This window comes from Methylobacterium sp. 1A, from assembly GCF_058072805.1.
The window spans coordinates 2,978,791-3,090,909 of sequence record NZ_JBYQVE010000001.1; the positions used below are offsets into that span (position 1 = coordinate 2,978,791).

Genomic DNA, 112,119 nt, shown 5'->3' on the forward strand with positions numbered 1-112,119 from the left:
GCACCCGCTGCGACGGCTCCCAGCCGGCCCCGGCCGCCCGCGCGGCGCCGAGCAGGGCCGCTCCGGCGAGCAGGCCCCTGCGTGCGATCATCACCATGTTACCTCCCTGTGATGGGGCCCGCCGCCTGTTGCCGGCGGCTCGGGCCGGTCAGTGAATCTCGGGTTCCGGGATCCCCCCGGCGCCCTCCAGAAAGTCGAAGTCGCAGCCCTCGTTGGCCTGCCGCACGTGCTGGGCGAACAGCCGGTTGTAGCCCCGCGGATAGGCCCGGTCCGGCGGCCGGAACGCCTTCACCCGCGCCGCAATCTCGGCGTCGTCGAGGTGCAGGTGGATCTGCCGCCCGGGCACGTCCACGGTGATGAGGTCGCCGTCGCGCACGGCCGCGAGCGGACCGCCCGTGGCCGATTCCGGCGCCACGTGCAGGATGCAGGCGCCGTAGCTCGTGCCGCTCATCCGCGCGTCCGAGATGCGGACCATGTCGCGCACGCCCTGCCGGAGCAGCACCTTGGGGATCGGCAGCATGCCCCATTCCGGCATGCCGGGGCCGCCGATCGGGCCGGCATTGCGCAGGATCATCACGTGGTCGGGCGTGACGTCGAGGTCGAGGTCGTTCACCGCCGCGCTCATCGCGTCGTAGCTGTCGAAGACCAGCGCGGGACCGGTGTGCTGCAGCAGCCGCGGGTCGGCGGCCGGCGGCTTGATCACGCAGCCGTCGGGAGCGAGGTTGCCGTACAGGATCGCGGTCCCGCCCATGGCGACGATCGGCCGGTCGAGCGGCCGGATCACGTCGTCGTTGAACACCCGCATGCCGGCCAGCCCGTCGCCGATCGTGCCGCCGGTGACCGAGCGGGCGTCGAGGTGGAGGAGGGGGGACAGGCGCGCCATCAGGGCGCGGATGCCGCCCGCGATGTGGAAATCCTCCATGAGCCACTGCCCCGAGGGCCGGAGGTTGGCGATGACCGGCACCTTCTGGGCGAAGTCGTCGAACTCGGTGAGCTTGACCGGGATACCGGCCCGACCGGCCATGGCCACGAGGTGGATCATCGCGTTGGTGGAGCCGGCGAGCGCGTTGTGGACCACCAGCGCGTTGTCGACCGAGCGGCGGTCGAGGATGTCGGACGGCTTCAGGTCTTCCCAGATCATCTCGACGATGCGCCGGCCGCAGGCGCCGGCCATGCGCGGATGGTCGGCGTCGGCCGCCGGGATCGAGGCCGAACCGGGCAGCGATAAACCCAGGGCCTCGGTGATCGCCGTCATGGTGGAGGCCGTGCCCATGGTCATGCAGGTTCCGGCGGAGCGGGCGATGCCCGCCTCCATGTCGTTCCATTCCTGCGTGGTGATGTTCCCGGCCTCCTTCTCGGCCCAGTACTTCCAGACATCCGAGCCCGAGCCCAGGATCGTCCCGCCGAAATGGCCGCGCATCATCGGTCCCGCCGGCAGGAACACCATCGGCAGGTTCATGGAGATCCCGCCCATCACCGTGCCGGGTGTGGTCTTGTCGCAGCCGCCCATCAGCACCGCGCCGTCCACGGGGTGCTGGCGCAGCAGTTCTTCTACCTCCATGGCCAGGAGGTTGCGGTAGAGCATCGTGGTCGGCTTGACGAAGTTCTCCGACAGCGACAGCGCCGGCAGCTCGATCGGGAAGCCGCCCGCCTGCCAGACGCCGCGCTTCACGTGCTCGACGCGCTCGCGGAAATGCTGGTGGCAGGGGTTGATGTCGCTCCAGGTGTTGATGATGCCGACGATCGGCTTGCCGGTGAAATCCGCCCGCTCGTAGCCCATCTGCAGCATGCGCGAGCGGTGGCCGAAGCTGCGCAGGTCGGTGGCGCCGAACCAGCGCTGGCTACGCAGATCCTCCAGGGTCTTCTTGCGCGCGGTCATCGCTCTGTCTCCGGTCTCACGCGTTCGACCTGGCCGGGCGGCCCGCGACGAGCGTGATTGCCGCGGCGGCGAGCGCGCAAGCCGCCAGGAAATAGAGGCCGGCCTCGTAGGTCCCGGTATAATCCTTCAGCCAGCCCAGGACGTAGGGGCCGACGAAGCCGCCGAGATTGCCGATCGCGTTGATCAGCGCGATCCCCCCGGCGGCCGCGGGCCCGGCCAGCAACTCCCCCGGCATCGCCCAGAAGGCGGGCTTGCTCCCGTAGAGCCCGATCGTGGCCACCGACATCGCCGCGAGCGCCCAGAGGCTGCCGAGCATGGGGCCGGAGACGACGAGGCCGAGGGCGGCGACCAGCGCGGCGATCGCGAAGTGCCAGCGGCGCTCGTCGCGCCGGTCCGACGACCAGCTCCAGGCGATCATGCCCAGGGTCCCGACGCCGTAGGGCACCGCCGTCGCGACCCCCGTCTCCCAGTCGGTGAGGTGCAGGCTCTTCAGGATCGGCGGCAGGAAGAAGGTGATGCCGTAGGTGGCGGTACCGATGCTGAAGTACATCGCGCCCAGCGCGAGCACGCGCCGGTCGGTCAGGACCTGCCCCAGGGTGAAGGGCCCGTGGGCCCGGACCGTGCCGTCCCGCTCCGCCGCGATCGCGGTCCCGAGCCACAATCGCTCCTCGGACGTGAGCCACGCGGCCTGTTCGGGCCGGTCGGTCATCAGCGCCAGGACCGCGAAGGCTAGCAGGATCGAGGGCGCCGCCTCGAGGAGGAACAGCCACTGCCAGCCGTGCAGGCCGAGCGCCCCGTCGAGCTGGAGCAGCGCCCCAGAGATCACCGCCGTGAGGGCGTTCGAGCCCGGGACCGCGAGGAACAGCGCGGCGACCACGCGCGCCCGGTACCGCTTCGGGAACCAGTAAGTGAAGTAGAGGATCACGCCGGGGAAGAAGCCGGCCTCGGCCACGCCCAGCAGGAAGCGCAGGGCGAGGAAGCTCGCCGGGCCGGTGATGAGCACCATGCTGCCCGCCACCAGCCCCCAGGTGACCATGATCCGGGCGATCCAGAGCCGCGCCCCGGCGCGCTCCAGGAGGACGTTGCTCGGCACTTCGAAGATGACGTAGCCGAGGAAGAAGATGCCGGCCGCCCAGCCGTAGACCGTGGCGGAGAACCCGAACTCCCGGCTCAGCCCGAACGCCGCGAAGCCGACGTTGGTCCGGTCCATGTAGGCGACGAAGTAGATGAGGACGATCAGCGGCAGCAGACGCCGCGACACCTTGGCGACCGTCCGCCGCTCGATCTCCGGCGCCGCATCGCCCCCGCGCAACCCCGCCGCCATGGCGTCCCCCCGAGCCGAATCCGACGCGTCCCGGCCCTTTGCCGATCGCGGTCCGGGCCGGAGCGGGCCGGTGCGGCACGCTCAGCGGCCGGTCCGCGTCCGCCAGGCGGCGAAATCGGCGAGGCTCTGCTCGTCGGTGGCAGGGTAGAGGCCGAGGATTGTGCGGCCCTTGCGTACCTCCTCGGTGACGAAGTCCTCGTAGGCGGTCATCTCCACGGCCTCGTCGGCGACCGCGTCCGCGAGGTGGGCCGGGATCACCGCCACCCCGTCGCCGTCGCCGACGATCACGTCGCCGGGGAAGACGGGCGCGTCGCCGCAGCCGATCGGCACGTTGATGTCGATCGCCTGGTGGACCGTGAGGTTCGTCGGCGCCGACGGGCGCGCGTGGTAGCTCGGCATCTCGAGCCGGGCGATCTCGTCGGCATCGCGGAAGCCGCCGTCGGTGACGAGCCCGGCGCAGCCGCGCACCATCAGCCGGGTCGCCAGGATCGAGCCCGCGGAGGCGGCCCGGGCGTCCTTCCGGCTGTCGATCACCATCACGGCGCCGGGCGGGCACTCCTCCACGGCCTTGCGCTGCGGGTGCGCGCGGTCGCGGAACACCGTGATCGGGTTCAGATCCTCCCGGGCCGGGATGTAGCGCAGGGTGTAGGCCTCGCCGACCATCGTCGGGCCGCCGGCCTTCAGGGGCAGCACGCCCTGGATCATCTGGTTGCGGAAGCCGCGCTTGTAGAGGGCGGTCATCAGCGTGGCCGTGCTGACGGTCTTCAGCTTGGCGCGCGTCTCAGGGGACAACCCGGACATCCGCTTCTCCTCCCCGGGCCTCGGTCTCGGCACCCGCGGACGGTGACAATCACGCGTCGCTTGCGCCGGCCTTGGCTCCCGTCCGCGCTGGGCGCGGACTGATATCCCAGCTCTTGAGTAACACGGGGCGCCGCGCCATTGTCAACCGGCGCGGGTCGCGACAGACACGGGCGGAGATCGACGGGGAAGCCCTTGGCCGAATTGGACTTTGCGGGCGGCAGCGCCTCGGCGGCGGAGGCGCGCAGGCCGCGCTCGCTCGCCGAGACCGCCTACGACGCCATCGAGCAGATGATCATCAGCCGCCGCCTCGCGCCGGGCGCGATGGTCTCGGAGGGCGAACTCGGCGCGGAGCTGGGCCTCGGCCGGACCCCGGTCCGCGAGGCCCTGGCACGGCTGAAGACGATCGGGTTCGTGGAGGTCCACCCGCGCCGCGGCGTCCTCGTCACCCAGGTCGACATCATCAGGCACCTCGAGCTGCTGGAGGTGCGGCGGCCCCTCGACGAGACCGTGGCCCGCTGCGCCATCGCGCGGGGCACCGAGGACGACATGGCGCGGCTGCTGGACCGCGTCGGCGGGCTGCGCCGCACCGCGGAGGCCCGCGACCGGGAAGCGTATTTCCGGCACAAGCGCGCCCTGCACGAGGGGCTGGTCGGCGCCGCCTATAACCCGACGCTCGCCGGCACCATGGCGGCGCTGCACGCGCAGTCGCGACGGTTCTGGTACACCTACGAGCCGACCGCGAGCTTCCCGGACTGCGCGGCGATCCACGCGGCGATCGTGTCGGGCATCGCGGCGCGCGACGCGGAGGCGGCCCTTGCCGGGATCGGGACGCTATTCGACTTTCTCGACCGGATGACCCGCCGGGCCCTCGACCGGCGCCCCCTGGTCTGACAGGTTGACCGCCCAGAACCCGCCCCTATCCTGAGACTGGGATATCAGACGCATCTCAGCGGCGGGCGGATCCACGGCCGATCCCGGCGCCATGCCCCGGACGCGGCCCGAGCGCCAGGGAGGAACGGCTTGAGCGGATTGCCCCCACGCACCGGCGCGCAGGTGCTCGTCGACCAGCTCCGCGCGCAGGGCGTCGCGCGCGTGACCTGCGTCCCCGGCGAGAGCTATCTCGCGGTGCTCGATGCCCTGCGCGACAGCGGCATCGACGTGCTCGTCTGCCGGCAGGAGGGCGGCGCGGCGATCATGGCCGAGGCCGCCGGCAAGCTCACCGGACGCCCGGGCATCTGCTTCGTGACCCGGGGCCCCGGCGCCACCAACGCCTCCGCCGGCGTGCACATCGCCCGCCAGGATTCGACGCCGATGATCCTGTTCGTCGGCCAGATCGCCCGGCGGATGCGCGACCGCGAGGCCTTCCAGGAGGTGGATTACCGGCAGATGTTCGGCGGCGTCGCCAAGTGGGCGGTGGAGATCGACGACGCGGCGCGCATCCCGGAGATCCTCGCCCGGGCCTTCCGGGTCGCGCTGCAGGGCCGCCCGGGCCCCGTCGTGGTCGCCCTGCCGGAGGACATGCTCGACGACGTCGCGGCCGTGCCGGACGCGCCGCGCGTCGTCCCGGCCGCGCCGGCCCCGTCGGGGGACGACGTCGCGCGCCTGCGGGCCATGCTGGCGGAGGCGCGGCGGCCAGTGGTGCTGCTCGGCGGCTCCCGCTGGACGGAAGGCACCGTCGCCGCCCTGGCCGCCTGGGCCGAGCGCCACGACCTGCCGGTGGCGGTCTCGTTCCGGCGGGCGCAGCTCTTCCCGGCCGACCACCCGAACTTCGCCGGCGAGCTCGGCATCGGGCCGAACCCGGCGCTGCTCGCCCGGATCCGGGAGGCCGACCTGCTGCTGATGGTGGGCGGACGGCTCTCCGAGATGCCGGCGCAGTCCTACGGGCTGCTCGGCATCCCCGATCCCGGCCTGCCGCTGGTTCACGTCCACGCCGACGCGGCGGAGCTCGGCCGGGTCTACCAGCCGGCGCTGGCGATCGAGGCGGCGCCCGAGACCTTCTGCGCGGCCCTGCCGGACTTCGAGGCCACCGGGACCGGCCGCGCCGCCGAGGCCCACGCCGCCTACCGGGCGTGGTCCGAGACGCCGGAGCCGAAGCCCGGCGCGTTCCAGTACGGTGCGGCGATCGCGTGGCTGCGCGAGCGGCTGCCGCCGGACGCGGTGATCTGCAACGGCGCCGGCAACTTCGCCACCTGGGTCCACCGCTATTACCGGTTCCGCGCCTTCGGCACGCAGCTCGCACCGACCTCCGGCTCGATGGGCTACGGCCTGCCCGCCGCCGTGATGGCGAAGCGCAGCCGCCCGGAACGGATCGTCGTGGCGCTGGCCGGCGACGGCGACGTGATGATGACCGTGCAGGAATTCGCGACCGCGGTTCAGTACGGGATCGCCGTCGTGGTGGTGGTACTCGACAACGGCATGTACGGCACGATCCGGATGCACCAGGAGCGCGAGTATCCCGGCCGCGTCTCGGCGACCGAGCTGCGCAACCCCGACTTCGCGGCGCTGGCCCGCGCCTTCGGCGGCCACGGCGAACGGGTGGAGCGCACCGAGGAGTTCGCCCCCGCCTTCGAGCGCGGCCTCGCCTCCGGGCTGCCGGCCATGATCCACTGCCTCGTCGATCCCGAGGCGCTCACCCCGACCATGACCCTCGCGGCCATCCGCGAGAAAGCCCTGGCGGCGCAGCGGGGCTGACCGCCCGCACGCGCGCCGTCCCGGTGCGGCCCGCCCGCACCCCCACCGAGAGGAGCAGCTCATGACCCTGCGCGGCGAGAACCTGATCGGCGCCGAGGCGCGGCGCGGCACCGAGGCGGCCTTCCGGGCCGTCGAGGCGGCCACCGGACAGGCCCTGGAGCCGGACTTCCCGGGCGCGAGCCGGAGCGACCTCGACCGGGCCTGCGCGCTCGCCGAGGCCGCCTTCGACACCTTCCGCGAGACCGACCCGGAGGCGCGGGCCGGCTTCCTGGAAGCGATCGCCGCGAACATCCTGGAGATCGGGGATGACCTCGTCACCCGCTGCATGGCCGAGACGGGGCTGCCCCGGCCGCGCATCGAGGGCGAGCGCGCCCGGACGGTCGGCCAGCTGCGCCTGTTCGCCGGCGTCGTCCGCGAGGGCAGCTACGTCGAGGCGCGGATCGACCCGGCCCTTCCGGACCGCAAGCCGCTGCCCCGTCCGGACCTGCGCCTGCGCCGGATCGCCGTCGGCCCGGTGGCGGTGTTCGGCGCCTCGAACTTCCCGCTGGCCTTCTCGGTGGCGGGGGGCGACACCGCCTCGGCCCTGGCGGCGGGCTGCCCGGTGGTGGTCAAGGCGCATCCCGCCCATCCCGGCACCTCGGAACTGGTCGGCCGCGCCGTCCAGAAGGCGGTTGCGTCCTGCGGCCTGCCGGAGGGGACCTTCTCGCTGCTGTTCGATGCCGGCCAGTCGATCGGACAGGGGCTGGTGGCCGATCCCCGGATCGCGGCCGTCGGCTTCACGGGCTCGCGCCGGGGCGGCACCGCCCTGATGGCGATCGCGGCCGGGCGCCCGTCGCCGATCCCGGTCTACGCCGAGATGAGCAGCATCAACCCGGTGCTGCTGTTCCCCGGCGCGCTCGCCGCGCGGGGTGCCGCGATCGGCAAGGCCTTCGCGGCCTCGCTGACGCTCGGCGCCGGGCAGTTCTGCACCAATCCCGGCCTGATCCTGGCGCTGCCGGGTCTGGGTCTCGACGCCTTCCTCGAGGCAGCCGGCGCGGCCCTGCGCGAGAGCCCGGCCGCGACCATGCTGACGCTCGGCATCCAGCGCGCGTACCGCGAGGCCGTAGCGCGGGTGGCCGGCCACGCCGCCGTCACCCGCATCGCCGAGGGCACGGAGGGCGGGGCGACCCAGGGCCGGGCGACCCTGTTCGCCGCGGACTCGGACGTGTTCCTGGCGGATCCCGAGCTGCAGGAGGAGATGTTCGGCGCCTCGGGGCTCGTGGTGCGCTGCGCGGACTTCGCCGCGATGCGGGCGGTCCTGGAGCGTCTGGAGGGTCAGCTCACGGCCTCGCTGCACCTCGCGCCGGAGGATCACGCGGCCGCCCGGGACCTGCTGCCGCTTCTGGAGCGCCGCGTCGGCCGGATCCTGGTGGACGGGTTCGGGACCGGCGTCGAGGTGGCGCACGCCATGGTGCATGGTGGGCCTTACCCGGCGACCTCTGACGGGCGCACGACCTCGGTGGGCAGCCTCGCGATCGACCGGTTCCTGCGGCCGGTGAGCTACCAAGACGTCCCCGACGCCCTGCTGCCGGCGGCGCTCCAGGCCGCCAACCCGCAGGGCCTGCCCCGCCGGATCGACGGCACGCCCGAGCGCCGCTGAGCGGCGGCTTGCGGGGGCCGGGAGGCCGCGATCCGCCGCTTGCCAGGGGCGGGCGCGGCGTCTAGACAGCCTCCGCTCACCTTGGGGCGTCGCCAAGTGGTAAGGCAGCGGTTTTTGGTACCGCCATTCCCAGGTTCGAATCCTGGCGCCCCAGCCAAATTTCCCAAGGAAAACATCACCTTCGGGGCCGGGACTGAGCGGGTCCGCCGGAACGCGCGGTGTCGCCCCGCGGCACGAAAATCCGCACGGTCCCGAACGGCCCGCGGGCCGTCCGGCGCCGGTGCTCCGCACCGTGAGGCCGAGACGACCGCTGTGGAGAGCGAGACCGCGACGGCTGAGCCCTTCACGATCCCGACAGGCCACCACGTCGACGTGGCCGAGGCCATCGAAATGCGCTCTCAGGCGACGAGCCTCCGCGCCGGCGCTGCGCCGCATGTGGCCGAGAGCGCGATCAACATGAGTTTCCCGAGGACGACATGAGCGACGTGCCCGATCCGAAGCGGAAGACGATCGCCGACAGCGTGCTGGTTCGTCTCAGCACGTTCGCGCTGGGCATCGGCCTGTACGACGGCATCGCCCGGAGCATCGTCGAGAAGGCGGTTGCCGACATGCCGGAGGCCACCGTCGAGCAGATCGCGGCGGCGGCGCGGATGATGATGCTGTTCGTGTCGGGCTGAGAGCGGTACATGGCCGGGACAGCGACCCTGCTGGCGTATCCGGTGAAGGGATGACCGCGTGATCCTGCCTCCCCTCCGCCGGACCGCGGCCGATGCGCGGACGGTGGCCACCGTCGCCCACGACGGCCAGGTCGACAAGGCCGGCAGGCCGTATATCGAGCATCTTGCGCGCGTGGCTGCCGGCGTGCTCGGGCTGTCGGAAGGGTGCCCGTTCTGGTCCGACCTGGAGCGGGACGAGGCGCTGCAGGCCGCGTGGCTGCACGATGTGGTCGAGGACACCCGCTACGGGTTCGGCGACTTGGCCAAGGAGCGATTCAGCGACAACGTGCTGACCTCGGTCGCCATGCTCACGAAGCCCGGAGGTCGCGTCACCTACGCGGCCTGGATCAACAACATCGCGAAAGTGGGCACCCTCCGGGCGACCCTCGTCAAGCTCGCCGACCTCGAGGACAATTCGGATCCCGGGCGTCTGGCGCTCCTGCCCCCGGAGACCCGCGAGCGGCTTCATCTCAAGTACGAGCCGGCCAAGGCAATCCTGCGCGCGGCGGCGGCGGCGAAGGGCTGGCTCGGCTCACCGACGACGGTCGAAGGCAGCGGGCCGCGTTAGCCCCGCACCTTGCCCATGCGGCGAAGCTTCGCGCGACCGGCGCCGTCCCGCTGTCACGGCCGCGGCATGCGCGGCGACCCGCGCCGCGACACCCCTGATAGCTCGGCGCCGAACCTCCCGCGCGCGTGCACCGCGACAGCGAAGCCGCCGTCGACGGTCAGATGGAGAAGCCGCTCGTCCATCTCGGTCAGCATGGGGTCGGGCTTCACGCGATCGACCAGCCTGTCATCGATCGAGGTCGGCCAGACGACGTGCACCTCCCGGAATGTCTCAGCGAACAGGATCGTCAGCATGAACGGCACCCGGTGGCCGAAGCTGTCCCCGAAGAGCAGCGGCCGCCCGCGACCAAGGCCCGGACAATCGAGGGAAGGTCAAATCATCCTCTTCCTAGATCTTTGACGTGCGCCAGCGCACGCGATTTACAATGCTCGCGGTTCGCGCGCGGATGAAGAGCCGATCATGTGAACGTTAATACAAGGGGCCTCGATCTCTGGGGGCATCGCGTGAGCCGTACGTATCCGAACACTCGCAAGGGGCGAGCTTTGCTGTTCAGCCGTCAAGCTGAGCCGACCATTCGGACGTCGGATCTGGTGGGAGCCACAGCCGGGGTCGCACTCTTGGGCGGCCTGTGCTTGCTGCTCGTGGCCCTGCTCACGAGCGAGGCCCAGGGGTTCACGGATCTCACGTCGATCCTCACGGACAGCTAGAGTAATACCCGACCCTGTTGCGGCCGGACGCGCGCCCGCTTCCGGGCCGCGTGACGGTGTCGCGCATCCCGGTCAGGCTGCCGCACGTCGCGCGGGCGGCACCGCTCCCGCGGCGCGGGTCCCAACGAGGCGCCCGGTTCCGGCAGCGGCGAGGCCGCGGGTTCCAGGTCCCGGCCGTTCGTCCCGCCCCGACCCGCCTCGGCCCTCGACCGCGCGCCGGATTCCTGCACGATGGGCGATCGGGACGCGAGGACGCGGGCGGCGCCCGCCGCCCTGGCGCGGGATAGCACTCCGGAAGACCATCGCGGCTCGGCGGGAGGCGGTTTCGCGGCGCCCGAGGGGCACGCGGCGATCGCCGACGGCGGTTCGCACAGGCGTTCGGTCGGAAGAGCGTTGAAACGCGGCCGCCATTCGGAAAGGCTCGCTCCGCCCGATCCGCATCGACCCCCGGAGGTGAAGACCCTGTGCCGCACGCGACCGAACTGATCGCCATCATCGCCCTCGGGCTGACCCTCGCCTTCATCTGCGGGATGGTCGCGCAGCGCCTCAGGCTGCCGCCGCTGGTCGGGTACCTGGTCGCGGGCGTCCTCGTCGGCCCCTACACGCCGGGCTTCGTGGGCGACAGCAACCTCACGGGCCAGCTCGCCGAGATCGGCGTCATCCTGCTGATGTTCGGGGTCGGGCTGCACTTCTCGTTCAAGGACCTGATGGCCGTGCGCGCCATCGCCCTGCCCGGAGCGGTGGTGCAGATCGCGGCGGCGACCGCCATGGGGATCGGCCTCGCCTTCGCCTGGGGCTGGACCCTCGGGCAGGGCCTGGTCTTCGGCCTCGCCCTCTCCGTCGCGAGCACGGTGGTCCTGCTCCGCGCGCTGGAGGAGCGCGGCCTCCTCGACACGGACAACGGCCGCATCGCGGTGGGCTGGCTCATCGTTGAGGATCTGGCGATGGTGCTGACCCTCGTGGTCCTGCCCGCCCTCGCGCCCTCGCTCGGGGGCGAGGCCCGGGGCCTCGGGCACGGCACGGCCCACGCCCTCACGGACCTCGTCGCCCAGCTCGTCGGACCGGAGTACGCGCAGAGCCTCGCGCTCACCGTCGTTCTGACGCTCGCCAAGGTCGCGGTCTTCGCGGGGCTGATGCTGGTGGGCGGACGCCGCTTCGTGCCCTGGCTGCTCGACCAGGCGGCGCGCACCGGCTCGCGGGAGCTGTTCACCCTCGCGGTCCTGGCCCTGGCCCTGGGCATCGCCTTCGGCTCGGCGGAGCTGTTCGGGGTCTCCTTCGCCCTCGGGGCCTTCTTCGCCGGGATGGTGCTCGCCGAGTCCGATCTCAGCCATCAGGCGGCCGCCGATTCGCTGCCGCTGCAGGACGCCTTCGCGGTCCTGTTCTTCGTGTCGGTCGGGATGCTGTTCGATCCGGGGATCCTCCTGCGCGCGCCGCTCTCGGTCCTGGCGGTGCTCGGCGTCATCATGGTCGGCAAGTCCCTCGCGGCCGTCGCCATCGTGCTGGCCTTCCGCCACCCGCTCGGCACGGCCCTGACGATCGCCGCGAGCCTCGCCCAGATCGGCGAGTTCTCCTTCATCTTGGTATCGCTCGGCCTGTCGCTGAAGCTGCTGCCCGAGGAAGGCCGCAACCTGATCCTGGGCGGAGCCCTGCTGTCGATCACGCTGAACCCGCTCTTCTTCGCCCTGGCAGCGCGGATCGAGCAGGTCTTCGCCGACCGGCCGGACCTTGCCGCCCGCTTCGCGCGCAAGGGCGCGGCCGACGTCGCCATCTCGGGCGGGGAGCCGCCGCGACGGGACCACGTCGTGATCATCGGCTTCGGGCGCGTCGGCAGCAGCATCGGCGCGACGCTGGAGACCTGGGACCTGCCCTACGTGGTGGTGGAGCGCGACCGCCGCCGCGTGCTGGCCCTGCGCGCGGCCGGCACGCAGGCCGTGTTCGGCGACGCGACCGCGCCCGGCATCCTCGAGGCGGCCGGTATCGGCACCGCGCGCCTGCTCGTCGTCGCCACGCCCGACGCGCATCAGGCCCGTCGCCTCGTCGAGGCCGCGCGCGCCGCCAACCCGGGGATCGACACCGTGGTCCGCACGCACAGCGAGGCGGAACGTCGGCATCTCGAGGAGGACGGCGTCGGCCTCGTGCTGATGGGCGAGCGGGAGCTGGCCCTCGGCATGTCCTTCTACGCGCTGCGCAGTCTCGGCGTGCGCGAAGGCGAGGCGCGCGTCTTCATCGACACGGCGCGCGCGGAGAGCCGGAGCGACGCGGAGGTCACCGTCGGGCCGGTGAAGGGGACCCCCGAGCTGCGCCATCAGCACGACCGCGACGGGGCGGACCTGTCGTGACGCGGGACCGCGGGGGCGGCCCGGTCGTGGCCGCTCCCACACGGGGCAGCGGCGGATGTCGGCGGCCGGGGGGCCGCCGTCAGAGGTAGCTCAGGACCGGCGATGTCGAGGCCCGCTTCAGGCGCACCATGGCGCGGCACGCCAGCCAGAGGGGAACGCTCACGGCGGCCGCGACGAGCCAGAGCGCGAGGGGCGAGCCGGCCTCCACCCGTCCCGACGCCCCGGCGAGGCCCAGCGCCACCGCGCCGTCGTAGAGGACGCGCAGCAGCGCGAGGTGGAGCAGGTAGAAGAACAGCGGCGCGCCGCCGAAGACGCGCAGGCCGCCGAGGAGCCGCTGCGGCATCACCTCGAACAGCGCCAGCAGGCCGAGACCGAGGCCGAGGGTCAGCAGCAGGAAGTCGGCCGAGGGCGGGTACTTGGTCAGGTTGACGAAGGACAGCACCGTGGCGAGCGGCGTGGCCCCCGCCTGCCACGGCACCGGCTCGCCGTAGCCGTTGAGCCCGCGCAGGACGAGGAAGCCGACCAGGGCGGCCGCCCCCAGCCCGAGGAGCCCCGCGCGTCGGCGCGCGGCGTCGACACCGCCGGCGAAGAGCGGCCCCAGGGCGTAGCCGGCCGCGATCACGCCGATCCAGGGCAGGAGCGGGTACGAGGTCCGCGCCAGCCCGCCCCAGGGCAGCGCGATCATCCCGCGCTGGTGCAGGATCGACCAGAGCACGTAGCCGGGCTCGTCCGCCCGGATCGCGACCCCGTCCAGCAGGTTGTGGCCGAGCATGAGCGCCAGGGCCCCGGCCATGAGGGCGGCCCGCGGCAGCCAGAGCAGGCCGGCCAGCGCCACCATGCAGAGACCGATCACCCAGATCACCTGCAGGTACAGGATCGGCGGCCGGACGCTGCCGGCCCAGGCGAAGTTGACGAGCGTCACTTCCAGCAGGATCAGCAGCAGACCGCGCTTGAGCAGGAAGGCGGCGGTCGCCCGCGCGCCGTGCCTCTGCCCGTAGAGGCACGCCGAGAGGCCGGTGAGCAGGACGAAGACCGGCGCGCAGAGGTGCGAGGCAGCCCGTGTCAGGACCAGGTCGGGCGGCGTCGCGGCGAGGTCCATCGGGTCGCGGACCTGCGCGTGAAGGTAGAAGAACTCCCGCACGTGGTCGACGAGCATCAGCAGCATCACCAGCCCGCGCAGGGCGTCGATGGAGCCGACGCGCCGCGATGCCGCCGGACCGCCGGGCGCGGCGGCGGGCGCCCAGGACGATGCGACCATCAGGAGCGCGCCACCGTGCCGAGGGTGCCCCGCGGGGGAGCGCCGATGTCGGCTCGGACACCGCCGGCGATCGCGCGGAATGCCGGCGACCATCGAGCGGCGCGGTCCTGGCGGCGGCTCGCACGGGCACCGGCCTGCGCGCGGAGGGCCTGCGGATCGGTGATCAGGACGTTCTCCTGCGCGAGGGGCCGTGGCGCGTCGGTCGCGCCGCGGCGGGTGACGGGGTCGAGCGCGATTTCGGTCTCGTACCCGAACCCGGCCTCGGGGCGAAGGGCCGGCTGGCCGCGTCGATGCCAATGCCGGACCGGAAGGAAGCCGCCTCGCCGTGTCGGGGGCACGGCCTGGGCTCGTCCGGGGCACGGCCAGCCGGCCCGGATCACGGCACTGGCCGCTCGCGGGCGTACCGGATCGGCGGCCGGCCGACGTGCCGGGCGAAGGCGACGCTGAAGGTGCTCGCCGAGCTGTAGCCCACCCGAGCGGCTACCTCGGCCATCCCGACCGCCTCGCGGCGCAGCAGATCCTTCGCCAGCGCCATCCGCCACGCCAGCAGGTACTCCATCGGGGCGACCCCGACCGCGCGGCGGAACCGCTCGAAGAACGTGGACCGGGAGAGGCCCGCCTCGCGCGCGAGCGCGGCCACCGTCCAGCTCGCCGTCGGACGGTCGTGCATCCGCCGCAGGGCGGCGGCGAGCCGGTCGTCGGCGAGCCCGCGCAGCAGTCCCGAGGGCGCCGCCGGCCCGGCGGTGGCGCGCAGCGCCTCGATCAGCACGACCTCCAGCAGGCGCGCCAGGACCACGTCGCGGCCCGGCCGGTCGGCGCGGGTCTCCTCGTTCACGAGGCCGAGCAGAGTGGTCAGCCGGGCGGCGCCGCGCACATGGACATACCGGGGCAGCAGCGAGACGAGCAGATCCGCGTCGCTCGACGCGAAGACGCAGTGGCCCACGAGCATCCGGACATTCGGCGGCCCCTCGGCGTCGCCGAGCCGGAACACGCCGGGGCTCACCGCGACGGGATGCTGCGCTGCGCGCCGCGGGGGCGGCGGCTCGAGGCTGGTGGTGGTGAACGCGTGGGCCGCGGGGATGAGGACGAAGTCGCCCTCTCCGAGCACGATCCCGGCCTCGCCGTCGATCGCGAGGCGGCACCCGCCCTCGAGCACGGCGGCGTAGAACGGAAGCCCGGAATCCGTGCGCCGCACCGCCCAGTGACCGGAGCCGGTGACGAGCTTGGACAGCGGGGCGCTCGGCCGGAGGAGGCCGACCACCTGGGTGAGCGGATCGGGCATTCTCGGACGCTCGCCAATGCGAAACGGACTTGCGCACGTATCAGGTCCGGCCCGCGCTCCCTATCACCCCGTTGCCGCTTCTGCACGGGAGTTCCCATGAACACGATCCTGATCACCGGCTGCTCGTCCGGCTTCGGCCTGGAGACGGCCCGCACCTTCCTCGAACGGGGCTGGCGCGTGGTCGCCACGATGCGCGGGCCGCGGAGCGACCTGCTGGAGCCCTCCGATCGTCTGAGCATCCTGCCGCTCGACGTGACCGACCACGACAGCATCGACCGCGCGGTCGCGGCGGCCGGACCGGTCGACGCGCTGGTCAACAACGCCGGCGTCGGGCTCCTGAACGCGCTGGAGGGCGTCTCGATGGACGCCGCGCGGGAGGTGTTCGAGACCAACACCCTCGGCACCATCGCGATGACCCGGGCCGTGGTGCCGCAGTTCCGGGCGCGCCGCGCGGGCGTCGTCGTCGACGTGACGTCGAGCGTGACGCAGCGCCCGCTGCACCTGCTGTCCGTCTACACGGCGAGCAAGGCGGCGGTGAACGCCTTCACCGAGTCCCTGGCGCTGGAACTCGAACCGTTCGGCATCCGCGCCCGGCTGGTCATTCCCGGACGGGCCCCGGAGACCGCGTTCGGCGCCAACGCGCGCGCCCGCATGGGCATGAACATCCCCGAAGCCTACGCGGCGGTGGCCGCGAAGGTCTTCGCCGGCATCCAGCAGGCGGACGGGGACCTGACCCGGTCCTCGGACGTGGCGGAGGCGGTGTGGCGCGCGGTGACCGACCCGTCGTGCCCCATGCGTCTGCCGGCCGGCGCCGACGCGGTGGCGTGGGCCAAGGCGGGCTGAGGGCGAGCTGAGAGCTGGCTGAGGGCGGCGGCGAACCGCGCAGGCCCCGGCCCGGAGGTCCGGGATCCCGACGCGGGAGCCCGGGCTCAGGACGGATCGGCGCGCGCGCCGGCCTTCCGGCGCGGGCCCAGGGCCCGATGCAGGATGCGGCCGAGCTGCTCGGCCGAGTACGGCTTGTGCAGCAGCGTGAAGTCGTGGGCGTCCGACTGCGCGAGAACGTGGCTGTAGCCCGATGTCAGCACCACGGGTACCTGCGGCGCGCGCCGCCGGAGCTCCTGCGCAAGCGCGACGCCGCCCATGCCCGGCATCACCACGTCCGAGAAGACCAGGTCGTATCGATTCCCCGCCCGGCCGAGCTCCTCCAACGCCTCCTCGGCGTTGGCCGCCCAGGTCGGCCGGTAGCCCAGATCCTCCAAGATCTGCGTCGCGAACTGCCCGACGCCGACATTGTCCTCCACGACCAGGACACGCTGCCCGCTCCCGAGCGGCGCGAGGTCGGCATCTTGCAGGCGGTCACCGGCCGGCCGCTCCTCGGACGCCACCTCCGGCAGGTAGAGGGTGAACGCGGTGCCCGCAGCGAGGGTGCTGCGCACGTCGACGTCGCCGCCCGACTGCTTGGCGAAGCCGAACACCTGGGACAGGCCGAGGCCGGTCCCCTTGCCCACCTCCTTGGTGGTGAAGAACGGCTCGAAGATCCGGCCGATCTGCTCGGGCGGGATGCCGGTGCCGGTGTCGATCAGCGACACCGCCGCGAAGGGCTTCCGGGACCCGGCATGGCCGCGGATGGCCGGCAGGGCCGCGCCGCAGGTCACGCGCAGGGTCAGCGTGCCTTCTCCGTCCATGGCGTCGCGGGCGTTGACCGCCATGTTGACGAGCGCGGTCTCGAACTGGCTCACATCCGCCCGGACCAGGCAGGTCGCCTCCGGCACCTCGGTCACGACCTGCACCCGAGCGCCCGTCAGGGTGTCGAGCATGTCGGCGATCGCCCGCACCCTCTGGCCGACCTCGAACACCTCGGGCTTGAGGGCCTGCCGGCGGGCGAAGGCCAGCAGCTGGCCGGTGAGCTTCGCGGCCCGCTCCACGGTCTCGGAGACCGCGTCGAGGTAGCGGCGCTTGCGGACCTCCGGCAAATCGGGCCGGCGCAGGAAGTCGACGGACGAGCGGATGATGGTCAGCAGGTTGTTGAAGTCGTGCGCGACGCCGCCGGTGAGCTGGCCCACCGCCTCCAGCTTCTGCGACTGGCGCAGCGCCTCCTGCGCCTGGGCCAGCTCGGCCTGGCCGCGCAGCCGCTCGGTGACGTCCATGACGAACTGGTAGCAGCCCGTGCGCTCGCCCCGCGCGTCGCGCAGGGTGCGGAAGCTGATCTCGTAGTAGGGGCGCGCCCGCTCCGCGTCGCCGAACTCCTCGACCAGGGTGATCTCCTCGCCGGCGAGCCCGCGCCCCCACCCCGCCCGCACCTGCGCCTGATGCTCGGGCTGGTCGGCCAGCAGGTCGAGCATGTTGTCGCCCACCTTCGGCCTCACGCCGTAGATGCGCGCGAACTCGTCCGCATTCGCCTTGTTGATCGCCAGGATGTTGTAGTCGAGATCGGCCGCCATCACCATGATGTCGGTTCTCTCGACGATCGTGGCGAAGAGATTGCGCTCCGCGGTGCGCTCGGAGACCTGCAGCTCCAGCGTCTCGTTCAGGTCCTGGAGGCGGCGCTCGCTCTCGGCCAGCCGCGTCTCGGCCTCCTTGCGCCGGCTGAGATCGGCCGTGACGATCAGCAGGCTCTTGAGCCTGCCGTCCGCGTCGTCGAGGCGCCGGATGCTGCTGCTGGCCCAGATCGCGCTGCCGTCCGGGCGGAGATAGCGCTTGTCGAGGGTGACATCGCGGTCCGTCTCGAGGGCCCGCGCCAGCGCGGCCGCGCTCGGCGCCCGGTCCGCGGGATCGGTCACGTCGGCGACGCCGAGCCGCAGCAGCGCCTCGGCCGGGCGCCCGAGGATCCGGCACAGCTCGGTGTTGACCCGCAGGAAGCGCCCCGCGGCATCCACCTCGGACAGGCCGACCGAGGCGCCGGCGAAGATCGCCGCCAGGTGCTCCTCGCTCTTGCGCAGGGCCGCCTCCGCGCGGGCGCGCTCGATCGCCGCCTTCACGCGCTCGCCGACGTCGCGGATCAGGTTCCCCTCGGCGGTGGTCCAGGCGCGCGGCACCGCGCTCTGCACCGCCAGCAGGCTCACCCACTCCGCGCCGCGGAACAGCACGACGTCGACGAAGGCCGCGACCTCGCGGGATCCGAGGCCGGCGCGCGCCGCCTCGCTGAAGCGGGGATCGGCGGCCACGTCCTCGACCGCGACCACCGTCCCGTCGCGGTAGGCGGCCAGGAGGTCGGGGCCGAACGCCGCCAGGGAATGCTCCCCGACGATCGAGCCGACGCCCCGGACGTATTCCCGCTCGACCTTCATCAGGCTGCCGGCGATCTCGGCGTAGAAGACGCGGCTCGCGCCGACGCGCTCGCCGAGGCGCCGCGAGGCCACCGCGACGATCTCTGCCGACGCGGTCAGCGGACGGAGCGTGTCGCTGAGATCGAGCAGGAAGGATTGCCGCTCCTCGTTGTCCCGGCGCGACGCCTCCGTCTCGCGCGGACGGCTGGCGGCGGCCACCTGGCCGGCGATCGCCGTGCAGGTCCCGACGAGGCCGGTGACGCGCCCCGCCGTGTCTCGGACCGGCACCAGGGAGAGCGCGAAGCGCGCCGCGTCGGCATCGCCGTCGCCGTGGAGGAGGGGCTCACCCTCCGCCGTGTGGACCGGCCGGCCGGCATAGGCCCTGTCCACGAGGGACGCGAGACCGGCACCGACCCCGCCCCAGACCGCGAGACAGTCCCGGCCGAGGGCCGCGGGATGCCGGTCGCCGAGGATCTCCGCGTAGAGATCGTTGTACAGGAGCCGCCGCTCGGGGCCCCAGAGGATGAACGTCGGCCGGTTCGCGCCGAACATGACCCCGACGAGGGTCGTCAGCGATTCGGGCCAGGCGAACAGCGCGCCGAGGGGCGTGCTGTCCCAGTCGTGCGCGCGCAGGAGCACGGCCATCGCGCCGCCGTCGGCGAGGAAGGCTGGGTCGCAGATCGGGGCGTCAGATCTCCCGTGCATGGCGTCCTGACGCGGCTTCGACGGGCATCGGGGTTCCTCGCGCGATGGGGTCTCGGCGAGACTCGACCCGGCCCGTTCGATCGTCGGGGCGGCATCGCGCATCTGGCCGCCCGGCATGCCAGACCGGTCCCACGTGACGCCGAGCTTGTCAAAGCCGGGATAGCGCCCGCGTGGCCGGATCGCAGGATCCTGATGCCGCCCGTGCCCTCAGGAGACGGCGGCCGGGCGACGCGCCGGGTCGGCGGAGGCGAGATGGCGCCGCAGCGTCAGCGCCAGGGCGTTCGAGCGCCACGGCCGCCGGACGATGTCGGCGACGGGAACCGCCGCGAGGAGTTCCGGCTGCACCGCGTCGGTCGACGACAGCGAGAGCACGATCGGCCGCCCGGAAATCCGCGCGGCGCGGTGCGCGAAGGCGAGGCCCGAGAGATCGGCGAGACGGTTGTCGACGATCAGCAGATCGAACCGTCCCGGCTCCCGCCGCAGGACGGCCAGGGCCGCCTCGGGATCCGCGTAGCCGACCGGCTCGTAGCCGAGCGCCGCCAGCGTCTCCTCGTCGTCCTGGACCGACCGGCGCGTGCGCCCGACCAGCATCACGGTCCCGCCGGCCGCCGCGCCGGCCGCGGCCTGCGGGATCACGGGCAGCCACACCGCGAAGGTGCTGCCGCTGCTCGGCGCGCTGCGCACGTCGAAGGCGCCGTCGTGCTCCTGAACGAACTCGAAGGCGGTGGCGAGCCCGAGGCCGGTCCCGGCTGGTCGGGTGGTGAAGAACGGCTCGAAGATCCGCGCGAGCGTGGCCTCGTCCATGCCGCGGCCGGTGTCGGACACGCGGATCCGGACGTAGGCGCCGGGCCGCAGGGTGCCGTGGGTCAGGGCGCTCGACCGCGGCAGGGCGACGTGGTCGAGCCGCACGTCGACGGCCGCGCCCGGCGCGGAAGCCTGGACGGCGTTGCGGATCAGGTTGTGGACGACCTGCTGCAGCTGTGCCGGCTCGCCGCCGACGCGGGCGCCCTCCGCGGTGCCCGAGAGCGCGATCGTGGCCGGTCCGGCCGTGGAGGCCCGGATCTGCGCCACGGTCTCGTGGACCACCGCGTCCGCCGCGCTGGTGCACTGCGCGGAGCGCGCGGGGCGGCCGAAATCGAGGATCTGGCCGGCGATCTCGCGCGCGCGGCCGCCGGCCTGGACCAGCAGCCCGATATGCTCGGCCGCCCGCCCCGGATGAGCCGGCAGGGCGTCCCCGGCGATCTCGGCGTGGCCCAGCATGACGTTGAGGACGTTGTTGATGTTGTGGGCGACCCCGCTGGCGAAGGTCCCGATGGCCTCGAGCCGCTGGGCGCGGCGCAGCGCCGCCTCGATCTCCCGGCGCTCGGCCCAGACGTGCTGTCGCTCCAGGGCGGCCGCGAAGCTGTCGGCGACAACCTGCAGCAGGCCGCGCGAGTGCCGCAGCCAGGGCGGCAGGCCGGAGGTGGTGCGCTCGAAGCAGAGCAGGCCGACGATCCGATCGCCCCGGCGCAGCCGCGCGCAGGCCCACGAGACGACGCCGCGCTCGGCCAGGGAGCGGCGCAGGGCCGGCGGCCCGGTCTCGTCCGCCACCTCGACGAAGATGAGGTCGCTGGCGGCGGCCGCGACGTCGTGAACGAGGGTCTGCTGCGCCGCCGGCCAGCCGCTCGGCGGCGCGAGGCCGGGCCGGTTCCAGAGATGCACCGCGCCGGTGCCGTCGAGCATGAGAACGTAGCCGTGATCCGTGTCGAGCCCTTCGCCCACCATGGCGAGGACGTCCACGATGCGCGTGTCGGTCTCGTCGGGCTGGATCGCCAGGAAGCGGTTGGCCGCCTGCGCCACGACGGTCTGGAAATCCACGGTCCGGCGCAGGATCCGGGTCCCGGCACGCATCAGCACCCCCACGCGGACCACGAGGGCGAGCAGCGCGAGGGCGACGGCGTAGAGCGCGAGGCGGAATCCGTCCGCCCGGGCCTGGCGCCGGTCGCGGAGGCTTCGCCGGGATTCCAGGAGCGCCTCGCGGGCCGCCTCGCTCGACGAGGCCGGCAGCGAGCGCGTGACCGCGTCGACGTGCGGCAGCAGTTCCAGGAGCTGGCGCCCGTGCAGGACGATGGCGTCGACGTCGCCGGCCCGGGCGGCCGCCCCGTCGGCTTCGTGCAACGTCTCGAGACGGGTGCGGATGTCGGCGAGGCGCGCGGGCGTCGAGTCGCGCACGAGTTCCGAGATGCGGATCTGGAGCGCGGCCACCGCGCGCGCGAGGCCGGGGGCGATGTCCGACTCGGACAGCCGGTCGCTGAGCGAGTCGAAATAGGCGATCGAGTTCTGCACCAGGGCGTTGCCGGTCTTGAACCGTTCGACCATTGCGGCCTCCCGATCCACCGCTTCGGCCAGCGCCTGGACGTCGGGATCCCCGGCATTGCTCGCCTGCAGGTCGGCCCCGGCCTTCTGCATCTCGCGCAGGTGCGCGACGATCGGGTCGTAGTTGCGCAGCAGGCCGGTCCGGGCTCGCAGCACGTCGTGCTGCATGCGCGACTCGGCCAGAGCCAGGGCATCGACCGTCCGCTGGGTCGCCACGTAGGCGGCCTCCATCCCGCCGTTGCCGTTGATCAGCAGCCACGTGAGCAGCGCCGCGAGCAGCGCGCCGAGCGTGACGGCCTGCAGGGTCAGTCTCATAGCTGCGGCTTGCCGTCCTGAGAGGCTGCGCCGGGCGCTGGCGGCGCGGTCAGGGGCCGGCCCTCGTAGGTGCCGGTCAGGGTCCCGAGGAAGGCGACGATCCCGTCGATCTGCGCCGGGGTGAGTTCCCGGCCGAGCTGCGCCCGCGCCATGAGCCGCACCGCCTCGGGGAGCGTGGCGATCCCGCCGTCGTCGAAGTAGGGCGCCGTGACCGCGACGTTGCGCAGGCTGGGCACCCGCAGCACCTCGGCCACCTTGTTGGGGATCGTGACGAAGATGCCGACCTTCTCGAACAGGTTGCCGCCGACATTGACGCCCTGGTGGCAGGACGCGCAGCCGATCCGGCGGAACAGGTCGTAGCCCGCCTGCTCCGCGCCGGTGATGGCGTGGGCGTCGCCGCGCAACCAGCGGTCGAAGCGGCTGTCGGGTGTGAGGAGCGTGCGCTCGAAGCTGTTGATCGCGTCGATTACCGTCTCCCGGTCGGCCGCGCGCCCGTAGGCGGCCTGGAACATCGGGGCGAGCACCGGGTCGCCGCGCACCGTGTCGAGGATCCGGGGCCAGGAACCGCCCAGGAACTCGGGCCGCGTCAGGGCGAGCTCGGCCTGCTCGCGCAGGCTCGGGATGTCGCCGGCCCAGCCCAGCCGGAAGCTGAGCGCCGCGTTGAAGGCCGTCGGCGTGTTGCGCGGAACCGGCGTCCCGTCGGCGGTCAGGTTCCGGGGCACCGCGCTCGCGCCGCTGGTGCGGATGTCGTGGCAGGTGATGCAGGCCCGGTCGCCCCCGCGCGACAGCCGCGTGTCGGTGAAGAGCAGGCGGCCGATCGCGGCCCGGGCCGGGTCCGCCTCCAGGGTGTCCGGCACCGGGGTGATCACCCCCAGCGCGTCCGCCGCCTCGGCGGAGAGCGCGGTGTCGGCCGGCCTGTCGTGGCCGGCTGGCCTCTCGTGGGCGGCCGCGGCGAGGAGCGCCGCGGCGCTGCCGAGGAGCGCCGCGACCGCGACGCGCCATCGGCCTGCCCGGAACCGGGTCACGGCTACAGCTTCTCGACGGTCGCGGCGAGGACGTAGCCGACGCCGCGCTCGGTGACGATCAGGCGCGGCGCGCTCGGATCCACCTCCAGCTTGCGGCGCAGCCGCAGGATCTGGACGTCGATGCTGCGATCGAACACGTCCTCGTGGACGCGCGTGGCCTGCAGGAGCTGCTCGCGGCTGAGCGGGCGCTGGGGCGCGTCGAGGAAGGCCACCAGCAGGGCGTACTCGCCCTTGCTGAGCGCGACATCCGCGCCGTCGGGATTGGTGAGGCGCCGGCGACGCCGGTCGAGCACCCAGCCTTCGAAGCGGCTGCGGAGGGATTCCTGGACCCGCGCCGGGGCGGGCGCCACCTCGGCCCGGCGCAGGATGACCCTGACCCGCGCGAGCAGCTCACGCAGCCCGTATGGCTTCACGAGGTAATCGTCGGCGCCGAGCTCGAGGCCGATCACCCGGTCGATCTCGTCCCGGCGATGGCCGGTGGTGATGATCACCGGCAGGTCGCTCCGGGCCCGCAGGTCGCGCAGCAGGTCGAGCCCGTTCTCCGAGCCCAGCCGCAGGTCCAGCACGACGAGGTCGAATTCGGCCTCCGCGAGCCGCTTCTCCGCCTCCGCCCGGTCGGTCGCCGCCGTCACGGCGACGTCGTGGTCGGCGAAGTGGTCCGAGACGATGCGCTGCATACCCGCGTCATCCTCGACGAGGAGGATGCGGGTCGTGCCGGCGCGCGCGCTCCGACCCTGACTCCGGTCCAGACTGGATTCGATCATGGCCACCTCCGGTTCGCGGCGGCCCGCCGCGACGGCACGATCTCGACGCGCCGGTTCGGGGAGCGGGAGGAGCGTCCGGTCGGGCTGATAGCGCCACGCGGATGTCCTTCGCGTCCGTCGCCGGCCCGCCCCGGCGGCCAATCTGGGCGCGTCCGGTCATCGGGCCTTACACGGCTGAGTTGATACCACGCCCCCTAAAAGATTGCGCGCTTCATATTGTGCGTGACAGCACAGCGCGAGCATTCGCCCCGGCACGTACCGTATCGAACAAACGAAAACGCCACCGTTACGGCTGTAACCGAGATCATCTTGTTGAGACACCGGGATGTAACCCGCGGAAACCAGGATCGTGCTCTCACAATAGAGAGGTGATCATGACTGACGCCGCGATCCCGGATATCGGTCCGCACCTTCACCGAAATCTCTGCAAGTCCGAGCCAGACTGTCGGAAGCCCGCCGCTGGTCTTCCCGGTCCGTCGGGACGCCCGGCGCGGGAGCGCGGCGGCCCGGCTTCGTCCCCGATCGCCGCGCCGCAACCGGCGCTCGCCCGCCACGGACGATGGCTGCTCGACGCGCTGGTGGTCAGCTTCGCATTCGGCGGATGCATTCACAGTATCCATCCGGACTACGTCGATTTCCTGCGCGATATCAGCAGTAGAACTCGGCACCGAACCTGATGCTGCTGTCGTCGAGAGCTCCACGTCGTCTTTCAGCCCGCTCCAGGGAGTTCAGCCGATTCGCGGCCTCCGCGCGCCTCAGCGCGCGATCATCTCGGGACATCCAGATCATGTCGCTCAACGTCCTCTGCATCTCGTGGGGCACCACCGGCAATCTCAGCCCCGTGCTCACGGCGGCCCGGCAGCTGCGCCGGGCGGGGCACCGCCCGCGCGTCATGGCCGACCCGGCGATGTGCGGGGAGGTCGAGGCGGCGGGCTTCCCGTTCGTCGGCTGGCGCCGCGCCCCGACCGGCCTCGACGCCGACCCGGCCGATTTCTCGGATCTCGCGGACTGGCTGCGGCAGACGATGTTCTCCCCGGCCGGCGCCTACGCGGCCGACACGCTCGACGAGATCCGCCGCCTCCCGACCGATGCCGTCCTGAGTCTCGACCTCCTGCCCGGCTGCGCCCTGGCGGCCGAGGCGGCCGACCTGCCGCACGCGGTCCTGTCGCCGCATATCAGCATCCGCCCGCTCCCCGGCATTCCGCCCGCCGCGAGCGGCCTGACGCCGCCGCGGACCGAGGCGGAGCGGGACGCGGTGGACGCGGCGACGGCCGCCATCGTGTCGGCGATGGAGCGGGGCCGGCCGGCGCTCAACGCCGCGCGGCGCGCCTTCGGGCTGCCGCCGGTCGCCAGCGCCTTCGCCCATTTCGATCGCGCCGACCGCGTCCTGCTGGCCGTCAGCCGCGCCTTCGACTTCGACACGCAGGCGCTGCCCGCCAATTACCGCTACATCGGCCCGCTGCTCGACGAGCCGGGCTGGTCCCGCGGGACGGGGCACGCGTGGTCCGGTACGGGACGGCGGCGGATCCTCGTCGCCGGCAGCACCGGCGCCCAGAACCAGACCGACCTGCTGCGGCGCGTCGCGCGCGCCGTCGGCGCGGTCGAGGCCGAGACCATCGTGACGACCGGCCCGAATGTCGGGCCCGCGGACCTGGCCGCCCCCGCCGCCGTCCGGGTCGTGGCGGCCGCCTCCCACGACGCCCTCATGGCGCGGGCCGACCTGGTGGTGTGCCAGGGCGGTCACGGGACGGTCAGCCGCGCCCTGCTGCACGGTGCGCCGCTGCTGGTGATCCCCCTGGCCCGCGACCAGGCCGACAACGCCGCCCGCGTCGCCCTGCGCGGCGCCGGCCTGCGCCTGCCCGCCGACGCGGGCGAGGCCGAGATCGCCGCGGCGGCGCGCCGGCTCCTGGCGGAGCCGGGCTTCCGCAGGGCCGCCGCAGTTCTCGGGGCGGCCGTGCGGGCGGATCTCGACGCGGGCGGCCTCGTCCGCGAGATCGACGCGATGGTGGCGGCGCGCCGGGCCTCCGCGGACCGCGGCGGCGCCCCGGGCGGAGACCGGCTTTGGGCCTGATCCGCGCGCCCGCGCCGGCGCGGCCCCGCATCCGCCCCGGCTCGGCCGCCTTCTCGGCGCTCCTCGGGCTGCTGGCGGCGCTCCCGACCTTCGGGATCGACATGATCCTGCCGAGCCTGTCGGACACGGCGACCGCGCTGCACGTCCCGGCCACCGCGATGGGCGCGGCCATGGGCGTCTACCTGCTCGGCTTCGGCGGCGCGCTGCTGGTCTACGGCCCGGTCTCGGACCGGCTGGGCCGCAAGCCGGCCATCGTCTGCGGCTGCCTCCTCCTCGTCGTGGGCAGCCTCGGCTGCGGCGCGGCGCGGACGCTGCCGGACTTCCTGCTGTTCCGGGCCCTCCAGGGAATCGGCGCGGCGGGCCCCGGCATGGCGGTCCTCGCGATGGTGCGCGACCTGTTCGAGGGCGAGGCCGCGCGCGCCCGGATGTCCTTCGTCGTCCTCACCATCAACGTGGTGCCGATGGTGGCCCCGACCGTCGGTGCCGGGCTGATGGATCTCGGCGGCTGGCGCCTGATCCACGCCGCGCCGGTCGCCGCCGCCCTGGCGGCCCTGGTGGCGATCCGGCACATCGACGAGCCCCTGCAGCGGGCCGCGGGCCCCGGGCCGGCCTCGGGGATCCTGCGCGGCTACGGGCGGATCCTGGCGAGCCGGGTCTTCCTCGGCCACGCCCTGTGCAACGCCGCGGCCGCGGGGGCGGTCTTCGCCTACATCACCGGCTCGGCGCTGGTCTTCATCGACGCCCTCGGGCTCAGTCCGCTGGCCTACGGCCTGGTCTTCGGGGCGAGTTCCCTGTCGGTGATGGTCGGCGCCTTCCTGAACGGGCGGCTCGCGGCCCGGGGCGTCCCCCCGCCGCGGGTGATCGCCGCCGGCCTCGCCCTCGCGACCGGCGCGTCGGCCCTGCTCCTCGTCGCGGCGCTCGCCCGGCCGCCCGCGGCCCTGCCGGTGGTCGCCGCGATGGTCGGCGTGGCCCTGGCCTTCGGCCTCGTCTCGCCCAACGCCGTGCACGGTGCGACGGAGCGCGACCCGGCGGCCGCGGGCGCAGCCAGCGCCGTCGCGGTCTTCCTGCAGATGCTCGCGGCGGCCGTCGCCAGCGACCTCGTCGCCCGGTTCTTCGACGGCCGGTCCGCCCTGTCGATGGCCGCCGTGATGCTCGGCTGCAGCCTCGCGGCCGCCGCCGCCCACGCGGGTCTCGCCCGGCCGGCGCCCCGCGCCCCCTCCCGACCCTACGGAGAACCCGCATGCACTTCGATCCGCCCCCCTGGCAGCCCCTCCACCTGACGCGCGACGGCGGCCGGCTCGCCCATATCGAGGCCGGGCCGCTCACCCCCGAGGGGCAGCCGCTGCTGCTCATCAACGGCTGGACCGGGGACCACGGCATCTTCACGCCGCAGATCCGGCACTTCGCGCGGACGCGCCGCGTCGTGGCGGTCGACCTGCGCGGTCACGGCGCCAGCGACGCGCCGGAGCGCGACTACACGGTCGCGGGCTTCGCCGAGGACGTCGCGTGGCAGAGCCGGACGCTGGGCCTCGCGAAGCCGATCGTGATCGGCCACAGCTTCGGCGGCGCGGTGGCGCTGGAGCTGTGCGGCCGCCATCCCGACCTCGCCGCCGGCCTCGTCATGATCGACTCGATCGTCCTGCCGTCGGCGGACGCGGCGGGCGGCGCCGCGATCGAGGGGCTGCTGGCGGGCGTCGGCGGCCCGGATTACCGGTCCGTCGTGCGGGAGATGGCCTGGGCGATCGGCGGCGCCTACGACCACCCGGCCCGGCGGAAGGCGATCTTCGAGACCTTCATCCTCGGCCCCTGCCAGCGGACACCGCAGCACGTGGCCCACGCGGCGCTGCGCGACATGGTGCTGGCCCACGATCCCGTCCCGGCCGCGCGCGCCTGCCGGGTCCCGATGGCCTACATCTCGGCGGACGTGCCGCTCGTGGCGGAGGCCCGCGACCTCGACCGGCTGCGGGCGCTCTGCCCGCAGCTCGTCACCGCCCAGACGCTGCTGGCGGGCCACTTCAACACGATCGAGGTGGCCGAGCAGGTCAACGCGATGATCGAGCGCTTCCTGGCGGTCGGCCTGCGGCCGCGCGCGCGGTAGCGGGACGCCGCGGGACCAACGCCCGTCAGGCGGGGCGGGACCCTCCGCGGAGGCCGTCCCGCGACCCGTCGCGCGGGGCGCGTCAGGACGCCCGGCCGGCCTCCGTCCGGTCGCCCAGGAGGCGCCGCGCCGACGAGATGACCTGGAGCGTCTGGGAGCTCAGCTGCTCCTGGCGCGCCCGCTGCTCGTACTGTCTCAGGCGGACGATCAGGCCGTCCTCGTCCGGGATCCCGTGGTCCATACCGCCGATCACGAAGTCCGTGATCGTCCGTCGGAGCAACGTCTCGAAGACGTCGTCCGTATTCGCCAGCCCTGCAACCATGAGGACTTCTCCTTCTGCGAAGCGGCGCCTTTTTCGAAGGGTCAAGTTACGGCATGATTTCGGAACATCTCACACACCATCCGCGCGGCGACCGGCGTGCTCTTCCGCACAAGGCGGCCGCGGCGGCGACCGGGCCGCCGGCGCGCCGCATGTTATGGCTGTAATGTTCGACCCAGCTCCCGCAATCATCCTGTAGTCCGGGCTTCCGAGAGTTCTCGCGCAACACAGCAGCGAGAACGCACAGATGAATGCGACCGAAGATCTGACGCGACAGGCCGGCCCGCCCGAAGCCCCGACCGGCACCCCGACCCGCGTCCCGACCGGCGTCCCGACGCTCACGGTGGCGGAGCTGGAGGCCGACCCGCACGGCGTCTACCGCGCCTGGCGGCCGCGGCTGCCCTTCGTCGGCCACGAGGTCGCGGGCGTCCTCGTCCTCCGCGCCCGCGACGTCGATCTGCTGATGCGCGACCCCCGCGCCCAAGCCACGGAGACGCTCTATCCGGAGTCGCGCGCGATCCCCGAGGGGGTGCTGTTCGACATCTTCGCGCACGGCATGCTCACGGCCAACGGCGCGGTCCACCGCCGGCGCCGCTCGCCCTTCACCCGCACCTTCGCGGCGCGCCTGATCGAGGGCCTTCGGCCCCGGATCCGCGTCGCCGCGGAGGGCCTCGTCCGCGACTGGCTGGGGGACGGGGAGGTCGACCTCGTCGCGCGCTACACCGCGCAGATCCCGACCCAGGTCATCGCCGACATCCTCGGCCTGCCGCGCGACGACATCCCGCGGTTCACGCACCTCGCCTACGAGGTCTCCCGGGTGCTGAGCTTCACCTTCGGACCGGAGGACATCCCCGATCTGGAGGCGGCGGCGGTCGCGCTGCAGGACTACGTGGCCGGGATCCTCGCCGCGCGCCGGTCGGCGCCCCGCGCCGATTTCCTGTCGCGCTTCCTCGCGGAGACCGAGGCGGCCGGCGAGCTCACGCCGCAGGAGGTGGTGATCCAACTCGTGCAGATGATCATCGGCGGCACCGACACGACCCGGGTCGCCGGCGCCATGCAGGTAGCGCTGCTGCTGCAGCATCCCGAGCAGTGGGCGGCGGTCAGCCGCGATCCCGACCTGATCCCGGCCGCGGTAGCGGAGTCGCTCCGCTACGAGCCGAGCGCCGGCTCCGCCGGCCGGGTCGCCCGGGAGGACATTCCCCTCGACGGGCACGTCGTGCCGGCCGGGAGCCTGATGCTGCTCTCGACGCTGTCGGCGATGCGGGATGAGACGGTCTACGCGCGTCCCGACACGTTCGACATCCGGCGCACCGACCTCCCGCGCCTCCATCCGGTCTTCGGCGGCGGCGCGCACCGGTGCATCGGCGAGGCCCTGGCGCGGGTCGAGCTGGAGGAGGGACTGGGGGCCGTGCTGCGCCTCGCCCCGCGCCTGCGCCTGACCGGCGCGATGCCGGTCCTCCGCGGCCACAGCGGCATCCGCCGCATCGACGCGCTGCGGGTCGCCGCCTAGCGCCGTTCCCGACCGGATAGGGACGGCGGCGCTCGCCGAGCCCTTCGCCGCGCGTAGCGAGGTCCCTCTCCCGCACGGGAGGGGGACCAGGGCGCGGCTGCCTCGACAGGATCGCCGTCCCTCCGGACCGCTGCGACCCTGTCGCGCCGTCTCCCGCGCGTCCGACGCGCGCCCGTTGCAGCCGTAGCCGCTTCGGCCCCGCGCCGCAGCGACGCCGTAACGGACCGCCCCCAGCCTCGCTCCCGGACGCCCCGGCGATCGCGCCGCGATCGCGGCGCCCTCACGCCCCCCACGGAAAGGACAAGCGATGAAGGTCCTCCTCTGCTCGACGCCCGCCACGGGCCATCTCAATCCCCTCCTCGCCATCGCCCACATGCTGATCGCGGACGGCCACGAGGTCATGGTCCTCTCGGGCTCGGCCTTCCGCGACCGCATCGTGGCGGCCGGCGCCCGCTTCATGGCGCTGCCGGGCGCGGCGGATTTCGACGGCCGTGACCTCCGCGCGGTCGTGCCCGAACTGGCCGAGATCGCGCCGGGACCGGACTGGCTGCGCGTCGCCATGGAGCGCGTGTTCGTCGACCGCATCCCCGACCAGGCGCGCGGCCTGCGCGCGGCGCTCCGGGCCTTCCCGGCCTCGCTGGTGATCGGCGACGACATGTTCTTCGGCGCCCTGCCGCTGCTGCTGGGGCCGCGCGCGGAGCGCCCCGCCATCGTCCTGTGCGGCACGTCGATCCTGCACTGCGCGCGGCCCGACCGGGCTCCGGCCTTCCTGGGTCTCCCGCCGGCCGAGACGCCCGAGCAGGAGGCCGCCTACGGCCGCATCGCAGAGGCCTACGAGGCGGCGGTCGACCGGCCGGTCGGGCTGAGCCTCGCCGCCAAGCTGGCGGAACTCGGCCGGGCCGCCCCGCCCTGGCCGCTGTTCGACGCGGTGGTCCGGCTCGCCGACACCTACCTGCAGCTCACCGTCCCCAGTTTCGAGTACCCGTTCCCGCTGCCGCCGACGGTGCGCTTCATCGGGGCGCTGCCGATCGTCCCGGGGCAGGCGGCGCTCCCGCCCTGGGCGGGCGACCTCGACGGCGCGCGCAAGGTCGTGCTGGTCACGCAGGGCACGGTCGCGAACCACGATTTCGGCCTGCTCGTCGGCCCCGCCCTCCGGGCGCTGGCCGATGAGCCCGACATCCTGACCGTGGTGACGGGCGGCGGCCGGGGGCTCGACGCGATCCCCGGCTCGATCCCGGCCAACGCGCGGCTCTCGTCCTACCTGCCCTTCGAGTGGCTGCTGCCCCGGGTCGACGCCATGGTGACCAACGGCGGCTACGGGAGCGTGAACCAGGCCCTGAGCCACGGGATCCCCCTCGTCGCCGCCGGCCTCACCGAGGACAAGGCCGACGTGAATGCCCGCATCGCGTGGTCGGGGGCCGGGATCGACCTCGCCGCGAACGACCCGACGCCGGAGGCGATCCGGAAGGCGGTGCGGACCGTGCTCGACGCGCCAGGCCATCGCCGGGAGGCGCGGCGCCTCGCCGCCGAGTTCGCCGCCTACGACGCCAAGGCCGAGATCTTGCGGCTCCTGTCCAGCCACGGCGACCGCGCGCGCAGCGCCGCCTGAGCGTCCGCCACAACCGGCGTGAGACCGTCCCGGGACCGTCCCGGGACCGTCCCGGCGGGGACGGCCCCCGCATCCGCGCCCATCACGGCACCCGGTCCGGCGGACCGGGTGCCGTTCGCGTGTCGGGGCGACCATTGGGGCGACTGTCGGGGCGACGAGCCCGGACCCGGGTCACGACCGTCCCGGCAACGATCCCGCGCCCGTCCGTCGTTCGCGCCGCATGTCTGCTGTCATTGTTTTCCGATCCGCCGAAATCGCGGTGAAAGATCGGATTTTTACTTCGGACGCTCCACCACGAGGAGCACGAGATCATGATCTCACACCGCACACGGGCCGCCGCGGCCACCGCGCTCGGGACGATGCTGACAGTCCTGTCAGCCCCGACCGCCGCGCCGGCGCAGCCAATCCCGCGCTTCGCGCAGCCCGACGTCCCGAGCGTCGCGGCGATCGCCCGGGCACGCCCGTTCCGGACGGATCTAGACCTCCGCTCCCCCGCCGTGGAGCGGGAGCATTTCCGGGCGCAGCGCATCATCGCCCGCGTCTGCTCGCGCTGCTGATGCCCGCGATGGCGCTGCGGGAGCCCCGCGCGGACACGGCGGACGCCTGTTCCGGGCTCGCTGGCGGTGTCCGGCGACGGGCGCGGGCCGTTCCCCTCCGCCGACACCTCGCCGTCGCGGCGGCGGGGCGCGCCCGGCTCCTCGCCGCGGCGCCGCTGCCGCTGCTCCTGGCGCTCGCGGCCACGACGACGCCCGAGCCCGTCACGGTCGGGCTCGGCGGGCTCGCCCTGGCATGGCTCTCGCTGCGGGTGCAGCGCCTGCGCGGCGCCGCGTGCGCCGCGACGCGGCAGCGGAACAACCTCGCGCGCCTGACCGCGCCGACGGTCGCCCGATGGGTCGCCGAGACGGATCGCGCCGCCCGGCGCCCCGGCTGGGAGCAGGAGGCGACGGTGCTCTTCGCCGACATCCGCGGCTTCACCCGCCTCTGCGAGGGCATGGCGCCCGGCGAGGTCGCGGCGTTCCTCGCCGCGTTCCGGTCCCGCGCCGCGCGGGCGATCGAGGCGGCGGGCGGCTTCGTCGACAAGTTCGTCGGCGACGAGGTGATGGCGGTGTTCGGCGTGCCGGACGCGGCGCCCGGGGATGCCGGTCGCGCCGTCGCGGCGGCCCGCGCGCTCGCGGCCGCGATGGCGACCTGGAGCCGGGAGCGCGGGCAGGCCGGCCTACCATCGGTGCAGGTCGGCATCGGGCTGCATCGCGGCCCGGTCTTCATCGGCGTCATCGGGGCGGAGCGGGTCGAGTTCACGGCAGTTGGCGACACCGTCAACGTGGCCCGTCGGCTGGAACAGATGACCCGCGCGCTGCCCTGCGACTGCCTCGCCTCCGAGGCGGTCGTCCGGGCGGCGCCGTCCGGCGGGGCGCGGATCGTCGCCGTCGGGCCCGTGCGCGGCGGCCGCACCGTCCTGCGCCTGTTCACCCTCCGGCTCGATCCGGCCGGGACGCGTGCGGACCGAACCGACGCCTCCTGAAGACCCGGCGGGGCAGGGGGCGGCGAACGCGTCCCGCCGCCGTTCCGGATGCCGCCCTCAGGCGCGGGGCCGGTCGGCGAGGTCATCGAGGTCGACGCGCCGGGTGATCCCCAACGCGTCCAGGAAGGCCGCGTCGTGGCTGACGACGAGGAGCGCGCCGTCATAGGCCGCCAACCCGGCCTCGAGGGCCTCGACCGCGTCCAGGTCGAGGTGGTTGGTCGGCTCGTCGAGGATCAGGAGGGGCGGGGGCGCGCGGTTGCCGAGCACGCAGGCGAGGGCGGTCCGGACCCGCTCGCCGCCGCTCAGCGCCGCGACGGGGCGGTCCGCGGCCGCCGCCCGGAACTGGAACCGCGCCAGCGCCGCCCGGCACCCGTTCGCGTCCTCCTCCGGGTTGAGACGCGCGAAGTTCTCCGCCACGGTCCGGTCGCGGTCGAGGAGGTCGAGGCGCTGGTCGAGCAGCGCGGCGCGCACCCCGACCGAGACGCGGCCCGACCACGGGCTGAGGCGGCCGGCGACCAGCGCGAGCAGGGTCGACTTGCCCGAGCCGTTCCGCCCGCGGAGGGCGACGCGCTCCGGACCCGTGACCGCGAGGGACACGTCCCGCAGGACCGGCTTACCCGGCCGGTAGCCGACCGTCACGTCGGTGAGCGCGAGGACGCGCCGGTCGGCGTGGAGCCCGCTCGGCGGGAGCGCGATCGCGGCCGGCTTCACCGCCGCGATCCGGTCCCGGGCCTCCGCCAGATCGGCCTCGGCGCCGGCGCGCTGGCGCTCGGTGAGGCGCGCGCTCCCGCCCGCAGTCCGCTCCGCGTTGTCCCGGCGAGCCCCGGCCAGGATCCGGGGCAGGTCGCCCTTCGCGGAGCGGCGGTGCCCGGCCGCGTCGCGGCGCTGCTGGCGCTCGACGCGCTCCTGCGCCCGGCGGGCGAGGTCCGTCGCCCGCTTCTCGGCGACCGCGAGGTCGTGCTCGGCCGCGGCGAGACGCGTCGCCTTGGCCTGCCGGAAGGCGTCGAAATTGCCCCGGTAGCGGGTCGCCTCCCCCGGCGCGAGGTCCACGATCGCGTCCATCGAGTCGAGCAGGGCCCGGTCGTGGCTGACCACGATCGCGCCGGCGCGCCACGCCTGCAGAAGTTCCTGGACCGCCCGCCGCCCGTCGCGATCGAGGTCGTTGGTCGGCTCGTCGAGGAGCAGGAAATCCGGCGCGGCGAAGATCGCCGCCGCCAGCGCCGCGCGGGCGCGCTGCCCGCCGGAGAGGCGCCAGAGCGGCGTGTCGGGGTCCACCGCCACGCCCATCCGCGCCAGCGCGCCCGTCAGGCGCTCCGCGAGCGTCCAGTCGGCGACGGCGAGCTCGTCGGAATCCGCCGCACCGGCCTCCGCGCGGCGGAGCAGCGCCAAGCCCGCCGTCGCGCCGAACAGGTCGGCGATGGTCTCGTCGGCGGTCGGGCCCGCGAACTGGCGCAGCAGGGCGACCGTGCCGTCGCGGTGGATGCTGCCGCCCGTCGGCGCGAGGCGGCCGGCCAGGAGGTTCAGGAGCGTGCTCTTGCCGGCGCCGTTGCGGCCGACGATGCCGGTCCGCTCCTGCCCGAAGCTGGCGGTGATGCCGGAGAGGACGGCGCGCCCGTCAGGCGCGGTCCACGCGAGGTTCAGGAGGGAGAGCTGTGCTGGCATGCGGAGAGACGGTCCTGGCGGCAAGGCGTGGCGGCGTTGCAGTCAGGGTCAGTCTCATCGGCGTCTCGGCTCCGGCGGGGGGCCTCCGTAGCGCCGGTCGCGGCCTCTCGCAACGCCGCGGCCGTCGCTTTTTGCGGCGGGATGTCACAAACCGGGATGCTGCATCGTCCTGTCACCGACCGGGACGCCGGAGCGGCAGGGTGCCCCTCGGCCCGGTCCGCGCGGGAGACAGACGTCATGAAGATCGTGGTGATCGGCGGCAGCGGGTTGATCGGCCGGCATCTGACGGCCGAGCTGGAGCGCGCGGGCCATGAGGCCGTCCCCGCCTCCCCGAGCACGGGCGTCGACGCCGTGACCGGCGCCGGCTTGGCCCAGGTTCTCGTCGGCGCCGACACCGTGGTCGATGTGGCCAACGCGCCCTCCTTCGAGGAGGCGGCGGTGCGCGACTTCTTCGAGCGCTCGAGCCGCAACCTCCTCGCCGCCGGCCGGCAGGCGGGCGTCAAGCACCACGTCGCCCTCTCGATCGTCGGCGCGGACCGCGCGGACGGCAACGGCTACTTCCGGGCGAAGGTCGCGCAGGAGCGGCTGATCGCGGCGTCGGGCCTTCCCTACACCATCGTCCGCGCCACCCAGTTCTTCGAGTTCGTCGCGACGATCGCCGAAGCCTTCGCGGTCGGGGAGCGGATCCTCGTGCCGGACGCGGATTTCCAGCCCATCGCGGCGGCGGACGTGGCCGCGGCGCTCGCCGCGGTGGCGGTCGGCGCGCCGGTCGACGGGACGATCGACGTCGCGGGGCCGGAGCGGCTGCCGTTCCGGGCGTTCGTCGCCCGGCGCGCGGCGGCCGCCGGCGACGGCCGCGCGGTGACGGTCGACGCCGCGGCCCGCTACTTCGGTGCCGCGCTGGCGCGAGGCTCCCTGGTCCCCGACGACGCGGCCGCGGCCCGCCTCGGGGATACGCGCTTCGAGACCTGGCTCGCGACGGCATGACGGGACCCGACCTTCCCCGCGGGCGGGCTCCGCCCCGACGCGATCAGGCCTCCGGTCCGGTCATGCCGCCGGGGCGCGGGGACGGGACCGCCGCCTTCGAGGCCCACCGTCCCCGGCTCCTGCGCATCGCCTACCGCATGCTCGGCTCGCGCAGCGAGGCCGAGGACGTCGTGCAGGACGCGTGGCTGCGCTGGGTCGCGGCGGACCGGAGCGGGGTCGCGGCGCCCGACCGGTTCCTCGCGCGCGTCGTGACGCGCCTCTGCCTCGACCAGATCAAGTCGGCGCGCGCGCGCAGGGAGAGCTATGTCGGCCCCTGGCTGCCGGAACCGCTGATCGAGCCGCTGGTCGAGCCGGGGGCGGACGGCGTGGACGAGGACGACCTCACGCTGACGCTGATGCTCGCGCTCGAGCGGCTGTCTCCCTTGGAACGCGCGGCCTTCCTGCTCCACGACGTGTTCGGCCTGCCGCTCGGCGACGTCGCGGAGACGCTCGGGCGGGCGGCGCCGGCCGTGCGCCAGCTCGCGGCGCGCGCCCGCCGGAACGTCCGGGCCGCGCGCCCGCGCTTTCCCGTGACCCGCGACGAGGGCGAGCGCGTCGCCCGGGCGTTCTTCGAGGCCTCCGCGAGCGGCGATGTCGCGGGGCTGCGGACGCTGCTCGCCGATCGCGTGACGCTCGCCTCGGACGGCGGCGGCAAGGTGCTCGCCTTCGTCAACCCGATCCGGGGGCTCGAGCGCCTGCTCCGGCTCTACGCGGGCGCGCGGCGCAAGTGGGGCGACGGCCGGGCGGCGCTGGTCGGGTTCGTGTGGATCGACGGGCTTCCGGGCTATGTCACCCGTGAGCGCGGCGGCCTCCTGCAGACGACGGCCCTCGCGATCGAGAACGGCCAGGTCGACGCCATCTACATCACGCGCAATCCCGACAAGCTCCACCACGTCGCGCGCGCCGTCGCGGCCGGCCCGGGACCGGGCGACGCGGGCGGGCCTGCGGCGCGCCGGTCTTGACGATCCGCCCCGCGGCGCGGCTTGCATGGCGCGCGGCGGGCCCTCGCGGCGCCGCAGGTGACCGACCCACGCGGACTGATCAACCATGCCGGCGCGCCCGCTCGTCCTGTTTCCCGATCCCCGCTTGACGCGCCCGGCCGAACCGGTCGACGCGTTCGACGCGGCCCTGCGGGCCCTCGCCGACGACGTCCGGGACACGCTCATGGCCGAAAGCGCCATCGGCCTGACGGCCCCGCATATCGGCGTCGCCGCGCGCCTCGTGGTGGTGCGGATGTCGCCGGACGAGAGCGCCCGCGTCTACGTGAACCCCGTCGTGTCCTGGGCGTCCCCCGACACGGAGGCTTACGACGAGGGCAGCGTCAGCATGCCGGGGGTGCGCGAGCGGATCACCCGGGCCGCCCGCATCCGCCTGAGCTACCGCGACCTCGACGGATCCGCCCACGAGGAGGAGACCGAGGGCTTCCCGGCCGCGGTCCTCCAGCACGAGATCGACCAGCTCGACGGCGTGTTCTGGATCGCCCGCCTGTCGCGCCTGAAGCGCGAGCGACTGCTGAAGCGGTTCGGGAAGGGCCGGCCGGCCTGATCCGGTCGGGGCTCGCGGCGGGCGTCGGCACCCCGCCGCGGCGCGCTGGCAGAGCCGGCGCGGAGCGGGCTACCATGGGCGCGACCTCGCCGACCCTCCGGATTCGTCCCCTCTGAACGGACCCTGCGCATGCATCCTGCCGTGGCCGCCGCCAACGCCTTCAGGGCGGTTCATGACGCCGGTCAGGTCCCGGACTACGAGCGCATCCTGCGGCAGGGCTACAGCCGCTTCCTCGCTCCGGGGGATGTCGTCGTCGACGTCGGCGCCCATACCGGGCTCCACCTCGTCGCGTTCGTCGACATCGTCGGCCCGACCGGCAAGGTCCACGCCTTCGAGCCGATCCCGGTCCTGATGAAGGATCTGGCGGGGCGTTTCGGCCGACGACCCGAGGTCGAGCTGCACGACGTCGCCCTCTCCGACGCGGCGGGGCGCACCGATTTCACGGTCGCGAGCGTGCCCGGCGAGAGCGGGCTCCTCGCCCGCTACTTCAGCAGTCCCGCCATCACGTCCAAGACCATCAAGGTCAGGACGGAGAGGCTCGATACCGCCCTCAGTCACGTCCCCGCGGTGGCCTACATCAAGATGGACATCGAGGGCGGGGAGTTGAACGCTCTGAGCGGCGCGGCCCAGCTCCTCCGGCGATGCCGCCCGATCGTCAGCGTGGAGTACGGCTGGGCCGGCTACTCCGCCTACGGGCACGCGCAGGATTCCCTCTACCGGTTCGCCGAGAGCCACGGCTACATCTGCGCGGACATCACCGGAAACCTGATCGACGATGTGAGCACGTGGCTCGCGGTCAGCGACTACGTGACGTGGGATTTCTTCCTCGTCCCGCAGGAGCGTCGAGCCGACTGGGCCGCCCTGTTCGCGCGCCGCCCGGAGCCCGGACCCGCGTGATCCGGACCCGCGTGATATGGACCCGGGCGGAACGGCGCGGCCGGACCGTCCGCGCGGCGGAACAACGGCTCCGCATGGTGCGTTGCACGCTCCCACCTCTAGGCCGTCCGGCGCGGCCAGCCACCCACCGTGCCCAGTCCCGAAGGTCCACCAGGATCGCGCGCAGGGTATCTCAGATCAACCCGCGTGAAGGGTCGTGACCGTGCCGAACTCGCGGCAGCCGTTTCAATCCTCGTCCGCCGCCAGCGCGCCGCTGGCGAGCCTGCGGCGTGGGTCGGGCCAGCTCTTCGAGAGCGAGCGTCGCCTCAACGCGGTCCTCGACAACGCCTCGGTGTCCATCTTCCTGATGGATGACCGCCAGCACTGCATCTACATGAACCGCGCCGCCGAGCAGTTGACCGGCTGGACGCTGCGGGAAGTCCTCGCCCGCGATTGCCCGCTGCACGACATCGTCCACCACACCTACCCGGACGGAAGGCCCTTCCCGCTGGAGGAGTGCGCGATCGACCGCGCCTTCCCGGAGAACAATCAGGAGCGCGGCGAGGAGGTGTTCGTGCACAGGGACGGGCACTTCTTCCCCGTGGCGTTCACTGCCAGCCCGATCCGCGACGACGCGACCAACATCATCGGGACGATCATCGAGGTCCGCGACATCAGCGAGGAGAAGGCGGCCGCCGAGCGCCAACGCCTGCTGATCAACGAGCTCAATCACCGGGTGAAGAACACTCTCGCCACGGTGCAGTCGATCGCCGCGCAGACCTTCCGCGGGCAGACGGACCAGACGACGCGCGCCGTCTTCGACGCCCGGATGGCGGCCCTGTCCAACGCCCACAACGTGCTGGTCGAGGACAATTGGGAGAGCGCCAGCCTGCGCGGCGTGGTCGAGCGCGCGCTCGCCCCCCACCTTTTGGCAGAGGTCGATGCCGGCCGCTTCCGGTTACAAGGGCCGGACGCGCGACTGCACCCTAAGGTGGCAGTGACGCTGGCAATGGCCCTCCACGAGTTGATGACCAACGCGGCGAAGTACGGCGCCCTGTCGACGCCCGAGGGCGGGGTCGCGGTGACCTGGTCCCTTCACGATCGCGATGACGGCCGTCAGCAGCTCGACCTGCTCTGGGAGGAGCGGGGTGGCCCGCCAGTCACGCCCCCAACCCGGAAGGGGTTCGGCTCACGGCTCATCGAGCGGCAATTGCCGCTGGAGTTCGACGGCAGCGCGGCGATCACCTTCGCGCCGGCGGGCGCGACCTGCCAGATGCGGATCCCGCTGACCCGGCTCGGCTGGATCGGCCAGGAGGCGGTCGAAGGGCCGCGCGCGCCATGACGCCGCTCGCCGGACGCCGGGTCCTGCTGGTCGAGGACGAGAGCCTCGTCGCCATGCTCGCCGAGGACATGCTGCTCGACCTGGGCTGCGAGGTCGTGGTGGCGATGCGCCTCGAGCAGGCCCTGGCCCATGCCCGGACCGAGGCGTTCGATCTGGCGGTGCTCGACGTGAATCTCGGCGAGGCGCGCAGCTACCCGGTCGCCGACCTGCTGCTGGCGCGCGATACGCCGTTCCTGTTCGCCACCGGGTACGGGCAGCACGGCCTGGACGCCGCCTATCAGGCGGTTCCGGTGCTCCAGAAGCCCTACCAGGCGGCGCCGCTCGAGCATCTTCTGCTGCGCCTGTTGAGCCGTGAGGGGCCGAACCGCACGGGCCCGACCGGCCTGCCACCCGCCTGCCGCTGTCGGGCGTCCGAGCCCGCCCACGGGCAGTTCCGCGCCGATCCGATCCGCTGAGGCGCCCGGGCCGGCGCGGGACCGGAGCGACCGAGTACGGCGCCGACCGGCGCGGAAGGGCACCACCGTGATCGATCTCAACACGGCGACGGCCGAGGAGCTGGACAGCGTTCCGGCACTCAAGGGCCACGGCTTCGAGATCGTGCGCTGCCGGGAGGAGCGCGGCCGGTTCACCAGCCTGCGGCAGCTCGACGAGGTGCCGGGCCTCAGCGGCAAGACCGACGGTGTCGCCGATCAGGTCACGATCGCGGACAGTCCTTAGGGCCGGTCCCGACCGGTCCGGCGCGGATCTCGGTCAGGCCCGAGATCCGTCGGGAGAGGCCTGCTCTCGCGGAGCGCCCGGTCGGGGATCAGGTCCGTCCGGACGAGGCACATCCGGACCCAGCGGCTCCACAACGCGCTCCACCTCGAAGCGTCCTGCCGCTCCCCAACGCCCTCCCGCACGGGGGAGGGGGCACGGCGCGGCTGACATGCTTTCGCCGCCTGTCCGTGTGATGGGCTGCGCGAGCGGCGTGAAAGCCGCGCGGGTCGACGACGCCCGCGCAAGCCCGAGCTTCGAGAAGCAACGATGGACATGCAGGTCGAGAAAGCCCAGGGCCGGCCTCTGAACGGCATCGACCGGAACAAGGTGATCGCGCAGTCGCTGCGGCAGTTCGCGCGCCTCCCGGGCCTGCCCGACACCAAGAAGGGCGTGCGCTCGTACCAGAGCCACGTCAAAAGCGACCCCTGGCTGCCGCTCCTGTTCGTCGTCTGCTTCGTCCTGCCGACCCTGGCCGCCGGGATCTACTACGGGCTGATCGCCTCCGACCGCTACGTCACCGAGGCGCGGTTCGCGATCCGGCCGACCATCGGCACCGCCGACAAGGCGACGCCCGACACGGTCGGCACGAATGCCGGTGTGATCAAGGCGACCGTCGCCCAGGAAACGCTCATCGCGCAGGAATACATCCACAGCCGGCCCATGGTCGAAGCGGTCGCGGCGGAACTCCCGATCCGCGCGTGGTTCGGTCGGGACGACATCGACATGTTCTCCCGCTTCAACCCGGAGAAGCCGGTCGAGAAGTTCCTGCGGTACTGGCGCCGCCGGGTCGATGTCGACGTCGAATCGGCGTCCGGCATCATGTCGCTGACCGTCGAGGCCTTCGATCCCGACGAGTCGCTCGCCATCACCAAGGCGGTCATGACGGATACGGAGCGGATGCTGAACGACCTCAGCCTGCCGTCCCGGAAGGACGCCCTCGACGTGAGCACGCGCGTCCTGAAGCTCGCGGAGGAGCGCGAGGCCAAGGCCAACGCCGCCCTGAACGAGCTGCGCAACCGCGAGGGCGTGCTCGACGTCATCAAGTCGAACACCGCCACCATCAAGTCGGTCTCGGAACTGCGGGAGACGCGCACCAAGCTCGCCGTCCAGCTGGCGGTGCTCCAGCGGGACCTCGGCCCGCAATCCCGCAGCATCGTCGACCTGAAGCAGCAGATCGGCGATCTCGACGCGAACATCGCGCGGGTCCAGCAGCAGCTGGCCGGCACCGCGCCGACCGAGAAGCGGCGCCTCTCGGACGCGCTCACGCGGTTCGAGGATCTCGAGCACGAGCGCGAGAATGCCGAGAAGTATCACCGCGACGTGCAGCTGGCCTATGACCGGGCCCGCATCGTGGCCCAGCAGCAGGTCGTGGCCCTGGTGCCGATCGTCGAGCCCATCAAGGCCGGATCCTCGACCGAGCCGCGCCGCATCCTGATGACGAGCATCATCACCGCCGGCGCCGCCGTGCTGTTCGCGGCCGCGATGTTCACCCGCCGCATGCTCATCACCTGATCCCGAGCCAGGTCGGCACACGGACGCGGTCGGGACGGTCCGCGGCCCGCCGGCAGCGCCGACGAAAAAGCCCGCCGCGGCGAACCGGGCGGGCTGAGGGAGTGCTTGGGAGGAAGCGCAACCGTACGGCGGACCCTGCTGGCATGCCAGATGCCGCATCGCAGGGCAGGTCTGCGAAATCGGGCGGTCTCCCGATGGAATACTTTTCCTGAACGCTTCAATAGGCCGGGCCGACGGCCGCCGGGGTCGCCCGCGACGATCCTAGGCGGCCGCCGCCCGGGACCGCGTCCGCTCCTCGAGGCCGCGGATCGTCGCGGCGAGCAGGCTGTCCAGGGCGTCGCACGCGTCCGCCCGCTCGACGCAGGCCGCGCTCCGCGCGTCCTCCTCGATGACGCGCAGACGCGCCACGAGGACGCGCGCGCCGACATTCGCGCTCATCGACTTGAGGCTGTGCGCGGCCCGGGCGATCGCCGGCTGGTCGGAGGCGGCGAGGGCGGCTCTCAGACCGGCGAGCGCCACCGGACCCTGCGACCGATACAGGTCGAGGACGCGGTCGAGGAAGGCGCCATCTCCGAGGCCGAGCAGCCCGTCGATCACCTCGGCGTCGATGAGGTCGTCGGCGGCGTTCGCGACGGCCGGCGCGGCGAGCGGAGCGACCGGGGCCGGCGTCACGGTATGCGCCGCGGCGGCAGCCCGCGCGACGCGGAGCGCCGGGACCTGCGCCTGCAGCAGGTCGGCGAGCTGCCGCAGCGTGAAGGGCTTCAGGAGCGTCCCGTCCATGCCGGCCGCCGCCGCGGCGTCGGCGGCCTCGCCGAGGACGTGCGCCGTGAGGGCGACGATCGGGACACGCCCGCCGGTGGCCGCCTCGCGCTGCCGGATCAGCCGCGCGGCCGCGAAGCCGTCCAGGACCGGCATGCTGCCGTCCATCAGGATCAGGTCGAAGCGTTGCGTCTCGGCGGCCGCCACTGCCGCGGCCCCGTCCTCGACGGTCACCACATCGGTCACGCCGCAGCGGGCCAGCGCCTCGAGGGCAACCTCGCGGTTGACCGCGCTGTCGTCGGCGACGAGCACTCGCGCGGCCGGGAATCGCGGGAGCGCCTCGTCCGTGACGGCGGGCGAGGCCGGGGAGGCGGCCGCGGCGAGGGTGTCGCCCGCGGCCAGCGCCGCCAGGACGGGCTGCCACTCCGCCTGGGTCACCGGCCAGCGCAGCACCGCGTCGGCGAGACCGGCGCGGAGCGCCGCGTCGGCCGCGCCGTCGCCCGGTCCCGCGACCGCGAGCACCCGCACGGCCCGGTCCGGCCGGCGGCCCGCCGCCACGAGGGCGGCCGCGTCGCCGATCCAGTGGTCGGCGGCGCTCCCCGGCGCGACCGGCGCGAAGCCGGCCGCGCGCAGGCCGGCCGCGAGGGCGGCGCGGGTGGCGGGACCGGCCGTGTCGAGCGCGATCGCGGCCGGCACCGCGTCGCGGCGCCGGACCGGGCGGGCCGGCTCGGCGACCGTGACGGGGATGCGCGCCGAGAAGGTCGAGCCCGCGCCGACGCGGCTCGTCACCGCCACGGTGCCGCCCATCGCGGCGACGATCTGCTGGGCGATCGAGAGCCCGAGGCCGGTGCCGCCGAACCGGCGGGTCGTCGACTGGTCGGCCTGCGAGAAGGCCGAGAAGATCGTCGCCAGCTTGTCCTGCGGGATGCCGATCCCGGTGTCGGAGACGGCGATCACGAGGCACCCATCGGCGGCATCGACCGTCATCCGGACGGCGACGTGGCCAGCCTGGGTGAACTTCAGCGCGTTCGACACGAAGTTGCTCAGCACCTGCCCGAGGCGGACCGGGTCGCCGAGGATCGCCCGCGGCACCTCCGGTCCGACCTCGGCCGCGAGGTCGAGCCCGGCCGTCCGGGCCCGCTCGGCGAAGAGCGTCACCGCGGTGTCGGCGAGTTCGGCGGGGCTCACGGGCACGCGCTCGAGCTCGAGCTTGCCCGCCTCGACCTTCGCGAAGTCGAGGATGTCGTTGATGATCGCCAGGAGCGACCGGCCGGACCGGGCGATGACCTCGGCGTAGCGGCGCTGGCGCGCCGGCAGGTCGGACCCCGCCAGCAGCTCGGCCATGACCAGGACGCCGTTCATCGGGGTCCGGATCTCGTGGCTCATCGTGGCCAGGAAGGCCGACTTGGCGGCGTTGGCGGCGTCGGCGGCCTGCTTGGCCTCGCTCAGGTCGGACGTCCGGGCGCTGACCTCCGCCTCGAGGTGGGCGCTGTGGGCGGCGAGGCGGTGATCGCGCTCGTTCACCGCGGAGAGCAGGTCGTTGAAGGTCCGCGCCAGCGCGCCGACCTCGTCGTCGCCGCCCACGGGCGCGCGCTGCGCGTAGTCGTGGCGCAGGCGGACCGCCTCCATGGTGCGGGCGAGGGCGGCGAGCGGGCGCGTGACGCTGCGCTGCAGGTAGAGCGACACGCCGACGCCGATCGCGACGGCGAGCAGCGCCGCCAGCGCGGCGTTCTGCGCGGCGGCCCAGAGATGGCCGAGGATGTCGTCGGTCTCGCCGATCAGCACGACCCGACCGACCGGGACCCCGTTCTCCACGATCGGCGCGGTCGCCTGGAGGCTCCGGGTGGCGAGCAGGTGCAGGAGCGACAGGTCCGCGCCGTCCTGGGCGGCGTCCCGGGTCAGGCGCAGGCCGATCCCCTGCTCGGCGAGCACGGACCCATCCGGACGCTCGATCGCCCCGTAGACGATGGACGGCACCTTGCCGATCGCCCGCAGCGACGCGTCCGCCCCGTCGGCGTCGCCCGCCGCGGTGGCCCGGGCGCCGCCATGCGCGAAGACCTGCGCGACGGCCTCCAGCGCCGCCTGCTTGTCGGCGGCGTAGCGGGCGACCTCGCGCCAGACCGACAGGGCCGCCGCCAGGACGAGCGCCGCCGTGACGGCGCCGGTCACCGCCAGAGCCAGCCGGCCCGCCAGGGTGCGCCTCGGCCTCAGCCACGCGAGATGCACGCTCGGCTCCTTCAGGTGGCCCGGTCGGGCCCGATCGCGGGGGGGGGGACGGGGAGGGGCGGTAAGGGCGACGGTACCGGGGAGCGGATCAGGCGGCGGCGCGCAGGCAGGTCCGCGCCACCGCGTCCCAGCCCGCGAGGAACGCCTCGACGCAGCGCGGGTCGAAGTGGCGGCCGGCCTGGTCCGCTACGAAGGCCCGCGCCCGCTCGAGCGGCCAGGCCGCCTTGTAGGGCCGCTCGGTCACCAGGGCGTCGAACACGTCCGCCACAGCCACGATGCGGCCCGAGAGCGGGATCCCCTCGCCGCGCAGGCCCTTCGGGTAGCCGGTGCCGTCCCAGCGCTCGTGGTGGCTCTCGGCGATCTCGGCGGCGAGCCGCACGACGTCGGAGGTGCTGCCCTCCAGGATCCGCCGGCCGCGCTCGGCGTGCTTCTCCATCTCGGCGCGCTCCTCGGCGGAGAGCGGTCCGGGCTTGAGCAGGATCGCGTCGGGCACGCCGATCTTGCCGACGTCGTGCATCGTGGAGGCGAGCTTCAGGATCCGGATCTCCTCCGGGCCGAAGCCGAGGTTCCGGGCGATGACGCCCACGTAGCCGGCCACCCGGGCGATGTGGTCGCCGGTATCGGTGTCGCGGTGCTCGGCGGCCCGCATCAGCAGGGCGATGATCTCGCGCTCCCGCGCCTCGATGACGGCGACCGCCGCCGCGACCTCGCGGGCGAGCCACGCGGCCCGGTCCTGCTCCTGCCGGTGGGCCGCGCTGATCTTCATCAGGTTGGTGATGCGGGCCTGGATCTCCACGGGATCGCAGGGCTTGCCGAGGAAGTCGGTCGCGCCCGCGCGCAGGGCCTCGTGGCGCAGGCTGCGCTGGTCGAGGCTCGTCACCATCACGATCGGCACGTGCGCGAAGCCCGGGACCGCCCGCGCCGCCGCGATCACCTCGAGGCCCGTCAGGCCGGGCATGTCGTAGTCGGTGACGACGACCCCGATCCGGTCGACATGCGCCCGCAGGAAGTCGAGCGCCGTCACGGGACACGTGAAGGCGACCGGCTCGCAGTCGGCCACCGGCTTGAGCGCCTGCATGATCAGCAGGTTGTTCATCTCGGAATCGTCGAGGATCAGCGCGAGCAACGTGTCACTCCCAGGCGACGAGTAGTCGACACAGGATCCGCATCGCGTCCTCCCTACTGGGACAGCAGCAGCTTGCCCGAGAGGGGTCCGACCCCCTTCGGCACCGGCACGCTGGTCCCGTCGTAATTCGCGTTCAGATAGAGGTTCGGGCCCTGGTACAGGTTGACCTGCTGGGCCACGATCACCGTGTAGGCCGACTGGTCGGCGACGGGCTTGTCGGCGTCGATCACCACGCGGCCGGCCGGCAGGTAGAGCGTCCCCAGCATGGTCCGCGCGTTGTCGCTGATGATGCGGTAGGTCCGCATGGGCTTGGTCGCCGCCAGCGGCGGCGGGGTCGGCGACGGTGGCGGCGGCCCGGGCAGCAGCGGCGTGACGATCTGGTCCACCAGGCCGGCGAGGATCGCCGCGGGGTCGACGGGATCGCTGACCGTGCGCTCTTCCATCATCAGCAGGCCGGCCATGGGGCCGGTGGTCGGCGCCGACAGGCTGATCGTGGTCTTCTTGTCGAAGAGCAGACCGCCCTTGTTGCCGGTGAAGTAGAAGGCGACGTCGGTCCCCGTCATGGCGGCATTCTTGTCGACGATGAGCGGGCCGTCCTTCATCACGTAGATGCCGGCGCGCAGCGTCACGGAGGCGTTCTTGGTGATGTACAGGCCGCCGCAATAGGTGCCCGGATCGAGGGTGACGCTCTGGTCGACGATGTTGCCGGAGGTGTCGCGCTTGCTGTTCGCCGAGGACGGGATCGCCGTGCACGCGCCGACCGGCGGCGCTGCCCGGTCCTTCAGGGGGTCCTGGATCGGAGGGCAACCCGTCTGCGGCGGCGGCGCGAAATTCGCGCGGGCGCCGTCGAAGCCGCCCGCCGTGCAGATCGTCTGCGCCCGGGCATAGGCGCTGTCCTTGCCGACCATGCCGCGCGGGCTCTGCGAGTTGCTGTAGAGCGAGCAATCCTGGGCGGTCACCTCGGCGCTCTTCTCCAGCTCGAACGCGCCGGCGGCGAGCGGGTCCAGCGTCAGGAGGCACAGGCGCATCTTGCCGACGACGCGGACCGTCGAGCGGACCGAGACCTTGACGGTAGGCACCCCGACGAAGCCGCCGAAAGCGAGCTTGACGGTCTCGTCGACCGTCGTGGCGACGCTGGTCTTGTCGTCCGCCACGTCGACCCGGAGGGCGTAGGGACTCTCGGGCCGCGGCGCCGCCTGGGCGTGGACTGTGTCGACCACGATGCTCTTGGCCGCCGCCGAGGTCGAGACGGCGAGCTTGAGGTAGTTGCCGGCCGCGAGGACTCCGGCATCGGCCGCGTTCTGGAGCTGGCTGCGCCGCGAGGCGAGGCGGGCGTAATCGATGCCGCCCCCGGTCAGGCCGAGCAGCACCACGGCGCTCAGGCCGAAGGTCAGGGCGACCGAGCCCGACCGGTCCGTCAGGGCCCGCGGGCCGGCGCGGAGCACTCTCCAGAACAGGGAAATGGACGCGTCTCCCAGGGCGGGACCGGATCGGCGGCTGCGGCGGCACCGGCCACCGAACCGTTGGCCTAAGGCACAGCTCCTAAAAATCCGTGGCGTCCGAGCACCGCGAAGCTATCGCCACGCGATAGAGCCGCCTTTAGCTGTGAACAACTTCTATATGCGGCCGCACAATGCCCGGCACCGTCTCGACGACTGATCGCCTCACCGGCCTGCCGCCGGATGAACACAACGGCACACAACCTCAGGGTGAAATTGCGTCCTCATCACAGATCGCGGCCGCAAAATCTTGCTGAACCCGCAATTTCTACCCAGATTTGAACCGTTTTTAAACGGCCTCATCATAGGGTTATTTCTGTCCGCGCCTCTACGGCCGGACGGCGGCAGGCACGGACCTGCAGAGTTCGTTTGGCATGATGGGCATCTTTCGGCGCGTCGCGACCGTCCGCCGTCCGGGCGGGACCGAGGGCCGCGCCGGCACGGCCGGACGCGTCCGACGGTTCGCCGGCCACCGGACCGGCGCCTCCGCGGTGGAGTTCGCGCTCCTGGCCGCGCCGTTCCTGGCCCTCCTGGGCGTCGTGGCGGAATCCGGCGTCATCGCCATCGAGCAGCAGACGCTGGATATCGCGGTCGACCGGAGCGTCCGGCAGCTGCGAACCGGCACCTTCCAGGACGGCTCCGACGGCAGCGATCCGAGCGAGCGCCTCCGCAGGATCGTCTGCACCGGCCCCTCGGCGCTGTTCCCCTGCGCCGACCTGCGCCTCGACGTCTCCCGGACGCCCTCGTTCTCGACCTCGCAGCCGGCGGAGCCGTTCGACAAGACCACGAAGACCTGGACGCCGGGCTTCGGCCAGCGCTTCGAGTGCCCGCAGGGCGGCGACACCGTCACGGTCCGGGTCGCCGTGCCGGTGATGCGGCTGTTCCAGATGCTGGATTTCACCGGCCGGATCATGGCCGACAAGACTCAGCTGCTGGTCACGACCGAGATCTTCCGGGCCGAGGATTACGAGCCCAAGCCGTGCTGAGCGGTCGCCTGCGCGCCCACCTGATCCGCCTGATCGGCGACCGGGAGGGCGTGAGCGCGATCGAGTTCAGCGTGATCGCCCCGATCCTGCTGCTGATCCTGATGGGGTCGATCGAGCTGCCCCGCGCCTACATGATCGGGAAGCGGCTCGACAACGCGGCGGCCACGATGGCGGACCTGATCTCGCGCGGCAGCTACGCCGACCTCAAGCCGGTCTTCGCCGCGACGAGCGCGATCTCCAACCCCTACGACGTGAGCCGGGCGAGCATCGTGCTCACGGCGGCGGGCACCTACAGCGACGGCAGCTCGGCGGCGACCAAGGTCTGCTCGAGCGCCGAGTCCAACGGACAGGCCCGCACGGCGGGCTCCTCGCTCGGCGCACCGCCCGCCGGGATGACCCGGAACGGCGACCGCTTCGTCGTGTCGGAAGTCACGATGACCTACCACCCGATCTTCCCGGTCCTCTCGAACCTGACGCGGTGGACCTTCCGGTACAAGAAGATCTGGCCGGTGCGCGGCGGCGAGATCTACAACGGGCAGAGCGAGGTGGTTCTGCCGGGGGGAAAACCCTGCCCGGCCTGACGGCTAGGCTGACGCTTCGTACCGGCCCGGCTTTGCGGCCGGCGCCACCGGATGACCCGGTGACGCCGGATCGCGGACACGCCCCGCCTCAGCGGGCCGGGACCGCGGTGGCGACGACCCGGCGCGAGGCCGGGCTCGCCGGGACGAGACGCGGCGTCGTGGCCAGCTCGGAGGCCGGCCGCACGGCGGCCGTGGGACGGGCCTGCTCGCGATAGAGCGGCGGGGTCAGCGCGATGCTCTCGTCGGCGCGGGCGGCTCCGATCATCGGAACGGCAGCGAGGGCGGCGAGAACGATGGTGCGAACGGTCATGATCTGAAGTCCTCTCGTTGTCCGGGGCGTGCCCGGCTTCGAGGGGATATCTACGCTGCAGAGCAACATGATCCAAACAGATGCAATCGATTTCCATTATCGATCTTGTCAATGATGGATCGCCGGTGAAACTGCCGATCGGCGCCGCCGTCTGCCTGGCTCGCATTCTGCATCCCCGGCCCGCCGAGCGGCCGGCGCGGAGTGGAGGCGTTGCTGGACTCGGACCGTGACCGGGTCGTCCTATGACGGACGGCCCCAGCGGACGGGCCGAGTTAATGAAAAATTAAAACTCCCCCCCGAATGTCGGGCGCGCGGTCGAAAATCTTCGAAATACCAGAGGTTTAGCGCGTAAAATTTTACCTGTTCGCGCGGAAGGAGACGGCCCGTTGCTGGTTGCGGCCCTGCTTTTCGCGGTGGGCATATGGGAGGGCTGGCGGTATCGGGCATCGGTTCTGATGGCCAGCTCGATGCTGGTCACCCTCGGGTGGCTGGCCCTCTCGATCTTCGTCTGGGCCCAGTTCGACGCCGAGAAGGTGCTGCTGCTCTTCGCCTACCTCACCGCTCTCCAGGCCGGCTATCTCGTCGGGGCCTATATCAGCGCCGATACCGGCCCGAGCCGCTGACCGGTCCGGCGGCGCCGCCGGGATTGGGGTCCGGCCGGCAGACGCATACTCGGCGCGCGCTCAGTGGCCGAGCGCGACCGGGATGCTGAGATCGACGATCCCGTCCACACCCAGGAGTGCGGCGGGCGGCGCGGGCGCCGGACTGATGCCCTGCACGGCGCGGAGCGCCCGTTGATCGAGCTTCGCCGAGCCCGAGCTCTCCTCGATCTCCGCGCCCTGAACCGCACCGTCCGCGGCGATCTGCACGTGGACGACCACGGTTCCGCGGCCACGGCCCGGTCCCGGCCGCGTCCCGGCGCGGTCCGCGGCATCGATCCGCGTGACGAGGTCGGAGAGCCAGGCCCGCGCTGCAAGTCCCGGTGCGGTCCGCGCCGCCACCGCCGACGACGAAAGGGCGAGGCCGAACACGACGGCAGCGGCGATCACGGCGCGCGGCAGCATGGGGAGCGGCGACATGGGGAACAGCGGCTCCTCGAGCCCGGGATCGGGGATCGACCCTACGCGCAGAGGCGGATCCCTAGCGACCCCTTCCGCCGGTCGCCGTCACGAGACAGCGGTGGATTTCCGGCCCTTCGGTCCCGCGGCGGCCAGCATGATGTCGTCGCTGCCGACCTCGAGGCCGGTGTAGCCCAGCATCTCGGCGAGCTGCGTCCGAGCCCGCCAGACCCGGCTCTTCACCGTGCCGATGCGGCACTGCATGACGGCGGCGGTCTCCTCGTAAGTGAGGTTCTCGATCGCCACGAGCACCAGCGCCTGCCGCATCGGCGGCGCCAGGCGGTCGAGGGCGGCCTGGACGTCACTCAGGTCGAGATGGCCGCCCTGCTCGGGCAGCGAGACCATCCGCTCCGCCTGCGCGCCGTCCTCGTCCTGCACCTCGCGCCCACGCTTGCGGTGCTCGTTGTAGAACTGGTTGCGCATGATGGTGAACAGCCACGCTTCCAGGTTCGTGCCCGGCGCGAAGCTCGCGCGCGAGCGCCAGGCACGGAGGAGCGTGTTCTGCAGGAGGTCGTCGGCACCGACATGGCTGCGCAAGAGCGAGCGGGCGAAGCGCTGCAGGTTCGGCACCAGGGCGAGGAGCGAGGCCTGGAACGCCTTCTCGCGCCCGTCCTGCGCCCGGCCGAAGGCGCCGTCGAGCAGCCTCAGCAGTTCGGCGAAGCGATCCGCGATGGTCGGCTCGACGTTGTCCTGCGCGTAGGTCGCCGCGAGCAGATGGCCGAGGTGATACTGCACGCTGTCGGGGAGCCGGGGGCCCTGCGCGTCGATTGTATCAGCGTCGAGCGAGAGTTCGAGCATGATAGCCGATCACCTGAAGGGTACGAAAAATCGCGTGGCGCCATTAATCGCTGAATACGCCGCATCCGCCGCAACATAGATCAGCGGATGGGCACATCTTCGGATCAATATATGCTGGCCTCCGCGACAATCGCGACAGAGATGTCGACGGAATGAGGGAGTTCGATGACGTCATACGCACCGGAAAACTGTTCGCCGCACGGCCGTATCTGCGGCAGCGCACGCGAAGATCTCGCTGCTGCGAATGCCCGCCCCGAGCGGGGCGGCCGCAGGACGCTCTCGACCGCGGGATCGTGCCCATGACCCGGCTCTCGGATCTCGAGGACGATCCCGCCTTCCAGGAGGCCGTCCTCGCCGTTCGGGGCGCAGCCAGCACCCTGAGCGGCCGGGCCGTGACCGTCGAGGAGGCCCGGTTCCTCGTCGGCATCGCCCTGACGACCTTCGCGCATGCCGGCGGTCTCGAGGAGCCCAGCCGCAGCCGGCTGGCCCGTTTCTCGGCGCGCATCGGGCCAGGCACCGTCGTCGAGACGCTGACCAAGCACTGAGCGTGGGCGCCGGGCGCGCGGGCCGGCGCCCCGGCCTATCCGGCCTCCGCCATGGCCGCCCGCAGAACCCGGAGGAGGTCCGCCATGACCGCCTCCCGGTCCGGATCGCGCGCCGCGAGGCGGAGCCCCGCGGCGACGTGCTGGTCGATGATCAGGAGGCCGACCTCGCGCAGGGCCGCTGTGGCGGCCCGGATCTGCTGGACCTCGTCGAGGCAGTGCCGGTCGGCCTCGACCATCGCCCGCAGGCCCCGGACCTGACCCTCGATCCGCGCCAGTCGCCGGACCAGCGGGGCGCGCTCCGCGTCGGTCCGGGCGAGGCAGACACGACCGTCGACGAGCGTGCCGCGTGTCACCGTCCTGCGAGCCACCTGTTCCCGTCCGCGCGCGGGTCGCGGCGCACCGGAGCGCCGCGACCTCGGGTGAGCCGTCCCGGCCGGCGGATCAGCCGATCTGCTGGCTCTCGGCACCGCTGTCGGGCCGGGCCGGGCCGAGCACCGGCTCCTCGCCCATCGGCTGGTTCTGGACGACGCTGAACTCGCCCTTGCCGTCGAGCGACGGGCCCTGCGTCCAGCGCCCGGCCGGCGGCGGCGAACCGTCCGCCGACGTGGAGAAGAAGTTGTAGTTGAACTTCTGGTTCTCCTTCTCCTGCGGGAAGGAGTTCGGGATCGGCAGCGTTCCGGCGTGGCCGCCGAGTTCCTCGATCACCGCCAGCCATTGCTGCTGGTGCATCGTGTCCCGGGCGATGAGGAAGCTCCACATGTCGCGCATGCCCGCATCGTTGGTGGCGTTGTAGAGCCGCACCGCCAGGACACGCCCGGTGCTCTCGGCGGCGACGTTGCAGTACATGTCGGCCGCGATGTTGCCGCTGGCGTAGATGTGGCTCATGTCGAAGGACTGGCCGTCGGAATTACCCGGGAAGGCGGCCATGCCGGTCGACAGCAGCGTCTTGTGCAGCATGCCCTCGGCGATGTGGCGCGGGTTCTCGCCGCCCATCACGGCACCGACGATCGCGTCGGCCGCCCCGGCCTCCTGGACCTTGGTAGGGGCGTTCTCGAGGTTCAGCGCCACCGCAGTCGCGAGCATCTCGATATGGCCGATCTCCTCGGTAGCCGTATTGAGCAGCATGTCGCGGTACTTGGTCGTCGGGGCGCGGTTCCCCCAGGCCTGGAAGAAGTACTGGAAGGCGACCCGGATCTCGCCCTCGATGCCGCCAATCGCCTGCTGGAGCATGCGGGCGTAGATCGGGTCGGGGCTGTCGACCTTGACCGGGTACTGAAGCCGCTTGTCGTGATAGTACATGATGTCTGTCCCTCGCGAGAGGCACGGCGTGCTCAAGCCCACCGCACGATCGGCCGTCGGCCCGGTACTCCGTGGGAGCATCGCGCCTCGCACCCTGTCCAACCCCGCCTCGGGACCACGGTTCGATCTTTCGCGAATTTTATAACGATCAATATTTGACCGAACGCATTTTCCCGCGCCGTGCCAGGGTATTGTCGTGAAAATCCACGATCAGCGCCGCGCCTAACCGGCCAGAATTACACAATGTAAGTTAAGGGCGCCTCACCCATGTTAAGGGGCGACGCGAATGACCGGATCAGCGGCCCCTTTCTCTGCCCGCGATGCGCCGCGTGCGGGCGCTCGGTGGTCGGACAGGGGACAGTTCTCTCGGGATCGCCGGGCGCGCGCGGCGCGGCCGCGGAACGCGCCGCTCTACGAGCGCCTACAGGAGCCCGGTGCGCCGGGCGAGCATGATCCCGAAGGCGAGGCAGGCGGCGAGGCTGACGGCCAGCATGGCGACGTTGGTCCAGAACCGGACCGGCCGGCTGGACCCGTCGATCCCGCTCGCCCGCAGCCGCACCCACGGCACGTAGAGGTAGAGGGCGATCAGCGTCAGGATCAGGAACGCGAAAGTGGCGACCCGCCCGGTGATCAGGGCCGCGCCGGCCAGGACCGCCCATCCGATGACGAGGCCCAGCATGGTGAACAGGGCAGTCGAGTTCACGTCCGCGCGTCCCCTTCAGCGGATGGTGTCGGCCGGGCAGCCGACGCGATCCTCAGTCTGCGACGGGTTCCGCTAGGGAACCGTTAGCATCGTCCGGACTGTTTGCGAGATCGGGAAGGTTTCTGGTGCTGCGAGAGAGGATTGAACTCTCGACCTCTTCATTACCAATGAAGTGCTCTACCACTGAGCTACCGCAGCAGGTGACCGGGGCGCTCCCGCGAGGGCGTCTCCGTCCGGCCGAGTGGGGCCATAACGGATCGCCGCCGGGTTGGCAACGCCGTGTTGCGCTTCCGCGCCGTTTTAGGTGCGCGATGCGGCCCGGATCAGGGCGGCGAGCCCGGGCTCGGACACGGCCTCGGCGGCGTCCGACGGGGTGAACCATCGGAGTTCCCGCTGGCGCGCCTCCGGGAAATGCTTGAGCTGCTTGCGCACCTCCAGCGGAAACACCTTCACCTGGCACAGGACGGTGTCGAGGTTCCTCAGACGCTTCTGGTAGAGGTACAGCCCGATCGGCCGCTTGCCGACCGCACCGCGCAGGCCGGCCTCCTCGTAGGCCTCCCGCGCGGCCGCCTCGAACGGCTTGCGACCCTTCATCGGCCATCCCTTGGGGATGACCCAGCGGCGGCTCTCCCGGGAGGTCACCAGCAGGATCTTGGTCTTGCCGTCCCGCCCGTGCCGGAACGGAAGGGCCCCGACCTGCCGCCGCGGCTCGCCGTCCTCCTCGAGGACGGTCACGGGCGCACCCGGCGACGCGGGACGCCCCTCCGATCCGACCGGATCGACGGCGCGCGCGGGCTGTGAGCGGGCTGGGGGATGATCGGATCCTCGGTCGGCAGCTCACGACAAGCTACACGGCGCGCCGGCTCATTCAACTTGCAATAGTCGAACGCCCCGGCGTGTCCGTGACCCCGCGGCGCTCCTGTCATCTCGCGCTCGGACGGCCGGCGCGCCGTGAAACCGGTCACCCGATCCGACGAACCGGCCGCTCACCCGAGCCGGAAGGCGGCAGCGCCGCGGACGCCATCCCGGCCGAGACCGGGTCGGCACCGGCCGCCTTCGAGGCGCCCGCCTTCGCCGGAAGGACGGTCGGGATCGGGCCGGTGGAGGTCGACGCCGCGGACGCGACCGAGGCCGAGGACGCGGCCTGGGCCGACGCGGAGGTCGACGCGGGTGTCGGCGACGGGACCGGAGCAGTCGCGGCGGCGGGGGACACGGTCGGAGGCGACACGGGGACCGATGAGGCGAGCGGTCTGGCGCCCGGCGCCGCGGCGTTCGGGGCCGCCGGCACGAGGGCCGTGCCGGCGGCATCCGCCTCCGGCTCCACCGCGGGCGCGGCACCGAGCGTGTTCGGGGGCTCGCGCCACGCGAAGGCGTCGAGGCGCCCGGTCACCGGCGAGACCGGCGCCCAGGTATCGGTGGCGATGCCGTCGGCGATCCACACGCGGTCGCGCGGGGCGCGGGCGGCCCGGGCCAGCCACTCGCGGGCCTGACCGGAGGCGGCCCCGTGCTCGGCCTCCTCGATGGCCGCCATCATCAGGCAGGCCCGGGCGGTCGGACGGTCGGAGAGCAGGGGCTTCACGGCCTCGCGGGCCCGCTTGTAGTCCCGCGCGTCGAGGGCGGCCTGGCCCAGGGCGAGGCGGGATTCGGGGTCCCAGACCGACAGCTTCGCCAGGACTTCGGCGCGGGCGAGGCGGTCGCGGACCGAATCGCCGGGACGCAGGCCCAGATAGACCTTCGCGAGGTCGGGATGGGGATTGGCCTTCCAGGCCGCCTCGACGATCCGGGCGGCCTTCTTGACGTCGCCGCGACGGGCGAGGAGGCGGCCGGCGATGCAAGCCGCCGGCACGAGGTCGGGGGCGAGCTTGACCGCCTGCAGGGCCCGCTCCGCGGCGATCTCCGGCTCGCCGGCCTCGCGCTCGCCGGCGATGGCGGTGAGGAGCACCGCCCGCTGGCGCCGGGCCGCGGCCTTGTCGATCAGTCCGAGGGACGAGCGGCGCTCGATCGTCTCCAGGGCGGCCGCCCAGTCGCCGTCGGCGCTCTGCGCCTCCAGAAGGGCCTCGTTGGCCCAGGTCACGCTCGGGGCGAGGCGGGCGGCCTCGGTGGCGTAGGCGCGGGCGGCCGTCTCGTCCTCGCGGCGCCGGGCCTCGACGAACAGGCCGCGCAGGCCCAGGACCCGGGTCTCGGGATCGTCGACCATGCGCTGGAAGGCGCTCTCGGCCGCGTCCCGGTCGCCGGAGATCTGCGCCGCCTGCGCCTTCAGCAGCAGGGTCAGCGGCTCGGTGCCGAGGAGCCGCTCGGCGTCGCCCGCGAAGCGGCGGGCCGCCAGGGGATCGCCCGAGCCCACCGCCACCATGCCGCGGGAGAGGGCCGAGAGGCCCTTGGCCCGGCGCCGCTCGGCCGAGCCGCGGACCAGGGCCTCGGGCAGGCCGATGACACCGCGCACGATCGCCCAGAGGACGCCCAGGACGATCGCCGCCGCGATCACGCCGACGAGGGCGACCGCGAGGCTGGTGCCGATCTGGTAGCCGTTCCAGACGACGGTGACGGTGCCGGGCCTGTCGGCGATCCAGACCGCCCCGAAGGCGGCGAGTGCGAGCAGGGCCAGGAAGGCGAGGGCGCGCCACATGGGGTCAGTATCTCCTGTCGGCGGCCGGCTGGCGGCCGTCGCGGGGTGCGGGAGGAGCGGGGCGCCTGCGCGCCCGCTCGGAGATGGTGCGGCCGCGCAGCGCGCGGATCGGGGCCCTCACCGGCCTAGCGCCCGGGGGCGGCCTGGGCCGGCTGGGCGGCGCCGACCGGCAGGGCCTTGAAGGCGCCGTCGAGCAGCGCGCGCACGGCCTGCTCGGCCTCGGCCCGGGCCTTGAGCTTGGCGCCGAAATCCCCGGCCTGCTCCCGGGCCTCGGCCGGGAGCGCCGCGAAGGCCGCCGAGGCCGCCGGCAGGTCGCCGCGGTCGAGGGCCGCCTGGACCTTGCTCTCCGGATCGTCCGCGGCCTCGGGAGCGGGTGCGTCGGCCTTGCGGATCTGCACGAGACCGTCGGCCATGCTCAGGAGCTTGGTGCGGAAATCGCCGGTCTCGGCCGCGCTCTTGGCCCGCTGCGCCTGCCGCTTGGCCGCGATCCGCTCGGCGATCGGCCGGAACGTGTCGGCAAGATCCCCAGCCGAGGGAGCACCGCCGTCGGCGAAGGGCGCCAGGGCCTTGGCCTGCGCGTCGGTCCCCGGATCGAGCTTGCGCAGGGTCGCGAGCGGCTCGGCGTAGCTCGTCCCGGATTCCAGGGCGGCCGCCACGCGGTCGGCGACGACGACCCGGAGCGCCGCCTGGACGGTGCTGGCCTCGGCGCGCTGCGCGACGCTCTTGTCCAGGGCGGCGATCTGGTCGGCCTGCTCCTGCAGCCGCCGGTCGACCGCCTTCGCGGCCTCCGCGGCCTGGGCCTGTCCGGCCTCGGCGGCGGTGCGGCTCGCCTGGGTCGCCGCCTGGACCGCCTCGGTCGCGGCCTTCACCCGCGCGTCGACGGCCTGCTGCAGCGCGTCGAGGCGCTGCCCCAGGGCCGCGTCGGCCTCGGCGTTCGCCTTGGTCTTCTGCTCCACCTCGCTCTGCAGCGCCGCGACCTTCCGGGCGGCCTCCTCGGCCGCGCCCTTGTTGGCGCCGCCATCCTCCACCGCCTTCAGGCGGGTCTCGAGGTCGGCGATCTGCTTCGCGTTGTCCTGGACCACGCCGAGCTTCGAATCGGCCGGCTGGTCGCGACCGGGCTCCTGACCCGGCTCCTCCTGCAGGGCCGCGACGCGCTGGTCGAGGCTGTCGAGGCGGGCGACGAGATCCGGCGGCACGGCGGGGGCCTGACCGGAGGCCTGACCGGCCGCTTGCCCGTCGGCGGTGGACGCGGGCGCCGCACCGGACTTGTCCAGGGCCTGCTTGGCGCTCGCCTCGGCGGCGGCGACGCGCTTGTCGAGCGCCGTCACGGCGTCGCGCGGGGCCAGCCCGTCGAGACGCTTGTCGAGGGACGCGAGCTGGCCGGAGAGCCTCTGGTCCAGGGCGCTCAGGCGCGGGTCGGGACCGATCCCGGCCTTCTCGGCGCCGAACAGCAGGCCGGCGCCGATCACGCCGCCGAGCAGCCCCGCGGCCGCGAGCGAGCCGAACCCGGCCCGGGCCCGGCCGGCGGGCGCGGCGGCGCTCCTGTTGGGATCGACGACGGCCACCGCGGGGATCGGGCCCTTCGGCGGCTCCTTGCCGTCCCTGGAGGCGTCCTTGGAAGTATCCCTGGAAGCGTCCTTGGAAGCGTCCTTGCCCGGCTCCTTGCCGGCGGCCGGCGGATCCGGGATGCGCTTGGCCTTCAGGTCGATGATCGGGCCGGCCGTCACCGCGCTGGCCGCTGCCGGGCCCGCGGCGCCGGGTGCGGGTCCGCCCGGACGGGGACCGCCCTGCGTTCCGGTTCCGGGCTGCGCGGCCTTCGGATCGATCTTCGCGCCGGACATCCCGGACGCGGCGGTGGAGGCCGTCGACGACGACGAGGCGGACGCCCCGGTCCTGCCGTCGGAGGCCGACGACGCGGCACCCGCCGTCACGGGATCGGGCTTCGCACCGGCCGACTGGGCGACCGGGTCGGTCGCCGGCCTGGGCGGCGTTCCGGACGCGGATCCCTGCGGCCCCCGCATGCCGCCGGCGGCGGTGGAGGAGGTGGAGGCCGACATCGAGGCCGACGTGGAAGCGGACGTCGAGGCCGACGTGGAGGCTGTGGACGCCGACGTCGCGGCCGGTCGGGACGCGCCACCGGGCGGGCTGGACTGCCCGGGCTTGTCGGCGTCGCTGGGTGGTGGCGTCACGGGCAAGTCCTCCAACTCTTCGGCGTCGCCGCGCCCCCCTAGCACCGCGGCGGCGCCGGGCGCGAGGGCGAGATACGGCGGCCCGGCCTCCCTGTCACCGCGCGGTTAGCCCGGTCGCCCTGCCAGGGCGTCGAGCAGGTCCGCTTCGCGCGGGCGTGCCGCGACGAAATGGACCGGAACACCGGCCGCTTCCAGGGGTGCCGCAACATCCGGCGATAGGCAGTAATGCCTCAGCCGGCGGAAAGCTCCGCCGTGCTCCGATCCATCCGCGAGGGCAAGGGCGACGGCGGCGCTGCGCCGGGAATAGTGAAGGGCCGCCTCGAGGCGGTTCTCGGCGAGTTCGCGGCCGACCGCCGGCGGCAGGCGGTCCAGCGGTTCGGCCCGGTACGCCACGAAGGCCGTGACCCGGAATCCGGCGGCCGTGAGCGTCGCCGCCGGTTCCGGCTTGCGCTCGGCTCCCGTCGCGTGGAGGAGCGGCTGGCCGGGCGGCAGCGTCGCCGCCACCAAGCCGGCGAGGCCCGCGGCGTCGCCGGGCCCCTCCCGGACGGGGCCGAGACCGGCCGCGCGAGCCAGGGCGGCCGTCCGAGCGCCGACGGCGAAGACCGGGAGGCCGCGCAGGGCCGGCGCGTCGCGGATCGCCGGAACCGCGTTGGCGCTGGTCAGCAGCAGCGCGGCGAAGGGTCCCATGGGCGGGGCCGCCGCGGTCGGCCGCACGGCCAGGACCGGCGCCACCAGCGGCGCGTGGCCGAGTTCGGCCAGGGCCGCCCCGGTCCGCGTCGCTCCCGGCTCGGGCCGCGCCACCCAGATCCGCAAGGGCTAGGTCTCCAGCGTCAGGCGGACGCCGTGACGCGCCGCGTCGCCCGGGGCGAGCAGGCGCTGCGAATCGCGCGCGGCGAGGTCGCCCGCGAAGTCCGACCAGTCGGCGTAGCCGGTCCAGCACTCCAGCGACAGGAAGGGTGCGGTCGGCTTGGTCCAGACCGCCAGGTGGGGGAAATCCGCCATCTCCATGCGGATCGATCGTCCGGGGCCGGTGAAGCGCATCCAGCGGCTGCGGGCGTTCCGGAACACGAAGGCCTCGGTGAAGAGCGCCGGATCGAGGGGCAGCGTGTCCCCGGCGAGGGGGATCGGCTGCTCGTCGCGCAGCAGCAGGCCGCCCGGGCCGACCTGCGGGGCGAAGGGCCGCTCCGCCTCCTCGAAGGCGACCGCGTAGCCGCCGTCGCGGGCGCGGGTGCCGCCCGCGAAGGGCCACGGGAAGGCCGGGTGGAAGCCGAGGGCGTAGGGCAGGGGGACGGCGCCGGGATTGGCGACGGTCACGTCGAGGTCGAGCCCCGCCGGGCGGACCCGCGCGGCGATGTCGAGCCGGAACGCGAACGGGTAGTGCGCCCGCGTCTCGGGCCCGTCGGTCAGGCGCAGGGTCACCGCGTCGGCGCTCAGGTCGACCACCGCGAAGGGCAGGTCCCGGGCGAAGCCGTGCTGGGCCATCGGGTAGCGCTCGGACCCGACCGTCACGTGCCCGCCCGCCGAGGCGCCGACCACCGGGAAGAGCCAGGGTGCGTGGCGGTTCCAGTGCTCGGGATCGCCGCTCCAGAGATACTCGGTCCCGCCGACCCGCCACGAGACCGGCTCGGCCCCGTCGGTCGCGAGCGTCGCGGTGGTGCCGTCCGATGCGGTCAGCTCGATGCGCGTGGTCACGGTGCTCTCCCGGTCTGCCTCGGTGAGCCGAGGTAACGGAGGCGGGGCCGGACGCAAGGCCCCGGCGCGCGGTTGCTCAGGCCGCCGTTCCGAGCCCCGGCAGGACCGCCTCGGGCGGCCCGGAAGCGACGATCCGGCCGGCCTCCAGGACGTGGACCGCGTCGGCGCCCTCCAGGGTCGAGAGGCGGTGGGCGATCAGGATCAGCGTCCGCCGGCCCGAGAGGGCGCGCAGCGCCCGCATCACGGCCGCCTGCGTCTCGTCGTCGAGGGCCGAGGTCGCTTCGTCGAAGACGATGACGTCCGGGTCGTGGTAGAGTGCCCGGGCGATGCCGACGCGCTGACGCTGGCCGCCGGACAGCCGCGCCCCGCGCTCGCCGACCCGCTCGGCGTAGCCGTGCGGCAGGGCGGCGACGAAGTCGTGGGCGCCGGCGAGCCGCGCCGCCCGCTCGACGGCGGCGAGGTCCGGCGCGTCGAGGCCCAGCGCGATGTTCTCCGCCACGGTCCCGTCCACCAGGAACACCTCCTGCGGGACGTAGCCGATCCGGTTCTGCCACGCGGGCAGGGTGCCGGCATCGAGGGGCCGGCCGTCCACGGTGATCCGCCCGGCGGTCGGGCCCAGCACGCCGAGGATCAGGCCCGCGAGCGTCGACTTGCCCGAGCCGGTGCGCCCGGCAAGGCCGACCGTAGCGTTGACCGGGATCGTCAGGTCGATCCCCGCGAGGGCCGGACGGCCGGTGCCGTAGTCGAAGCCGAGGCCCTCGAGCCGGATCGCCCGCGCGAAGGGCAGCCGCTCCGCGGTGCGGGGCCGCGGCTCGCGCTCGTCGGCGAGCTCGTCGACGATCACCCGCACCGCCGGCAGGGTGAAGCGCATCAGCGCCACCGAGGTGAAGATGTTCTGGAAGGCCGGCAGCATGCGGTAGCCCGCGAAGGCGAACAGGCCGAGCAGCGGCAGGATGCCGGCGACGTCGAGCCCCTGGGCGAGCGCGAACAGCACCACCACGATCACCCCGCCGAAGGCCAGGGCCTCGATGACGAAGCGCGGCATCTGGCCGGTGAGCTGGCTCGCCGCGGTGGCGAGGGCGTAGGCCCGGGCCGGGGCGTCGAACCGCGACGCGAACGCCTCCGCGCGCCCGTAGAGCTTCAGCTCGGTGAGCGCCCCGAAGGTCTCCTGCACGATCCGGAAGCGGGCCTCGTTGTCGGCGACGGTGCGGCCGCCCAGCCGGGCCAGCCGGGCGCGCATCACCAGGTAGATCCCGACATAGAGGCCGCCGAAGCCGCCCCCCAGGATCAGCGCGAGCTGCGGCGCGTAGGCCAGCAGGAACGCGATCACCGCGAGCGCCGAGCTCGCCCGCGAGGCGAGCACCGTGGCGGGGGTCAGCGCGCCGATCACCAGCCGGTCGGTCTCGGACAGCACGTTCTTGGCGAGCTCGGCGCTGTTGGCTTTCGCGAAGAACAGCCGCTCCCGGTCGAGGTAGCGGAACAGCAGCCGCCGGCTGAGGCTGTAGCCGGCCAGGTGCGTGAACCGGAGCTGCGCATAGGTCAGCCCGGCATTCACCAGCGCGGTGACGAGGATCGCCGCGAGCGCGGCCCCGCCGGTCACCAGCAGGAAGCCGCGCTCGTCGGTCAGTCCGAGGGCGCTCCGGGCCTGGGCCAGGTAGGGGATCCGGGTCGCCGCCGACGGGTCCCCGACCAGCGTCAGGAACGGGATCACCGAGGCGACGCCCACCACCTCGAGCAGCGCCGCCGCCGCGAGGCCGAGGGCGATCAGGGCGAGCCGGCGCCGGTCGGCCGACCGCATGGCGCGGACGAGGTCGATCAGCGCGCGCATGGCATCGCGGGGTCTGGCGGGACGGCTCGCATGGTCGGGCCGGGCTTAAGCGCGCCGTCCCGGCCTGTCCACGCCGGGCTCAGTCGAGCTTCTTCAGGGAGCCCAGGTCGACCTCGCCGTCCTGGCCGGTGAAGGTCAGGGTCTTGGCCGCCCCGTCCGCCTGCGCGACGCCGCCGATCCGGTGGTCGCCGCTGTCGTAGGTCGAGACCTGCCCGTCGCGGTCGACGAGGAGGCGGCGCTTCTCCGGGAAGAACGCGTACTTCATCCCGTTCTGCGCGCCGCTGGTCGCGGGCTCGCCGAGATCCTTCGGCCACCAGGGCTCCGCGCCCTTCATCGGTTTCATCGGCTCCATGGGCTTCATGGGTTCCATCGGCTTCATGGGTTCCATCGGCTTCATCGGCTCCACGGCGCGCACCTCCTGTCCGGCGAGAGACAGGAGGACGCGGCAGGCGCGGAAGGGTTGCACGCGGGCCCGCCCGCCCGGGCCCGGCTCAGAGCGGCGGCAGCCCCGGCGCCGGGCGCTCCCGCACCTGGCTGTCGAAGCCGACATGGAGCTGGTGCTCGCGGCCGTCCCGGTCCTTCGCGGCCACCTCGAAATGGCGCGGCCCGCGGCCCGTGACCCGCACGTCGCCGTAGCCCGCCGCCTGGACCGAGGCGGTCAGGGCGGCCATGTCGGGCTTCGGCCCGAGACCGAGCCGGTCCTTGGCCCAGTCCAGGCTGCCGGTCGGAGGGCCGCCGGCCGGCCCGAGCAGCAGCGTGCGCCCGTCCCCGTGGGTCAAGACCCGGGCGCGCAGGAAGCCGGTCTCGAAGCGGCCCTGCACCGTCACGGTCTCGCCCTTGGCGACGAGGCCGCCGCCCTCGCCCTCGCGGCCCGTCTCCACGAGGGCCCGCCCGGTCCCGTCCTGCACCACGAACTTGTTGCCGAAGATCTCCGCGACGACGCCCTTGATGGCGGTCGCGCCGGAGGGGGCCAGGGCCTGGATCGCCACCGGCGCGACCGGCGTCGGTTGGAACGGCGTTCCCTGCGCCAGGGACAGGCCGACGGCGCCCAGGGCCAGCGGCAGCGCCACCGCGCCCACCACCCAGGTCCGCCGCGGCACCGCCCGCGACGCCGGCTTGGCGGCCCCGGGCTCGCGGACCTCCCGCGCGGTCCCGTCGATGGTCTTGTCGTCGCTCATGATCTCATCCTCTGAAGGGTCCGGATCCGCTCGATCCGATGCCCCTTCCTAGGGAGGTGCCGGCAATCCGGTCTGAACCGCGCGGTTCAGGCCCGGTTAAACGCGCCGCCCTAGGTCGCGGACTCATTAAGCTCGCAGCCAGACCCGCACGGCTGCGAGCTTGACGCTGGCGAGGAAGTTGTCGGGATCCTTGTCGTAGCGCGTGGCGACGGCGCGGAAGTGCTTGATCTTGCTGAAGAAGCGCTCGACCAGATTGCGGTACTTGTACAGGAACGGGCTGAAGGCCAACACCTTCTTGCGGTTGGGCATCGGCCTGACGTTCGCCCACGCGCCCTGCTCAGCCATCCGAGCGCGTAACGCGTCGCTGTCGTACGCTCGGTCGCCCAGCAGGATCTGGCCCGTGCCCAGACCGCCCAGCATGTCGGCCGCCGCGCGCCCATCGTGCGCTTGACCCGCGGTGATCTTGAGCGCCACCGGACGGCCCTCGGCATCCACCAGCGCGTGGATCTTGCTCGTCAGGCCGCCGCGCGAGCGACCCATGCCACCGGATCGGCCATCTTTTTTTGGGTGCAGGCGGCATGCTGGTGAACCCGCACGCTGGTGGCGTCGATCATCTGCAGGTCGCCGTCGTAAGCTTTTGACACCGCGTCCAGAAGCCGATCCCAGATGCCACGCTTGCGCCAGCGCCGAAAACGGTTGCCGCAGGTCGTATGTGGGCCGTAGCGCGCCGGGATGTCGGCCCAGGGCGCGCCCGTGCGCAGCCGCCAGAAGATCCCGTTGAGCACCCGCCGGTCATCCACGCGCTCCTTGCCGCGCACGTCCGTCGGCAACAACGGCTCGATCACCGCCCACTCCGCATCCGTCAAATCAAACCGCGCCATCAAGGCCCTCCTGCTCAGAGGGCTAACGACGCCGCGGTTCAACCGTGCCAGCCGTTATGGGTTCGCGACCTAGAGCGCTCCGTGTGGAACCCGTGCGGGTTCAGAGGCTTGGCAGCGGGCGTTGATGCGGGCCGACAGGTCGGCGCCCGCGCGGCCGTCCCGGGAGCCGACGTGAGACCACGGCCCTAAGTGCCGGCGGCAGCGGGCGAAACCGGCCGGCCGCCGCGGTCCAGACGGGGAGGTGAGACCGGTGAAGATCCTGCTGGTGGAGGACGACGCCGCCCTCGCGGCGGAGGTCGCCAAGGTCCTGCGCGCCGAGAACTTCGTGCTCGACCACGCCGCCACCGGCGAGGACGCCCAGCATCTCGGCGAGACCGAGGGCTACGACGCCGTCGTGCTCGATCTCGGCCTGCCGAAGGGCGACGGCGTCTCGGTGCTGCGGGCCTGGCGCGGGGCCGGCCGGACCCTGCCGGTGCTGGTGCTCACCGCCCGGGACGGCTGGAGCGACAAGGTCGCGGCCTTCAAGGCGGGGGCGGACGACTATCTCGTGAAGCCGGTGCGCGTGGAGGAGCTGGTGATCCGCCTCCGCGCCCTCGTGCGCCGGTCCCAGGGCGGCGGCGCGAGCCGGATCACCTGCGGTCCCCTCAGCTTCGATCCGGGTCTCGGCGCCTTCGAGCACGAGGGCCTGCCGCTCAAGCTCACCGGCCTGGAATGGCGGGTCCTGTCCTGCCTGATGCTGAACCGCGAGACCGTGGTGCCGCGCCCGCACCTGATCGAGCGGGTCTACGAGGGCGACGCCGACGTCGATTCGAACTCCGTCGAGGTGATCATCACGCGCCTGCGCCGGAAGATCGCGCCGGCGCGGATCGAGAGCGTGCGCGGCCACGGCTACCGCCTGCACGCGGAGCCCGCCTGATGGCGGCGACGGCGCGGCGCCGCTCGCTCCGCACACGGCTGCTCGCGTCGGCCCTGGTGCTGGTGCTGGCGGCCCTGGTGGTGGCGGGCCTCGCCATCGGGGTGATCCTGCACCGCTTCGTGCGCGGGCAGCTCGACGGCCGGCTCGACGCGCAGATCGTCGCCCTGCGGGCCGGGCTCGAGGCCGGGATCCTCCCGCAGGGGCTCGACGCGCCGCCCTTCGACCGGCCCGGCCCCGGCTGGGCCTGGGAGGTGCGCCGCGGCGCCGAGACGATCCGATCCGGCTCCCTGCGGGGCGGGGACATCCGCCTGTCCGATCCCGGACCGGACGACGATCCGGGCCGGCCGCACCCGGCCTCGGGCACGGGGCCGCGCGGCGAGCCCCTCGTCGCCCGCGTGCTGGCCGTGCCCGGGCCCGAGCCGGCGACGATCGTGGTGGCGGCGCCGGAGGGGGAGCTGCGCGGGCCGCTGCGCGAGGCGCTGACGAGCCTCGCCCTGGCGCTCGGCATCCTCGGCCTGTGCCTGCTCGCGGGCCTGGCCTTCCAGGTGCGCCTGGGCCTCGCGCCGCTGACGCGCCTGCGCGCGGACCTCGCGTCGGTCCGGGCAGGGCGGCACGAGCGCGTGCCGGCGGACCAGCCGGCCGAGATCGCGCCGATGGTGGCGGAGCTCAACGCGCTCCTCGACCAGAACGCGCAGAACCTGGAACGCGCCCGCGGCCACGTCGCCAACCTCGCCCACGCCCTCAAGACACCGCTCGCCACCCTGTCGATGGCCCTCGCGGAGCCGGCCCGCGACCCGGACGGCGCCCTGCGCCGGCAGGTGGACGACATGGACCGGCGGGTGCGCCATCACCTCCGGCGCGCCCGGGCCGCGGCCCTGGCGGGCTCGGCCCGGGGCCGCACGGCCCTGGCGCCCCGGCTGTCGGACCTGCGCGCGGCGCTGACGCGGATCCACGCCGAGAAGGGCGCGACGATCGACCTCGACGTCCCGGAGACCCTGTCGGTCTCCTGCGAGGGCCAGGATCTCGACGAGATGCTCGGCAACCTCGTGGACAATGCCTGCCGCTGGTGCCGCGGCCGCGTGCGGGTCTCGGCGGCGGCGCGCGACGGCGCGGTGGCCGTAGTCGTGGAGGATGACGGACCCGGCCTCGACCCGGCGGCGGCATCCGCCGTCATGGCCCGGGGCCGGCGCCTCGACGAGGGCGTGCCGGGCCACGGCTTCGGGCTGCCGATCACCCTGGAGCTCGCCGAGCTGTACGGCGGCGGCCTGAGCCTCGGGCGGTCGGATCTCGGCGGCCTGCGGGCGGAGCTGCGGCTGCCGGCCTGACCGTGCCCCTCAGCCCAGCGCCTCCCGGAGGATCGGCCGGATCCGCGGATCGGCGCAGTGGGCCACGTTGAAGCGCATGTAGCCGTTCCACGCATCCGACAGGCTGAACGAGGTCCCGGGCGCCAGCACCATGCCGCGGGCCAGCGCCCGGCGGGCGACGTCGGCCCCGTCGCGCCCGTCGGGCAGCCGCATCCACAGGAAGAAGCCGCCCCGGGGCTGCGCCCAGGTCTCGAGGCCGCAGGCGCGCAGCTCCGCGGAGGCCTGCACCATCGCGCCGGCGAGCCGGCGGCGGGTCTCGGCGAGGTGCCGCCGGTAGGCGCCCTCGGTGATCAGCGCGTGCACCAGCGCGGCCGTGATGTGGCCGTTGCCGAGGCTGAGGGCGAGCTTGAGATCGACCAGCGGCTCGACCCAGTCGGCCCGGAGCGCGATCCAGCCGCAGCGCGCGGCCGCCGACAGGGTCTTGGAGAAGCTGCCGATCTGGATCACGCGCTCCAGTCCGTCGAAGCCGGCGAGCCGCGGGGCGGCCTCGGGCTCGAGGTCGCCGAAGATCTCGTCCTCGACGATGAGCGTGTCGTGCGCCTCGCACAGCTTGAGGAGCCGGTGCGCCACGGTCGGCGCGAGGCTCGCCCCGGTCGGGTTCTGGAGGGCGGCGTTGGTCAGGTAGAAGCGCGGCCGGTGCTGCTCCAGCAGGGTCGCGAGCGCCTGCAGGTCCGGCCCCTCCGGCGTGATCGGCACGCCGACCACCGCCACGCGCTGCGCGCGCAGCAGCGCCAGGAAGTTGAAGTAGCAGGGATCGTCGACCAGCACGGTGTCGCCGGGCTGGAGCAGGAACCGGCAGACGAGGTCCAGCGCCTGCGTGGCCGATTCGACCAGCACGATCTGGTCGGGCTCGGCGCCGACGCCCTTCTCGCCGACCTTGCGGGCGATCTGGTGGCGCAGGGGCTCGTAGCCCAGGGGCCGGTCATAGTTGGTCATCTCGGCGAGGTCGGCCCGGGCCACCCGGCGCAGGCCCCGGCGGATCGCCTCGTGGGGCATCCAGGAATCGGGCAGCCAGCCGGCCCCGGGCTTCAGCTGGTCGGAGCCGGCCTGCTGCGCCTGCCGGGTGATCCAGAGCGGGTCGACGATCCGGTCGAGCCGCGGCCCCATCGCCTGGAGCGAGAGCGGACGGGTCTTGCCGGCGACGTAGAAGCCCGAGCCCGGCCGCGGCACCACCGCGCCCTCGGCGGCGAGGCGCTCGTAGGCCTCCACGACGGTGGATTTCGAGACGCCCATCGTCTCCGCGAAGGCCCGGACCGAGGGGATCCGCACGCCCGGGACTAGCCGCCGCGCCGCGATCCGCTCGCGGATCTCGCCGACCACGGCCTCGACGCGCGTCCCTGGGCTTCTGACTGCGACCGCCATCCGTACTGCTCTTTCGTCCGGACAATTCTTCTGAACCGTACCGAAGTGTTCCTGTCGCCGCCAGCCCCCGCCCGCCAGGATCGCGACGCCCCGGAACGATGGAGGAGGGGATCCATGACTCAGTGCCTGACAGAGACCGCCGCCCTGGAAACCCGGATCGGATCCCGGATCAGATCGCGCGGCGGATGGCTCGCCCGGATGGCCGGGCCCGTGCTGACGGTCGCCGCCGAGGTGCGCGCGGGCCTGTCGCGGGCGGCGATGAACCGTCGCGTGCTCCAGCGCCTGTCGACCCTGTCGGACCGGGAACTGAAGGATATCGGCCTGACGCGGCAGGACGTGGCCGATGCCTGCGTGCCCGGCACGGGCGACGCGATCCACCTGCTGGTCGGCCGGCGCGACGAGCGACGCCATGCCCGGGCGGCCGTGCGGCCTTGGTGATGCGGTGGTGACGCGGCGGCGTGCGGCGTAGGGTGCGCGCATGACGCTGCGCGACGGGCTCGCCGCAATCCTGGTGGTCACGATCCTCGGGCTGGCCTTCGTGGCCATCAAGGTCGGCCTGGAGACGGTGCCGCCGCTGATGCTGTGCGCCCTGCGCTTCGGCTTCGCGGCGCTGCCGGCGGCGCTGGTGATCCGGCCGCCCCGGGCCCCCGTCGCCCTGGTGGCGGGGTTCGGCCTCGCCCTCGGGGTCGGCCAGTTCGGGCTGCTCATGACGGCGATCCGCCTCGGCATGCCGGCCGGGCTGTCGTCGCTCCTGATCCAGGTCCAGGTCCCGTTCACCGTGGCGCTCGCCTGGGCGCTGCAGGGGGAGCGCCCGCGCCGACGACAGATCCTGGGCGGCAGCATCGCGCTCCTCGGCGTCGCCGCGGTGGCGCTCGGGCGGGGCGGGGGCGCCCCGCTCGGCCCGCTGATCCTCGTTGTCGGCGCGGCTCTGTCCTGGGCCAGCGCGAACGTCGTCGCGAAGCGGATCGGCCGGGTCGACCGGCTGGCGCTGATGGTCTGGAGCAGCCTCGCCACCACGCCGCCCCTGCTCATCCTGTCGCTGATCGTCGAGGGGCCCGGGGCGCTCACGGCGCTGGCGCATCCGAGCTGGGGGGCGATCGGATCGGTCGCGTTCCAGGCCTACCCGACGACGCTCCTCGCCTTCGGCCTCTGGAACGGGCTCCTGACCCGTTACCCGGCGGCTGCCGTGACCCCCTTCGCCCTGCTGGTGCCGGTGGCCGGCATCCTGAGCACGCATCTCGTCCTGGGCGAACCGCTGAGCGCCGACATCCTGGCCGGGGGAGGCTTGATCCTGACGGGAATCGCCCTCAGCCTGCGCGGGACGCGGCCGGGCGCGGTCGCTCCGCCGAGTCCTTCCCCCGAATCGTCGAAGGTGGCCTGACCGCACGGCCGAGCCATCACCCGTCCCGCTCGGGCACGCGCGACTGCGCGTCGGCACGGTGCACCGCGAGACGAATTCTGATGGTGATATCGGGGGGACGTGGCGCGGGCGACGGGGCTCGAACCCGCGACCTCCGGCGTGACAGGCCGGCACTCTAACCAACTGAGCTACGCCCGCACGGCGTGGTCGCTTCGAAGGGGCGTTTCGCCCGGCGACGGGGCGGGGTTTATGGGGCGCCCGGTGCCCTGTCAAGCGCGTCCCGCACGGATTCGCATCCGCCTCGATCCGCGACCGCCGCCGCAGGCATACCAGCCCCCCGACTCGAGCCTGCGCGCTTCCGTCGTGTTGCGCCGGCGCCGCGCAAGCCCATCTCGGACATGACCGACAGGACGACCGACAGCGCGCTTTGTGCGACGCGACAAGCCATTGTCACGGGCCGGCGGCTCGACTAAGCCTCCGGCCGCGCGCATCCTGGCATAAGAACAATTCCACGGGCGGATCCGGGTCGGCGTCGCACCGCGGTTTCACTCGTCTCGCGAGGCCCTGGCATGACCGGATTGTTGGCGGATTACCTGCCGCTCATCGTGTTCATCGGCGTGGCGCTGTTCATCGCCACGGCGCTCCTGGTCGTGCCGTTCCTGGTGGCCTTCAAGAGCCCCGATCCGGAGAAGCTCTCTGCCTACGAGTGCGGCTTCAACGCCTTCGACGACGCCCGCATGAAGTTCGACGTGCGCTTCTACCTCGTCGCCATCCTGTTCATCATCTTCGACCTCGAGGTCGCGTTCCTCTTCCCCTGGGCAATCACCTTCGGGGATCTGGGCTGGTTCGGCTTCTGGTCGATGATTGTCTTCCTGGGCGTGCTGACCGTCGGTTTTGTCTACGAGTGGCGCAAGGGCGCCCTCGAATGGGATTGATCTCCCGCCGCTCGCCGCCCGCACCGAATTCTTGAGTCGCCGATGGCCCTGATCACCGACACCAACCGCGCCCCCGCGATCGCGCCCCAGCCGAAGGGGATCATCGATCCCAACACAGGCCGCCCGATCGGCGCGGACGACCCGACCTTCCTGTCGATCAGCGACGAGCTGGCCGACCGGGGCTTCCTGCTCACCACCACGGACGAGCTGATCAACTGGGCCCGCACGGGCTCGCTGATGTGGATGACCTTCGGTCTCGCCTGCTGCGCGGTCGAGATGATGCAGATGTCGATGCCGCGCTACGATTGCGAGCGATTCGGCTTCGCACCCCGCGGCTCGCCGCGCCAGTCCGACGTGATGATCGTCGCCGGCACGCTCACCAACAAGATGGCCCCGGCTTTGCGCAAGGTCTACGACCAGATGCCGGAGCCGCGCTACGTCATCTCCATGGGCTCCTGCGCCAACGGCGGCGGCTACTACCACTATTCCTACTCGGTGGTGCGCGGCTGCGACCGGGTGGTGCCGGTGGACATCTACGTGCCCGGCTGCCCGCCCACCGCCGAGGCGCTGCTCTACGGCGTGCTGCTGCTGCAGAAGAAGATCCGCCGGACCGGCACGATCGAGCGCTGAGGAGCGGCCATGACGAACGGCATCTCGATCCTGCCCCACACCCAGCCGGCCTACGGCGACGACGCCGTCTCGGCCCTGGCCGAGCGCGTCCTCGGCGCCCTCGGGCCGGCGGTCGTGTCCCACACCGTCGCGTTCGGCGAGCTGACGCTGGTGGTCCAGGCCTCCGACATCGTCTACGCGCTCACCTACCTGCGCGACGATCCGGCCTGCGCGTTCCGCAACTTCATCGACATATGCGGCGTGGACTACCCGCAGCGCGAGAAGCGCTTCGACGTGGTCTACCACCTGCTCTCCCTGCGCCATAACCTGCGCATCCGGGTGAAGGTGCAGACCGACGAGGTGACGCCGGTCCCCTCCGTGATCGAGGTCTTCCCGGCGGCCAACTGGTACGAGCGCGAGACCTACGACCTCTACGGGATCCTGTTCTCGGGCCATCCCGACCTGCGCCGCCTGCTCACCGATTACGGCTTCGAGGGGCACCCCCTGCGCAAGGACTTCCCGCTCACCGGCTTCGTCGAGGTCCGCTACGACCAGGACCAGGCGCGGGTCGTCTACGAGCCGGTGCAGCTGACGCAGGAATTCCGGAACTTCGACTTCTTGTCCCCGTGGGAAGGCACCGACTACGTGCTCCCCGGCGACGAGAAGACGTCGGCTTGAGCCGCGGAGAGCGTCCGTGACCGAACACAACATCCGCAACTTCGCGATCAACTTCGGCCCGCAGCACCCGGCGGCGCACGGCGTGCTGCGCCTCGTGCTGGAACTCGACGGCGAGGTGGTCGAGCGGGTCGACCCGCATATCGGGCTGCTCCACCGCGGCACCGAGAAGCTGATCGAGTACAAGACCTACCTGCAGGCGACGCCCTATTTCGACCGGCTCGACTACGTGTCGCCGATGAACCAGGAGCACGCCTTCTGCCTGGCGATCGAGAAGCTCGCCGGGATCGAGGTGCCGCGCCGCGCGCAGCTGATCCGCGTGCTGTTCTGCGAGATCGGCCGCCTGCTGTCGCACCTGCTCAACGTCACCACGCAGGCGATGGACGTCGGCGCGCTCACGCCCCCGCTCTGGGGCTTCGAGGAGCGCGAGAAGCTGATGATCTTCTACGAGCGGGCCTCCGGCGCCCGGCTCCACGCCAACTATTTCCGGCCCGGCGGCGTCCACCAGGACCTGCCGCCGAAGCTCATCGACGACATCGACGCGTTCTGCGACCCGTTCCTGCAGGTCGTCCAAGACCTCGACGACCTCGTCATGGCCAACCGCATCTTCAAGCAGCGGAACGTCGATATCGGCATCGTGTCGGTCGACGAGGCGATGGAGTGGGGCTTCTCGGGCGTGATGGTGCGCGGCTCCGGCATCCCGTGGGACCTGCGCAAGGCGCAGCCCTACGAGTGCTACGAGGAGATGGAGTTCGACATCCCCGTCGGGAAGAACGGCGACACCTACGATCGCCAGGTGATCCGCATGGAGGAGATGCGCGAATCCGTGCGCATCATGAAGCAGTGCGTCGCCAAGCTGCGCGAGCCCGCCGGCCAGGGGCCGATCGCCTCCGTCGACGGCAAGTTCGCGCCGCCGCCGCGCCGGGAGATGAAGCGCTCGATGGAGGCGCTCATCCACCACTTCAAGCTCTACACCGAGGGCTTCCACGTGCCCGAGGGCGAGGTCTACGCCGCGGTCGAGGCGCCGAAGGGCGAGTTCGGTGTGTACCTGGTGTCCGACGGGACCAACAAGCCGTATCGCTGCAAGATCCGCGCGCCGGGCTTCGCGCACCTGCAGGCGATGGACTGGATGTGCCGCGGGCACCTCTTAGCCGACGTGTCCTGCGTGCTCGGCACGCTCGACATCGTGTTCGGCGAAGTGGATCGGTAAGACAGAAGCGATGGCAAACCGCAGACTCGCCCCGGCCTCGGAGCAGCCCGAGAGCTTCGCGTTCTCCCCCGAGAACGCCGAGTGGGCCAAGACCCAGATCGCCAAGTACCCCGAAGGCCGCCAGGCCTCGGCGGTGATCTCGCTCCTGTGGCGGGCGCAGGAGCAGAACGGCGGCTGGCTGCCGCGGGCGGCCATCGAGGCGGTGGCGGCCGAGCTCGGCATGCCGAACATCCGCGTGCTGGAGGTCGCGACCTTCTACACGATGTTCGCCCTCGAGCCCGTGGGCCGATTCTGGATCCAGGTCTGCGGCACGGTCCCGTGCGATTCCTGCGGCGCGCGGGGCCTCAAGGAGATGCTCCAGGCCCGTCTGGGCCCGGCCGGCCACGTCTCGGCCGACGGCACCTTCTCGTGGCTCGAGGTCGAGTGCCTCGGCGCCTGCTGCAACGCGCCGATGGTCCAGATCAACCAGGACTACTACGAGGACCTGACGCCCGAGTCCCTCGGCCAGCTGATGGACGACCTCGCCGCCGGCCGGCCCGTGAAGGTCGGCTCGCAGACCGGGCGCGTCTCGTCCGAGCCCCAGGACGCCGTGAACACCCTCACCGACCCGACGCTGTTCGACGGCTCGCGGGTCGGCGCGTGGCGCAAGCGCTTCGAGGAGGCCGGCAAGGCGGAGGAGCCGGTCGCCAAGACCGGTGAAGCCGCGTCCAGCACGCAGCAGGCCGCCGAGAACCCGAAGCCGGCCCGGCCCGACGCCGGCCGCCCGGTCGAGCGTCCCGTGAGCGACGCCCCGGCCCAGCGCGCCGCCAACGGCGAGAGCCCGGTGAAGCCCGAAGACCGCGCCGACGCGGCCGAGCGCGGCCGCTCCACCGCCAAGCACGGCGCCGCCCGGCCGGGCGACGCGGACGTGCTCGACACGCCGGCCAAGCGGGTCGCCGAGGGCGAGCCCGCCGCCGGCGAGCAGGGCCACCAGGCGGTGCCGAACCGCGACGCCGTCCCGCAGCAGCCGGAGGCCTCCGGCGCCAGCGAGGGCGAGGTGGCGGCCGAGACCGAGGAGGCGCGCATCGCCGGCGCGCTCGCGGCCCTGCCGAAGGACGCGAGCCCCGAGCAGAAGGCCGACGCCGTGGGCAAGCGGCCGCCGGGGCTGGAGGCCGCCCGCGCCGGCAAGCCGGACGAGCTGACGCGCATCAAGGGCATCGGCCCGGGCAACAGCCAGCGCCTGAACGGGCTCGGCATCTACCATTTCGACCAGATCGCCGCCTGGTCCCGCGACGAGATCGCCTGGGTCGGCACCTACCTCGCGTTCCCGGGTCGCATCGACCGGGAGAACTGGGTGGGGCAGGCCAAGGCCCTGTCGGCGCCGGCTCAGTGAGGACCTGACATGCTGTCGGATCAGGATCGCATCTTCACCAACCTCTACGGCCTGCACTCGCCGGGCCTGGAGGCCGCCAAGAAGCGCGGCGCGTGGGACGGCACCAAGTTCCTGCTGGAGCAGGGCCGCGACTGGATCATCGAGGAGATGAAAGCCTCCGGCCTGCGCGGCCGCGGCGGCGCGGGCTTCCCCACCGGCCTCAAATGGTCGTTCATGCCCAAGAAGTCCGACGGGCGCCCGCACTACCTCGTGGTCAACGCCGACGAGTCGGAGCCGGGCACCTGCAAGGACCGGGAGATCATGCGGCACGACCCGCATCTCCTGATCGAGGGCTGCATGCTGGCCTGCTTCGCGATGAACGCGCATGCCTGCTACATCTACATCCGCGGTGAGTACGTCGCCGAGAAGCACGCCCTCCAGAAGGCCGTGGACGAGGCCTACGCGGCCCGCCTCGTCGGCCAGTCGAATGTCCACGACTACCCATTCGACATCTACGTCCACCACGGCGCCGGCGCCTATATCTGCGGCGAGGAGACGGCGCTCATCGAGAGCCTCGAGGGCAAGAAGGGCATGCCGCGGCTGAAGCCGCCGTTCCCGGCCAATATGGGCCTCTACGGCTGCCCCACGACCGTGAACAACGTCGAGTCGATCGCGGTCGCCGGCACGATCCTGCGCCGGGGCGGCGCGTGGTTCGCCGGCCTCGGCGGCAAGAACAACACCGGCACCAAGCTCTTCTGCGTCTCCGGGCACGTCAACAAGCCGTGCAACGTCGAGGAGGAGCTCGGCATCCCCTTCCGCGAGCTCATCGACCGCCATTGCGGCGGGATGCGCGGCGGCTGGGATAACCTGCTGTGCTCGATCCCGGGCGGCTCCTCGGTGCCGCTGGTGCCGGCCGAGCAGATCGTCGACGCCAAGATGGACTTCGACACCCTGCGCAACCTGGGCTCCGGCCTCGGCACCGCGGCGGTGATCGTGCTCGACAAGTCCACCGACATCGTCGCGGCGATCACCCGGATCTCGTACTTCTACAAGCACGAGTCCTGCGGCCAGTGCACGCCCTGCCGCGAGGGCACCGGCTGGATGTGGCGGGTCATGCAGCGCATGACCGAGGGCCGCGCGCAGAAGCGCGAGATCGACATGCTGTTCGAGGTCACCAAGCAGATCGAGGGGCACACGATCTGCGCGCTGGGCGACGCCGCGGCCTGGCCGATCCAGGGCCTGATCCGGCACTTCCGCCCCGAGATCGAGAAGCGCATCGACCGCTACACCGCCAACCCGCACAGCGAGCCTGTGCCGATGGCCGCCGAGTAAGGGCGCTATGCCGGTGTCCAACCCACAGCCTCATCCTGAGGTGCCTGCGTCAGGGGGCCTCGAAGGAGTCCTCCAGAGATCGCGAGGCGGGCTGGACATCTCCTTCGAGGCTCGGCCGCGCCTCGCACCTCAGGATGAGGGCGTGGGTGGGATCCGGCCTCGCGCGTTTGGGCCAGTTTACGAGACGATCCGATGACAAAAATCCTCGTCGACGGCACCGAGGTCGACGTCCCCGCCGATTATACGCTGCTCCAGGCCTGCGAGGCCGCGGGGGCCGAGATCCCGCGCTTCTGCTTCCACGAGCGCCTGTCGATCGCCGGCAATTGCCGCATGTGCCTCGTCGAGCTGAAGGGTGCGCCGAAGCCCGTGGCCTCCTGCGCCTACGCGGTGAAGGATTGCCGCCCCGGCCCGAACGGCGAGCCGCCGGAGGTGCTGACGCGCTCGCAGGGCACCAAGAAGGCCCGCGAGGGGGTGATGGAGTTCCTGCTCATCAACCACCCGCTCGACTGCCCGATCTGCGACCAGGGCGGCCACTGCGACCTGCAGGACCAGGCCATGGCCTACGGGGTCGATTCGACCCGCTACACGGAGAACAAGCGCGCGGTCGAGGAGAAGCATATCGGTCCGCTGGTGCGGACCGCGATGAACCGCTGCATCCACTGCACCCGCTGCGTGCGCTTCCTCGCCGAGGTGGCGGGCGTGCCCGACCTCGGCGCGATCGGCCGCGGCGAGGACATGGAGATCACCAGCTACCTCGAGCAGTCGATGGCCTCGGAACTCCAGGGCAACGTCGCCGACCTCTGCCCGGTGGGCGCCCTCGTGCACCGGCCGCAGAGCTACAACGTCCGGCCGTGGGAGCTGAACAAGACCGAGTCGGTCGACGTGATGGACGCGGTCGGCTCGTCGATCCGCATCGACACACGCGGCCGCGAGGTCATGCAGATCGAGCCGCGGATCAGCGAGGAGATCAACGAGGAGTGGATCTCCGACAAGACCCGCTACCACATCGACGGGCTGCGGATGCAGCGCCTCGACCGGCCGTACCTGCGCGAGAACGGCCGGCTGCGGCCCGCCTCCTGGGGTGAGGCCTTCCAGGCCATCGCCGCCAAGGTGAAGGGCACGGATCCGAAGCGCGTCGGCGCGGTCGTCGGCGACCTCGCGGGCGTCGAGGAGATCTTCGCGCTCCGCGAGCTGATCAAGAGCCTCGGCTCGCCGAACCTCGACTGCCGCCAGACCGATGCCGGCCTCGACCCGGCGCTGGGCCGCGCCTCCTACATCTTCAACCCGACCATCCCGGGCATCGAGGCGGCGGACGCGATCCTGATCATCGGCGCCAATCCGCGCACCGAGGCCTCGCTGCTGAACGTCCGCATCCGCAAGCGCTGGCGCATGGCGCCCCTGGCGGTGGGCGTGATCGGCGAGCCGGTCGACCTGACCTACCCGAGCCACTACATCGGCGCCGGCCCCGACTCGCTCGCGGCGCTCGCCCGCGGCGAGCACAGCTTCCTCGAGATCCTCAAGGAGGCGAAGGCGCCGCTCGTGATCGTCGGCGCCGATGCTGCACCGGGCATCCTGGCCGCTGCCGCCTCCCTCGCGAAGGAGATCGGCGCGGTCTCGGCCGAGGGGAACGGCTTCGGCGTGCTGCACACGGCCGCCGCCCGCGTCGGCGCGCTCGATCTCGGCTTCGTGCCGGGGGAGGGCGGCCTGACCTTCGCGCAGATGCTGGAGGCGGGCGCGCTGGACGTCCTGTTCAATCTCGGCGCCGACGAGCGCGACGTCGCCCCGGGCGCCTTCGTGGTCTACCAGGGCAGCCACGGCGACCGTGGCGCCGCCCGCGCCGACGTGATTCTGCCGGGGGCGGCCTACAGCGAGAAGTCGGCGACCTGGGTGAACACCGAGGGCCGGGTCCAGATGGGCAACCGCGCCGCCTTCCCGCCGGGCGACGCCCGCGAGGACTGGGCGATCCTGCGCGCGCTCTCGGACGTGCTGGGCAAGCGCCTGCCGTTCGACTCGCTGACCGCGCTGCGCCGCGCGCTCTACGCCGCCCACCCGCATCTCGCGGCGGTCGGCGCCGTCGAGCCGGGCAACGTGACCGAGGCGGTCGACCGGCTCGCCGGCCTCGGCGGCACCGCGACCGGCGCGGCCTTCGCGTCGCCCGTGACCGACTTCTACCTCACCAACCCGATCGCCCGCGCCTCGCGGATCCTCGCGGAGTGCTCGCGCCTCGCCCGGGAGCGCGCCGCCGAGGCGCGGCCCCTCGCGGCGGCCGAGTAGGAGCTCAAGACCGATGACGCCGCTCGAAATCCTCGGGACCGTGCTCCTGATCGTGCTGAAGAGCTTCGTGCTGCTCTCGGCACTGCTCGTCTTCATCGCCTACGCGCTGCTCGCCGACCGGAAGATCTGGGCTGCGGTGCAGCTCCGGCGCGGCCCGAACGTGGTCGGGCCGTTCGGCCTGTTCCAGTCCTTCGCCGACCTGATCAAGTTCGTGATCAAGGAGCCGGTGATCCCGGCGGGCGCCAACAAGGCGATCTACCTGCTGGCGCCGCTGGTCTTCGCGATGCTCGCCCTGTCGAGCTGGGCGGTGATCCCGCTCGCGGACGGCTGGGCGATCGCCGACATCAATGTCGGCATCACCTACATCTTCGCGATCTCGTCGCTCGGCGTGTACGGCGTCATCATGGGCGGCTGGGCGTCGAACTCGAAATACGCCTTCCTCGGCGCCCTGCGCTCGGCGGCCCAGATGATCTCCTACGAGGTCTCGCTCGGCTTCGTGATCATCTGCGTGCTGCTCTGCGCCGGCTCGCTCAACCTCTCGCGCATCGTGATGGCGCAGGACACCAGCCTCGGCCTGTTCGGCTGGTACTGGCTGTGGCTGTTCCCGATGTTCGTGGTGTTCTTCGTCTCGGCGCTCGCCGAGACCAACCGCCCGCCCTTCGACCTGCCGGAGGCGGAGTCGGAGCTCGTGGCCGGCTACATGGTCGAGTACTCCTCGACGCCGTACCTGCTGTTCATGCTCGGCGAGTACGTCGCCATCATGAGCATGTGCGCCCTCGGGACCATCCTGTTCCTGGGCGGCTGGCTGTCCCCGATCCCGTTCGCGCCCTTCACCTGGGTGCCGGGCGTGATCTGGTTCACCCTGAAGGCCAGCTTCCTGTTCTTCCTGTTCGCGATGGTGAAGTCCATCGTGCCCCGCTACCGCTACGACCAGCTCATGCGTCTCGGCTGGAAGGTCTTCCTGCCGATCTCCCTGATCTCGGTCGTCGTCGTCGCCTTCGTGCTCAAGCTGACCGGCCTCGCGCCGGGCGCCTGAGCCCCCCTTCGCATCGGAGATCCGGGCATGAAGCTCGATCAGGTCGCCAAGAGCCTCCTTCTGAAGGAGTTCGTGTCCGGGATGATCCTCGGCATGCGCTACTTCTTCAAGCCGAAGGCCACGATCAACTACCCCTTCGAGATGGGCCATCGCGGTCCGCGCTTCCGGGGCGAGCACGCGCTGCGCCGCTACCCGAACGGCGAGGAGCGCTGCATCGCGTGCAAGCTCTGCGAGGCGATCTGCCCGGCGCAGGCGATCACCATCGAGGCGGGCCCCCGGCGCAACGACGGCACCCGCCGCACGACGCGCTACGACATCGACATGGTGAAGTGCATCTACTGCGGCATGTGCCAGGAGGCCTGCCCGGTGGACGCCATCGTGGAAGGGCCGAACTTCGAGTTCTCGGTGGAGACCCGCGAGGAGCTTCTCTACGACAAGCAGAAGCTCCTGCTGAACGGTGACCGCTGGGAGCGCGAGATCGCCCGCAACATCGCGATGGACGCGCCGTATCGCTGAGCCGTCGTTCCGGGCACCGGTCGCCGGTGCCCGGCAGAAGATGACGCGAAAACAAGGCCCTAGAGCGTCGCACCGGTTCCCGGTTCCGGTGGGATGCTCTAGAGCCATGCCGGGGGCGCTGTTGTGCCCCCGTCGACCGGGTTCTATAGACGGGCCGCCCGCCGCGGACCGTCTCCACGCACGGCAGAAGGGGCCGCTCCGGCGGCCGATCCCGATCAGCGCATGACCGCAGCAGCCGCCTTCTTCTATCTGTTCGCGAGCATCACGGTCGCGTCGGGCTTCATGGTGATCGCCTCGCGCAATCCCGTCGCCTCGGTGCTGTTCCTGATCCTCGCCTTCGTGAACGCCGCCGGACTGTTCGTCCTGATGGGCGCCGAGTTCCTCGCGATGATCCTCGTGGTCGTCTACGTCGGCGCGGTCGCGGTGCTGTTCCTGTTCGTGGTGATGATGCTCGACGTCGATTTCGCCGAGCTGCGCCAGGGCTTCCAGCAGTATCTTCCGATCGGGGCCCTGATCGGCGCGATCTTCCTGGTCGAGATCCTGCTGGTCGTCGGCTCGTGGAGCATCGATCCGGGCCTCGTCCAGGCCCCGCTCGGCAACGTCGCCTCGGCCGAGAACCTCACCAACGCGCAGGCGCTGGGCCGCGTGATCTACACGGACTACGCCTACTTCTTCCAGCTCGCCGGCCTGATCCTGCTGGTCGCCATGATCGGCGCCATCGTGCTGACGCTGCGCGACCGGCCGGGCGTCAAGCGCCAGAACATCGCGGTCCAGAACGCCCGCACCCAGGCCATGGCGGTCGAGACCCGCAAGGTCCCCTCGCGCCAGGGTGTCGAGGTCTGATGCGCGCGCTGACGAGAGCCGGAGGAATCGAACGATGATCGGCCTGAGCCACTACCTCACCGTCGCGGCGATCCTGTTCACGCTCGGCGTGCTCGGCATCTTCATCAACCGCAAGAACATCATCGTCATCCTGATGTCGGTCGAGCTGATCCTGCTCTCGGTCAACATCAACCTCGTCGCCTTCTCGACGCAGCTGAACGACATCACCGGACAGGTCTTCGCCCTGTTCGTGCTGACCGTCGCGGCCGCCGAATCGGCGATCGGCCTCGCCATCCTGGTGGTGTTCTTCCGCAACCGCGGCTCGATCGCGGTGGAAGACGTCAGCATGATGAAGGGCTAGGGCCTTCCCCTTCGCGCGCCCCGAGTGACATCCGGACGCCGCCGCTTCGCGGCCGGCCCGGAGGACGGACTGCAAGAGAGCGATGTATCACGCGATCGTCTTCTTCCCGCTCATCGGCTTCCTGATCGCCGGCCTGTTCGGCCGGTACATCGGGGCGCGGGCCTGTGAGTACATCACCACGTCCTTCCTCGCCTTCACGGCGCTGATCGCCTGGGGCGTGTTCATCGACGGCGGGCCGGCCGAGCGCGTGCAGGTGGCGTCATGGTTCGCGGCCGGCGACCTCCAGGTCGACTGGGCCTTCAAGGTCGACACCCTGACCCGGGTGATGCTGGTCGTCGTGACCACCGTCTCGACCCTCGTGCACCTCTACTCCGTGGGCTACATGGAGGAGGATCCGCACCGGCCGCGCTTCTTCGCCTACCTGTCGCTGTTCACCTTCGCCATGCTGATGCTGGTGACGGCCGACAACCTCGTCCAGATGTTCTTCGGCTGGGAGGGCGTGGGCCTCGCCTCGTACCTGCTGATCGGCTTCTGGTACGAGAAGCCCTCGGCCAACGCCGCCGCCATGAAGGCGTTCATCGTCAACCGCGTCGGCGATTTCGGCTTCTCGCTCGGCATCTTTCTGGTCTTCGTGCTGACCGGCTCGGTGGCGTTCGACGCCGTCTTCGGCAAGGTCGACGCGATCAAGACGCTCAGCTTCCACCTCCTCGGCTACGACTGGAACGCCCTGACGCTGGCCTGCCTGCTGCTGTTCATGGGCGCCATGGGCAAGTCGGCGCAGTTCCTGCTGCACACGTGGCTGCCCGACGCCATGGAGGGCCCGACCCCGGTCTCGGCGCTGATCCACGCCGCCACGATGGTCACCGCCGGCGTGTTCATGGTCGCCCGCCTGTCGCCGCTCTTCGAGGAGGCTCCCAACGCGCTGATCGTCGTGACGGTGATCGGCGGCATCACGTCCCTGTTCGCGGCCACGATCGGCCTCGTGCAGAACGACATCAAGCGGGTGATCGCCTACTCGACCTGCTCGCAGCTCGGCTACATGTTCGTGGCGCTCGGCGTCGGCGCCTACGCGGCCGGCGTGTTCCACCTGTTCACCCACGCCTTCTTCAAGGCGCTGCTGTTCCTCGGCGCCGGCTCGGTCATCCACGCGATGCACCACGAGCAGGACATGCGGAACATGGGCGGCCTGCGCCGCTACATCCCCTACACCAGCGCCATGATGGCGATCGGTTCGCTCGCGCTGATCGGCTTCCCCTACACGGCCGGCTACTACTCGAAGGACGCGATCATCGAGGCGGCCTACGCCTCGACCCGCCCCGGGCACACGCTCGCCTTCCTGTGCACCGTGGTGGCGGCGTTCTTCACCTCGTTCTACTCCTGGCGCCTGTTCTTCATGACCTTCGAGGGTCCGGCCCGCTGGGGTGCGCACGCGGCGCACGATCAGCACCACGCGCCCGCGGTCGCCCACGCGACTACGGCCCACGCGACCATGGCCCACGAGGCCGACGGCGCGCCCGGGCACACCGAGGGCGTCGCCCACGACGACAAGGGCCACGACATCGAGCCGGCCCACAAGAGCGACCTCGTCGCCGACGACCACCACGGGCACGGCCACCACGGCGACCACACGCCCCACGAGAGCCCGCTGGTGATGACGATCCCGCTGGCGATCCTCGCCTTCGGCGCGCTGTTCGCCGGGATCATCTTCCACAACCGCTTCATCGGCGAGGGGATGGAGGCATTCTGGGGTCACGCCCTGGCGCACGGCCCGAACAACCACATCATGCACGAGATCCACGACGTCCCGGCGCTGGTCTCGTACTCGCCGCTGATCATGCTGATCCTCGGCTTCGTCGTGGCCTACTGGATGTACATCCGCCGGCCGGAACTGCCGGGCGCGCTCGCCGCGCAGCAGCCGTCGCTGTACCGGTTCCTGCTCAACAAGTGGTACTTCGACGAGATCTACGACCGGATCTTCGTCCGCCCGGCCAAGGATTTCGGCCTGTTCCTCTGGAAGCAGGGCGACGGCCGGATCATCGACGGCCTCGGACCGAACGGGATCGCGGCGCGCGTCGTGGACGTGACCCGCGGGGTGGTCCGTCTCCAGACCGGCTACGTCTACCACTACGCCTTCGTCATGCTCATCGGCGTCGCCGGCCTGATCAGCTGGTACCTGATGTCCGGCCTGCCCAAGGGTGCACACTGACATGCTCGGCCTCGGCATCCTCTCCGGCCTGCTGATCGTGCCGCTCTGCGGCGCGGCCTTCATCCTCACGCTGAACGGCGACGAGGAGTCGGTCGCGCGCAACAGCCGCTGGGCCGCGCTCGCCACCACGATCGTCACCTTCCTGCTCTCCCTGGTGGCGTGGAGCCGCTACGACACCGCCTCGTCGAGCTTCCAGCTCGTGGAGAGCCACGCGTGGCTCACCGAGACGATCCGGTTCAAGCTCGGCGTCGACGGCTTCTCGATGCCGCTGATCCTGCTGACCACGTTCCTGATGCCGTTCTGCATCGGCGCCTCGTGGCACTCGATCCACTTCCGCGTGAAGGAGTACTTCGTCGCCTTCCTCGTCCTCGAGACGACGATGATCGGCGTCTTCGCCGCCCTCGACCTGGTGCTGTTCTACCTGTTCTTCGAGGCCGGCCTGATCCCGATGTTCCTGATCATCGGCATCTGGGGCGGCGCGCGCCGGGTCTACGCCAGCTTCAAGTTCTTCCTCTACACCCTGCTCGGCTCGGTGCTGATGCTGCTCGCCGTGATGGCGATGTACTGGCAGGCCGGCACCACCGACATCCCGACCCTGCTGCAGTACCGCTTCCCGGTGCAGATGCAGACCTGGCTGTGGCTCGCCTTCTTCGCCTCCTTCGCGGTGAAGATGCCGATGTGGCCGGTCCACACCTGGCTGCCCGACGCCCACGTGGAGGCGCCCACCGCCGGCTCGGTGATCCTGGCGGGCATCCTCCTGAAGATGGGCGGCTACGGCTTCATCCGGATCTCGCTGCCGATGCTGCCGGTGGCGAGCCACGACTTCGCGCCCTTCGTGTTCGCGCTGTCGGTGATCGCGATCATCTTCACGTCGCTCACCGCGATGATGCAGACCGACATCAAGAAGCTGATCGCCTACTCGTCGGTGGCCCATATGGGCTTCGTGACGCTGGGCCTGTTCACCCTGAACGAGCAGGGCATCCAGGGCGCGCTGTTCCTGATGATCTCCCACGGCATCGTGTCGGGGGCGCTCTTCCTCTGCGTCGGCGTCGTCTACGACCGGATGCACACCCGCGAGATCTCGGCCTATGGCGGCCTCGTGAAGCGGATGCCGCTCTATGCCGTGGCCATGATGGTGTTCACGATGGCCAATGTCGGCCTGCCGGGCACCTCGGGCTTCGTCGGCGAGTTCCTGGCCATGCTCGGCGCCTTCAAGGTGAACCCGAACGTGGCGTTCTTCTCGACCTTCGGCATCATCCTGTCGGCGGCCTACGCCCTGTGGCTCTACGCCCGGGTGATCTACGGGAAGCTGGAGAAGCCGAATCTCCAGGGCATCCTAGATCTCGACACCCGCGAGAAGATCATCCTGGCGCCGCTGGTCGTCCTGACGATCTACTACGGCGTTCACCCGGCCCCCGTGCTCGACGTGTTCGCGCCCTCGACCGACGCGCTGATGGCGAGCATCAAGACCGCGCTCTCGAACACCCAGACGGCCGCCGCGGCGCTGCCGATCCCGCGCTGAGGCGGACACCATGACAACCGTCCACTCCGTCCTGCCCTCGCTGGCGCCGCTCATGCCCGAGCTGATCCTCGGCGTCGGCGTCATGGGCCTGATCCTCTACGGCGCGTGGCGCGGCGACCGCTCCGCCGAGACCGTGAGCATCGGCGCCCTCGCCCTGCTCCTCGTCGCCCTGTCGGTGGTGATCTCGCAGCCGGTGCACGGCCGGGTCACGACCCTGTCGGGCGCGTTCGTGTCCGATTCCTTCGCCAAGGTGATGAAGTCGCTGGTGCTGCTCGGATCCTCGGCGACGATCCTGCTGGCGCACGACTTCTTCAAGCGCGAGCGCATCGACCGGTTCGAGTTCCCGGTCCTGATCGTGCTCTGCACCATCGGCATGATGGTCATGGTCTCGGCCAACGACCTGATCGCGCTCTACCTGGGCCTGGAGCTGCAGTCGCTCGCCGCCTACGTGATCGCCGCCTTCCACCGCGACGACGTGAAGTCCACCGAGGCCGGCCTCAAGTACTTCGTGCTCGGCGCGCTCTCCTCCGGCATGCTGCTCTACGGCGCCTCGCTGGTCTACGGCTTCACCGGCACCGTCTCGTTCCCCGGCATCGTCTCGGCGCTCAACGAGAATGCCGGGTTCGGCATCGTGCTGGGCATCGTGTTCCTGGCGGCCGGCGTGTGCTTCAAGCTGGCGGCCGTGCCGTTCCACATGTGGACGCCCGACGTCTACGAGGGCTCGCCGACCCCGGTGACGGCCTTCTTCGCCTCGGCGCCGAAGATGGCCGCCGTGGCGATGACCGTGCGGGTCTTCATCGGCGCGATGCCGGACGTGACGGCGATCTGGCAGCAGATCTTCATCTTCGTCTCGATCGCGTCGATGGCGCTCGGCTCGTTCGCGGCGATCGGGCAGACCTCGATCAAGCGCCTGATGGCCTACTCGTCGATCGGCAATATCGGCTACGCGCTGATCGGCCTGGCCTCCGGCTCGGAGGAGGGGATCAGCGGGCTCGTCACCTACATGATTATCTACCTCGCGATGACGCTCGGCACCTTCGCGATCATCCTGTCGCTCCGGCGCCGGGACGTGATGTTCGAGAAGATCGAGGACCTGTCGGGCCTGTCGCGGACCCATCCGTGGCTCGCCTTCTGCCTCGCCGCGATGATGTTCTCGCTGGCCGGCATCCCGCCGCTCGCCGGGTTCTTCGCGAAGTTCTACGTCTTCGCCGCCGCCATCAAGGCGGGTCTCGTGACGCTGGCGGTGATCGGCGTGGTGACCAGCGTGGTGGGCGCCTACTACTACCTGCGCGTCGTGCGGATCATGTACTTCGACGAGCCGAAGGAGCCGTACGAGGCGATGGCCCCGGGCCTGCGCATCGTGCTCGCCCTGTCGAGCGTCGTGGTGGTGCTGTTCTTCCTGCTGCCCGGGCCGCTGGTCGGCGCCGCCGGCCGGGCCGCGAAGTCGCTGTTCTAGGACGGCCTTGACCTACCGACTCGGGCCCTCGGCGCGCGCCGAGGGCCACCGCCTGCACGTCCACGACACCCTCGGCTCCACCAACACGGAGGCCGTGGCGCGCGCGCGCGCCGGCGAGACAGGCCCGCTCTGGGTGGTGACGCACCGCCAGGAGGCGGGCCGCGGTCGGCGGGGCAACAGCTGGTCCTCGCTCCCCGGCAACCTCGCGGCGAGCGTGCTCTGGCCGGTCGCCGGGGTCGCGCCGGATCACCTCGCCGAGTTGGGCTTCGTGGCGGGCCTCGCCCTGATCGAGGCGCTGGAGGCGGCCTGCGGCACCCTGCCGGATACCGGATCCGGCGCCGGGGCCCGATCTTTTCAGCTTAAATGGCCGAACGACGTGCTGCTCGGCGGGGCGAAGCTCGCCGGCCTGCTCCTGGAGGCGGAGACGCTCCCGGGCGGGCGGCGCGCCGCGGTCATCGGCTTCGGCGTGAACGTCGCGGCGGCGCCGGAGGGTCTCGGGGCCGCGAGCCTGGCGGCGGCGGGTTACGCGTGCGGCGCCGAGGCGCTACTGGAACATCTCTCGGACCGGGTGGCCGCGCGGGCGCGCGCCTGGGACCGGGGACGGAATTTCGCTGACCTGCGCGCGGCCTGGCTCGCGCGGGCCGCGGGTCTCGGATCGGAGATCGCGGTGCACAGCGGCGGTCACATCCTGCGGGGCGTGTTCGAGACGATCGACGAGGGGGGGCGGCTCGTGATCCTCGCCTCCGACGGGAACCGGCATACCGTGACGGCGGGCGAGGTGCATTTCGGATCGGCCGCGACGGCGGCCTGAGTTTGGACGACGACAGATGGTTAAGGGACAGGAGGAGCTGGTCTTCCTGCCGCTCGGCGGCGTGGGCGAGATCGGAATGAACGCGGCGCTCTACGGGTTCGGCCCGGAGAAGGGTCGGAAGTGGATCATGGTCGATTGCGGCATGGGCTTCGCCGGCGAGGAGCAGATGCCGGGCGTCGACCTGATGTTCCCCGACCTCTCTTTCATCGAGGAGCGGCGCAAGGACCTGCTGGGGATCTTCATCACCCACGCGCACGAGGACCACATCGGGGCGATCTCGGAGCTGTGGCCCCGGCTCAAGGTACCGGTCTACGCGACCCGTTTCGCCAAGAACCTGCTGGAGACCCGGCGCCTGTCCGAGCCCGGCGCCCCGAAGGTCGAGCTGCGGGAGGTGAAGCCCGGGCGGCGCGTGACCGTCGGGCCGTTCGAGCTCGAGTACGTGCCGGTCTCGCACTCCATCCCGGAATCGAACGCCATCGCCATCCGCACCGCGGCGGGCCTCGTCCTCCACACTGGCGACTGGAAGATCGACCCGACCCCAGTGGCCGGCTCGGTGACGTCGCCGGAGGCGTTCACGGCGCTCGGGGACGAGGGCGTCCTCGCCATCGTCTGCGACTCGACCAACGTCGTGCGCGAGGGCTTCTCGCCGAGCGAGAAGACCGTCGCCGAGACGCTGAAGACGCTGATCGCGGACGCGCCGCACCGGGTCGCCGTGACGACCTTCGCGTCCAACGTGGCGCGCATCCGCGCGGTCGCCGAGGCCGCCGCCGCCTGCGGGCGTGAGGTCATCGCGGTCGGCCGCGCCATGGACCGGGTGATCGACGTCGCCCGCGAGTGCGGCTACCTCGACGGCCTGCCCGAGTTCCGCCGCTCCGATTCGTGGAAGAGCCTGCCGCGGGAGCGCGTCGTCGCGCTGCTCACCGGCTCACAGGGCGAGCCGCGGGCGGCGCTCGCCCGCGTCTCCCGCCGCGACCACCCGGATATCAGCCTCACCGCCGGTGACCAGGTGATCTTCTCCTCGCGCGCCATTCCGGGCAACGAGCGCGATGTCGGCTCGATCATCAACGACCTGATCGAGCAGGGCGTCGAGGTGATCACCGACCGCACCGACCTCGTCCACGTCTCCGGCCACCCGCGCCGGGACGAGATGGTCGAGATGTACCGGTGGACCCGCCCGGGCACCGCGATCCCGGTCCACGGCGAGGCCCTGCACCTCGACGAGCACGCCCGCTTCGCGCGGGCGCAGGGCGTGCAGAACGTGGTCAAGGCCCGCAACGGCAGCCTGATCCGTCTGAGCCCCGGCAAGCCCGAGGTGATCGACAACGTGAAGGCCGGCCGCCTGTTCAAGGACGGCGACGTCCTGATCGACGAGAAGGACCGGGCGATCCCGGAGCGGCGCAAGCTGATGCAGGCCGGCCTGGTCTCGGTGGCAATCGCTATCGACGAGGACGGCGTCGTGCTCGGCGAGCCGGCGGTGGACATCATCGGCCTGCCGAACCGCGGCCGGTCCGGCGAGCCGCTGATCGAGACCGTGGTGGACGCCGTCTCCCGCACCCTGTCGGGGATGTCGCGTGGCAAGCTCAAGGACTCGGAGAGCGTCGAGAAGACGGTCGACCGGGCGGTGCGCACCGCGGTCAACGAGGTGTGGGGCAAGAAGCCGGCCTGCCACGTGCAGGTGGTGGAGGTGTGAAGCTGGCTGCCGATAGCGGTTGGCTGTAATCTAGACGAAGCCGAAGCAGCCGATCATCCGATCGGCTGCCGGACAGGGCCCGGGTTCCCTCTCGCGCACGGGAGAGGGACAGGGTGAGGGGGACAGGTTCTGCCGGAGAGGGCTCGTCCCTCACCCCAACCCTCTGCCGCACGGGAGAGGGGGCCGGTCGCGTTCGCGCGTACGGGCGGAGCCTTCCCCGCGAACGAACGAAGCTCCCGGACAGGGGGCCAGAACGCCGGGGAGGAAACATCATGATCGGCCGTCTCAACCACGTGGCCATCGCCGTGCAGGATCTCGACGCCGCCTGCGCGGTCTACCGCGACACGCTGGGCGCGACGATCACCGCGCCCCTGCCGCAGCCCGAGCACGGCGTCACCGTCGTGTTCGTCGAGCTGCCGAACAGCAAGATCGAGCTGATGTCCCCCCTGGGCGAGGGCTCGCCGATCGAGTCCTTCGTGGCCCGCAATCCGGGCGGCGGCATCCACCACGTCTGCTACGAGGTCGACGACATCCTGGCCGCGCGTGACCAGCTCAAGGCGCAGGGCGCCCGGGTGCTCGGCACCGGCGAGCCGCGGATCGGCGCGCACGGCAAGCCGGTCCTGTTCCTTCACCCCAAGGACTTCCTCGGCACCCTGGTCGAGCTGGAGCAGGTGTGAGCCGGATGATGAACGCGCTGGCCCGCTCGACGCCGGTGACCCTGGCGGCGATCACCGTCCTGATCGCCGCCTTCGTGGCGGCGGCGGTGAGCCTGTTCAAGCTGACGGTGGGCGGGGCGATCGCCCTCTACTTCGTGGTCTGGTGGACGCTGCTCTTCGCGGTCCTGCCCCTGCGGAACCAGCCGGAGACGCGGCCCAGCCACGTAGTTCCGGGCCAGGATCCCGGCGCGCCGGCGGCGCCGCGACTGCGCGAGAAGGCGATCTGGACGACGCTGGTCGCGGGCGCCGCCTTCCTGATCGCCCTGGCGGTGTTCCCGCTGACTGGACTGTAGGACGGCTCTGAGCGGCGATCCGGGAGACGCCCCGCGTCGGGTCACGGCCCGGGAAACCAGATGGGCGCGGGCCCTCCCGGTGGTCCGACACGGCCGCGCCGACTGGACCCAAGAATAAAAAAAGCAAGGCCCGAGGCCTTGCTTTCAAGCTTCACTGGCTCGACCTTGAAATATCCCTCGCATTGGCTGCGGGGCGGTCGCTTTTCCTCCCGAGACTCGGACCTTGCGCCACCTCTTCCGGGCGTCGCAAACATCGCCGGACGCTTATAGGAACAACAATTCGTGTTGTCACCGGGTCTGCGAGAAAAATCTGCGCTTTCTTGCCGGCAAATGGGCATACCGCTTTCCGCCTAGGCAGCGGCCTCAGCGCGGCCGGGTCGCCGCCTCCGGTTCGCCGCGATTACGCCCCGCCGTGGTCGCGCAGTGCTTGTAATTTGCGTCTCCGGCGTGTTGTGTGCCGGCGCGCCGCGGCTCCTCCCGGCCGATCCTCTTCCAAGACTCTGACGACATGCGTCTCTCCCGCTATTTCATGCCGACCTTGCGCGAGACGCCCAAGGAAGCCGAGATTGTCTCGCACCGGCTGATGCTGCGCGCCGGCCTAGTCCGCCAGGAGGCCGCCGGCATCTACGCCTGGTTGCCGCTGGGCCTGCGGGTTCTGGAGCGCGTCTGCGCGGTGATCCGGCGGGAGCAGGACCGGTCCGGCGCCGTCGAGATCCTGATGCCGACGGTGCAGTCCGCCGAGCTGTGGCGGGAATCCGGCCGCTACGACGCTTACGGCAAGGAGATGCTGCGCCTGAAGGACCGGCACGACCGCGAGATGCTCTACGGCCCCACAGCCGAGGAGATGGTCACCGAGATCTTCCGGGCGAGCGTGCGCTCCTACAAGGACCTGCCCAAGAACCTCTACCAGATCTCGTGGAAGTTCCGCGACGAGGTGCGGCCGCGCTTCGGCACGATGCGCTCGCGCGAGTTCCTGATGAAGGACGCCTACTCGTTCGATTTCGACCAGGCCGGGGCGCGCCACGCCTACAACCGGATGTTCGTGGCGTACCTGCGGACCTTCGCGGGCCTCGGCCTGAAGGCGATCCCGATGCGCGCCGATACCGGCCCGATCGGCGGCGATCTGTCCCACGAGTTCATCATCCTGGCCAAGACCGGCGAGAGCGAGGTCTTCTGCGACAAGGCCTATCTCGACTTCGACATCCCGCCGGCGACCGTCGATTTCGACGACGTCGCCGCCCTCCAGGGCATCGTCGATGCCTGGACCTCGCACTACGCGGCCACCGAGGAGATGCACGAGCCGGCGGCCTTCGCGGAGGTCCCGGAGGACAACCGCATGGCGGCCCGCGGCATCGAGGTCGGGCACATCTTCTACTTCGGCACCAAGTATTCCGAGCCGATGGGCGCCAAGGTCGCCGGTCCGGACGGGATCGAGCGGCCGGTCCATATGGGCTCCTACGGCATCGGGCCGAGCCGGCTGGTCGCCGCCATCGTCGAGGCCAGCCACGACGAGGCCGGGATCATCTGGCCGGACTCGGTGGCGCCGTTCGACGTCGCGCTGATCAACCTCAAGGTCGGGGACGCGGCCACCGACGCCGCCTGCGCGCAGATCCAGTCCGACCTCGAGACCGCCGGCCTGTCGGTGCTCTACGACGACCGCGACGAGCGTCCCGGCGCGAAGTTCGCCACCGCCGACCTGATCGGCCTGCCCTGGCAGGTGATCGTCGGGCCCAAGGGCCTGGCGGAGGGCAAGGTCGAGCTGAAGCGGCGTGCCGGCGGCGAGCGCGAGAGCCTCGCGACCGTCGATCTGCTGGCACGCATCCGGCGCGTCTGAGGCGTGCCGATGGCCGCCTCAGCGAAGCTGGACCGGGTTCGGACCTTCGCGGCCTCGTTCGCGGCCTCGTTCCGCCAGGGCACCGCGCCCTTCGCGCCGTTCGAGTGGATCCTCGCCGGCCGCTACCTGCGCGCCCGGCGCCGGGGCGGCGGCGTCTCGGTGGTGGCGTTCTTCTCGGTGCTCGGCATCGCGCTCGGCGTCGCCACGCTGATCATCGTCCTGTCGGTGATGAACGGCTTCCGCGCCGAGCTGCTGTCGAAGATCGTCGGCATCAACGGCCACCTGTTCGCGACGCCCATCGACCGGCCGTTCAACGACTGGACCGACCTGTCGGAGCGCCTGTCGAAGGTGGCGGGCGTGCGCGCCGCGGTGCCGCTGGTCGAGGGCCAGGCCTTCGCCTCGTCGCAGTACGGCGGCTCGGGGGTCATCATCCGCGGCGTGCGGGCGGCCGACCTCGACGCGCTGGCGGCCGTGTCCTCGGCGATCCGCGGCGGCACCCTCGAAGGTTTCGACGACGGCACCGGCGTGCTGATCGGGCGGCGGCTCGCCGACACGCTGGGCCTGCAGGCCGGCGACACGATCACGCTGGTCACGCCCAAGGGCTCGTCGACGCCCTTCGGGACGGCGCCGCGCACCAAGAGCTACACGGTCAAGGCGGTGTTCGAGGTCGGGATGACCGAGTTCGACCAGACCTTCGTGTTCATGCCGCTGGCCGAGGCCCAGGCGTTCTTCAACAAGGACGGCGACGTGAGCATGATCGAGATCTACGTCGACGATCCCGACCATGTCGGCGACATGCGCGAGCCCCTGGAGATGGCGGCCGAACGCCCGATCCTGCTCACCGACTGGCGCCAGCGCAACCGGACCTTCTTCGGGGCCCTGGAGGTCGAGCGGAACGTCATGTTCCTGATCCTCAGCCTGATCGTCGTGGTGGCGACCCTCAACATCGTCTCCGGCCTGATCCTGCTGGTGCGCGACAAGTCGAGCGACATCGCGATCCTGCGCACCATGGGGGCGACGCCGGGCACGATCATGCGGGTGTTCCTGATCAACGGCGCGCTGATCGGCGTCGTCGGGACGCTCAGCGGGCTCGGCCTCGGCATCCTGATCACCCTCAACATCAAGCCGATCCAGCACGTGCTGTTTCCGGGCGCATGGGACCCGACGGTGCGGTTCCTCGCCGAGATCCCGGCCCAGATGAACCCGAAGGAGATCACCGCCGTGGTGATCACCTCCCTGCTGCTGTCGCTCGCGGCGACGCTGTATCCCTCCTGGCGCGCCGCCCGGCTCGATCCGGTGCAGGCCCTCCGCTACGGCTGACGGGCCGCATCCGATGAGCGATTCGAGCCAGACCGCCGGCGACCAGCCGGTGCCGGCGCTGTTCTTCTCCCGCGTCGAGCGGCGCTACGCCCAGGCCGAGGGTGCCCTCGAGATCCTGCGCGGGGCCGACCTCGCGATCTGGCCGGGGGAGTTGGTCGCGCTGGTGGCGCCGTCGGGAGCCGGCAAGTCGACCCTGCTGCACCTCGCCGGCCTCTTGGAGCGTCCGGACGGGGGCGAGATCTATATCGGCGGTCAGCCCACGGCCGCGATGGCGGATTCCGAGCGCACGCGCCTGCGGCGCGAGGAGATGGGTTTCGTCTACCAGTTCCACCACCTGCTGCCGGAGTTCTCGGCGCTGGAGAACGTGGTGATGCCCCAGCTCATTCGCGGCCTGAAGGCCCCGGAGGCGAAGGCCCGCGCCACGGAACTCCTGAGCTTCCTCGGCCTCAAGGAGCGGCTGCCGCACCGCCCGGCGGAGCTGTCGGGAGGCGAGCAGCAGCGCGTCGCCATCGCCCGGGCGGTGGCCAACGGCCCGCGGCTGCTGCTCGCCGACGAGCCGACCGGCAACCTCGATCCCGGGACGGCGGGCCACGTCTTCTCGATCCTGATGGCCCTGGTCCGCGCCTCGGGGCTCGCCGCCCTGGTCGCGACCCACAACCTGGAATTGGCCGCCCGCATGGATCGGCGGGTCACCATCCGGGACGGGCTGATCACGCAGCTCGACTGAGCGGGCCACCCGCTGAGCAGATCTCCCGTGTGCCGGCGCAGCGACGGCACGCGCGGCGGCGCGCCCCTTGCACGCCGCGCCCCGGCAGCCTCGATCAACCACAGGGCGCATCGCTCCCGGCCCGCGACGCCAGCCGGCCCGCGGACCTCCGAGCCCCGCAAGTGCACGCGATCTTTAATCCGTCGCGCCGCGTGCGACGCGTCACGTCGCGGAAGACACCGGGCCCCTATCTTGTGATCACGCAAGACAAAACAGAGCCGAACAACCGGCCTGTACTGCGTTATCTCTGGAGCCTGACCATGAAGACCCGTATCGCCGCAGCCGTCACCGCACTTGTCCTTGGCGTTGCCCCGATCTCGTCCGCTCTGGCGGCCAACGGCGCCCGCTGGACGGGCCTCGCTCCCTACGAGGTCGAGACCACGGGCTCGCTCGGACTGGGGGTCCACGACAATCCCAACTACGTCGGCTGCCCGCTGAGCTCGGCCGCCGAGGGCAACGCCGACCAGCAGACCCGGCCGGTGAAGCAGTACGGCCAGACCTCCGGCGGCTACCGCTGCTGAGCCGACGCGAGGACGGATGAAGCTCAAGGCTCTCTCCTACGTCATGATCGGCGCCTTCGTGAGCGGCCTGCTCATGACGTTCGTCGGTTCGGCCACCGCGCTGCTCGGGCAGTAATCGAAAGGGCGCCGCTTCCGTCGGAGGCGGCGCCCCCCCGCGTTCGGGCAGCCGGCGGGTCAGGACGCGCGGGACGGGCCGGGACCGGACTCGGCGGCCGTCAGCCGCTCGACGTAGTCGCAGGCGTCGAGGACGGCGTCGCGGCCGTCCGCCATCCGCGCCCGGGCCGCCGCGCAGGCCCGCGTCACCGCGGGGTCGGCGAGCAGCCGGCCGAGGACCCGCGCCGCCCGCGCGGGCCGGAAGGCGCGGCGGCTCAGGGTGGCGCCGAGATCCCGATCCTTCAGGCGCCGCCCCTCGTCGAAATGGTCGAAGGCCACGGGCACCACGAGCTGCGGGACGCCCGCGGCCAGCGCCTGCGCCACCGTGCCGACGCCGCCGTGGTGGACCAGCGCCGCGCTGCGCGGCAGCAGGGCGCTCAGGGGGGCGTAGGGCAGGTGGATGATCCCGGCCGGCAGCGGCCTCGGGATCTGCCCCCCCTGCGGGGCGAGCAGGACGCCGCGCCGGCCCATGCGCCGGCACAGCCGCACCGCGGTGTCGAAGAAGCCGGCGCCCTGGCGCATGGCCGAGCCGTAGGTGAACACGACCGGCGGGTCGCCCGCCTCGAGGAACGCCTCCAGCTCCGGCGGCATGGACGCCACGTCGCCGAACCGGTCGACCAGCGGGAAGCCGAGCTGCACCGCTTGGCCCGGCCAGTCGGCCTGCGGCTCCGCGTACCAGTCGGGGAACATCAGGAGCATGCCGGTCGGGCTGTTCCACCAGTGCCGCAACCGGTAGACCGGATCGAGGCCGAGACGCGCCCGCAGGGCGTTCAGCGGCGGGAGGGTGAACGGGCCGACCGCCACTTTGTCGACGCCGAGATTCACGTAGGCCCGCAGGGCGGCCGGCAGGACGCGCGGCAGCGGCAGGCCCGGCAGGCGCGGCGGATCGTACCGGCTCTCGATCAGGAACGGCATGACGTGCAGCGTCGCGGTCGGCAGATCGTAGAGGTCCTGCGCGAGCCGCGCCCCCCAGCCCAGCGGCGAGGCGACCACCCGCAGGTCGATCCCCCGGGCGCGGGTCGCGCCGAGCCACAGGCAGGCCGGCTCGGCCACCCGCAGGGCGTAATCGAACATCGGGCGGAACCCCTGCTGCGGGTGCCACAGATCCGGCTGGCGGATCACCGCCTCGTAATCGGCGACCGTGCCCAGGGGCTGGAAGGCGAGGCCGGCCCGGCGGGCCATCGCCTCGAACGGGGCCGGGGCCGCCAGCGAGACGCCGTGGCCGCGCTTCAGGAGCTCGTGCCCCAGCGCGATGAACGGAAGCACATCGCCGTGTGTGCCGACGGCCACGAGGGCGACGTCGAACCGTTCGACCGTCCGGTGCTCGGGAATGGCTTGCTCCTTCGAACTCCCCAGCCGGTGACGAGCTCGTCTCGAAGGCGGGGGCATGCCAGCCCGCCCGATCCGCATCAAGACACTTTTTACCCTGTCGAAGAAACGGGGCCGCCCTGTGACCCGCAGACCCTTTCCATAGAACAAAACATGAACATACTAGGGCCGGAACACAGGAGGCAGGTCGATGCTGAAGCGGGTGATCCTGACCGGAATGGTCGAGTTCATGGCGTTCGGGATGCTGTTCGCGGCGGTGGGCGCCTGGGCGATAGCCTTGGCACCGGTTCGTTAGCCGGATTTTTCCGAAGACCGCCCGGTTCCGTCCGCGGACGGGTTATGCACAGGCGATCGCCCCGTAGGCGCCGATTGTCCACAGGGGCGGGCCGAACTGGTGCTTCCGGGGCACGACCGGTGGATATCGTCCGCCGGCGGCGCGGCGCACGTCGACTTGAGGCCGGCGAGCGGGGATGCTGCCCGACCCCGGAACAAGGTCGGCCATGCCACGCCAGCTCAAGGAGGTCGGATTCGTCCACCTCCACGTCCACTCGTCCTATTCCCTGCTCGAAGGGGCGCTGAAGGTCGGCTCCCTGATCAAGGCGGCGGTCGCCGACAGGCAGCCGGCCCTGGCCCTGACCGACACCAACAACCTGTTCGGCGCGCTGGAATTCTCCGAGAAGGCGGCCGGGGAGGGCGTCCAGCCGATCGCCGGCGTGCAGCTCTCGGTGGCGTTCGAGGCCGCGGACCCGCACCAGCGTCAGGCGCCGACCAGCCACGGCATCGTGCTCCTCGCCCAGGACGAGACCGGCTACGCCAACCTGCTGCGGCTGGCGAGCCGCGCCTATTTCGACACGGCCCTCGGCGAGGCGCCGCGCCTCGATGCCGGAGCGCTCGCGGGCGCCTCCGAGGGGCTGATCGCGCTCACCGGCGGGATGGCGGGCCCCCTCGACGCGGCCTTCCGGGCGGGCCGGCCGGAGCTCGCCCTCAACCGCCTGAAGCGCCTGAAGGAGACGTTCGGCGAGGACCGGCTCTACGTGGAGATCCAGCGCCACGGCCAGTCCGAGGAGGCGCGGATCGAGACCGCGCTCCTCGACCTCGCCGGCCGCCACGGCCTCGGGATCGTGGCGACGAACGAGCCCTACTTCGCCAAGCCCGACGACTACGACGCCCACGACGCGCTGCTCGCCATCGCGGAGGGCCGCCTCGTCTCGGACGAGCGCCGCCGCCGCCTGACGCCGAGCCACGCCTTCAAGACCCGGGCCGAGATGGCCGAGCTGTTCCGCGACCTGCCGGACGCGCTCCAGGCGACGGTCGAGATCGCCATGCGCTGCGCCGTCCGTGCGCGGACCCGCAAGCCGATCCTGCCGAATTTCGGCGCCGTGGCGGCCGGCGAGACGCCGCCCATGGCGGAGGCGTCCGACGCGGGCGCGCGGGCGGTCTCGGCCGACGAGCCGACCGAGCTGCGCCGGCAGGCCGAGGCCGGGCTGGAGCTGCGCCTGAAGCAGCACGGCACGGCGCCGGGCTTCTCCGAGGAGGATTACCGCAAGCGCCTCGCGTTCGAGCTCGACGTCATCGTCAAGATGAAGTTCCCGGGCTACTTCCTGATCGTCTCCGACTTCATCAAGTGGGCCAAGGACCACGACATCCCGGTCGGTCCGGGCCGCGGCTCGGGCGCGGGCTCGCTGGTGGCGTGGTCGCTGCTCATCACCGACCTCGACCCGCTCCGGTTCGGCCTGCTGTTCGAGCGCTTCCTCAACCCCGAGCGCGTCTCGATGCCGGATTTCGACATCGACTTCTGCGTCGAGGGCCGCGAGCGGGTGATCCGCTACGTGCAGCAGCGCTACGGCGAGGGGCAGGTCGGGCAGATCATCACCTTCGGCACGCTGCTCGCCCGCGGCGTGCTGCGCGACGTCGGCCGCGTCCTGGAGATGCCCTACGGGCAGGTCGACAAGCTGACCAAGCTCGTGCCGCAGAACCCCGCCAACCCGGTCACGCTCGCCCAGGCCATCGAGGGCGAGCCCAAGCTCCAGCAGGCCATGGAGGAGGAGCCGATCGTCGGCCGCCTCATCGACATCTCCAAGAAGCTCGAGGGCCTGCACCGGCACGCCTCGACCCACGCCGCCGGCGTGGTGATCGGCGACCGGCCGCTCGAGGAGCTGGTCCCGCTCTACCGGGACCCGAAGACCGGCATGCGGGTCACCCAGTTCAACATGAAGTGGGTCGAGCAGGCGGGGCTGGTGAAGTTCGACTTCCTGGGCCTCAAGACCCTGACGATGCTGCGGTGCTGCACCGATCTGCTGAAGCAGCGCGGCATCGACATCGACCTCGCCTCGCTGCCGCTCGACGACCCGAACACCTACGGGCCGATGGGCCGGGGCGAGACGGTCGGCGTGTTCCAGGTGGAATCGGCCGGCATGCGCAAGGCGCTCTGCGAGATGCAGGCCGACCGGCTGGAGGACATCATCGCCCTGGTGGCGCTCTACCGGCCGGGCCCGATGGCCAACATCCCGGTCTACTGCGAGCGCAAGCTCGGCCGCGACGCCGGCAACGAGGCGTCCTGGTACCCGGATCCGAAGCTGGAGCCGATGCTGAAGGAGACCTTCGGCATCATCGTCTACCAGGAACAGGTGATGGAGATCGCCAAGGTGCTCGCCGGCTACTCGCTCGGCGAGGCCGACATGCTCCGGCGCGCCATGGGCAAGAAGATCCGCGCCGAGATGGACGCGCAGCGCGACCGGTTCCTCAAGGGCTGCACCGAGCGCGGGCTGACCAAGGCCAAGGCCAACGAGATCTTCGACCTGCTCGCCAAGTTCGCCGATTACGGCTTCAACAAGAGCCACGCGGCGGCCTACGCGCTGCTGACCTACCAGACCGCCTACCTGAAGGCGAACTTCCCGGTCGAGTTCCTGGCGGCCGCCATGACCCTCGACATCGACAACACCGACAAGCTGGCCGAATTCCGCCAGGACGCGCAGCGCCTGAAGATCACGGTCGAGCCGCCCTCGATCAACACCTCCGGCGAGGTGTTCGCGGTGCGCGACGGGAAGATCTTCTACGCGCTGGCCGCCATCAAGGGCGTCGGCCGCGAGGCGGTGCGGGCGCTGGTGGAGGCCCGCGGTGACCGGCCGTTCAAGGACCTCGCCTGCCTCGCCCGCCGGCTGAACCCACGGATGATCAACAAGCGCACCCTGGAGAGCCTCGTCCAGGCCGGGGCGCTCGACTGCATCGAGCCCGACCGCGCGCGCGCCTTCGCGGCGGTGGAGCCGATGATGAAGCTCGCCGCCAGCGCGGCGGAGGCGGAATCGGCCGGCGTCACCGACATGTTCGGCGGCGTGGTGGCGGACGACGTGTCCCTGCGGATCCCGCCGCACGAGATCTGGCCGATGGCCGACACGCTCAAGCGCGAGTACGCGGCGATCGGCTTCTTCATCTCGGGCCATCCGCTCGACGAGTACGGCGACCTCTTGGACAAGCTGCGAGTGCAGAGCTGGACGGATTTCTGCCGCGCCGTGCGGGCCGGGACGTCGAGCGTCGGCCGCGTGGCGGCCTCGGTGCTCGACCGGGCGGAGCGGCGGACCAAGACCGGCAACAAGATGGGCATCGTGACCCTGTCGGACCGGACCGCGCATTTCGAGGCGATCATCTTCTCCGAGGGGCTCGGCCAGTACCGCGACATCCTGGAACCGGGCCGACCGCTGGTTCTGCAGCTCCAGGCGAACCTGGAGGGCGAGGACGTGCGCGCCCGCATCCTCACCGCGGAACCCCTCGACCAAGCGGTCGCCCGCCACCAGAAGGGCATCCGCATCCATCTGAGCGACCCGCGCGGCGTCGCGCCCGTGCAGCAGCGCCTGTCGATGCGGGGCGAGAGCGAGGTCTCGCTGATCCTCAAGCTCGACGGCGGCGAGCGCGAGGTGGAGATCCGGCTCCCGGGCAAGTTCCAGGCGAGCCCGGCGCTCGCCGGCCAGCTCCGGACCGTGCCCGGGGTGGTGCAGGTGGAGGTGAGCTGAGGGGCGGCTGATACCAAGCGCCTGTGGGTTCGGTTGGCCCGCGCCGTCTTCGCGAGCGGAGCGAAGCGATCCAGGGACGCGCCACGCTCGATGAGGGCGCGCGACACGGGGTTGCTTCGCTCCGCTCGCACGGACGGGTGGGCTTTTGTGAGTTCTGTCGCCGGGAATTGTAGGTGCGTGCCCGTCGAGGCCCTCAGCTCGCCGCCGTCCCGCTGGCTGCCAGCACCACCGCCCGGCTCCCCACCGGCACGCGGGCGTACAGGTCGATGATGTCCTGGTTCAGGAACCGGACGCAGCCCGACGACACCATCGTGCCGATGGTCTGCGGCTCCGTGGTGCCGTGCAGGCGGTAGAGCGTGTCGCCGCCGTCCCGATAGAGGTAGAGCGCCCGCGGACCGAGCGGATTGCCGGCCCCGCCGGGCAGGCCGCCGGCATAGGGCCCGTAGCGCTCGGGCTCCCGCCTGACCATGGCCTGGGTCGGCGTCCAGCGCGGCCATTCGGCCTTGCGGGCGATGACGGCCGCGCCTCGGAAGTTGAACGCCTCATCGCGCCCGACGCCCACGCCGTAGCGGATGGCGCGCCCGCCCTCGCGCACGAGGTAGGCGTAGCGCGCCGAAGGATCGACCACGATCGTGCCCGGCGGCTCGGCCGTGGGGTAGGCCACCTCCCGGCGCAGGAAGCGCGGGTCTATCGCGGACAGGTCCACCGCCGGCACGGGGAAGGGCTCGCCGTCGAGCGCGGCGTAGAGGGCCGTGTAGGCCGGGTCGACGGGTGGGCGCAGCGCGGCGACGGGGCGCGGCTCGCGGGTGACGCAGCCGGCGACGAGCAGGGGCGTGCCGGCGAGCAGGCTGCGGCGGGTCGGAAACATCGATGCTGCGCTCCAAGGTCTGGCGACGACACACAGAACCGCCACGCGGCCGCCCCGTCCATCGGCTATGGGGTGATCGCACCCATAACCGGATGGCATTCATGGATCTGACGCTGGCCCTGCGCGCGTTCCTCCGGACCGTCGAGCGCGGCTCGATGACCGCGGCCGCACGCGACCTCGCGGTGTCGCAGCCGGCGATCAGCAAGCATCTGCGCAATCTGGAGGCCCAGGTCGGCGCGCGGCTCCTCGAACGGTCCGCGCGGCTGGTGCGTCCGACCCAGCAGGGCCAGCGGCTCTACGCGGCCTGTCAGCCCGCGCTCGCCACGATCGACGCCGCCCTGGAAGATGCCCGCACCGAGGCTGGCCGCATCGAAGGCCGGCTGCGGCTGCACGCGCCCGCCTGCATCGGGGCGGCCCATCTGCACCGGATCGTGGCGGCGTTCCAGGCCGAGAATCCGCGGGTCACGGTCGATCTCGTGCTGGACAACCGGCTGATCGACCTCGTCTACGAGGATTACGACCTCGCGCTCCGCTACGGCCGGCCCCACGGGCAGGACGTCGTGACGCGGCGGCTCGGCTGGGTGCGCCGCATCCTGGTCGCCGCCCCGGCATACTTGGCGCGGGCCGGCGGCATCGACGCGCCCGGGCAGATCGCCGACCGGGCCCTGGTGACGACCACGTCGGCCCTGGACGACCGGAACACGCTCGTACTCCAGCACGGGCGCGAGACGCTGAGCCTCGCCGTCCGCCCGGCCCTGCGGACCAACAGCGCGGAGGTGCTGTTGGCTGAGCTGCGCGCGGGACGGTACATGGGCCCGGTCCAGCACCTGCTGGTCGCCGAGGACTTGGCGGCCGGCCACCTCGTCCGCGTCCTGCCAGCGTACGAGGTGCGCTCGACGGACGCCTATCTGGTCTACCCGTCCGTCCGCCACATGCGCCCGGTCGTCCGCGCGTTCACCGACTTCGCCGTGCCGCGCATCCGCGCCATCGAGGGGATCAGGCACGCCGGTTGACCGACTCCGGTGCGCTGCGGCCGCGACGAACGGGCCGGGGTGGCCGACCGCCGCGATCGCGACCCTAGAACGGCGCCGCGAGGCAGCCGCTCAGGGCGCCCTTCAGCGCGGCGGCGTCGGCCTCCGCCACCGTGAACGTGGCCGTCAGGGTCGGGTCCTCGCCGCGCGGGCTCGCCTGCGTCCAGGTCAGCTTCGTCCCGGGCTGGACGAGGGCCAGGGCGACCCCGCGCAGCGGATCCTCGCCGCGGCGCGCGCCCGCCACCGTCAGCGTGAAGCCCGCATCGGCCCCGGTCGCGGCGCCGCGGACCGGCATGCGCACGGAGCGCACGCTGCCGGCGCTGGAGACCAGGAGGCCGGTCAGGGGCTTCTCGCTGTCGGCCCCTTCGAGGCCGGCGAAATCGAAGCGCGGCGCCAGTTCGGCGAAGCGCGGCACGGTCAGCGCCGCCGACAGGCCGGTGCCGCCCGGATCGCAGGCGACGTGCAGGGTCGCCGGCCGCTGGTCCGCCGCGAGGGTCGCGGTGCCGCTCAAGTCCGCGCTGCCGCCGGGCGCCCGGGCGCTGCCGGCGAGCAGGGGGGTCCGGCCGGTCAGGATGTCGGACAGGCTGTCGCCGCGGCTCAGCGGCCCGGCAAGCAGAGCAACGGCGGCGATGACGACCACCGCCAGGGCCACGCCGATCCGGAGCCGCATCCAATCCTCCGCCTGTGGACATCACGGGCCGGCGGCATAGACGATCGCGGCCGCATCGCAACCCTCCGTTCACCACGTCCGCAGGGAATCGTCCGCCGGCGCGCCCGCGTGCACTGCAGCAACTCAGTAAAAACCGATCGTTCCTATGCACCGACGCTCAACCTTGAGCGTCGCCATGCGCACGAAGATCCTGCTCGTCCTCACCCTCCTCGTCTACGTCACCACCGGCCGCGCCCCCGGCATTCGGGAGCCGCGCAATCCGGACGCGGAGCACGGCGGCGGGCGCCTCGTGGTCGCGACCAAGCGGGCCTGGATCTGAACCGCTGCCCGGTCGACGCGACCGTCCTCGCGAGCACGGCTGCACCGACGCGCTCGACAGGAGACGGTCTCACCCCCCGGGCGCGCAGGCCCTGAGGCGCGCGGCCACGAGGGCCTGGAGGCTCCAGAGGTGGCGGTCGCGGATGCCGAGGCGCTCGCAGGCCTCCACGGTCCGGAACAGGTACTCGGCGCTCGGCCCTTTGTGGCCGCAGGCCGCGGCGATCTTCTCGGCGATCTCGGAATCCGAGAGGCGTCCGGCGTAGCGGTCGCTGGCGCGGTTCGCCAGGAAGGTCAGGGCCGGGACGGTCCCGGCCTCGGTGGCGACCGGCAGCCAGCGGGCGACGTAGCCGCGGCCGCGCATCTCGCGGCGCCAGACCGGCATCAGCGCCTCGCGGATCTCCATGCCGGGCAGGCGGAAGGCCACGCCCCGGCACAGGCCGCCGCGGTCCAGCGCCAGGACGAAGCCCGGCCGTTCCGGCGTGCCGCGGAACCGCCGCTGGAGCAGGCAGAAGCGGCGGTGGAAGCCGCGCACCGTCCCGATCCGGCGCTCGGCCACCGGGAATTCCGGGTTCCACATCAGCGAGCCGTAGGCGAAGACCCAGAGGTCGCTGCCCTCGCGCCCGGCGACGATCGCGTCGAGCCCCGGGCGCAACTCGGCGTCCGACAGAACCTCGAGCGCGCTCGGGTCGTCGGGGATCGGGACGGAATGGGCGCGGGCGATCAGATCGAGGCTGAGGTCGAGGGTGCGAACGGACGCGGCGGGCATAGGCCCTCAACGCCCGGGCCTCACGGCTTGTTGCCCAGCGCGTCGAGTTCGGGGAAGGGCCGGGTGCGGTGTCCGGTGCAGACCTCGTCGTCGTCGAGCACCGTGAGCCGGTCGTTGTCGTAGCGCAGCGCCACCCTCGGGCGCTCGGGCTTGCCGAAGGTCCGGCCGTACATCCGGCCCGACACGCAGTAGATCACCCGGCCGCCCTCGGCGATCGGCCCGGCGATCCGGCTGCCCGCGAACCGCACCGGCAGCAGCGAGACCGCGCCGAAATCGACCTGCCTCAGCGCCAGGGCGGCGATCCGCCGGAGGAGGGCCAGGGAGGGGGCGGCCTCGGCGGCGGGCTTCGGTGCGCGCGGCGCGGCCTGCGCGCCGGCGGCGAGGAGGACCAGAAGGGCGGCGAGGGCGGCGCGGAGCGGCATCGGTCCTCGCTATCCGGCCAAGGTTGCCCGAGGCTGGGACCGCGCGGGGCAGCGCCGGCGGCCGCGGCCCCCTATATGAGAGACAGGCGCGGAGCGCGCCTCTCACCCGATCCCTCACACGAAGACGCGACGTTCGATGCAGTGGACCGACGACGCCCTGGTGCTCGGCCTGCGCCGGCACGGGGAGACCGGCGTCATCCTCGAGGCCATGACCGAGGCCCACGGGCGCCATCTCGGCCTCGTGCACGGTGGGCGCTCGCGCCGGATGCAGCCCGTGCTGCAGGCCGGGAACCGGGTCCGCGTGACGTGGCGGGCGCGCCTCGACGAGGGTCTCGGCGCCTACGCGGTCGAGCCCCTGGACTCGCAGGTCTCGCGGCTGATCGGGTCGAGCCTCGCCCTCTACGGCATGAACCACATGGCGGCCCTGCTGCGGCTGCTCCCCGAGCGCGACCCGCATCCGGCGCTCTACGCGGCGGCGGGGATCCTGGTCGAGCACCTCGACGACCCCGCCATCGCCCCGCCCCTGATGGTGCGGTTCGAGCTGGCGATCCTGTCGGAGCTCGGCTTCGGCCTCGACCTCACCGCCTGCGCGGCCACCGGCGGCAACGACGCCCTGGCCTACGTGTCGCCGAAGAGCGGCCGGGCGGTCAGCGCCTCGGCCGGCGAGCCCTACCGGGACCGTCTCCTGGCGCTCCCGACCTTCCTGCACGCGGGCGGTTCCCCGGGTCCCGACGGCGTTGCCCAAGGGTTTACCTTGACGGGGTACTTCCTCGACCGGCACGTCTGGGGGCCCCGCGGCCTCGGGCCGCCCGAGGAGCGGGCGCGATTCGTTGCGCTCGGCCGCGAGGCCGGGTAATGTTCGTGTTCTGTTCTTGATACCCCGTCGTCGCTCCGGGTGCCGAAGGCGCGCCCGGAATCCAGAACCACCGTCCGCGCGCACGCGCGGGACGTCGGCGGCTCTGGATTCCGGGCCCCGCTGCGCGGCCCCGGAATGACGGCGCGCGGTGAAGACGTTGTAGTGAGGAGCCGACATGGGCCAGCCCTTCGAGCCGCCGTCCGGCGACGGGATCGAGAGCGTCGAGCTGAAATCCGCGCTGGAGGAGCGCTACCTCGCCTACGCGCTCTCCACGATCATGCACCGGGCCCTGCCGGATGCCCGCGACGGGCTGAAGCCCGTGCACCGGCGCATCCTGTACGGGATGCGGCTGCTGCGCCTCGACCCGACCACCGCGCACAAGAAGTGCGCCAAGATCGTCGGCGACGTGATGGGCGATTTCCACCCCCACGGCGACCAGGCGATCTACGACGCGCTGGTGCGGCTCTCCCAGGATTTCGCCCAGCGCTACCCGCTGGTCGACGGCCAGGGCAATTTCGGCAACATCGACGGCGATGGTCCCGCGGCCTACCGCTACACCGAGGCGCGGCTCACCGAGGTCGCGCGCCTCCTGCTCGACGGGATCGACGAGGACACGGTCGACTTCCGCCCGTCCTACAACGGCGAGAAGGAGGAGCCGATCGTCCTGCCGGCGGCCTTCCCGAACCTGCTCGCCAACGGCAGCCAGGGTATCGCGGTCGGCATGGCGACCTCGATCCCGCCGCACAACGCCGCCGAGCTGTGCGACGCGGCGCTCTACCTGATCAACCATCCCGAGGCGACCTCGGGGCAGCTCGCCAAGTTCGTCCAGGGCCCGGACTTCCCGACCGGCGGCATCCTCGTCGATTCGGCCGAGTCGATCGCCGAGTCCTACCGGACCGGGCGGGGCGCCTTCCGGGTCCGCGCCCGCTGGGCCAAGGAGGATCTCGGCCGCGGCACCTGGAACATCGTCGTCACCGAGATCCCCTACGGCATCCCGAAGGGCCGGCTCATCGAGAAGATGGCCGAGCTGCTGCAGGAGAAGAAGCTGCCGCTGCTCGCCGACGTGCGCGACGAGTCGGCCGAGGACGTGCGCGTGGTGCTGGAGCCGCGCTCGCGCACGGTCGACCCGGTGATCCTGATGGAATCGCTGTTCCGGCTCACGGAACTCGAGACCCGCATCCCGCTCAACCTCAACGTCCTGGTCGGCGGCCTCGTGCCGAAGGTGATCGGCCTCGCCGAGTGCCTGCGCGAGTGGGTCGACCACCGCCGCGTGGTCCTGCAGCGCCGCTCGCGCTACCGCCTCGGCCAGATCGACCGCCGCCTGGAGATCCTGGGCGGCCTGCTCATCGTCTATCTCGACCTCGACGAGGTGATCCGCATCATCCGCGAGGAGGACGAGCCGAAGGCCGCCCTCATGGCCCGGTTCGAGCTGACCGAGCTCCAGGCCAACGCGATCCTCGACACCCGCCTGCGCTCCTTACGCAAGCTGGAGGAGATGGAGCTGAAGCGCGAGTTCGAGGCGCTGACCGCCGAGAAGGCCGAGATCGACGCCCTGCTCGCCTCCGAGCCGGCGCAGTGGAAGGCGATCCAGGCGCAGATCCGCGCGGTGAAGAAGACCTTCGGGCCCGAGACCAAGCTCGGCAAGCGCCGCACGACGCTGGCGAGCCCGCCGGATGTCGGCGGCATCGACTTCACGGCGGCCCTGGTCGAGCGCGAGCCGATCACCGTGATCGTCTCGACCAAGGGCTGGATCCGGGCGCTCAAGGGCCACGTGGCGGACCTCTCCGGTGTGGCGTTCAAGGGCGACGACACCCTGAAAATCGCCTTCCCGACCGAGACCACGCAGAAGATCCTGCTGCTCGCCACCAACGGCAAGGTGTTCACGCTCGAGGCCTCGAAGCTGCCGGGCGGCCGCGGCTTCGGCGACCCGGTCCGGCTGATGGCCGACCTCGACGACGGCACCGAGATCGTGGCGGCGCTGCCCTACCGGCCGGAGACCAAGCTGCTGATCGCCGGCTCGGACGGACGCGGCTTCGTGGCGCCCGCCGACGCGCTCGTGGCCAACACCCGCAAGGGCAAGAGCGTGCTCGGCCTCGACGGCGACGCCACGGCCGCCGTGCTGGTGCCGGCCGACGGCGATCACGTGGCGGTGGTGAACACCGAGAAGCTGCTGCTGGTCTTCCCGGTCTCCGAGGTGGCGGAGCTCGCCCGCGGCAAGGGGGTCCGGCTGCAGCGCTGCCGCAGCGGGACGCTGCTCGACGCGCACGTGTTCAAGCTCGCCGACGGCCTGCCCTGGCAGGACGGCTCGGCGGAGGGCCGGCTCGCGAACGCGTCGGTGCTGGAGAAGTGGCTCGGCCACCGCGCCGAGGTCGGGCTGATGATGGCGCGCAGCTTCCCGAAATTCGAGCGTTTCGGACGGTGAGGAGCCGCGGAGGGTGAAGGATTCCCGACCCACCACCTCATCCTGAGATGCCAGAGAGGAGTCGCCTCGGGGGGAGACCTCCGGTCAGCCGCGCAATCCCTGGAGCCCGCCTTCGAGGCGGCTCCGCCGCCCCTCGAGATGCGGGCGCGATTGGGAGTGTCTGGAACGGTTCCCGCGGTGCGGAGGCCCAGTCCTCAATGCGCCCGCTGGGCGAGCCAGAGCGCACCGAAGGCTAGCACGCCGCCGCCGATCGGAACCGCGAGCAGGAGAAGAAGCTGAGCTGTCGTCATGGGCGAAGGTTCCGCAATGCGCGCCTCACAGCCCAATGTATGGCGCCACTCATGATCCAGCAAACCACCATGGCGATGAGCACGGGCGCGAAGTGCGGACGATCCGACAGGGCAGTCGAGATGAACGGCGCGAAACCGCCGACGGCGAAGATCGCGACCGCGAGGCCGTTGGCGTAGGTGGCCGTGAACTTGATCCGCTCGTTCGCAACAAGCGTGTCGCGCGCTTCGCTGTCCGCTTCCGACATCGAACCTGAGCCCCCGGCCGGCCGCAAGCTTAGCCGATATCGGCGATGCGGAACATGAACCTCTCGGTCGCCTCATCGCCCCGTCGCGGACGCTTCGTCCGCCGCCCAGAGGTGCTGCGCCGCGTAGGCGCGATACGGCCGCCACGCCTCGGCCCGGGCCAGGAGCGCCGCCGGGCTCGGACGCCCGGTGGCCCCCTCCAGCGCCCGCAGCAGCCCGACATCGCCCACCGGCAGGGCGTCCGGCAGCTTGAGCGCCCGCATGGCGATGTACTGCGCCGTCCAGGGACCGATCCCGCGGATCGCCGTGAAGCGCAGCACCGCGGCCTCGAGCGACTCCGCCGGGGCGAACAGGTCCGGATCGGCGAGCGCCGCCGCGGCCAGCGCCCGGATCGCCGCGCCGCGGGCCCGCGGCATGTTGAGCGCCAGCGCGACATCCGCCTCGACCAGATCGGTCGGCGCGGGAAACACGTGGGTCAGACCGCCTGCCGGCTCCGCCAGCGGCGTCCCGAACGCCGCCACCAGCCTGCCCGCGAGCCCGATCGCGGCCGCCACCGAGACCTGCTGGCCGAGGATCGCCCGGCAGCCGGTCTCGAACGGGTCCCAGGCCCCCGGCAGGCGCAGACCCGGCCGCGCCGCGACGAACGGGGCCAGGACCGGGTCCCCGCCGAGGCAGGCCGCGACGGCGGCCGGATCGGCGTCGCAGTCGAACAGGCGGCGCAGGCGTCCCGCGACGGCGTCTTCGTGCCCGGCCTCGACGCCGCGCAGCGCGACGTGCAGGCAATCCGCGCCCGGTGCCACCGTCAGGAGCCCGTGCCGCCCCGCGACGCTGATCGTGCGCGCGTAGGAAGCCGCGGGATCCGTCGTCTCGACGCCCGGGATCGCCCGCTTGGCGAGGAACGCGCGGATCGCCGGCCAGTCGTAGGGCGGCCGGACGGGCAGGCGGCGTTCGATCACCTCCGCGAACGCGAAGGGCGGCCTCTCGGCCGCCCCGCTCGACGCTTCCCGGGGCAGGTGGTCCCGCCTCAGCCGCGCTGGTCCACGGCCACGTAGTCGCGCTGGGCCGGACCGACGTAGAGCTGGCGCGGACGGCCGATCTTCTGCGACGGGTCCTCGATCATCTCGGCCCACTGGGCGATCCAGCCGACGGTGCGGGCCACCGCGAACAGCACGGTGAACATGTCGGTGGGGAAGCCCATCGCCTTGAGGGTGATGCCCGAGTAGAAGTCGATGTTCGGGTAGAGCTTCTTCTCGATGAAGTACTCGTCCTTGAGCGCGATCTGCTCCAGCTCCATGGCGACGTGGAGCAGCGGGTCGTCGGTCTTGCCGAGCTCCTTGAGCACCTGGTGCGTGGTGTTCTGCATGATCCGCGCGCGCGGGTCGTAGTTCTTGTAGACGCGGTGGCCGAAGCCCATCAGGCGGAACGGGTCGTTCTTGTCCTTGGCCTTGGCGACGTACTTGCTGACATTCTCGGGGGTGCCGATCTCCATCAGCATCTTGAGGGCCGCCTCGTTGGCGCCGCCATGGGCCGGGCCCCACAGGCAGGCGATGCCGGCCGCGATGCAGGCGAAGGGGTTGGCGCCCGAGGAGCCGGCGAGCCGCACCGTCGAGGTCGAGGCGTTCTGCTCGTGGTCGGCGTGCAGGATGAAGATCTTGTCGAGTGCCCGGGCGAAGACCGGGTTCACCTCGTACTCCTCGCAAGGCACCGCGTAGCACATGCGCAGGAAGTTCGACGTATAGTCGAGGTCGTTCTTCGGGTACACGAAGGGCTGGCCGATCGAGTACTTGTAGGCCATCGCGGCGAGCGTCGGCATCTTGGCGATCATGCGGATCGACGCGATCAGCCGCTGGCTCTCGTCCGTGATGTCGGTGGAATCGTGGTAGAAGGCCGAGAGGGCGCCCACCGAGGCGACCATGACGGCCATCGGGTGCGCGTCGCGGCGGAAGCCGGTGAAGAACCGGTTCATCTGGTCGTGCACCATGGTGTGGCGCGTGACCCGGTACTCGAAATCGGCCCGCTGGGCGGCGGTCGGCAGGGCGCCGAACAGCATCAGGTAGCAGGTCTCGAGGAAGTCGCCCTTCTCGGCGAGCTGCTCGATCGGGTAGCCGCGGTAGAGCAGCACGCCCTCGTCACCGTCGATGTAGGTGATCTTCGACTCGCACGAGGCCGTCGAGGTGAAGCCCGGGTCGAAGGTGAAGGCGCCGGTCTGGGCGTAGAGCTTGCCGATATCGATCACGTCCGGCCCGATCGTGCCGGTTTTCACCGGCAGTTCGATCGACTTGCCGTCCACGGTGATGGTGCTGGGTGCGCTCATGGATCGTGGACCCTTCTCTGGCGACGTGGCGGATGCCGGCCTCGGGCTGCCCGAGTCGGTCCCGGGGGCCTGAGCACACGCATTATGCTGCGGGTGCTCACAGCCATGGGTTACCCAAACGGCAGTGCAGCAGCAACGGGGTCGGTGACAACCCGCCCCCGTCGCCAAGCGAATTCCGCCAACCGATTTCCACCCAACGCAATCCGGGTCGGGGCCGGCAGTTCCCTGTCCGCTCCCGGTCCGCGCGCGGTGGTCCCAGCGCCGCCTCGTCCCCGCCTCGTCCCTGCCCTCAGCCCGGCCTCAGCCCTGCGGCGCCTGATCCCCGAGGCGCGCCAGGGTTTCCTCCCGGCCGAGCACCGCCATCACGTCGAACAGGGGCGGGGAGGTGGTGCGGCCGGTGAGCGCCGCGCGCAGGGGTTGGGCCACCTGCCCGAGCTTGCAGCCGGCCGATTCCGCGTACTGCCGCACCGCGCCCTCGGTGGAGGTCGCGCTCCAGTCGGGCAGCGCCTCGAGCACCGGCCGCACCCCGGCGAGGCGGCCGCGCCCCTCGTCGGAGAGCAGGGCGCGGGCCTTGTCGTCGAGCGCCAGGGGCCGCTGGGCGTAGAGGTAGTAGGCGCTGTCGAGGAGCTCGATCAGCGTCTTGGCCCGCTCCTTCAGGCCCGGCATGGCCTGGACGAGCTTGTCCTTGAGATCGGGCCGCAGCGGCGCCGACAGGCCGCGCTCCGGCCCGACGTTGGGCAGGATGGTCTCGATCGCCGCGACGAGGTCGGAATCGGCGCTGGTGCGGATGTAGAGGCCGTTGAGGTTGGCGAGCTTGGCGAAGTCGAACCGCGCCGCGGAGCGCCCGACCGCGCCGAGGTCGAAGGCCGCGACCATCTCGTCGGTGGAGAAGACCTCCTGGTCGCCGTGGCTCCAGCCGAGCCGCACGAGGTAGTTGCGCAGGGCCGCCGGCAGGTAGCCGAGATCGCGGTAGGCCTCGACGCCGAGCGCGCCGTGGCGCTTCGAGAGCTTGGCCCCGTCCGCCCCGTGGATCAGCGGGATATGCGCCATCCTCGGGATGTCCCAGCCGAGAGCCGAGAAGATCTGGCTCTGGCGCGCCGCGTTGGTGAGGTGGTCGTCGCCGCGGATGATCTGCGTGACGCCCATGTCGTGGTCGTCGACCACGACGGCGAGCATGTAGGTCGGCGTCCCGTCCGAGCGCAGCAGGACGAGGTCGTCGAGGTCCTTGTTGGCCCAGGTCACGCGGCCCTGGACGGCGTCCTCGACCACGGTCTCGCCCTCGGTCGGGGCGCGCAGGCGGATCACCGGCTTGACCCCGGCGGGGGCCTCGGACGGGTCGCGGTCGCGCCAGCGGCCGTCGTAGCGCGGGGCGCGCCCCTCCGCGCGGGCGGTCTCGCGCATCTGCGTGAGCTCCTCGGCGGTGGCGTAGCAGTGATAGGCGCGGCCCGCGGCCAGCAGCTCCTCGGCGACCGCGCGGTGGCGCTCGGCGCGAGCGAACTGGAAGACCACGTCGCCGTCCCAGTCGAGGCCGAGCCAGGAGAGGCCGTCGAGGATCGCGTCGATCGCCCCCTTGGTGGAGCGCTCTCGGTCGGTGTCCTCGATGCGCAGCAGCATCGTGCCGCCGGTGTGGCGGGCGTAGAGCCAGTTGAACAAGGCCGTGCGGGCCCCGCCGATATGCAGGTAACCCGTGGGCGAGGGGGCGAAGCGCGTGACGACGGCTGAGGACATCGGTCCGGTATGTTCCGGGGCTGGTCGCGGACGGGGCGCGACGGACGGCGAAGGGGCGGCGGAGCGGCGAGGGGCTCGACAGGGCGCCCGTAGCACGAAGAACCCGCTGTAGCACGGGCCGGCGGATGCGTTAAGAATCGCCCGCAGAATCGCCCGGCCCCGACGACAGGTCGCGCGGAGCGGGGCGGCGGCGATGCGGCGGATCGGCGCGAGGCGGGCGGACGGCGCGGTCGCGCTGATCGGCCCGCGCGCCCGAGCCCTTCCCGCCGCCCTCTTGGCCGCCCTCCTGGCCGCCCTCCCGGCGCTCCGCGACTGGGTCGTCGCCGGCCTCGCCCGCGAGGCCGAGCAGCGCCGGCTGTTCCCCTGGCTGGCGGTGGCCTTCGGCGGCGGGATCCTGGTCTACTTCGCGGCGGCCGACGGCGCGCCGAGCCTCGCCGCCCCCCTGATCGCGGCCGGCCTCGCGCTGGCGCCGGTCCCCGTCCTCGGCGCGCGGCCGGCGGCCCTGGCGGCGGCGCTCGCGGTGGCGGCCGCGTTCCTCGGCTTCGCGGCGGCGACCTGGCGGGTCTCGCAGGTCGCCGCACCGATCCTCACCCGCACCACGATCGGCCCGCTCGTCGGAACGGTCGAGGCCCTGGACGAGCGCGAGGTGGGCGCCCGGCTGGTGATCCGGGTGGAGAGCTTCGCCGGCCTCGCGCCGGAGGCGCGGCCCGCCCGGGTCCGGGTCTCGTTCCGGAAGACGCCGATCCCGCGTCCCGGGGACGGCGTCGCCGCCACGGCCCGGCTGCTGCCGCCCCCGGAGGCGGCCCGGCCCGGCGGCTACGACTTCGCCCGGGACGCCTATTTCCAGGGGATCGGCGCGGTGGGCTCGCTGATCGGCACCGTCACCGTCCGGGAACCGTCCGGGCCGCCGCCGCTGGGCCTGCGGCTCGCCGCTGCGCTCGACGCGGCGCGCAACGGGCTCACGCGCCGGATCGCGGAGGCCGCCGGCGGCCAGGCGGGTGCGGTGGCGGCGGCCCTGGTGACGGGCAAGCGCGGCCTCATCGGGCCGGCCACCAACGACGCGCTCCGCGCCGCCGGCATCTACCACGTGGTGTCGATCTCGGGCCTCCACATGGTGCTGGCCGCCGGCGTGGTGTTCTGGCTGGTGCGGGCGCTCCTCGCCGCGGTGCCGCTCTGCGCGCTGCTCTGGCCGATCAAGAAGATCGCGGCCGGCTTCGCCATGGTCGGCGTCACCGCCTACTGCGCCTTCTCGGGCTGGGACATCGCGGCCGAGCGCTCGCTGATCATGACCCTGATCATGCTCGGCGCGATCCTGGTGGACCGGCCGGCCCTGTCGATGCGCAACCTCGCCCTCGCGGCGCTGATCGCGCTCGCCCGGGAGCCGGAGGGCCTGCTCGGCCCGAGCTTCCAGATGTCCTTCGGCGCCGTGGCCGGGCTGATCGCCTGCGCGCGGCTGATCGACGGGCGGCTGCTCGTGCGCCCGGGGGCCGGGCGGATCGGGCGGCTCGTCGGGACCGGCCTGTCGGCGATCACCGGGACCCTGGCCACGACCCTGGTGGCGCAGGTCGCGACGGCCCCCTTCGCCACCTACCACTTCCAGACGGTCCAGCCCTTCGGC

102 protein-coding genes and 3 tRNA genes (2 of these 105 cut by a window edge) are annotated in these 112,119 nt (G+C 72.2%); 62 read left to right on the plus strand and 43 right to left on the minus strand.

Annotation, left to right across the window (positions count from 1 at the left end; genetic code table 11):
• The 4 genes from ACX9MN_RS14580 to ACX9MN_RS14595 all read right to left on the minus strand — a co-directional run.
• On the minus strand, positions 1 to 97 hold the start of the coding sequence (locus tag ACX9MN_RS14580; RefSeq protein ID WP_489724774.1) for an SMP-30/gluconolactonase/LRE family protein. 908 nt of this gene lie to the left of the window's left edge; only the first 97 of its 1,005 coding nucleotides appear in the window; the start codon lies at positions 95 to 97; its stop codon lies off the left edge, out of view.
• A 51-nt stretch (positions 98 to 148) separates the two neighbouring features.
• Entirely contained in the window at positions 149 to 1,879 is a 1,731-nt protein-coding gene (gene araD / locus ACX9MN_RS14585; protein ID WP_489724775.1) for an L-arabinonate dehydratase, read from the minus strand.
• Between the two features lie 16 nt (positions 1,880 to 1,895).
• Entirely contained in the window at positions 1,896 to 3,203 is a 1,308-nt protein-coding gene (locus tag ACX9MN_RS14590; RefSeq protein ID WP_489724776.1) for an MFS transporter, read from the minus strand.
• Positions 3,204 to 3,284: 81 nt separating this feature from the next.
• Positions 3,285 to 4,004 carry a ribonuclease activity regulator RraA gene (locus ACX9MN_RS14595; protein WP_012319094.1) on the minus strand — a complete coding sequence of 240 codons (720 nt, stop codon included), beginning with the start codon at positions 4,002 to 4,004 and terminating at the stop codon, positions 3,285 to 3,287.
• Positions 4,005 to 4,196: 192 nt separating this feature from the next.
• Here ACX9MN_RS14595 and ACX9MN_RS14600 point away from each other — a divergent pair, with 192 nt between their 5' ends.
• The 7 genes from ACX9MN_RS14600 to ACX9MN_RS14630 all read left to right on the plus strand — a co-directional run bounded on the left by ACX9MN_RS14600 (position 4,197) and on the right by ACX9MN_RS14630 (position 9,618).
• A complete protein-coding gene (locus ACX9MN_RS14600) occupies positions 4,197 to 4,895 on the plus strand; it encodes a GntR family transcriptional regulator (RefSeq protein WP_026605279.1) in 699 nt (232 codons plus the stop codon).
• 129 nt (positions 4,896 to 5,024) lie between these two features.
• Entirely contained in the window at positions 5,025 to 6,695 is a 1,671-nt protein-coding gene (locus ACX9MN_RS14605; RefSeq protein WP_489724777.1) for a thiamine pyrophosphate-binding protein, read from the plus strand.
• A 61-nt stretch (positions 6,696 to 6,756) separates the two neighbouring features.
• Positions 6,757 to 8,334, plus strand: a complete 1,578-nt coding sequence (locus tag ACX9MN_RS14610; protein WP_489724778.1) for an aldehyde dehydrogenase (NADP(+)) — start codon at positions 6,757 to 6,759, stop codon at positions 8,332 to 8,334.
• Between the two features lie 82 nt (positions 8,335 to 8,416).
• A tRNA-Gln gene (locus ACX9MN_RS14615) sits at positions 8,417 to 8,491 on the plus strand.
• A gap of 155 nt (positions 8,492 to 8,646) precedes the next feature.
• The gene (locus ACX9MN_RS14620) at positions 8,647 to 8,814 is read left to right on the plus strand and encodes a hypothetical protein (protein ID WP_489724779.1); all 168 of its coding nucleotides are present in this window, start codon (positions 8,647 to 8,649) and stop codon (positions 8,812 to 8,814) included.
• Positions 8,811 to 9,011, plus strand: a complete 201-nt coding sequence (locus tag ACX9MN_RS14625; RefSeq protein ID WP_056532440.1) for a hypothetical protein — start codon at positions 8,811 to 8,813, stop codon at positions 9,009 to 9,011. Before ACX9MN_RS14620 ends, ACX9MN_RS14625 begins: the two co-directional genes overlap by 4 nt.
• A 58-nt stretch (positions 9,012 to 9,069) precedes the next feature.
• The gene (locus tag ACX9MN_RS14630) at positions 9,070 to 9,618 is read left to right on the plus strand and encodes a metal-dependent phosphohydrolase (protein WP_489724780.1); all 549 of its coding nucleotides are present in this window, start codon (positions 9,070 to 9,072) and stop codon (positions 9,616 to 9,618) included.
• Positions 9,619 to 9,671: 53 nt separating this feature from the next.
• Here the strand turns inward: ACX9MN_RS14630 and ACX9MN_RS14635 are convergent, their stop codons facing one another.
• The gene (locus ACX9MN_RS14635; RefSeq protein ID WP_489724781.1) at positions 9,672 to 9,911 is read right to left on the minus strand and encodes a hypothetical protein; all 240 of its coding nucleotides are present in this window, start codon (positions 9,909 to 9,911) and stop codon (positions 9,672 to 9,674) included.
• 878 nt (positions 9,912 to 10,789) lie between these two features.
• Between ACX9MN_RS14635 and ACX9MN_RS14640 the strand changes: the two genes are divergently transcribed.
• Positions 10,790 to 12,664: a cation:proton antiporter domain-containing protein gene (locus ACX9MN_RS14640; protein ID WP_056532444.1), complete on the plus strand. Its 1,875-nt coding sequence runs from the start codon at positions 10,790 to 10,792 to the stop codon at positions 12,662 to 12,664.
• A gap of 79 nt (positions 12,665 to 12,743) precedes the next feature.
• Here the strand turns inward: ACX9MN_RS14640 and ACX9MN_RS14645 are convergent, their stop codons facing one another.
• Positions 12,744 to 13,922 carry an acetyltransferase domain-containing protein gene (locus ACX9MN_RS14645; protein WP_020092183.1) on the minus strand — a complete coding sequence of 393 codons (1,179 nt, stop codon included), beginning with the start codon at positions 13,920 to 13,922 and terminating at the stop codon, positions 12,744 to 12,746.
• Positions 13,923 to 14,298: 376 nt separating this feature from the next.
• Positions 14,299 to 15,204, minus strand: coding sequence for an AraC family transcriptional regulator (locus ACX9MN_RS14650; protein ID WP_489724782.1), 906 nt, complete (start codon positions 15,202 to 15,204; stop codon positions 14,299 to 14,301).
• 96 nt (positions 15,205 to 15,300) lie between these two features.
• Between ACX9MN_RS14650 and ACX9MN_RS14655 the strand changes: the two genes are divergently transcribed.
• On the plus strand, positions 15,301 to 16,047 hold the full coding sequence (locus ACX9MN_RS14655) for an SDR family oxidoreductase (RefSeq protein ID WP_489724783.1): 747 nt from the start codon (positions 15,301 to 15,303) through the stop codon (positions 16,045 to 16,047).
• 86 nt (positions 16,048 to 16,133) lie between these two features.
• On the opposite strand, the gene ACX9MN_RS14660 is transcribed toward ACX9MN_RS14655, so the two are convergent.
• From ACX9MN_RS14660 to ACX9MN_RS14675, 4 genes are all read right to left on the minus strand, one after another.
• Positions 16,134 to 19,175: a PAS domain-containing protein gene (locus tag ACX9MN_RS14660; RefSeq protein ID WP_489724784.1), complete on the minus strand. Its 3,042-nt coding sequence runs from the start codon at positions 19,173 to 19,175 to the stop codon at positions 16,134 to 16,136.
• A 207-nt stretch (positions 19,176 to 19,382) separates the two neighbouring features.
• Positions 19,383 to 21,845: a two-component system VirA-like sensor kinase gene (locus tag ACX9MN_RS14665; protein WP_489724785.1), complete on the minus strand. Its 2,463-nt coding sequence runs from the start codon at positions 21,843 to 21,845 to the stop codon at positions 19,383 to 19,385.
• Positions 21,842 to 22,870 (minus strand): cytochrome-c peroxidase, encoded by a 1,029-nt coding sequence (locus tag ACX9MN_RS14670; RefSeq protein WP_489724786.1) that lies wholly within the window; start codon positions 22,868 to 22,870, stop codon positions 21,842 to 21,844. Before ACX9MN_RS14670 ends, ACX9MN_RS14665 begins: the two co-directional genes overlap by 4 nt.
• Positions 22,871 to 22,872: 2 nt before the next feature.
• A complete protein-coding gene (locus ACX9MN_RS14675) occupies positions 22,873 to 23,634 on the minus strand; it encodes a response regulator (RefSeq protein WP_489724787.1) in 762 nt (253 codons plus the stop codon).
• A 374-nt stretch (positions 23,635 to 24,008) separates the two neighbouring features.
• Here ACX9MN_RS14675 and ACX9MN_RS14680 point away from each other — a divergent pair, with 374 nt between their 5' ends.
• The 4 genes from ACX9MN_RS14680 (at position 24,009) to ACX9MN_RS14695 (ending at position 27,803) form a co-directional block, all read left to right on the plus strand.
• Entirely contained in the window at positions 24,009 to 24,311 is a 303-nt protein-coding gene (locus tag ACX9MN_RS14680; protein ID WP_489724788.1) for a hypothetical protein, read from the plus strand.
• A gap of 110 nt (positions 24,312 to 24,421) precedes the next feature.
• Complete coding sequence (locus tag ACX9MN_RS14685) at positions 24,422 to 25,705, plus strand: glycosyltransferase (RefSeq protein ID WP_489724789.1); 1,284 nt, start codon at positions 24,422 to 24,424, stop codon at positions 25,703 to 25,705.
• Entirely contained in the window at positions 25,696 to 26,985 is a 1,290-nt protein-coding gene (locus ACX9MN_RS14690; RefSeq protein ID WP_489724790.1) for a Bcr/CflA family efflux MFS transporter, read from the plus strand. The genes ACX9MN_RS14685 and ACX9MN_RS14690 overlap by 10 nt, the downstream gene beginning before the upstream one ends.
• Entirely contained in the window at positions 26,946 to 27,803 is an 858-nt protein-coding gene (locus ACX9MN_RS14695) for an alpha/beta fold hydrolase (protein ID WP_489724791.1), read from the plus strand. The genes ACX9MN_RS14690 and ACX9MN_RS14695 overlap by 40 nt, the downstream gene beginning before the upstream one ends.
• 82 nt (positions 27,804 to 27,885) lie before the next feature.
• Here the strand turns inward: ACX9MN_RS14695 and ACX9MN_RS14700 are convergent, their stop codons facing one another.
• The gene (locus ACX9MN_RS14700) at positions 27,886 to 28,125 is read right to left on the minus strand and encodes a hypothetical protein (RefSeq protein ID WP_056532465.1); all 240 of its coding nucleotides are present in this window, start codon (positions 28,123 to 28,125) and stop codon (positions 27,886 to 27,888) included.
• A gap of 244 nt (positions 28,126 to 28,369) precedes the next feature.
• Between ACX9MN_RS14700 and ACX9MN_RS14705 the strand changes: the two genes are divergently transcribed.
• From ACX9MN_RS14705 to ACX9MN_RS14720, 4 genes are all read left to right on the plus strand, one after another.
• Positions 28,370 to 29,632, plus strand: coding sequence for a cytochrome P450 (locus ACX9MN_RS14705; protein WP_489724792.1), 1,263 nt, complete (start codon positions 28,370 to 28,372; stop codon positions 29,630 to 29,632).
• 307 nt (positions 29,633 to 29,939) lie between these two features.
• On the plus strand, positions 29,940 to 31,241 hold the full coding sequence (locus ACX9MN_RS14710) for a glycosyltransferase (protein ID WP_489724793.1): 1,302 nt from the start codon (positions 29,940 to 29,942) through the stop codon (positions 31,239 to 31,241).
• Positions 31,242 to 31,552: 311 nt separating this feature from the next.
• Positions 31,553 to 31,798: a hypothetical protein gene (locus ACX9MN_RS14715; RefSeq protein ID WP_489724794.1), complete on the plus strand. Its 246-nt coding sequence runs from the start codon at positions 31,553 to 31,555 to the stop codon at positions 31,796 to 31,798.
• An 8-nt stretch (positions 31,799 to 31,806) separates the two neighbouring features.
• Positions 31,807 to 32,763, plus strand: coding sequence for an adenylate/guanylate cyclase domain-containing protein (locus ACX9MN_RS14720; protein ID WP_489724795.1), 957 nt, complete (start codon positions 31,807 to 31,809; stop codon positions 32,761 to 32,763).
• 57 nt (positions 32,764 to 32,820) lie between these two features.
• Here ACX9MN_RS14720 and ACX9MN_RS14725 read toward each other — a convergent pair whose 3' ends face one another.
• On the minus strand, positions 32,821 to 34,425 hold the full coding sequence (locus ACX9MN_RS14725; RefSeq protein ID WP_489724796.1) for an ATP-binding cassette domain-containing protein: 1,605 nt from the start codon (positions 34,423 to 34,425) through the stop codon (positions 32,821 to 32,823).
• A 237-nt stretch (positions 34,426 to 34,662) separates the two neighbouring features.
• Here ACX9MN_RS14725 and ACX9MN_RS14730 point away from each other — a divergent pair, with 237 nt between their 5' ends.
• From ACX9MN_RS14730 to ACX9MN_RS14765, 8 genes are all read left to right on the plus strand, one after another.
• On the plus strand, positions 34,663 to 35,412 hold the full coding sequence (locus tag ACX9MN_RS14730; protein ID WP_489724797.1) for an SDR family oxidoreductase: 750 nt from the start codon (positions 34,663 to 34,665) through the stop codon (positions 35,410 to 35,412).
• Positions 35,413 to 35,474: 62 nt separating this feature from the next.
• Positions 35,475 to 36,413 carry a sigma-70 family RNA polymerase sigma factor gene (locus tag ACX9MN_RS14735; protein ID WP_489724798.1) on the plus strand — a complete coding sequence of 313 codons (939 nt, stop codon included), beginning with the start codon at positions 35,475 to 35,477 and terminating at the stop codon, positions 36,411 to 36,413.
• Positions 36,414 to 36,498: 85 nt separating this feature from the next.
• Positions 36,499 to 36,996, plus strand: a complete 498-nt coding sequence (locus ACX9MN_RS14740) for a peptide deformylase (RefSeq protein ID WP_489724799.1) — start codon at positions 36,499 to 36,501, stop codon at positions 36,994 to 36,996.
• A gap of 129 nt (positions 36,997 to 37,125) precedes the next feature.
• Positions 37,126 to 37,893: an FkbM family methyltransferase gene (locus ACX9MN_RS14745; RefSeq protein ID WP_489724800.1), complete on the plus strand. Its 768-nt coding sequence runs from the start codon at positions 37,126 to 37,128 to the stop codon at positions 37,891 to 37,893.
• A 202-nt stretch (positions 37,894 to 38,095) separates the two neighbouring features.
• Positions 38,096 to 39,214, plus strand: a complete 1,119-nt coding sequence (locus ACX9MN_RS14750) for a sensor histidine kinase (RefSeq protein ID WP_091680433.1) — start codon at positions 38,096 to 38,098, stop codon at positions 39,212 to 39,214.
• On the plus strand, positions 39,211 to 39,669 hold the full coding sequence (locus ACX9MN_RS14755) for a response regulator (RefSeq protein WP_091680327.1): 459 nt from the start codon (positions 39,211 to 39,213) through the stop codon (positions 39,667 to 39,669). Before ACX9MN_RS14750 ends, ACX9MN_RS14755 begins: the two co-directional genes overlap by 4 nt.
• A 67-nt stretch (positions 39,670 to 39,736) precedes the next feature.
• Positions 39,737 to 39,931 carry a helix-hairpin-helix domain-containing protein gene (locus tag ACX9MN_RS14760; protein WP_447715234.1) on the plus strand — a complete coding sequence of 65 codons (195 nt, stop codon included), beginning with the start codon at positions 39,737 to 39,739 and terminating at the stop codon, positions 39,929 to 39,931.
• Positions 39,932 to 40,237: 306 nt separating this feature from the next.
• Positions 40,238 to 41,482: a KpsE/RkpR family capsule polysaccharide export protein gene (locus ACX9MN_RS14765; RefSeq protein WP_489724801.1), complete on the plus strand. Its 1,245-nt coding sequence runs from the start codon at positions 40,238 to 40,240 to the stop codon at positions 41,480 to 41,482.
• 261 nt (positions 41,483 to 41,743) lie between these two features.
• On the opposite strand, the gene ACX9MN_RS14770 is transcribed toward ACX9MN_RS14765, so the two are convergent.
• The 3 genes from ACX9MN_RS14770 to ACX9MN_RS14780 all read right to left on the minus strand — a co-directional run bounded on the left by ACX9MN_RS14770 (position 41,744) and on the right by ACX9MN_RS14780 (position 47,038).
• Positions 41,744 to 44,467: a hybrid sensor histidine kinase/response regulator gene (locus ACX9MN_RS14770; protein ID WP_489724802.1), complete on the minus strand. Its 2,724-nt coding sequence runs from the start codon at positions 44,465 to 44,467 to the stop codon at positions 41,744 to 41,746.
• A gap of 88 nt (positions 44,468 to 44,555) precedes the next feature.
• Entirely contained in the window at positions 44,556 to 45,593 is a 1,038-nt protein-coding gene (locus ACX9MN_RS14775) for an HD-GYP domain-containing protein (protein ID WP_020092209.1), read from the minus strand.
• A gap of 53 nt (positions 45,594 to 45,646) precedes the next feature.
• A complete protein-coding gene (locus ACX9MN_RS14780) occupies positions 45,647 to 47,038 on the minus strand; it encodes a TadE/TadG family type IV pilus assembly protein (RefSeq protein WP_082558077.1) in 1,392 nt (463 codons plus the stop codon).
• A 428-nt stretch (positions 47,039 to 47,466) separates the two neighbouring features.
• On the opposite strand from ACX9MN_RS14780, the gene ACX9MN_RS14785 reads away from it, so the two are divergent.
• Both ACX9MN_RS14785 and ACX9MN_RS14790 read left to right on the plus strand, forming a co-directional pair.
• Complete coding sequence (locus ACX9MN_RS14785; RefSeq protein ID WP_091680321.1) at positions 47,467 to 48,078, plus strand: TadE/TadG family type IV pilus assembly protein; 612 nt, start codon at positions 47,467 to 47,469, stop codon at positions 48,076 to 48,078.
• Positions 48,072 to 48,659: a TadE/TadG family type IV pilus assembly protein gene (locus ACX9MN_RS14790; RefSeq protein ID WP_020092212.1), complete on the plus strand. Its 588-nt coding sequence runs from the start codon at positions 48,072 to 48,074 to the stop codon at positions 48,657 to 48,659. The genes ACX9MN_RS14785 and ACX9MN_RS14790 overlap by 7 nt, the downstream gene beginning before the upstream one ends.
• Before the next feature lie 88 nt (positions 48,660 to 48,747).
• Here the strand turns inward: ACX9MN_RS14790 and ACX9MN_RS14795 are convergent, their stop codons facing one another.
• Entirely contained in the window at positions 48,748 to 48,969 is a 222-nt protein-coding gene (locus ACX9MN_RS14795; RefSeq protein WP_020092213.1) for a hypothetical protein, read from the minus strand.
• A 455-nt stretch (positions 48,970 to 49,424) separates the two neighbouring features.
• On the opposite strand from ACX9MN_RS14795, the gene ACX9MN_RS14800 reads away from it, so the two are divergent.
• Positions 49,425 to 49,592: a hypothetical protein gene (locus ACX9MN_RS14800; RefSeq protein ID WP_244540715.1), complete on the plus strand. Its 168-nt coding sequence runs from the start codon at positions 49,425 to 49,427 to the stop codon at positions 49,590 to 49,592.
• Between the two features lie 60 nt (positions 49,593 to 49,652).
• Here the strand turns inward: ACX9MN_RS14800 and ACX9MN_RS14805 are convergent, their stop codons facing one another.
• On the minus strand, positions 49,653 to 50,048 hold the full coding sequence (locus tag ACX9MN_RS14805) for an energy transducer TonB (RefSeq protein WP_489724803.1): 396 nt from the start codon (positions 50,046 to 50,048) through the stop codon (positions 49,653 to 49,655).
• Positions 50,049 to 50,135: 87 nt separating this feature from the next.
• Entirely contained in the window at positions 50,136 to 50,885 is a 750-nt protein-coding gene (locus ACX9MN_RS14810) for a sigma-70 family RNA polymerase sigma factor (protein ID WP_056532505.1), read from the minus strand.
• A gap of 299 nt (positions 50,886 to 51,184) precedes the next feature.
• On the opposite strand from ACX9MN_RS14810, the gene ACX9MN_RS14815 reads away from it, so the two are divergent.
• Entirely contained in the window at positions 51,185 to 51,430 is a 246-nt protein-coding gene (locus ACX9MN_RS14815) for a hypothetical protein (RefSeq protein ID WP_020092217.1), read from the plus strand.
• 35 nt (positions 51,431 to 51,465) lie between these two features.
• Here the strand turns inward: ACX9MN_RS14815 and ACX9MN_RS14820 are convergent, their stop codons facing one another.
• The 7 genes from ACX9MN_RS14820 to ACX9MN_RS14850 form a co-directional block, all read right to left on the minus strand.
• Positions 51,466 to 51,717, minus strand: a complete 252-nt coding sequence (locus ACX9MN_RS14820; protein WP_244526945.1) for a metal-sensitive transcriptional regulator — start codon at positions 51,715 to 51,717, stop codon at positions 51,466 to 51,468.
• 154 nt (positions 51,718 to 51,871) lie between these two features.
• Entirely contained in the window at positions 51,872 to 52,729 is an 858-nt protein-coding gene (locus ACX9MN_RS14825; protein WP_020092219.1) for a manganese catalase family protein, read from the minus strand.
• Between the two features lie 421 nt (positions 52,730 to 53,150).
• Positions 53,151 to 53,432, minus strand: coding sequence for a hypothetical protein (locus ACX9MN_RS14830; RefSeq protein WP_020092220.1), 282 nt, complete (start codon positions 53,430 to 53,432; stop codon positions 53,151 to 53,153).
• A 123-nt stretch (positions 53,433 to 53,555) separates the two neighbouring features.
• A tRNA-Thr gene (locus ACX9MN_RS14835) sits at positions 53,556 to 53,630 on the minus strand.
• Positions 53,631 to 53,732: 102 nt separating this feature from the next.
• Entirely contained in the window at positions 53,733 to 54,167 is a 435-nt protein-coding gene (locus ACX9MN_RS14840; RefSeq protein WP_020092221.1) for an NUDIX hydrolase, read from the minus strand.
• Between the two features lie 226 nt (positions 54,168 to 54,393).
• The gene (locus ACX9MN_RS14845) at positions 54,394 to 56,058 is read right to left on the minus strand and encodes a heme biosynthesis protein HemY (RefSeq protein WP_489724804.1); all 1,665 of its coding nucleotides are present in this window, start codon (positions 56,056 to 56,058) and stop codon (positions 54,394 to 54,396) included.
• Positions 56,059 to 56,183: 125 nt separating this feature from the next.
• Entirely contained in the window at positions 56,184 to 57,785 is a 1,602-nt protein-coding gene (locus ACX9MN_RS14850) for a translation initiation factor 2 (RefSeq protein WP_489724805.1), read from the minus strand.
• Here ACX9MN_RS14850 and ACX9MN_RS14855 point away from each other — a divergent pair.
• Positions 57,751 to 58,356 (plus strand): hypothetical protein, encoded by a 606-nt coding sequence (locus ACX9MN_RS14855; protein ID WP_489724806.1) that lies wholly within the window; start codon positions 57,751 to 57,753, stop codon positions 58,354 to 58,356. The two genes, ACX9MN_RS14850 and ACX9MN_RS14855, sit on opposite strands and share 35 nt — an antisense overlap.
• Here ACX9MN_RS14855 and ACX9MN_RS14860 read toward each other — a convergent pair.
• The 6 genes from ACX9MN_RS14860 to ACX9MN_RS14885 all read right to left on the minus strand — a co-directional run bounded on the left by ACX9MN_RS14860 (position 58,353) and on the right by ACX9MN_RS14885 (position 63,826).
• Positions 58,353 to 59,060 (minus strand): uroporphyrinogen-III synthase, encoded by a 708-nt coding sequence (locus ACX9MN_RS14860; protein WP_091680310.1) that lies wholly within the window; start codon positions 59,058 to 59,060, stop codon positions 58,353 to 58,355. The two genes, ACX9MN_RS14855 and ACX9MN_RS14860, sit on opposite strands and share 4 nt — an antisense overlap.
• 3 nt (positions 59,061 to 59,063) lie before the next feature.
• Positions 59,064 to 59,939, minus strand: a complete 876-nt coding sequence (locus tag ACX9MN_RS14865) for an aldose 1-epimerase family protein (protein WP_489724807.1) — start codon at positions 59,937 to 59,939, stop codon at positions 59,064 to 59,066.
• A 76-nt stretch (positions 59,940 to 60,015) separates the two neighbouring features.
• Complete coding sequence (locus tag ACX9MN_RS14870; protein ID WP_489724808.1) at positions 60,016 to 61,767, minus strand: ABC transporter ATP-binding protein; 1,752 nt, start codon at positions 61,765 to 61,767, stop codon at positions 60,016 to 60,018.
• A gap of 79 nt (positions 61,768 to 61,846) precedes the next feature.
• On the minus strand, positions 61,847 to 62,233 hold the full coding sequence (locus ACX9MN_RS14875) for a hypothetical protein (RefSeq protein WP_489724809.1): 387 nt from the start codon (positions 62,231 to 62,233) through the stop codon (positions 61,847 to 61,849).
• Between the two features lie 25 nt (positions 62,234 to 62,258).
• A complete protein-coding gene (locus ACX9MN_RS14880) occupies positions 62,259 to 62,945 on the minus strand; it encodes a DNA-binding protein (RefSeq protein ID WP_489724810.1) in 687 nt (228 codons plus the stop codon).
• Between the two features lie 126 nt (positions 62,946 to 63,071).
• A protein-coding gene (locus ACX9MN_RS14885; RefSeq protein WP_489724811.1) for an IS5 family transposase occupies positions 63,072 to 63,826 on the minus strand; the annotation gives its coding sequence in 2 pieces (ribosomal slippage) (positions 63,072 to 63,502 and positions 63,502 to 63,826; 756 coding nt in all).
• A gap of 250 nt (positions 63,827 to 64,076) precedes the next feature.
• Between ACX9MN_RS14885 and ACX9MN_RS14890 the strand changes: the two genes are divergently transcribed.
• Both ACX9MN_RS14890 and ACX9MN_RS14895 read left to right on the plus strand, forming a co-directional pair.
• Positions 64,077 to 64,742 carry a response regulator transcription factor gene (locus ACX9MN_RS14890; RefSeq protein WP_020092230.1) on the plus strand — a complete coding sequence of 222 codons (666 nt, stop codon included), beginning with the start codon at positions 64,077 to 64,079 and terminating at the stop codon, positions 64,740 to 64,742.
• Positions 64,742 to 66,067, plus strand: coding sequence for a sensor histidine kinase (locus tag ACX9MN_RS14895; RefSeq protein WP_489724812.1), 1,326 nt, complete (start codon positions 64,742 to 64,744; stop codon positions 66,065 to 66,067). The genes ACX9MN_RS14890 and ACX9MN_RS14895 overlap by 1 nt, the downstream gene beginning before the upstream one ends.
• Before the next feature lie 9 nt (positions 66,068 to 66,076).
• Here ACX9MN_RS14895 and ACX9MN_RS14900 read toward each other — a convergent pair whose 3' ends face one another.
• Positions 66,077 to 67,468 carry an aminotransferase-like domain-containing protein gene (locus ACX9MN_RS14900; protein WP_091977247.1) on the minus strand — a complete coding sequence of 464 codons (1,392 nt, stop codon included), beginning with the start codon at positions 67,466 to 67,468 and terminating at the stop codon, positions 66,077 to 66,079.
• Positions 67,469 to 67,582: 114 nt separating this feature from the next.
• On the opposite strand from ACX9MN_RS14900, the gene ACX9MN_RS14905 reads away from it, so the two are divergent.
• Both ACX9MN_RS14905 and ACX9MN_RS14910 read left to right on the plus strand, forming a co-directional pair.
• Positions 67,583 to 67,906 carry a DUF1127 domain-containing protein gene (locus ACX9MN_RS14905; protein WP_056532530.1) on the plus strand — a complete coding sequence of 108 codons (324 nt, stop codon included), beginning with the start codon at positions 67,583 to 67,585 and terminating at the stop codon, positions 67,904 to 67,906.
• A gap of 40 nt (positions 67,907 to 67,946) precedes the next feature.
• Positions 67,947 to 68,849: an EamA family transporter gene (locus ACX9MN_RS14910; RefSeq protein WP_331297377.1), complete on the plus strand. Its 903-nt coding sequence runs from the start codon at positions 67,947 to 67,949 to the stop codon at positions 68,847 to 68,849.
• A 100-nt stretch (positions 68,850 to 68,949) separates the two neighbouring features.
• Here ACX9MN_RS14910 and ACX9MN_RS14915 read toward each other — a convergent pair.
• Positions 68,950 to 69,026 (minus strand) — tRNA-Asp (locus ACX9MN_RS14915).
• A 371-nt stretch (positions 69,027 to 69,397) separates the two neighbouring features.
• On the opposite strand from ACX9MN_RS14915, the gene ACX9MN_RS14920 reads away from it, so the two are divergent.
• From ACX9MN_RS14920 to ACX9MN_RS15025, 22 genes are all read left to right on the plus strand, one after another.
• The gene (locus tag ACX9MN_RS14920; RefSeq protein ID WP_007560754.1) at positions 69,398 to 69,763 is read left to right on the plus strand and encodes an NADH-quinone oxidoreductase subunit A; all 366 of its coding nucleotides are present in this window, start codon (positions 69,398 to 69,400) and stop codon (positions 69,761 to 69,763) included.
• A gap of 42 nt (positions 69,764 to 69,805) precedes the next feature.
• Positions 69,806 to 70,393, plus strand: coding sequence for a NuoB/complex I 20 kDa subunit family protein (locus ACX9MN_RS14925; RefSeq protein WP_010686017.1), 588 nt, complete (start codon positions 69,806 to 69,808; stop codon positions 70,391 to 70,393).
• Between the two features lie 9 nt (positions 70,394 to 70,402).
• On the plus strand, positions 70,403 to 71,050 hold the full coding sequence (locus tag ACX9MN_RS14930; protein WP_056532537.1) for an NADH-quinone oxidoreductase subunit C: 648 nt from the start codon (positions 70,403 to 70,405) through the stop codon (positions 71,048 to 71,050).
• 16 nt (positions 71,051 to 71,066) lie between these two features.
• Positions 71,067 to 72,257 carry an NADH-quinone oxidoreductase subunit D gene (locus ACX9MN_RS14935; RefSeq protein ID WP_020092237.1) on the plus strand — a complete coding sequence of 397 codons (1,191 nt, stop codon included), beginning with the start codon at positions 71,067 to 71,069 and terminating at the stop codon, positions 72,255 to 72,257.
• Between the two features lie 10 nt (positions 72,258 to 72,267).
• Positions 72,268 to 73,629, plus strand: coding sequence for an NADH-quinone oxidoreductase subunit NuoE (gene nuoE / locus ACX9MN_RS14940; protein ID WP_489724813.1), 1,362 nt, complete (start codon positions 72,268 to 72,270; stop codon positions 73,627 to 73,629).
• 9 nt (positions 73,630 to 73,638) lie between these two features.
• On the plus strand, positions 73,639 to 74,940 hold the full coding sequence (gene nuoF, locus ACX9MN_RS14945) for an NADH-quinone oxidoreductase subunit NuoF (RefSeq protein ID WP_489724814.1): 1,302 nt from the start codon (positions 73,639 to 73,641) through the stop codon (positions 74,938 to 74,940).
• A 192-nt stretch (positions 74,941 to 75,132) separates the two neighbouring features.
• The gene (gene nuoG / locus ACX9MN_RS14950; protein WP_489724815.1) at positions 75,133 to 77,214 is read left to right on the plus strand and encodes an NADH-quinone oxidoreductase subunit NuoG; all 2,082 of its coding nucleotides are present in this window, start codon (positions 75,133 to 75,135) and stop codon (positions 77,212 to 77,214) included.
• A 13-nt stretch (positions 77,215 to 77,227) separates the two neighbouring features.
• Entirely contained in the window at positions 77,228 to 78,250 is a 1,023-nt protein-coding gene (gene nuoH / locus ACX9MN_RS14955; RefSeq protein ID WP_020092240.1) for an NADH-quinone oxidoreductase subunit NuoH, read from the plus strand.
• A gap of 27 nt (positions 78,251 to 78,277) precedes the next feature.
• Entirely contained in the window at positions 78,278 to 78,766 is a 489-nt protein-coding gene (gene nuoI / locus ACX9MN_RS14960; protein ID WP_007560744.1) for an NADH-quinone oxidoreductase subunit NuoI, read from the plus strand.
• A 222-nt stretch (positions 78,767 to 78,988) separates the two neighbouring features.
• Positions 78,989 to 79,609 carry an NADH-quinone oxidoreductase subunit J gene (locus ACX9MN_RS14965; protein ID WP_020092241.1) on the plus strand — a complete coding sequence of 207 codons (621 nt, stop codon included), beginning with the start codon at positions 78,989 to 78,991 and terminating at the stop codon, positions 79,607 to 79,609.
• Positions 79,610 to 79,643: 34 nt separating this feature from the next.
• Positions 79,644 to 79,949: an NADH-quinone oxidoreductase subunit NuoK gene (gene nuoK, locus ACX9MN_RS14970; protein ID WP_010686008.1), complete on the plus strand. Its 306-nt coding sequence runs from the start codon at positions 79,644 to 79,646 to the stop codon at positions 79,947 to 79,949.
• An 82-nt stretch (positions 79,950 to 80,031) separates the two neighbouring features.
• Entirely contained in the window at positions 80,032 to 82,155 is a 2,124-nt protein-coding gene (gene nuoL / locus ACX9MN_RS14975) for an NADH-quinone oxidoreductase subunit L (protein ID WP_020092242.1), read from the plus strand.
• Between the two features lies 1 nt (position 82,156).
• On the plus strand, positions 82,157 to 83,677 hold the full coding sequence (locus ACX9MN_RS14980; RefSeq protein WP_489724816.1) for an NADH-quinone oxidoreductase subunit M: 1,521 nt from the start codon (positions 82,157 to 82,159) through the stop codon (positions 83,675 to 83,677).
• A gap of 10 nt (positions 83,678 to 83,687) precedes the next feature.
• Positions 83,688 to 85,133: an NADH-quinone oxidoreductase subunit NuoN gene (gene nuoN, locus ACX9MN_RS14985; protein ID WP_056532553.1), complete on the plus strand. Its 1,446-nt coding sequence runs from the start codon at positions 83,688 to 83,690 to the stop codon at positions 85,131 to 85,133.
• A gap of 7 nt (positions 85,134 to 85,140) precedes the next feature.
• Positions 85,141 to 85,944, plus strand: coding sequence for a biotin--[acetyl-CoA-carboxylase] ligase (locus ACX9MN_RS14990; protein ID WP_489724817.1), 804 nt, complete (start codon positions 85,141 to 85,143; stop codon positions 85,942 to 85,944).
• Positions 85,945 to 85,960: 16 nt separating this feature from the next.
• Positions 85,961 to 87,634 carry a ribonuclease J gene (locus tag ACX9MN_RS14995; RefSeq protein ID WP_489724818.1) on the plus strand — a complete coding sequence of 558 codons (1,674 nt, stop codon included), beginning with the start codon at positions 85,961 to 85,963 and terminating at the stop codon, positions 87,632 to 87,634.
• Between the two features lie 272 nt (positions 87,635 to 87,906).
• Positions 87,907 to 88,311: a methylmalonyl-CoA epimerase gene (mce, locus tag ACX9MN_RS15000; RefSeq protein ID WP_020092246.1), complete on the plus strand. Its 405-nt coding sequence runs from the start codon at positions 87,907 to 87,909 to the stop codon at positions 88,309 to 88,311.
• A gap of 5 nt (positions 88,312 to 88,316) precedes the next feature.
• On the plus strand, positions 88,317 to 88,643 hold the full coding sequence (locus ACX9MN_RS15005) for a DUF1467 family protein (protein WP_020092247.1): 327 nt from the start codon (positions 88,317 to 88,319) through the stop codon (positions 88,641 to 88,643).
• Positions 88,644 to 89,151: 508 nt separating this feature from the next.
• Positions 89,152 to 90,477, plus strand: a complete 1,326-nt coding sequence (proS, locus tag ACX9MN_RS15010) for a proline--tRNA ligase (protein WP_020092248.1) — start codon at positions 89,152 to 89,154, stop codon at positions 90,475 to 90,477.
• A 9-nt stretch (positions 90,478 to 90,486) separates the two neighbouring features.
• A complete protein-coding gene (locus tag ACX9MN_RS15015) occupies positions 90,487 to 91,797 on the plus strand; it encodes a lipoprotein-releasing ABC transporter permease subunit (protein ID WP_091680286.1) in 1,311 nt (436 codons plus the stop codon).
• 13 nt (positions 91,798 to 91,810) lie between these two features.
• Positions 91,811 to 92,524 carry an ABC transporter ATP-binding protein gene (locus ACX9MN_RS15020; RefSeq protein WP_020092250.1) on the plus strand — a complete coding sequence of 238 codons (714 nt, stop codon included), beginning with the start codon at positions 91,811 to 91,813 and terminating at the stop codon, positions 92,522 to 92,524.
• 299 nt (positions 92,525 to 92,823) lie between these two features.
• Entirely contained in the window at positions 92,824 to 93,084 is a 261-nt protein-coding gene (locus ACX9MN_RS15025; protein WP_020092251.1) for a hypothetical protein, read from the plus strand.
• Positions 93,085 to 93,258: 174 nt separating this feature from the next.
• Here ACX9MN_RS15025 and ACX9MN_RS15030 read toward each other — a convergent pair whose 3' ends face one another.
• Complete coding sequence (locus ACX9MN_RS15030; protein WP_489724819.1) at positions 93,259 to 94,527, minus strand: glycosyltransferase; 1,269 nt, start codon at positions 94,525 to 94,527, stop codon at positions 93,259 to 93,261.
• A 539-nt stretch (positions 94,528 to 95,066) separates the two neighbouring features.
• Here ACX9MN_RS15030 and dnaE point away from each other — a divergent pair.
• Entirely contained in the window at positions 95,067 to 98,573 is a 3,507-nt protein-coding gene (gene dnaE / locus ACX9MN_RS15035) for a DNA polymerase III subunit alpha (protein ID WP_489724820.1), read from the plus strand.
• A gap of 193 nt (positions 98,574 to 98,766) precedes the next feature.
• Here dnaE and ACX9MN_RS15040 read toward each other — a convergent pair whose 3' ends face one another.
• Positions 98,767 to 99,441: a L,D-transpeptidase gene (locus ACX9MN_RS15040; RefSeq protein ID WP_489724821.1), complete on the minus strand. Its 675-nt coding sequence runs from the start codon at positions 99,439 to 99,441 to the stop codon at positions 98,767 to 98,769.
• A 101-nt stretch (positions 99,442 to 99,542) separates the two neighbouring features.
• On the opposite strand from ACX9MN_RS15040, the gene ACX9MN_RS15045 reads away from it, so the two are divergent.
• Positions 99,543 to 100,454, plus strand: a complete 912-nt coding sequence (locus tag ACX9MN_RS15045; RefSeq protein WP_482959545.1) for a LysR family transcriptional regulator — start codon at positions 99,543 to 99,545, stop codon at positions 100,452 to 100,454.
• A 64-nt stretch (positions 100,455 to 100,518) separates the two neighbouring features.
• On the opposite strand, the gene ACX9MN_RS15050 is transcribed toward ACX9MN_RS15045, so the two are convergent.
• The gene (locus ACX9MN_RS15050) at positions 100,519 to 101,142 is read right to left on the minus strand and encodes a hypothetical protein (protein ID WP_020092258.1); all 624 of its coding nucleotides are present in this window, start codon (positions 101,140 to 101,142) and stop codon (positions 100,519 to 100,521) included.
• A 175-nt stretch (positions 101,143 to 101,317) separates the two neighbouring features.
• Here ACX9MN_RS15050 and ACX9MN_RS15055 point away from each other — a divergent pair, with 175 nt between their 5' ends.
• Positions 101,318 to 101,461 carry a hypothetical protein gene (locus ACX9MN_RS15055; RefSeq protein WP_020092259.1) on the plus strand — a complete coding sequence of 48 codons (144 nt, stop codon included), beginning with the start codon at positions 101,318 to 101,320 and terminating at the stop codon, positions 101,459 to 101,461.
• A 69-nt stretch (positions 101,462 to 101,530) separates the two neighbouring features.
• Here ACX9MN_RS15055 and ACX9MN_RS15060 read toward each other — a convergent pair whose 3' ends face one another.
• Both ACX9MN_RS15060 and ACX9MN_RS15065 read right to left on the minus strand, forming a co-directional pair.
• The gene (locus tag ACX9MN_RS15060) at positions 101,531 to 102,226 is read right to left on the minus strand and encodes a gamma-glutamylcyclotransferase (RefSeq protein ID WP_020092260.1); all 696 of its coding nucleotides are present in this window, start codon (positions 102,224 to 102,226) and stop codon (positions 101,531 to 101,533) included.
• 20 nt (positions 102,227 to 102,246) lie between these two features.
• Positions 102,247 to 102,648, minus strand: coding sequence for a hypothetical protein (locus tag ACX9MN_RS15065; protein WP_489724822.1), 402 nt, complete (start codon positions 102,646 to 102,648; stop codon positions 102,247 to 102,249).
• Between the two features lie 136 nt (positions 102,649 to 102,784).
• Here ACX9MN_RS15065 and recO point away from each other — a divergent pair, with 136 nt between their 5' ends.
• Positions 102,785 to 103,504 (plus strand): DNA repair protein RecO, encoded by a 720-nt coding sequence (gene recO, locus ACX9MN_RS15070; RefSeq protein ID WP_020092262.1) that lies wholly within the window; start codon positions 102,785 to 102,787, stop codon positions 103,502 to 103,504.
• Positions 103,505 to 103,679: 175 nt separating this feature from the next.
• Complete coding sequence (parC, locus tag ACX9MN_RS15075) at positions 103,680 to 105,926, plus strand: DNA topoisomerase IV subunit A (protein ID WP_489724823.1); 2,247 nt, start codon at positions 103,680 to 103,682, stop codon at positions 105,924 to 105,926.
• A 286-nt stretch (positions 105,927 to 106,212) separates the two neighbouring features.
• On the opposite strand, the gene ACX9MN_RS15080 is transcribed toward parC, so the two are convergent.
• The 4 genes from ACX9MN_RS15080 to gltX form a co-directional block, all read right to left on the minus strand.
• Positions 106,213 to 106,461, minus strand: a complete 249-nt coding sequence (locus ACX9MN_RS15080) for a hypothetical protein (protein ID WP_020092265.1) — start codon at positions 106,459 to 106,461, stop codon at positions 106,213 to 106,215.
• 72 nt (positions 106,462 to 106,533) lie between these two features.
• On the minus strand, positions 106,534 to 107,415 hold the full coding sequence (locus tag ACX9MN_RS15085; RefSeq protein ID WP_489724824.1) for a DNA-3-methyladenine glycosylase family protein: 882 nt from the start codon (positions 107,413 to 107,415) through the stop codon (positions 106,534 to 106,536).
• 68 nt (positions 107,416 to 107,483) lie between these two features.
• Entirely contained in the window at positions 107,484 to 108,773 is a 1,290-nt protein-coding gene (gene gltA / locus ACX9MN_RS15090) for a citrate synthase (protein WP_020092267.1), read from the minus strand.
• 300 nt (positions 108,774 to 109,073) lie between these two features.
• Positions 109,074 to 110,501 (minus strand): glutamate--tRNA ligase, encoded by a 1,428-nt coding sequence (gene gltX / locus ACX9MN_RS15095; protein WP_331297387.1) that lies wholly within the window; start codon positions 110,499 to 110,501, stop codon positions 109,074 to 109,076.
• 193 nt (positions 110,502 to 110,694) lie between these two features.
• Between gltX and ACX9MN_RS15100 the strand changes: the two genes are divergently transcribed.
• On the plus strand, positions 110,695 to 112,119 hold the 5' portion of the coding sequence (locus ACX9MN_RS15100) for a ComEC/Rec2 family competence protein (protein ID WP_489724825.1). Its footprint extends 903 nt past the window's final position; the window shows 1,425 of its 2,328 coding nt (coding positions 1-1,425); its start codon is at positions 110,695 to 110,697; the stop codon falls past the right edge of the window.

What these genes read in the sequence shown, in the direction of transcription:
- araD (WP_489724775.1), bottom strand. Translation starts at nt 1,879, where the DNA reads ATGACCGCGCGCAAGAAGACCCTGGAGGATCTGCGTAGCCAGCGCTGG.
- ACX9MN_RS14590 (WP_489724776.1), bottom strand. Translation starts at nt 3,203, where the DNA reads ATGGCGGCGGGGTTGCGCGGGGGCGATGCGGCGCCGGAGATCGAGCGG.
- ACX9MN_RS14595 (WP_012319094.1), bottom strand. Translation starts at nt 4,004, where the DNA reads ATGTCCGGGTTGTCCCCTGAGACGCGCGCCAAGCTGAAGACCGTCAGC.
- ACX9MN_RS14610 (WP_489724778.1), top strand. Translation starts at nt 6,757, where the DNA reads ATGACCCTGCGCGGCGAGAACCTGATCGGCGCCGAGGCGCGGCGCGGC.
- ACX9MN_RS14625 (WP_056532440.1), top strand. Translation starts at nt 8,811, where the DNA reads ATGAGCGACGTGCCCGATCCGAAGCGGAAGACGATCGCCGACAGCGTG.
- ACX9MN_RS14635 (WP_489724781.1), bottom strand. Translation starts at nt 9,911, where the DNA reads ATGCTGACGATCCTGTTCGCTGAGACATTCCGGGAGGTGCACGTCGTC.
- ACX9MN_RS14645 (WP_020092183.1), bottom strand. Translation starts at nt 13,922, where the DNA reads ATGGTCGCATCGTCCTGGGCGCCCGCCGCCGCGCCCGGCGGTCCGGCG.
- ACX9MN_RS14650 (WP_489724782.1), bottom strand. Translation starts at nt 15,204, where the DNA reads ATGCCCGATCCGCTCACCCAGGTGGTCGGCCTCCTCCGGCCGAGCGCC.
- ACX9MN_RS14655 (WP_489724783.1), top strand. Translation starts at nt 15,301, where the DNA reads ATGAACACGATCCTGATCACCGGCTGCTCGTCCGGCTTCGGCCTGGAG.
- ACX9MN_RS14660 (WP_489724784.1), bottom strand. Translation starts at nt 19,175, where the DNA reads ATGCACGGGAGATCTGACGCCCCGATCTGCGACCCAGCCTTCCTCGCC.
- ACX9MN_RS14665 (WP_489724785.1), bottom strand. Translation starts at nt 21,845, where the DNA reads ATGAGACTGACCCTGCAGGCCGTCACGCTCGGCGCGCTGCTCGCGGCG.
- ACX9MN_RS14675 (WP_489724787.1), bottom strand. Translation starts at nt 23,634, where the DNA reads ATGATCGAATCCAGTCTGGACCGGAGTCAGGGTCGGAGCGCGCGCGCC.
- ACX9MN_RS14680 (WP_489724788.1), top strand. Translation starts at nt 24,009, where the DNA reads ATGACTGACGCCGCGATCCCGGATATCGGTCCGCACCTTCACCGAAAT.
- ACX9MN_RS14685 (WP_489724789.1), top strand. Translation starts at nt 24,422, where the DNA reads ATGTCGCTCAACGTCCTCTGCATCTCGTGGGGCACCACCGGCAATCTC.
- ACX9MN_RS14695 (WP_489724791.1), top strand. Translation starts at nt 26,946, where the DNA reads ATGCACTTCGATCCGCCCCCCTGGCAGCCCCTCCACCTGACGCGCGAC.
- ACX9MN_RS14700 (WP_056532465.1), bottom strand. Translation starts at nt 28,125, where the DNA reads ATGGTTGCAGGGCTGGCGAATACGGACGACGTCTTCGAGACGTTGCTC.
- ACX9MN_RS14705 (WP_489724792.1), top strand. Translation starts at nt 28,370, where the DNA reads ATGAATGCGACCGAAGATCTGACGCGACAGGCCGGCCCGCCCGAAGCC.
- ACX9MN_RS14710 (WP_489724793.1), top strand. Translation starts at nt 29,940, where the DNA reads ATGAAGGTCCTCCTCTGCTCGACGCCCGCCACGGGCCATCTCAATCCC.
- ACX9MN_RS14715 (WP_489724794.1), top strand. Translation starts at nt 31,553, where the DNA reads ATGATCTCACACCGCACACGGGCCGCCGCGGCCACCGCGCTCGGGACG.
- ACX9MN_RS14720 (WP_489724795.1), top strand. Translation starts at nt 31,807, where the DNA reads ATGGCGCTGCGGGAGCCCCGCGCGGACACGGCGGACGCCTGTTCCGGG.
- ACX9MN_RS14725 (WP_489724796.1), bottom strand. Translation starts at nt 34,425, where the DNA reads ATGCCAGCACAGCTCTCCCTCCTGAACCTCGCGTGGACCGCGCCTGAC.
- ACX9MN_RS14730 (WP_489724797.1), top strand. Translation starts at nt 34,663, where the DNA reads ATGAAGATCGTGGTGATCGGCGGCAGCGGGTTGATCGGCCGGCATCTG.
- ACX9MN_RS14735 (WP_489724798.1), top strand. Translation starts at nt 35,475, where the DNA reads ATGCCGCCGGGGCGCGGGGACGGGACCGCCGCCTTCGAGGCCCACCGT.
- ACX9MN_RS14740 (WP_489724799.1), top strand. Translation starts at nt 36,499, where the DNA reads ATGCCGGCGCGCCCGCTCGTCCTGTTTCCCGATCCCCGCTTGACGCGC.
- ACX9MN_RS14745 (WP_489724800.1), top strand. Translation starts at nt 37,126, where the DNA reads ATGCATCCTGCCGTGGCCGCCGCCAACGCCTTCAGGGCGGTTCATGAC.
- ACX9MN_RS14755 (WP_091680327.1), top strand. Translation starts at nt 39,211, where the DNA reads ATGACGCCGCTCGCCGGACGCCGGGTCCTGCTGGTCGAGGACGAGAGC.
- ACX9MN_RS14765 (WP_489724801.1), top strand. Translation starts at nt 40,238, where the DNA reads ATGGACATGCAGGTCGAGAAAGCCCAGGGCCGGCCTCTGAACGGCATC.
- ACX9MN_RS14785 (WP_091680321.1), top strand. Translation starts at nt 47,467, where the DNA reads ATGATGGGCATCTTTCGGCGCGTCGCGACCGTCCGCCGTCCGGGCGGG.
- ACX9MN_RS14795 (WP_020092213.1), bottom strand. Translation starts at nt 48,969, where the DNA reads ATGACCGTTCGCACCATCGTTCTCGCCGCCCTCGCTGCCGTTCCGATG.
- ACX9MN_RS14800 (WP_244540715.1), top strand. Translation starts at nt 49,425, where the DNA reads ATGGCCAGCTCGATGCTGGTCACCCTCGGGTGGCTGGCCCTCTCGATC.
- ACX9MN_RS14805 (WP_489724803.1), bottom strand. Translation starts at nt 50,048, where the DNA reads ATGTCGCCGCTCCCCATGCTGCCGCGCGCCGTGATCGCCGCTGCCGTC.
- ACX9MN_RS14810 (WP_056532505.1), bottom strand. Translation starts at nt 50,885, where the DNA reads ATGCTCGAACTCTCGCTCGACGCTGATACAATCGACGCGCAGGGCCCC.
- ACX9MN_RS14815 (WP_020092217.1), top strand. Translation starts at nt 51,185, where the DNA reads ATGACCCGGCTCTCGGATCTCGAGGACGATCCCGCCTTCCAGGAGGCC.
- ACX9MN_RS14825 (WP_020092219.1), bottom strand. Translation starts at nt 52,729, where the DNA reads ATGTACTATCACGACAAGCGGCTTCAGTACCCGGTCAAGGTCGACAGC.
- ACX9MN_RS14845 (WP_489724804.1), bottom strand. Translation starts at nt 56,058, where the DNA reads ATGTGGCGCGCCCTCGCCTTCCTGGCCCTGCTCGCACTCGCCGCCTTC.
- ACX9MN_RS14870 (WP_489724808.1), bottom strand. Translation starts at nt 61,767, where the DNA reads ATGCGCGCGCTGATCGACCTCGTCCGCGCCATGCGGTCGGCCGACCGG.
- ACX9MN_RS14880 (WP_489724810.1), bottom strand. Translation starts at nt 62,945, where the DNA reads ATGAGCGACGACAAGACCATCGACGGGACCGCGCGGGAGGTCCGCGAG.
- ACX9MN_RS14895 (WP_489724812.1), top strand. Translation starts at nt 64,742, where the DNA reads ATGGCGGCGACGGCGCGGCGCCGCTCGCTCCGCACACGGCTGCTCGCG.
- ACX9MN_RS14900 (WP_091977247.1), bottom strand. Translation starts at nt 67,468, where the DNA reads ATGGCGGTCGCAGTCAGAAGCCCAGGGACGCGCGTCGAGGCCGTGGTC.
- ACX9MN_RS14905 (WP_056532530.1), top strand. Translation starts at nt 67,583, where the DNA reads ATGACTCAGTGCCTGACAGAGACCGCCGCCCTGGAAACCCGGATCGGA.
- ACX9MN_RS14910 (WP_331297377.1), top strand. Translation starts at nt 67,947, where the DNA reads ATGACGCTGCGCGACGGGCTCGCCGCAATCCTGGTGGTCACGATCCTC.
- ACX9MN_RS14920 (WP_007560754.1), top strand. Translation starts at nt 69,398, where the DNA reads ATGACCGGATTGTTGGCGGATTACCTGCCGCTCATCGTGTTCATCGGC.
- ACX9MN_RS14925 (WP_010686017.1), top strand. Translation starts at nt 69,806, where the DNA reads ATGGCCCTGATCACCGACACCAACCGCGCCCCCGCGATCGCGCCCCAG.
- ACX9MN_RS14930 (WP_056532537.1), top strand. Translation starts at nt 70,403, where the DNA reads ATGACGAACGGCATCTCGATCCTGCCCCACACCCAGCCGGCCTACGGC.
- nuoE (WP_489724813.1), top strand. Translation starts at nt 72,268, where the DNA reads ATGGCAAACCGCAGACTCGCCCCGGCCTCGGAGCAGCCCGAGAGCTTC.
- nuoF (WP_489724814.1), top strand. Translation starts at nt 73,639, where the DNA reads ATGCTGTCGGATCAGGATCGCATCTTCACCAACCTCTACGGCCTGCAC.
- nuoG (WP_489724815.1), top strand. Translation starts at nt 75,133, where the DNA reads ATGACAAAAATCCTCGTCGACGGCACCGAGGTCGACGTCCCCGCCGAT.
- nuoH (WP_020092240.1), top strand. Translation starts at nt 77,228, where the DNA reads ATGACGCCGCTCGAAATCCTCGGGACCGTGCTCCTGATCGTGCTGAAG.
- nuoI (WP_007560744.1), top strand. Translation starts at nt 78,278, where the DNA reads ATGAAGCTCGATCAGGTCGCCAAGAGCCTCCTTCTGAAGGAGTTCGTG.
- ACX9MN_RS14965 (WP_020092241.1), top strand. Translation starts at nt 78,989, where the DNA reads ATGACCGCAGCAGCCGCCTTCTTCTATCTGTTCGCGAGCATCACGGTC.
- nuoK (WP_010686008.1), top strand. Translation starts at nt 79,644, where the DNA reads ATGATCGGCCTGAGCCACTACCTCACCGTCGCGGCGATCCTGTTCACG.
- nuoL (WP_020092242.1), top strand. Translation starts at nt 80,032, where the DNA reads ATGTATCACGCGATCGTCTTCTTCCCGCTCATCGGCTTCCTGATCGCC.
- ACX9MN_RS14980 (WP_489724816.1), top strand. Translation starts at nt 82,157, where the DNA reads ATGCTCGGCCTCGGCATCCTCTCCGGCCTGCTGATCGTGCCGCTCTGC.
- nuoN (WP_056532553.1), top strand. Translation starts at nt 83,688, where the DNA reads ATGACAACCGTCCACTCCGTCCTGCCCTCGCTGGCGCCGCTCATGCCC.
- ACX9MN_RS14995 (WP_489724818.1), top strand. Translation starts at nt 85,961, where the DNA reads ATGGTTAAGGGACAGGAGGAGCTGGTCTTCCTGCCGCTCGGCGGCGTG.
- mce (WP_020092246.1), top strand. Translation starts at nt 87,907, where the DNA reads ATGATCGGCCGTCTCAACCACGTGGCCATCGCCGTGCAGGATCTCGAC.
- ACX9MN_RS15005 (WP_020092247.1), top strand. Translation starts at nt 88,317, where the DNA reads ATGATGAACGCGCTGGCCCGCTCGACGCCGGTGACCCTGGCGGCGATC.
- proS (WP_020092248.1), top strand. Translation starts at nt 89,152, where the DNA reads ATGCGTCTCTCCCGCTATTTCATGCCGACCTTGCGCGAGACGCCCAAG.
- ACX9MN_RS15015 (WP_091680286.1), top strand. Translation starts at nt 90,487, where the DNA reads ATGGCCGCCTCAGCGAAGCTGGACCGGGTTCGGACCTTCGCGGCCTCG.
- ACX9MN_RS15020 (WP_020092250.1), top strand. Translation starts at nt 91,811, where the DNA reads ATGAGCGATTCGAGCCAGACCGCCGGCGACCAGCCGGTGCCGGCGCTG.
- ACX9MN_RS15025 (WP_020092251.1), top strand. Translation starts at nt 92,824, where the DNA reads ATGAAGACCCGTATCGCCGCAGCCGTCACCGCACTTGTCCTTGGCGTT.
- dnaE (WP_489724820.1), top strand. Translation starts at nt 95,067, where the DNA reads ATGCCACGCCAGCTCAAGGAGGTCGGATTCGTCCACCTCCACGTCCAC.
- ACX9MN_RS15040 (WP_489724821.1), bottom strand. Translation starts at nt 99,441, where the DNA reads ATGTTTCCGACCCGCCGCAGCCTGCTCGCCGGCACGCCCCTGCTCGTC.
- ACX9MN_RS15045 (WP_482959545.1), top strand. Translation starts at nt 99,543, where the DNA reads ATGGATCTGACGCTGGCCCTGCGCGCGTTCCTCCGGACCGTCGAGCGC.
- ACX9MN_RS15050 (WP_020092258.1), bottom strand. Translation starts at nt 101,142, where the DNA reads ATGCGGCTCCGGATCGGCGTGGCCCTGGCGGTGGTCGTCATCGCCGCC.
- ACX9MN_RS15055 (WP_020092259.1), top strand. Translation starts at nt 101,318, where the DNA reads ATGCGCACGAAGATCCTGCTCGTCCTCACCCTCCTCGTCTACGTCACC.
- ACX9MN_RS15060 (WP_020092260.1), bottom strand. Translation starts at nt 102,226, where the DNA reads ATGCCCGCCGCGTCCGTTCGCACCCTCGACCTCAGCCTCGATCTGATC.
- ACX9MN_RS15065 (WP_489724822.1), bottom strand. Translation starts at nt 102,648, where the DNA reads ATGCCGCTCCGCGCCGCCCTCGCCGCCCTTCTGGTCCTCCTCGCCGCC.
- recO (WP_020092262.1), top strand. Translation starts at nt 102,785, where the DNA reads ATGCAGTGGACCGACGACGCCCTGGTGCTCGGCCTGCGCCGGCACGGG.
- parC (WP_489724823.1), top strand. Translation starts at nt 103,680, where the DNA reads ATGGGCCAGCCCTTCGAGCCGCCGTCCGGCGACGGGATCGAGAGCGTC.
- ACX9MN_RS15080 (WP_020092265.1), bottom strand. Translation starts at nt 106,461, where the DNA reads ATGTCGGAAGCGGACAGCGAAGCGCGCGACACGCTTGTTGCGAACGAG.
- gltA (WP_020092267.1), bottom strand. Translation starts at nt 108,773, where the DNA reads ATGAGCGCACCCAGCACCATCACCGTGGACGGCAAGTCGATCGAACTG.
- gltX (WP_331297387.1), bottom strand. Translation starts at nt 110,501, where the DNA reads ATGTCCTCAGCCGTCGTCACGCGCTTCGCCCCCTCGCCCACGGGTTAC.